The following is a 113,804-nucleotide window of genomic DNA, read 5'->3' as shown; positions in this document are numbered from 1 at the left end:
CCCGCTCCCGCCACGCAGGACCAACCCTGGCCAGCCTCAGTGTATCAGCGTGTGCTGCGCTGGAGCCTGCACCACAGGCGCCTGATTCTGCTGCTCTTTGCCGTGGCTATCGGCAGCAACCTTTATCTATATACCCTGGTGCCCAAGGGCTTTTTTCCGCTACAAGATACTGGCCGCTTGCAAGGCAACTTCGAGGGCGACCAGAATCTGTCGTTTTGGGCCATGCGTGAAAAAGTGGCCCAATTCATGCAGATCATCGCCCGCGACCCCGATATCGATACCTATTATGAATACACGGGTGGCTTTGGCGGCGGGCAATCCAATACCGGCATGCTCAATGCGCGGCTGAAACCCCGTGCAGAGCGCCAGGCCTCCGCGCAAGAAGTGGTGGATCGCTTGCGCCCGCAATTGGACCGCGTGGCCGGAGCATCGTTACGCTTGCGACCACAACAGGAATTCAATATCGGCTTGCGTCCGGGCTCGGCGGAATACCAATACACCTTGCTCTCCAGCAGCGTAGACGATTTGCGCCAGTTTGCCCCTAAACTCAAAGATGCCATGGCCAAGCTGCCGCAACTGACTGACGTCTCCAGTGATGCACAAGACAAGGGCTTGCAGATTAATCTGGTGGTGGACCGCGATGCGGCCACGCGCCTGGGCATTACCCAGCAGCAGATTGACAGTGCCTTGAATGATGCCTTTGGCCAGCGGCTAGTCTCAACCATTTACGAGCCGCTCAATCAATACTATGTGGTGATGACGGTGGCGGCCCGCTTTGCGCAGGGACCGGAATCCTTGCAGAATATCTACCTGACCAGCCTGAAAAACCAGCGCATTCCGCTGGCCAGTTTTGCCCACTGGCAACCGGTGAATACGCCCCTGGCGGTCAACCACCAGGGGCAGTTTGCCGCCGCCACGGTCTCGTTTAACCTGGCTCAAGGCTATGCGCTGGATGCCGCCAGCCAGGCCATCGAATCGACCTTTGCCGCGCTGGTGCCGCCAGAGAGCATCCATGGCACCTTTGCCGGTAAAGCCAAAGCGTTTCAGGATTCCATGGATAGCCAGCCGTGGCTGATCCTGACCGCCGTGATCGCGATCTACATCGTGCTGGGCATGCTGTACGAAAGCCTGATCCATCCGCTGACCATCCTCTCTACCCTGCCCTCGGCGGGCATAGGCGCCTTGCTGGCCCTGTTATGGTTTGACAGCGAGTTGACCATTATCGCCATGATAGGCATTGTGCTCCTGGTGGGCATTGTCATGAAAAACGCCATTATCATGATTGATGCGGCGATTCATTTGCGGCGTGAACACGCGCTCTCTGCCGAAGCCGCCGTCACCCAGGCCTGCCTGCAACGCTTGCGGCCCATTTTAATGACCACGCTGGCGGCGGTGCTGGGAGCGGTGCCCTTGTTGCTGGGCGTCGGCGATGGTGCTGAAATCCGTCAGCCGCTGGGCATCTCCATCGTCGGTGGCCTGCTGGTAGGGCAAGTGCTGACGCTGGTCACCACGCCCGTGGTTTATCTGTATCTGGATGATGCGGGGCGTTGGCTCAGCCAGCGTTTCGGCCTCTCGTTAAACTCAAATTCTTTGAAGAATCAAACGGTATGAACATAGTCAAAATGTGGGTGCTGGCCATGGCGGGCCTGATGATACAAGGATGCAGCGTCTGGCAAGACTATGTACGCCCGCGCGTCGAGATACCGGCACAATACAAAGAACCGCCGCCTGCAGGCTGGAAAGTGGCCGAGCCCGGTTCACCAGAACTGTCTCCGGCCTGGTGGGAACGCTACAACGATCCCCAACTGACCGCCTTACTCACCCAGGCCAATCAAGCCAACTATACCATCCTGATTGCGGAGGCCAATTATCGGCAAGGGCTGGCACTGGCGCGGGCGAGCCACTCGCCGCAATTGCCCGCACTCAACGGGCAGGCAGGCGCCACCCGCGGAGAGACCACCAATACCACTGGCGTGCGCAGTGATTACAGCATTGGCCTCAATGCCAGTTGGGAGATGGACTTGTGGGGCAGGATACGTAACAGCGTGATTGCCGGCGAAACCAATGCCGAAGCCACGGCCGCCGACCTGGCAGCGGCCAAGCTCTCGGTCCAGTCTACGCTGGCACAAACCTATTTTCAGCTCAGGATTCTGGACTCGCAAAAGCTGCTGCTGGATAACACGGCCAAAAGCTTTGATCGCTCACTCAAGCTGACCACCAACCGCTATAACGTGGGCTTGGCCTCGCGCACGGAAATCGCCCAGGCCGAAACGCAATTGCGCAACACCTTGGCGCAGTCGATTGATATCAGCGCCTCGCGCGCGCAACTGGAGCATGCGATTGCAGTACTGATCGGCAAGCCGCCAGCAGAGCTGTCTATCCCCGAACAACCATACAAGGACGTGGCCAACTTGTCTCTGCCCGCCGCGAATACAGGCTTGCCTGCCAGCCTGCTGGAACGCAGACCAGACATTGCCGGGGCTGAGCGCAGGGTCGCCTCCGCCAATGCACAGATCGGCGTTGCGCGAGCGGCACTCTTCCCCACGCTGACGCTGGGCGCGACCTTTGGCTATAGCGACAACAGCCTGAGCAATCTGCTTTCGCTGCCTAACCGCCTCTGGTCACTGGGCCCCGCGCTGGCCGGGCCGATTTTTGATAATCAGTTGCGTAGATCGAACACCAATGCGGCGATTGCCCGCTACGATGCCAGTGTCGCCACCTATAAACAAACCGTGATCAATGGCTTGCGCGAAGTTGAGGATAATCTGGCCTTGCTGCGTATTCTGGAGGCGGAGGCAAAAGAACAGGAAACCGCCGTCAAATTTGCACGCGAAGCCGTCACCCAAACCGAAAACCGCTACCGTGCCGGCATCAGTGAATACCAATACGTGGTCAACGTGCAATCCACCCTGTTGACCGCCGAGCGCAACCTGCTCTCCATCACCGGGCGCAGGCTCAATGCTTCAGTGGCTTTGATGGTGGCACTGGGTGGCGCTTACGTGCTGCCCCAGTCTAACTATTAAGTCTGAACAGGCCACTGGATAGGTGCCACCCCATTGAGCATGGGCTTGGCAAATAAAAACCCTTGAAACAAATCGACGCCGGCAGATTGTAACCAGCACCATTCTTCCACGGTCTCTACCCCTTCGGCCACAATCGTAATGCCCAGCGCATGGGCACACTCAATCAGCGCCCGCACAATCGCCTGCTTGGGGCCATCCTTGTGAATATTTTCAACAATCAGTCTATCCACCTTAAGCTTCTCAGGCTGAAATTTGGACAGCAAGGTCAGCCCGGCAAAGCCGGCACCAAAATCATCAATCGACACACTAATGCCTGCCAGACGTAACTCCCTGATAGCGCGCTGAAAGTCATCAAAGTTGGCAATAGACTCTTGCTCGGTGATTTCAACGATGATTTGCTGCGGCTTGAAATCAAATTGTGCGATATAACTGAGCAGCTTTTCCACCGCATTGGGCACCCGCACCAAAGACATCGGCAACAGATTGATGGATAACTTGATCGGCCCGAGTTGCATCTGCGATGCCAGGGCCAACGCGTGCTGTTTGGATTCCAGATCGAATACATATAACTCCTCGGCTGACAATCCCTCAAAACACTGCTGCGGGGAGCCGCCAGACGGGCTGCGGATCAGCGCTTCAATCGAAGAGATCAGTCCGGTCAGTGGAGAAACAATCGGTTGAAATGCAAACTGGCAAGCCGCCTGCTGAATGCGGGCAGGATTCACGACATCAAAAGGGGATGGTTGGGGCTGAAACTGCCAGTCTTCCGCGTGCAGTGTCCGCTCGCCATCGCTCCAGCGGGAGGTGGCAAAGGCCGTGATCAGTTTAACAACACGGTCATGATCGGGGAGCGACTCGCCGCTATTGAAGGTAGCCCCCTCTGACAACAGGGCATAAATGTCTTCACCATACACCTTTTGCACATCAATGCAGTACATGGACCAGCCGCCAAATCGCCGCGCAGGAGAAAAGTCCTCCATCAGCTTGACCACATTACGATGCCTGTCATCCAAGGTAATCAGATGATAAAGCAGCTTGATGGCAATATCCGGACCTTCCAGATATTGCAGAAAATAGTCGCCATCGTATAAGAGCACGCCTGAAATGGCATTCTTTTGATTCTTTTCAGCAGCAGCGTCAACCAATGCAGCAAGTTCATCCCCCACCAGCTGCTTCACTGAGCGACTTTTATACACCAATACCGTAAACATATTTATCACAAAAACAAATTTATATTAATAAATTATACAAACAAAAATTAATCTAAAACATAAAAATATTATCTAAAACGGCCAAAAAGTTAGATGTTTTAACGGAAAACCGTCAACACTGTAGTGGGGAGATGTGACACTTTTATTTTTAAACCCTGTCACCCGCACATTCAGGTGTGACATCGCATGCTGGACGCGTGAATGGAGGCTGGCATTGCGCTAATCGCCCGCTGCTAGCTGAGACTGGAAATCGTCGCCCCCAGGGTGATCAGGCCAATGCCCATGATTTGTGCCGGGCTTAGATGCTCGGCAAACAAATAAACCGAGACCAGTGGCACGGTGGCATAGGCAATGCCAGAGATCAAATGTGCCTTGGAGAGGTCGGTGCGAGACATCAGCAGCATCCAGCAACAAAACGCCACCAGTAGCAGCATCACCCCTCCCACCAGCGCAGGCTGCAGCAACAGTGAGCCGGCAAAGGCAAAAAAACTCTGCCAGCTTTCCAATGAGGCCGCGCCAACCTCCAGCGAGGCCATCTTGAATAACACCTGACTAAACGTATCGCAGAAAATCAGCAGTGAAAATAACCAGACGACACTGGCGTTAGATGTTCTGGTCAAAGTTTTCATAAGCAAGCAATTTGGCCAGACAAGCCAGCGGTTGATTCAGGAAGCGGTTGGTATGTTTAAAAAGCAAATAGGTGTCTTCAAGCTCGGCACCCAGTCTTTTCTTCACCTCGTAGGAGGCCTGCCCGCTTTGAAACTGCGTGATGCCATCGCGCAGGCACATCTCGATGTTATAGATCCAGCTTAAGAAGTAAATGTTGTGCTCCGCCGCGACAGGCTGGTGCATGCCAATGTATTTATCCATCAGGGTATGGCCGTTGTGCAGCAGCATGTTAAACGCAATCAGTTTGCCTTCGAGGTAATACAGCACAAAGCGGGTATTTTCTGGCATCAGGCCCGCCACAAACTCAAAAAAGCTGCTGGTCAGTTTTTCAAACTTCAATTCGCTGCGCTCATAGGTTTCGAGATACAGCTGGTAGATTTCGTCCAGATTGGACGGCATGCCCTGCACTTCGCGGATTTCAATTTGCGAGCGTTTTTTGAGCTTTCTGCGCAGGTCTTTGCGCGTGGCATAACTCAGGCTGGCGAAGTAGGCCTCCATCGAGTCAAATGCGATCTGATTGACGGCGACCGGCATGTTTCTGAGCGTGCTGTAGCCCAACGCATTGAGCGGGGCACCCACTTTTTGCAGGTCACGTGCCAGCACATCTTTAAAGGCAATCACCGAGGCGCCAGCTTTGGCGGCAATTTTTTGCAACTGCGCATTGAGGGCCTGCATCATGGCCGGATCAAACGGATAGTCAGGATGCAAGGTCATTTTGCAGGCATCGGTGATCGGCGAACCGACGCAAAGTAATTTGACCCGCATGAGGAAAGGAATACGCTCGCGGACTTTTTGCAGCAAGGGTTTCAGGCGCCCTTGCACCGTGGTATCCAGGTTGTAATCGGTGATAAAAAACGGCGCCAGGCAAACAATGACCTGATTTTTCTTGACCGCCAGGTAACCGGTTTTAAAGCCCTGCACATTGGCGGAGTCAAACGCCAGATGCAAGCGGTAGCCTTCGAGATCATCCTTTAACAGTGTTTTCCAGGTTTCCTCGGGAAACTTGGCGGCACTGTAGCCCACTTCCACATCAAACACAGGCGTTTCGGCACTGAGGTTGGAATCCATATATAAGGCAGTTTGCATGATTAGATCTTTCTCAAAATAAGGACACCGCTGGTGCCACCAAAGGCAAATGAGTTACTCATGACATACTCGAGATGCTGAACGGGTTGCGCCTGGTTGGCCACGTAATTCAAATCACATTCCGGGTCCGGGGTGTGCAAATGCATGGTGGGCGGCAAGGTGTTTTGCTGCAAGGCGACAATGCAGGCGACCAACTCGACCGCGGCCGCAGCGCCCATCAAGTGACCATGCATGGATTTGGTGGAACTGACCGGAATCTGCGCCGCCGCCTCACCAAACACTTGCTTGATCGCACGGGTCTCGGTTACATCGTTGAGCTGGGTGCCGGTGCCGTGAGCATTGATATAGCTGATCTGCTCAGGGTTGAGGCCGGCATCTTGCAAGGCTTTTTGCATGGCCAGGGCCTGACCTTCGACCGAAGGCTGGGTCATATGGCTAAAGTCATTTGACGTGCCAAAACCGACGATTTCCGCCAGAATATGCGCGCCGCGCGCACTGGCATGCTCGTAGGTTTCGAGCACGAACACAGCCGCACCTTCACCGAGTACCAGGCCCGTTCTATCGGCAGAAAACGGTTTGCAGGAGGCTGCAGCGGCTTGCGGGTCTTCTTTGGCGAGGGTACGCAATGCCTCCCAGGCCTTGATGGTGCCAAAGGTGAGCAAGGCTTCACTGCCGCCGGCCAGCGCCGCTTCACAGCGGCCGAAGGCAATCTGTTTGGCGGCTTCGCCTATGGCAATCGCGGCAGAAGAACATGCGGTGGAAATGGTTTGATTCGGGCCTGCGAACTGGTATTTGGTCGCAATTTGCGAAGCAGCCGCACTGTTCATCGCCATGAGTACTGTAAACGGTTTGAGCCGGTTCAGGCCCTGCTTGAACAAGCGCGCATAGCCTTCTTCTGTGGCGGCGGCGCCGCCCATGCCGGTGCCGATAAAGCAACCAAGCGCGTCTGGACTGAAGGCAGCCAAATCGATACCAGACTGCTGCAAGGCTTGCTCGGCACTGTGCAAAGCAAACTGGCTGACGCGGTCGAGCAAGGCTAGCTCCTGGCGGCTGAAATGCTGCTCTGGCTCAAACTGGCACTGGGCAGCAATCCGCGTTTCGAGTTGCTCGGCAAACTCGGCCTTGAGCGCACCAATGCCTGACACCCCATTCAACAGGTTTTGTTGAAAGGTCGTCACATCGTTGCCTAGCGGCGAAACGATGCCCGCCCCCGTGATCACCACCCGGCGCGGCATGCTCATTATGCGCTGGCCTCGGTCTTGAGCAAGTCGTCCAGCATGCACACCACATCTTCTACGGTGGCAATCTCTTCTGAAGGGTTAGGCACCTTGATGCCATACTGATCTTCAGCCTGGAAGATAATGTCAAAAATATCCAGCGAGTCCAGGCCAAGGTCGACCAGCTTGCTTTGCGGTGTAATCGTCTTCTGGTCTATCTCCAGCTTGCTGGCGATCAGGCCGCTGACGACTTCAAATGTATTCTGTGTATTCTGCATAAGCACTCCTTACTTATCTCACTTCTAGTGATCAGGCGTTAATCACGGACAAACAAAATTCTGCACTGCGTCTGGCGATATCATCCTTGCGCTTGTCCAGTGTCACCACGTGGTAGGTATCGCCGATATAAAAGGTTTCCACATGCTTGCTGGCAATTTCTTTTTCTACCAGATAGGCATTTTTAAGGCTGGCCATATCATCCTCGGTCGAATGCACAATCAATACCGGGCAAGTGACTTGTGGCAACTGCTTGCGCGCTGCGCGGATCAATTTGACACTCTGGTAGATGACCGTGGCCGGGGTCTTGAAATAGCCGATTTTTTCCGAGGTACGGGCATCTTTGTTTTCAAGCACGGCTGCCACCATGGCGCGCGTACGTTCGCACTTGATGCCATAAGGCGCGGTTTCTTCCCACTGCATGACATAGCGCAAGGGCGAATACAGCACCAAGGGCAACAAAAAGCGTTGCTTGAACAGGGGGATATTCCAGCCGTCATAGACAAAGGTCGCCGACAACAGCACCACGCCAGCCACTTCTTTGCCGTGTTTGGCAGCCACCAGCAAGGCAATCAGGGCGCCCATAGACAGGCCTGAAACAAACACACTTTTATAATGTTTGCGCATCTCGAGAAAGACGGTTTCAATCGAGGTAAACCACGCTTGCCAGCGGGTGCGGCTCAGCTCCTGCACCGAGGCACAATGCCCGGCCAGCACCGGGCACACCACAGACAGGCCTTTGCGGGCGATTTGCTTGCCGTAATGTTTCATTTCTGCAGGCGTGCCGGTCAAACCGTGGACCAGTAATACGGCGTGTTCTGACTGTTGCAGCCAGAAGCCGTTTTCGCCTATCAGTTGTTGCAATGTGTTCATGTGTTGCTCCCTAACAACCCAACGCCGGCCACAATGAGCAAGGCCCCCAGCCAGCGCTTCATGCCAATCTGTTCATTTAACGCCAGTCGTGACACCAGCATGATCAATACAATAGTGATGCTATACATCGGAAAAGCCTGGCTCAGCGAAGAAGCGGATAAATAGGTAATCCAGATCACGTATTCCACCACGTAGACCAGCAAGCCGGCCGGCACATGCCAGCGGGTCAGGCAAGACCGCAACAGCGCCATCGGCGAAGTTTCTACCGTGGTCGCCGGTTGCATGGCACCCAGCTTAAACAAGGTGGTGCCCAGCGTATCCAGCAGGACGGCTGCAACAAATAATGCGCCGGTATGTATCATCATGCGCCCCCCTTCAGGGCATGCAACAAGCGCAGGTTGGCAGCGGCATTGACCTGGGCGGCAACCTGCACAGCCTCACGCGGATGCACTTTGCGGTCTAAATAAGAGGCGATCCATTTGAGTGGTGAACGGAACCGCACCGGCGAAAAGTCGCCCACCGTATCCGCACCTATGAGCTGTTTATGCTGGCTGAGCGACTGAATGACGGCGGTGACGGTGGCCAGAGGCAGACTCCCCTGCTCCCAGTTGGTCTTGGCGTCTGCCGCTTGCAGGCAGTCTTTATCAATGCTGATATAGACCTGCTCAGTGTCTATGTACGACAGCACCTCTTGAATCCCTGTCGTCAGGTCTTGCGCCAGCTTGCTGTGCAAAAACAGGGGCTGCGGCGCATTCACCTGCACCTTGCGATAAGGCAACAAAATGATTTTTTGCTGCAAAAAGCTTTCTACATCGCCTTTTTTAAACTGATCATGATCAATATCGCCACTTTCGAGGCCGACGATGATCACGCGCTTGACCTGTGGCAAACGGGCCAGTTGATAGACCCAGGTGCCACAATGATACTGATGCGGTGGCTGCATCCAGTCAGGATGATTGTCAAACAGCACCACCGTCAACGGCGTTTCAAAACGCGCAATCAAGGCCAGTGAGATATGGTGGTAGTCGCCGGAACCGATCAGCGAAAATTGCGGCAGGCTTGTGCGCGGCCGCAACTGGCTGGCCATGGCGGCAAACGCCTTGGCCGACGCCCAGAGGCGCGTCGCCGTTTCATGCTGGCGCATGGCATGCAGCACCGGCTGCACCCCTTGCGCGTTCAGCATGGCCAGCTGCGCCTGAATGCTGCCATCAAAATCGTAAGCGACCACTTCCATCTCAAGCAAGTTACTCTGCTCCGCAACGCTTGAGCAGCATTTCAAACAGCTGGATACCCAGGTCGATTTCTTCCTCGGTAATCATCAGCGAAGGCGCCAGCGTAATCACGTTTTTCTCGTAGCCACCGATATCCAGCACCAAGCCATACTGCTTGTCACCGATCAGCAAATCGCCTTTCAGGCCTTCGTTAAACATGCGGTCAGCCAGGGCACGACTCGCGGTGAAACCGTCGCTCTCGCACAACTCGATTCTGAGCGCCAGGCCCAGACCGCTGACATCGCCCACGCATTTCCAGCGCGACTTCAGCTCATGCAAACGTTTGAGGAAATGCGCACCACGTTGACGCACATGCGGCTCAAAATCAGACTCTTGCGTCATCTTCAACACTTCGAGCGCCACGGCAGTGCCGAGCGGATTCGAGGCAAAAGTAGAGTGGGTTGAGCCTGGTGGGAATTTTTCAGGCGAGATCAATTCTTCACGCGCCCAGATGCCGGACAGCGGATTCAGGCCGTTGGTGATCGCCTTACCAAACACAAAAATATCCGGCACGATGCCAAAGTTTTCCCAGGACCACAATTTACCGGTACGGTAAACGCCCATCTGAATTTCGTCGGCCACCAGCAACACATTGCGTTTTTTCAGTGAAGCTTGCAGCTTTTGCATATATCCTTCAGGCGGAATAATGTAGCCGCCGGTCCCCTGCATAGGCTCAATATAAAACGCGCCAAATTCACACTGTTTGGATTTTTCATCCCAGAAAGACTGGTATTCGGTTTCAAACAGTTTTTCAAACTCTTTGTGGCAATAGGTATCGCAAGTTTCCACTTTCATGTCATACGGACAACGGAAGCAGTATGGATACGGCACAAAGTGCGCGCGGTCAGCAAAGTTGCCAAACCGGCGGCGGTAACGGTAGCTGGAAGTAATCGCAGAGGCGCCCAGTGTACGGCCGTGGTAACCGCCCATAAATGCAAACTGATGTGTTTTACCGGTATGGTTACGCACCACTTTCAAGGAGTCTTCAACCGCTTGTGCCCCGCCGACGTTGAAGTGAACGCGACCTTTGACCCCATACTTTTCTTCCATGTAGCGGCAGATGATTTCTGCCAGCTCGACTTTTTCCTTGTGCAGGTATTGGCTGGCCAGTTGAGGCAAGGTATCAATCTGCTTCTTCAGTACATTGGCAATGCGCTCATTTTTGTAGCCGAAATTGACAGCGGAATACCACATTTGCCAATCGAGGTATTTCACCCCTTTTTCGTCATACAAAAAGCTGCCATCACAGCCCTCAAACACTTTCGGGGGATCGGCATAGTTCACCGTGTCACCATGTGAACAGTACTGATTGTTCTTATCAAGAATTTCTATAATTTTTTGGTCCATAATGAAATCGCCTCACTAGGCTGTTTGGTGGGTAAGGGTGGTTGAAATCTGACATTCGGGCCAGTCTTGCAAGACGGCCACGACATCGTCAAAGGTAGAAAACGGAATAAAAGGAATCTGGTTTTTTTCGCAATGCTTGACCAGTGAGCCTTTGGCAAATACCACATCAGCGCGTTTGGCCAGACAGGCGTCTGACTTGCCATCGCCGATCAACACCACTTTTTCGCCAGGATAGGCGCGCTGGGCCGTGGCAATCGCACATTTGCAATTGCCGTTGCCGCCCGCACAATCAGGCTGACGGTTAGGGAAAGTCATGCGGATGCCTTTGGGTTCAAAGTTCAGGCGATTGGCAAACACCGGCAGCTCAGGAAAGGCGGAATGTTGCATGGAAACCTTGATCGCATGATCCAGGCCATCGCTGGCAATCACCACACGCGCAAACTGGCGGGCAAAGCTATGAAACTGGCAAAAGCTACGGTCTAGCTCTATGGTGCGGAAAAAACTTTCGAGGGCAATGTGATCGGCCTCAACCAGCGCCAACTGGTTGCTCATGCAGGTGACGGCATCGATCTCGCCCGCCAGCCACGACTGCTCATACTGCTGCCAACGGTCATCGGCAAACTTCTCCAGCAAGGCATCAATCGTGTCCGACTTTGAAATGGTGCCATCAAAATCCACAATAAATAACATCACCCTCTCCTTATTTTTCGACAACAGCAATCTGGTCCGAACAGCAGGCCTCTCCTGTTGCGCCTACCAGTCAATCTTGGTTACGGCGTCATCATGCAGTCAAATTCTTACGAAACACTTACAGTCATTCAGTGGCCAAATTGATGTAAGCAAGCTGTAAGTAGGCATGAGGCAAGCTAGCAGTAATCTTGAAGCAGGACTCAGATGAATGCGTATTTTGTTGGTTGAGGATGATGTGGTACTCGGTGATGCCGTCGTGCAATCGCTAGTCAATGCAACCTATGCGGTTGACTGGTTCAGAAATGGCAAGGACGGTGTACTGGCGGCACAAGCACAAACCTATGATCTGGTGTTACTGGATTTGGGGTTGCCGTTTTTAACCGGCTTTGAAGTCATTCAGCGCTTGCGCAACAGCAAACAATCCGTCCCTATCATCGTGCTAACAGCGAATGACAACCCGGATGATATCGTCAACGCCTTTGACATGGGCGCGGATGATTACCTGATCAAACCATTCAGACTGCCCGAGCTGGCTGCCAGAATCCGTGCCCAGATCCGGCGCGTGAATGCGCACTACTCCTCCAAGATTACGATAGGTCCACTGGAACTGGACACCAAGGAGCATAGCGTTCACCTCAAGGGCGAGAAACTCAGTGTGTCGCCACGCGAGTTTTCCTTACTGGAAACCCTGGCCAATAAATGCGGCAAGCTGGTGACCAAAGAGGCGCTGATTGAAAGCCTGTGCAACTGGGAACAGGATATCGGCCAGAATGCGATTGAGGTCTATGTGCACCGCTTGCGCAAAAAACTGGGCGACGGCGAGGTCTGCATTTCCAACGTACGCGGTCTGGGCTATATCATGGAACAAAAAAATCCATGAATCGACTGTTCAAATTGAGCCAGGGCCGCACCCTGCGCAAACAGTTATTCTTGTGGGTGACCATCCCCATGTTCATCCTGGTGCCGCTGGACACCACCATTTTGTACAAGGTAGGAAGCCACTTTATTGAGCAATCGTTTGATGAGATGCTGGAGGATATTGCCAATGACGTGATCGCCATGATCAGCGAATCCGGCAAGACCCCGGAAAATTTCAGAATGAGCACGGAATCACAAACAGTGCTTTTTTCAGACAAGGATGATAAAACCTATTTTGCGATTTACGACGCGCAAGGCCATTATTTAAGTGGCGACCCGACACTGCCCTTTAAACACAAGGACAGCTTGAATCATCGTCATTTACGCTATGCCAGAGCGCATGGCGAGGTCGTGCGATTGCTTAATCAGAAAAGCACGATCGTCGATCGTCAGAACCAGCCGCTCATGTACTCTGTGTTGATTGCCGAAACCGTGCACAAACGTAATGACTTGCGCAGCCGGATTCTATTTGCCATCGTCCTGCCACAGTTGCTCCTGCTGCTGGTCTGCAGTGTCATGCTGTTAGCCGGGGTGACCAAGGGTCTACGGCCACTGCACGAGCTCAACGAAGAGATCGCCAAACGCTCCAGCACGCAACTGGACCCGGTCATGCTCAACAACGTGCCCGAAGAGGCCATGGTGTTGATCAACTCGATCAATCTGCTCATGGGCAGGCTCAATAACGCCATCCTGGCGCAGAACCAGTTTATTGCCGATGCCGCCCATCAATTGCGTACCCCATTGGCGGGCATACAGGCGCAACTGGAGCTGGCATTGCGCCATGAGAAGGCCAAGGACCAGTCTCAACACCAGCTGGGCATGATCAGCGAAAGCGTGAGCAAGCTCACACATATCGTCAACCAGTTGTTGCGGCTGTCAAATAACCAGCCTGAAGCCGCTAACGTGATTGCGCTCAAACCTGTCAATCTGCTGGCCCTGGCCCAAGATGCCTGCGTGGAAGTGATTCATTTTGCACTGAAAAAAAATATAGATCTGGGACTGGAATCCAGTGGTGCCGGGCCTTTGCCAGACTTCACCATCCATGCCGACAAGCAACGCCTGAAGATTCTGCTGGTCAACCTGCTGGACAATGCGGTGCGCTATACACCGGAAGGGGGCAAGGTGACGCTGTCTGTGATTGCCCAGGAAAAATGGACGGAAATCCAGGTGGAAGACAACGGTATCGGCATCCCGGAAGAAGAGCATGCCATGGTGTTTGAACGCTTTCACCGCGTGCTCAACCATTCACAGGAAGGCAGTGGCTTGGGCTTGTCCATCGTCAAGGAGATTGTGGCGCTGCATAGTGCCAGCATCACCGTTAGCGCTGGCGCACAGGGCATAGGCACGTTGATGAGGGTGCGGTTTCAACGGCCAGACGCTGGCGGCCCGGCCAAGCTGAGCTAAGGTGTGATGCACTTCGCTAGGTCTGATGCACTATGCTGGGAACAGTATGGGCTGAAAGCGAGCGGTTGCTGGCCATCCAACCCACCCTGGCATCATGCTCCATCTTGATAGGGAGAACGATCTTACGATTTGATTTTACGTGCTGGCCGACTCGGCGGATTCAGCGTGGCATATAAATTAATCAGGCTGCGTTGCTGACCATCAGAACACAGCTGAAAATGAATCAGGTACTGCTTGCCGACGCGGATAAACTGGTGGGCGGCCTGAATCTCTTCTAGCGTCAATATCGGGTTTTCGCCGACATTAGTGGCCACGTCCAGCGCATTGCCTTGCCAGTCAAACTTGATTTTCTCAGGCGTCATGCCACTTTCACTATAGGCCACGGTTTTGATTCTGGCCATGGTGACTTGCTGCTGGCAGTCAGGCGACACCTCATCCAGATTCACCAGCGCAATGACGGCAGGCTTGCTTGTGGATTTGCTACCGTGCTTATCCTCAGTCACCGTCATGGCACTGATCACTTTGGCACTATCGCTGGAAGCCAGTGCAAAAGAGACCGGCCACCAAAGACTAAACAGGCAACTTCCTGTGACCAGCCAGGCTGCTCGACACTGTTTGATCCCGCCCATGACTGCGCCCTCCTGCAGGTTAACTCATTTGCACTCTGCCATTCACACTGGCGGACTTGCCTATTTTTGATTTGAAATAATATACGCGCATTTTGACGCTCGCCAAGCACTTTTATACTTGTCAATCACGCATGATCCGACTGCGCGCTGCGTCAGCCTTTTCTGACTGGCAGTCACGACAGAGGCTGATAGTGCGCATGCCAGGCTTTTTTTATCATGAGCATGTATTTAACCAATTGGGAAAGGTCGAACATGCTTTATTACGCACTCTTGTTTCTGGTCATTTCATTTATCGCCGGGCTCTTGGGGTTTAGAGGCGTTGAGTCGGGCGCGGCCACCATCTCCAAGGTATTTTTCTTTATTTTCCTGCTGCTGGCCATCGGCATTGCGCTGGCAACGGTGCTTGGCATCAGTATGATCGCTTAATATCCATTCAACCCTGGCAGCGGACACCACCTTCCGCTGCGGGTACACGTCCTGATCCATACGTCAGGACGTGTTTTATCTTTACGCTGCCTGGGGATAGCGGCGATAATAGGGCATGGTTTCTGGTCACCGCTCTACTCACACGCCCACTGTACTTGATCCACAGGCACTCAGTTTGTGGATGGATTCCTTAGCGCAACGGTTTACGGCTGATGAATTGACACAAATACGGCAGGCGGCTGAGCTGGCAGCGTCTCTGTATGCGCAACACCATGCCATCAACCGTTATCCCCTATTGCAACATGCCTTAGAAACGGCCTCTACCCTCTCGGATATCCACATGGATGCAGACAGCCTGACTGCCTGCATTCTGTATGCCGCGCCAGACTTTCTTGATGACTGGTCCGTCCACTTATCTACCCGCTTCAATCCGTGCGTTGTCAGTCTGATAGAGGGTATTTCGCGCATGTCACAGATCCATGCCTTGAGTGAAATGGATGGCTTGCACCATGCGGACGCCAAAGCGGACCACAAACAGAATGACCGCGCGCAACAATTGGAAGCGCTGCGCAAAATGCTATTGGCCATGGTGCAAGATATCCGGGTCGTGTTGATCAAGCTGGCAGAGCGTACCCAGTTATTACGGCATTTGTCTGGCGCCAGCCCTGAGCAACAAGTGCAGATTGCCCGCGAGAACCAGAGTATCTTTGCCCCGCTGGCCAACCGCCTGGGCGTGTGGCAACTCAAATGGGAACTCGAAGACTTATCCTTACGCTACCTCGAACCGCAGCTGTATAAAGAAGTGGCGAAAATGCTGGACGAACGGCGTGTGGATCGTGAACAGTATATTGCAGAGGTCGTGCAGCAGCTGCAGCATGAACTGACCCAAGCGGGCATTCAGGGGGAAGTGAGCGGGCGGCCAAAACACATCTACAGCATCGTGAAAAAAATGCGTAGCAAGCATCTGCAATTTAACCAGCTGTATGATGTGCGTGCGGTACGCATCATGGTGCAAGATGTGAAGGACTGCTATACCGCACTTGGCCTGGTGCATCACTTGTGGCAACCGATTCCCGGTGAGTTTGATGACTATATTGCCCGCCCCAAAAGCAACAACTACCGGTCACTGCACACCGCTGTCAGCGGCCCTCGTGGCCTTGCAGTGGAGGTGCAGATCCGCACGTTTGAAATGCACCAGCATTCCGAGCTGGGCGTTGCCGCACATTGGCGCTATAAGGAAGGTGGAAAATCCGACGCGAAATTCGACGAAAAAATTGCCTGGTTGCGCCAGATCCTGTCCTGGAAGGATGAGGTCGCTGATCACGGTGATTTGCTGGAGCAATTCAACAATGCGTTATTGCAGGACAAAGTATATGTGCTGACACCACAAGGCAAAGTCATGGACTTGCCTAAAGGTGCCACCCCCATAGACTTTGCTTACGCTTTACACACAGACCTGGGTCATCGTAGCCGCGGCGCGAAAATCGACGGACAGATCGTCCCCTTGCATACCAAGCTGGAAAACGGCCAGCGGGTGGAAATCCTGACCGCCAAACATGGCGCCCCCAGCCGAGACTGGCTGAACCCTGCGCTCGGCTTTTTGCAAAGTGCCAGTGCGCGCGCCAAGGTTCGCCACTGGTTTAAATACCAGCATTTTGAAGAAAACGTCGCCCAGGGCCGGGCTAAATTGGACAAAGAGTTACACCGGGCCGGAGCCAGCAGCCTGCCGCTTGAAAAAGTAGCACAAAAACTGCAGTTCCAGAAACTGGAAGATTGCCTGGCAGCGATTGGCCGCGGCGATATCAGCGAACACCAGATTGCCATCACCATTCAGGGGGAATTGACACCGGTTGCGCAAGGCAATGCGCCAGCCATCATCAAGCGCCCCAGCGCCTCTCAGGTGAACCATGCGGGCATTATGATTGAAGGCATAGGCAATGTACAAACCACCATGGCCAAATGCTGCAAGCCGGTGTCGCCAGAACCGATAGTCGCGTATCTGACGCGCAACCACAGTGTGACCATCCACCGCCAGGCGTGCTCGTTTATTACGCGGCTCGACCAGACACGCCACAACCGTCTGCTCAATGCGCAATGGGGCAATAAACAATCTGGCGTATACGAAGTGGATATTGTGCTGGAAGCGAATGACCGTCAGGGATTGTTGCGTGACATCAGCGAGCTGTTTGCGCGTGAAAAAATCAATACCACAAAAGCGAACACGCTCAGCCGCAACCATGTGGCGCTCATGCACTTTACGGTGGAACTGGTTGACCTCGACCAGCTAGAGCACTTGCTGGCAAGGCTCAAGCAAGTGCCAGGCGTGATCATGGCCCAGCGACAGACCTAAGCCACGTTGAATGATGACATCATGAAACAGGAGAATCCAGCACATGTCTTACCTCGATGACCCACGGGTTTATTTTGCGGCAGAACGGACATTGCTGGCCTGGCAACGTTCAGCCATTGCCCTGATGGGGCTGGGCTTTGTGATTGAGCGTTTTGGCTTGTTTATGCAGCTCATGGCACAGGGGCAGCCAGTGTCGCCCTCCCAAAGCATGTTATCGCTCTATCTCGGGGTTGGATTTATTCTGCTGGGGGCCTGTACGGCAATCTTGTCTGCCATCCAATTTCTGCTGTTTTACCAATCGCTCAGCACACAGGAAAAACCACGTGGTCACGTTTACTGGCTGCCACCGGCAGTCAACTTGTTCCTGGCGGTCTCTGCTGCGGCATTAAGCGGCTGGTTAGTGTTTACTCGCTAGCCTTTCCAGGCTCAGATAAACTGGATTGGGAGATTTACGCCATCATCATTTTTCTGCTGCGGCCCTCATGGCAATATTGACCTGATCCCCATCGTTGAGACCATCTGGCGGGTTTTCTACCACCATATCCGTGCTTGTCAGTCCAGACTGCACTTCCAGTTGCTTACCCAGGTCACGCGCAATGGTAATCGTTTTTAAAGTCACCTTGCGATCTTTACCAACGGTAGCCACCTTGAGGCCATTCTGGTCAAAAATCAGTGCACTGGCAGGAATGCTCAGGCGCGCGACGGCATCATTGAATAGCAGATTGACATTGGCAAAGCCCCCAGGCAAAAAACGGCCCGCCGCATTATCCACCAGTAACTGTACCAGCGTTGTACCAGAGGACGCATTGATCGCACCTGAAGTTGATTGTATCGTGGCCTCGAACGCTTCACCCGCGGCTTCCGGTACGGTAAACCTGGCTTTGTCACCGGTCCGGATCTGACCGACATAATTTTGTGGCACATTGATATAGAGGCGCAACTTGCGTGTGTTGGACACTTCAAAGAGCGGCAACACCGTCGCACTGCTACTGCCCGCATTAATCAGCGCGCCAGTGTCGGTATTGCGCGCTGTCACTGAGCCGTCAAACGGCGCCACGATACGGGCAAAACTTTTGAGGGCGAGCAACCGGTTGACATTGGCTTCGGCCGCCTTCACGATCGCCTGCTTGCTTTGCAAGTCTCCCACTTTTTCATCCACCGCCTGACGGGCAATCGACTGCGTTTTTAGCATCTCCTGCCAGCGCTTGGCCGTGGTTTCTGCCAGTGCCACATTGGCTTGCGCACTGGCGAGATCGGCTTTGGCTTGCAACAATTCCTGATCCAGATCCGGCGTCTCGATCTCGGCCAGCAATTGCCCACTTTTCACCCGCGTGCCGATATCGGCTTTCCAGGATTTGAGATAGCCACTGACGCGCGCATAGATCGGTGCTCGTGCGTAGGCCTCAAATCGCCCTGGCAAGATCAGGCTGCCCCCTTGGTCAGACTGTGCAGGCGTGTGGATACTGACCGTCGGAATCGACTGCTGGTCGGTCCAGGCCTTGACGCTGGCGTCATGGCTGTGACGGCTGCTGATGCCCGCAATCACAATGCCACTGGCGATCAGGGCCAAGATCAGGCCTGCCAGCTTGAGGCCCCGGCTGGCCGTGGGTGGATTACTCATGGATAGGGTCTCCTGAATCACTGACTGGCCCTGAAACACTTGCCTCAGGGGAAGCCTGTCGTTTTTGATGAATCGCACTAAAGACAACGGGCACAAACAGCAGGGTGGCGACGGTGGCAAACAGCAGGCCACCGATCACAGCCCGGCCCAACGGCGCATTCTGCTCGCCGCCCTCGCCCAGGCCCAAAGCCATGGGGGTCATGCCGATGACCATGGCCAGCGCGGTCATGAGTACCGGCCTAAAGCGGACGAACCCCGCCTCCAGCGCCGCAGCAGTCGCATCTTGCAAGACGGCCAGCCGTTCGCGGGCAAAACTGATCACCAGCACACTATTGGCCGTCGCCACCCCCATACACATGATGGCGCCGGTCAGGGCGGGCACCGACAAAGGAGTGAAAGTCACAAACAACATCCAGACGATACCGGCCAGCGCCGCTGGTAAAGCTGAAATAATCACAAACGGGTCACTCCAGGATTGCAGATTAACCACAATCAGCAGGTAAATCAGCACAATGGCGCCCAGCAGCCCAAAGAACAGGCCGGTAAATGCGCTTTGCATGGTCTGCACCTGGCCCAGCATCACCACGCTGGCTGCTTTAGGCACTTGCGCTTGCGTGTCCTCCAGAATCTTGCGGATATCGGCGGCCACCGCCCCCAGGTCGCGGTCCTGCGTGCTGGCATGAATCTGCACCATGGGCTGGATATCATATTGGCTGATGACAGCATTGCCGACACTGCGTTTAAATGTTGCCAACCCACCCAATGTCTGCAGCGGCGCATCCGCGCCACCTATCGGCAGGTTGGCCAGCGTGTTGAGGCTATCGAGCTGGTATTGCGGGGTTTGCAGCACAATCGGGTAAGTGACGCCATTAGCAGAGTTCAACCAATAGGTCGGGGAGACTTGCGAACTGCCCGCCAGGTTCACCACCAGGCTATTGGTGACGTCGCGCGTACTGATGCCCAGCTCCTGCGCACGGGTTTTATCGACGGTAATGTCAAAACCGGGACGCCGACGCGACTGCTGGATACGCGCATCGACCACACCCGGCACTGCGCGGATGCGCGCCAGCAACTGGTTGGCATAGACAAAATCTTCGGCCAGCTTGCCGCCGCGAATCTGGATGTCAATCGGCGCCGGTGAGCCAAAGTTAAGGATCTGGCTGACGATATCCGCCGGTGGAAACGAAAAAGTGGTATCCGGAAACTGCTTGGGCAAGACTTCACGCAAGGTGCGGACATATTCAGCCGTCGGCGCATGCTCCGGCTTAAGCGCAATCTGGATATCGCCATCATGCGCGCCAGTGAGGCCGGTGTTGTTATAAGTCATATTGATACTGCTGATCGGCATGCCGATATTATCAACAATGGTGAGGATTTCCTCGGGCGGGATCACCTGTTTGATGGCTGCCTGTATCCGGGCAAAACGGTTGGCGGTGTCTTCAATACGGGTGCCCACCGGTACGCGGGCATGCATGAGGATTTGGCCGCTATCCACCGCCGGAAAAAAGTTACGCCCCAGCCCGGGCAATAATAAAAATGACAGCATGACCAGCAACATAAAGCCGATCATAAACAGTCGGCGGTGGGCAATCGCCAGGCTCAGCAAGCCATGATAGCCCTGCCGGAGCTGCTCAAAGTGGGTTTCAAAGTGTTGCTGGAACCTGACCAGCGGATTGCGGCTGGCTGGGCGGTGTTCACCTGCGACATGTGGTTTGAGCAAGTAATTGGCCATGGTCGGGACCAGGGTCCGTGACAAAATAAACGAGCTGACCATGGCAAACATGACGGCTTCGGCCATGGGCACGAATAAAAAGCGCGACACGCCCTCGAGAAAAAACATGGGCACAAACACGATACAAATACACAGCAGCGACACAAACGCAGGCGTCACAATCTGTGCGGCACCATCGAGGATGGACTGCTCGACCGGCTTGCCTTGCTCCAGGTGCCAGTTAATATTTTCAATGGTCACGGTGGCCTCATCGACCAGCAAACCTACCGCCAGGGCGAGGCCGCCCAGGGTCATGATATTGAGCGTCTCGCCTATGGCCGACAGTCCCATCACCGCCCCCAGGATAGACAAGGGGATGGAGGTGGCAATGATCAGCGACGAGCGCCAGCTGCCCAAAAATAGCAGGATCATGAGGCTGGTGAGCACCGCCGCCAGCACGCCTTCAAACACCACGCCTTCAATCGCCGCACGCACAAACAGCGACTGATCGTTGATCGGCGTTGCCACCAGCGTCTCAGGCAGGGCAGGCTTGATTTCTTCCAGTTTGGCCTTGATGCCATCGACAATATCCAGCGTTGAGATGGCACCGTTTTTGAGGATGGTCATTAGCACCGAACGGTTGCCATCCACATGCACGATATTGGTTTGTGGCGGGTTGCCATCACGAACCTGGCCGATATCACGCATATAGACGGTGGCGCCATTGACCACCTTGACCGGGATATTGGACAGCTCGTCAATTTGAGTGACGGCATTATTCAGGTTCAGCGTGTATTCAATGCTGCCAATTTTTTGTGTCCCCACCGGTACGATCATATTGTGCGCAGCCAGCGCATTGGCAATATCCTGTGCCGACAAGCCACGGGCCTGCAACGCGGCCGGATTCAGGTCAATCTGGATCTGCCGGCTTTTGCCGCCATAGGGAAATGGCACGCCCGCACCGGGCACCGTGACCAACCGGATACGCACGGCATTCAGGCCCAGGTCTGCCAGGTTCTGCTCGGTCAGCCCTTTACCAGACAAGGCAATCTGCAAGATGGGCACCGTGGAGGCGTTATAGTTAAGAATCAGCGGCGGCGTGGTGCCGGCGGGCATCTGCCGCGTCACTGTTTGCGAAATCGCCGCCACCTGCGCATTGGCGGTGGCGATATTGACGCCCATATGGAAAAAGATTTTGACGATGGCAAACCCATTGTATGAATTGGCCTCGATATGCTCAATATCGTTGACGGTGGTGGTCAGGCTGCGCTGATATAGCGTACTGATGCGGCCCGCCATGTCATCTGGCGGCAAGCCATTGTATTGCCAGGCCACCGCTACCACCGGGATACGGATATCCGGAAAAATATCCACCGGGCTGCGCAGGGCAGACAAAGTACCAAAAATCAGAATCAGCAGCGCCATCACCACAAAGGTGTAAGGCCGTTTGAGGGCAATGCCAACCACATTAAACATGCGCGTCCTTTGCTGCGGTGATGGCAAAACCGGCATCCCGCCAGGCATCAATGCCGCCGCTTAACGGGCGGATATTGCGATAGCCACGCCGAATCAGTTTTTTTGCCACTTTGGCTGCGGTGACCTCATTCGGGCATGAGCAGTACAAAATAACGGGCGCATCTTCATCAATATCCAGCGTCAATTGGTCCACATCTTCCAGCGTGACAAACTGCGCCCCCGGAATCCAGCCGTCTTCTATCAAGTGCGGGGCACGCGTATCCAGAATCACCGGCGCCGCATCACTGGCGATCAGTGTATGCAATTCTTCGACACTGATCCGCGCCATGCGCAGGCTTTTGAGAAAGCGTTGCCGGTCCCACCATTTGACCGCGATAAACGCGGTCAACAGCAGTAAAACCAGCCCGGTGCCCCATTTACCCATTTCGACCAGCGTCAGCATCAGCTCGTCAATGGCAGAACTGAACAGATTGCCCAACCACAATGCGGAGCCCGACCATAGCAGCGCGCCCAGGCCATCCATAAGCGCAAACAGCCAATAAGGCGTGCCGGATGATCCGGCCAGCGCACTCGAAATTGAGGCAAAGCCCGGGATAAATTTGCAGACCAGCAACGCGGGCGGGCCGAATTTCAGATAAAGCGCCTCGGTTTGTCGCACACAGGTGTCTGGCGACAAGGAGATTTTGCATAACTTGCCCATGACGCGCTTGCCATATTTGCGCCCGGCGCGGTACCAGATGGAGTCTGCCAGCAAGGCTGCCACCAGCGCCACCAGCAACATGGCCGCCCAGGAATACTGGCCATTGCCGATCAAGACACCGGCCAGCAGCAAGGTGGGATAGGCCGGTAAAGGCAAGCCCATCTGCTCCAGAAATACACTGGCAAACACAATCAGCAAGCCATATTGCTGAATCAGCTCAAGCACGACATTCATAACAGTTCTTTTTTAACGGGAAATCACACACAGACCATCACATGCCCATCATCACAAGTCAATCATCACATGCCTAGGGATGCCAGCATGGCAAACGCCATAAACAAGACAAAATGCGTCATGCCTTCAATCGCATTGGTTTCACCATCATGCAGATTAATGGTGGCCACAATCAAAGTCAAAAACGTCATCACCATCTGCGTGGGCGACAAGCCGACAATGAGCTGCCTGTCCTCAATCAGCGCAATCGCTTCAATCACCGGCACCGTCAAAATCACGGTAGACAAGGTAGCCCCGAGCGCAATATTGACCACGGTTTGCATGCGGTCATTGACAGCGGCTTTTAAGGCGGTGAGCACTTCCGGGCTGGCCGCAATAATCGCAACCACAATCGCCGCCACAATCGGCGGTACGCCGCTGCCAGTCAGGCCCGCATCCATATGCAGGCTCATTTCTTCAGACAGAAAGCCGATGGTAACGATGCCGGCCAGGATGTAAAGAATAGAAAATTTGACATTGGTACTGATCACCGGCACAGGCTGGCCCTGTTCCAGCATGGCCTGGTGCTGATCACGGTAGCTGAAGTAATTGCGGTGCCGCCCGGTTTGCATTTTGAGAAACAGGGCATAAAACACACTCATGGTCACGATGGTGAACATGGAATACACGCGCCAGTGCTCTGGCGGCAAAAAAGCGGGCAAGGCCATTGAGATGCCCAGCGCGGTCATGATCATGACGATATAGGTATTGCCCGAGTTGACGTTGTACTCGACCTCGCCGTACTTGATGCCGCCGACAATGGCACACAAGCCGAGAATGCCGTTGATATCCAGCATCACCGCGGAGTAAATCGCATCTCTGGCCAAGGTGGTCGAGGAGGTATGGCTGAGCATCATGACGATAATCACCACTTCGATGATGACAGCGCTGATGGTAAGAATCATGGTGCCATAAGGCTCTTTGAGCCGTTCGGCGACATATTCCACCTGAAACGATAACTGAAAAGCCAGGTTGATAATCAGCAAGACAAACAGGACCGCAATGATGAGCGACTCAGGCTGCCCGAGCGTGATGACTTTGTCGGCTTGCGCCAGCGCCAGATAAGCGAGAATGGAAATGAGCAGGGACCACAGTCCCTGAGGCGGTTTTTCTTTAAGCATGCGCTTAGATTGTCATCAATGAGTTCTCATCTTAACAGAGCCGCGCCCTTCTGTTGCATGTTGCGCAATGTACTAGGGGTTGATGACCACCGAACACGTCATGCCTGCGACCAGCGTCAGGCCTGCCGGAATCTGGTCCAGCCGGATACGCACCGGGATGCGTTGTGCCAGCCGCACCCAGTTAAAGGTCGGGTTGACATTGGCCAGCAGTCGCACGTCGGTAGGGTTGTCGCGGTCGGTAATGCCGTGGGCAATGCTTTCCACGTGCCCCTTAAGCGTGGTGTGGCTACCCAGCAACTGCACGTCGGCTGCGTCACCTGGCTTGATCATGCTCAGCTTGTGTTCCTCAAAATATCCATAGACCCAGAACGAGTGCTGGTCGATGACTGCCAGCTTGGCCGCCCCGACCTGGGCAAAATCGCCGGGCCGAACCAGCAGGTTCGACACCCAGCCATCCACGGGGGAGCGCACCACGGTACGTTCCAGGTCCAGCTTGATTTTCTCGACCTGGGCGAGCGCGGCCTCATATTCTGCTTTGGCCGCCAACGCCCCCAAATCGGTATCTTCACGGTTCTCGCGAGAAATGACTTCATCATCCAGATGGGCCCGGCGTAAGGCTTGTTGCTGCTTCATCTCCCATAGCGATTTGCGCTGCTGGGCCACGGCCTTGGCTTCGGCCAGGGCATGCGCATAATGCAGGGGGTCTATGCGGAATAGCACATCGCCTTGATGCACATACTGGTTATCGTGCACTGGCACCGTCGTCACCAGCCCGGCCACATCCGGGGCAATATTCACCACATCGGCGCGCACGCGGCCATCCCGTGTCCATGGGTAGTCGGTATAGCGCACCCACAACGTGTAAGCCAACCAGCCAGCTGCCACGGCAATGCCTAGCGTGATCCCTACGCGCAGTACACCTGTGGTGACCTTCATCCAGATACGTTGCGTTTGCATGTGTCTCCCTTTCAATACACCATCAAGCCAAACAGCGAAAACAAGCCAAAAAACAGCGCCACCCGAAACAGCGCCGGGTACCAGAGCCGCTCGTAAATCACCCATGCCGCCAGCCATTGATCTAGCTGCCAGACCACCACGGCGGCGAGCAAAAAGGCGACGAACAGCGTCGGCACATGTGCATCCAGAAATGTCAGTTCACGCGGAATCCATGCATGCCACATGTGTCGTCTCCTTCATAAGGACCTAGGGCTGAGCGCAGGCATTTCGGTGTCGATCACCAGCCGGACAAAATGTAACTGCGTTACCAGCTTTTGCACTTGCGTCGGCGACAAGCTCTGCGCATATTCACCGCCTTGCAACCAGACCAAAAAGTGATCCAGCCACTGCAAGACCTGTTGCTGATGTTTGCGGCTGGGCTGTTTGTAGTCGTGTGCGACCAGCAACAGTGTATGTTGTACTAATCGCTGCGGCTGCGCCGGCAACGCCACCGCTGCCGTGCGCAAGGCCAGTACGGCATGGCCCATCTCCAGCGCCGCACACAATGCCTCTGCGACGTGGATGCTGTCTGCCGCTTGTGGTCTATGCAGGTCGCCTGAGCGCTGGATCAGGTCGCGTGCCCGCATTTCAAACGCCGCCGCGGTGATGGTGGTATTCAGGCAAGCCTCCACCACTAGCCCGCGCAATTGCGCCAGCAAGCGGCGCCTGGCCCAGGGGCTGGCGGCATAGTCAGTCAGGCTGAACAGGATGGCGGACACCGCCAGCGCAATCATGAGCGCAATCGAATCATTGAAATATTTGACCGGCAGATCACCCAGCGCTAGGTTAAAGCCAACCATTAAAAAGTAGGCAATGCCCAGCCCAGCCCCGACAAGTGCGGTGGCAGGCCGGGCACTGAGCCAGGCCGTCAGCAAAATGGCCGGGGCAATCACGATGCACAACATGACGTAGTCGTGTGCCGCCGTCAGCCAGAACACATTGCTCAGGTAAACCAGCACAATGCCCAGTACCACGCCAAGCGTAAACTGGCGCAAGGTAGCCATCGGCGTCGGGCTGCCCGCAAACAAGGTGCTGGTAATCACCCCCAGGGTCATGGCCAGGATGCCGGAAGGCCAGTCTATGGTCATCCAGAGCACGGCCAGTACCAGCAAGGTGAGTGCGCCACGTGTCGCGGCAATTGCCACCGGCAACCAGTCAATATGCCTCTGCAACTGCGCGGCTGCAAACTCGCGGCTGGCCACTTGCCGCTTGCGCGGATTGGCCACCAGCAACACATAGGTGTCCAGATAAGCGGCCAATTCGGCGGCCAGACGTTGCAACAACGCTGCCCCACTCTCGAATGTCAGCAGCTGTACCTCAGGCAGAACCGACAAGGCCTGCCTCTGCCGCTGAAACGCGGTAGCAAACGCTTGCTGATACGCGGCAACCGCCTGTTGCAATTGCGTCAGCTCTGGCGCACTTGTGGCGGGTTGTCCTTTACTCAACACCGCCGTCGCCAGGGGTTGCATCAACGCCTGCAAAGCCTCGGCTTCATGCTTGCATCCACTGCGCTGCAGCCGCTGTTGCAGGCGCTGAAAGACGATGTAGGTGGTTGAAACCGCCATAAACTGCAGATTAAGCTGGTTAATCGTGGTGCTATGCACGCGCGCATCATCGGTTTCAAATTGCGCCGAAGCCCGGAAAGACTCCAGTTGATACAGGTCTTGCATAAACTTGAGCACAGGTTGATTCAGGCCAACAGCATCGCGCTGCCCAAGCAACAGACTGAAATCACGGAACTTGCCACGCACCACGGCCTGAATGGTTTCCCACAGGCGCTGCGGCAGCACCAGCTCGCTCACCAGGCTGGCACTGAGCAAGCCCACCCCGATTTCTGACATGCGCGTTGAAGCAATTTGAAAGGTGTGCAAGGGCGTAAGCGTGGCTGGCAAGCCGACAATACACAGTGTGTAACCGGCCAGCACAAAGCCATACGATTGAAAGTTGCGGTAAACCAGCGATCCCGCCGTGCACAAGCCTATCCAAAGCGCAGCCGCGATAAAAAACGGGAACCGGTCCTGCGCAAAACTGGCTACCAGTAGCAATGAAAACAGGATACCAATGCCCGTGCCGATCAGGCGGTAGTAACTCTTGGTGATCACCATGCCCGAGCGGAAATGCATGACGATCACCACCGTCAACAGCGCCGTCGCCGGCTGGTCCATTTCCATTTTCAAGGCCAGCCATAAGGCCAGCCACGAGGCGAGCAAATACTTGAACAAATAACCGATGAGCGGGAAATCCTGCCGGTACCAGTCCAGTCCGGCCTGTTGCGCACAGATGGCCAGCCACCGCCCCCCCTGGCCAAGTATTGCAATGCCAGCCGCCAGCGCGTGCCAACCTTGCCTAAGGGCGTGCCTGCGTGGCATGTGCCTCCTCCATCACGCCGCCGCCCAAGGCCAGCATCAGTGCCGCATACGCCTCCAGGCGCGCGGCCTCCTGTTCGACCAGCACGTTTTTTTGCTGCAAGACCAACAGATTGGTTTGCAGGCTCTCGACCCGGTTACTGAGTCCAGCGCGGTAGTTTTTCAGCGCCAGCCGATGGGTCTGCTCGCTCTTGTCCAGGGCTTGCCGGGTATTTGTCATTTCAGCCTCTACCGTTTGCATGACCGACAACTGGCTGGAGATGCGCTCAAGTGCCTTCAGCAGCGTGGCGTTGTAGTCCTCCACTGCCATGTCATATAAGGCCGTTTCGGCGGATAGATTGGCGCGTCGACGGCCGCCATCAAACAGCGGCAATGTCATGGCTGGGCCCAGATTACCCACCAGACCGGCACTGGAAAACAGACTCGCAAACGCCAGTCCCTGAAAACCGACATAGCCCAGCAAATTGATATTCGGGTAAAACGCGGCTTTGGCACTTTGTATATGCTTCTGTGCCGCCTCCACCCGCCATCTGGCCGCCACCATATCCGGGCGACGGCCAACCAGATTTGCGGGCAAGCGGTCAGGCAGGCCAACGCTGGCGGACAAATGCAAGGTCGGGCGGGTAATGCTTTCGCCCGCGCCAGGCCCCTCGCCGCTTAGTGCCGCCATCTGGTTTTTGAGCAAGGTCAGGTGCAAATCTATCAATACCAGTTTGTTCTGCGCCGCTGGTAGCCTCGCCTCCAGACGACTCAGGGCGAGTTGGGTATTGAGTCCGGCCGCCAGGGCTTTTTGGGCAATGGCAATCTCGTGACGCAAATCGTCCAGCTCGTCTTGTGCCAGGTCGCGCCATTGATATTCGGCCGCAAGCTGGATCTCATTTTTGACTATCGCCGCCGTGAGCTCAATCTTGACCTGCTGCATTTCAGCATCCGCCACCCGCGCTTCATCCAGTGCCGCCAGCCACGCCGATTTCTGCTGTTTCCACAGGTCCAGGTTGTAGGACATGTCTACGGTCGCCTGGTTGTTCCAGTTAAAGCGACCTGCCCACGGCTTGGGGATAAAGCTCAACGCGGTAAACCGCTCGCGTGAAGAGCTGACTTTGCCACCGATATTGGGCAAGGTAGCCGCATGCGACTGCTCCGCCATGGCAGTGGCTAAAGCAATGCGGGCAGTCGCTTTTTTCAGGTCAGGATGGTCATGCAGACTTTTCTCAATCAGACGGTTGAGCTGTGCATCCCCATAGACCTGCCACCAGTGCTCGGTCGGCCACGCCATGACAGGCGCCTCCGAAATGGTTTTACCCAGCGCTAACTGATCCTGTAGCAGTGGCTGCGACACGGGCGCAATGCCTTGACTGTTGAGACACCCATTGAGCAACAGCGCCAAGAGCCAGACCGCACTGCGCGCAACCTGCCTGGGCTGACGCAGCGACAAAACAGTCAGTGTTGAGGTGAAAGGCAGAGACATAAAGTATGGTTATTAATAGTACGGTATCAAACTAAATAATTAAAAAAATGATGCCGCCGTTTATTTAATCAAATCGACGCGGCTGGCCAATGTCGCCAAATCCGCAATCAGGGTGTCTCTTTGTGCCTTGGCCAGGACGTTCATAAACTGGGTGACGCATTGTACATAGTCCGGCATGACTTCATCGAGTTTTTGCTGCCCGGCCACCGACAACCGGATGAGGAATTTGCGCCTGTCACTGGTATCCATAAAGCGCGACACCAGGCCCTCACGCTCCAGCCCGTCAATGAAACCCGTCATGGTGGCCTTGGTCACGCCAGCTTTGTCGGCCAGTTCTGAAGGCGAAGAAGTCAGGTCATCCTGCCGCATCAGCAACACCAGTACCCACCAGCGTCCTTGCAGCAAGCCATGCCTGGCCAATAACGCATCCAGCGCCGTCGAAATATCCGACGCGGCGCGCAAAATACTGACAAAGTCAGAAATCGCCGTAATGTCTGCGCCAGGATAGCGGGTCACAAACTTTTCCAGGCTTTTGGAGGTGGGTAACTCTTTGAGCAGCAACATAGTACGGATCAGTATAGTATGGTATCAAACAAATTGCAAGCTCGTCTATTCCAGGTGAATGCAGCTCAACAATAAAAGTGTGATTGCGCAGATTTTGAGGTCCCCGCCTCAAGTCTGCCCTGCTGCTGTCGTAATTCAATTGTAGACAATACTTTTATGAGCATGCCATGTCCATTTCTATTTCGATGTCCGCTGTGAGCACTCAAATGACCAGTACAGCCAGCACGAGCGGCAGCAGCCAGTCGGCCATAGAAGCACTGCAGAAAAAGCTGACCTCCCTGCAAAAAGACCTGAAGGAAGCGATTAATACGCAATCGAAAGAAGGGCAGGCCAAAGCCAAGCTCATCCAATTGCAAATCGAGGCAACGCAAGCACAACTGGACCAACTTATCCGGCAAAAACAGGAAACGGCAGAAAAGCAGAAGCAGACAGAAGGCTCTTCAACGCTCAACCAGAACAACCAGGCGCCTGCCAAGCAGAAACTCTCAATGATAGACGAATATGTTTAAACTGTTTTCGGCCCTCAGCTTTGGTGGTCGGGCCTGGCATTACCTATAAAAAAGCCCTGTTCATTTAAACAGGGCTTTTTTATCGCCAGACGGCAAGTACTCTCCGCTTAAGCTTTCATGGAATTGATATCAATCACAAAACGATATTTCACATCACTCTTGAGCATGCGCTCGTAAGCATCATTGATATAGTTGGCATCGATCATCTCGACATCACTGACGATATTATGTTTGCCACAGAAATCCAGCATTTCCTGGGTTTCCGCAATGCCGCCTATCAGTGACCCGGCGACATGACGGCGTTGCGTGATCAGGTTGGCGCCATGGACGTCAACCGGGTCCAGCGGACCGACCAGCACGATAGTTTTATCCCGCTTGAGCAGGCCAATATAAGGGTTCAGGTCATGGGCAACCGGCACCGTGTCAATAATCAAATCAAAACTGGAAGCATGCTTGGCCAGGTCTTCGGCTTGTGTGGAGATCAGCACCTCATGCGCGCCCAGCTTGGTCGCATCAGCCGCCTTGCTGGCCGAAGTGGTAATCATCACCACATGCGCGCCCATCGCAGCCGCCAATTTAACCCCCATGTGCCCCAAGCCGCCCAGGCCGATAATGCCGACTTTCTGGCCGGGCTGCACCTGCCAGTGTTTCAATGGCGAATACAAGGTAATGCCGGCACAGAGCAAGGGAGCCACGGCTTTGGTATCCAGGTTTTCCGGCACGCTGACCACAAAGTGTTCATCAACGGTAATCCGCTCGGCATAGCCACCAAAGGTCAGGCCGCCATGCTTGGGATCTTTGGCGTTGTAAGTGAATACCGTGTGGTCACAGTATTGCTCTTCGCCTTCATCGCAGGCCTCACAGTGACGGCACGAATCCACCATGCAACCGACCCCCACCAATTGCCCAGGCTTGAACTTGCTCACTTGCGGGCCGACCTGCCGTACGCGGCCGACAATTTCATGTCCTGGCACCATGGGATACAGTGAACCGCCACCCCATTCATTGCGCGCCTGGTGAATATCCGAATGGCAAATCCCGCAGTACTCGATGTCGATGAGCACATCGTTAGGACCGGGTTCCCGGCGATCTATACTCATAGGGGCAACGGGCGAGGTTGCATTTTGTACGCCGTAGGCTGCAGTTTTCATCGCATCTCCATGTCTTTTTGTTCAACTAAATGTTCCGCGGCCAAAGTCGTCCGCAGTCTGATCAACAGTCTAAACAAGCGTACGCCATCCGGCTTGCCTGCTCTTCTCAAATCGTTGCCTATTCCTCTTGGATGTTTTGACAGGCCACAGACGCGCTATTGCTGAACGGTCACATAAGCATAGTCCCGTTGATTGCCAATAAATTCCCCTGGTGAAGTGATCAAGGCACTACGGACTGCACTCACCTCTTCCATCGGGCTGCGGCCAAACATGCGCTTGAATTCACGGCTAAACTGCGAAGCGCTCTCATAACCCACCTTGGTCGCCGCCAGCGTGGCATTCATACCGTCTTGCACCATCAACAACCTGGCTTTGTGCAGCCGTGTTTTTTTCAAATACTGGATAGGTGAAGTGGCCGTGACATCGCGAAAGGCGGCATGAAACGACGGCACACTCATGGCAGAGACCGCTGCCAGAGTGTCCACATTGAGGGCGTTGGCATATTCGGCATGAATCAGGCGCAAGGCTTTGCTGATGCGGCCCAAATTACTGTGCGTGCTATGCGCGGCCAGGATGGCAGAAGATTGCGCCGAGGTGAGCAGCCGGTAATGAATCTCGCGGATAATCGCCTGGCCAAGCACGGCAGCCTCCGTTTTGGATTGCAGGCACTCCAGCAATCGCACCACTGCATTGGAGAGTTGTTTGTCCAGCGCGGTAGAAATAATGCCGCTTTTGCCATTCACCTGCATCGGCGTTGTGTGCTCCAGGCTCATTAACAACTCTGAGATCACCGATAAGTTGATACGGATAGAAATGGCCAGTAGTGGCTCGTCTGGGGAGGCGATGGTTTCGCTTTCAAACGGCAACGGCACTGACAGAATCAGAAACTGCTGTGGGTTATACTGGTAGACCTCACCGCCTAGGTAACCCACTTTTCTGCCCTGACAGACAAACACAATACTAGGTTCGTAAAACACCGGGCTGCGTGCAATCGACCGGTTCCAGCGCATGAGTTTGACGCCATCGAGTGCGGTCAGGGTAAATCCCTCTTTGGGCGTCAGTGCCGAGAGCAGAGAAATAGTTCGTTCCTTGTCGTGCGCATGCCAGCATTCATTATTCATAATATCCCCGGTTCATTGAATAATCAGGCATTGATATTACTACCAAATAGCAATAAGCAGCATATCCAAAATAGGAATAGGCAATCATTTCATATTTTTAAACTTTGCAGGGCTTGCGCAAGTGCTTACACTGGCTGTGCTAAGTATATTGGTTTAAATATTTGTAGAGAAGAGGATATCCGTGATGAAAAAAAGATTAATCACCTGCCTGCTGGGCGCTGTGCTTGCGACAGCGGCGAATGCATCCTGGGCAGATATCAATGATGTACGTGCCAATTTAAACAAACTGCATCTGCCGGATGGCTTTCAGATTGATGTGTATGCCGAGGTGCCGGGGGCCCGCCAGATGGCGCTGGGCACCAATGGCAATGTGTATGTCGGTACGCGTGGCAACCATGTGTATGCCGTCGTCGATAAAAACAAGGATCACAAGGCTGACCAGGTGGTCAGCATTCTGGACGATCTCAAGGTTGGCAATGGCGTCGCCATGGTGGATGGCCATTTATATGTGGCCGAGCAGCATCGCATCACACGCTATGCCGCCCCAGACTTTGACCTCACGCTGCCGTTTAAGGCCATGCGTGAAGTCGTGTATGAACAACTGCCGGACAAGGCGCATCACGGTTGGCGCTATCTGGCGGTAGGGCCGGACAACAAGCTATATGTGACCATAGGCGCGCCATGCAATATCTGCGACCCGACAGGTCACGAGGCCTCAATTATCCGCATGAATGCCGATGGCAGTCATGTGGAAACGTTTGCCAAAGGCGTGCGTAACTCGGTCGGCATGGATTTTCAGCCAGACACCCAAACCCTGTTTTTCACTGACAATGGCGTCGATCTGCTCGGACCAGACATCCCGCATGACGAACTTAACGCAGCACCTAAAGCCGGGCTGCACTTTGGCTTTCCCTATTATGCAGGTGGCGATACACGCGATCCCAACTGGAAAAACAAAACGCCGCCTGCCGAGGTGGCTAAGCCTGTTGCAGAATTCCAGGCGCACAGCGCCAATCTTGGCTTCAAGTTTTACACAGGCAAGCAGTTCCCTGCCGAGTATCAGGGCAATGCGGTGATTACCCAGCATGGCTCGTGGAACCGCAAGGTGCCGGTTGGCTACCAGTTGGTGCGCGTGACTTTTGATGCTCAGCACCAGGTCAAGGAAACCAAGCCATTTATTGATGGCTGGCTCACCGCGGATGGCGAAGTCTGGGGCCGCCCGACGGATGTGTTACAGCTTGCGGATGGTTCGTTACTGGTCTCGGACGATTACAATGGCGTGATTTACCGGGTGAGCTACACAGGCAAAGCAGGTGCGTCAGGCGTGAACGCCAACACCGCCAACACACTGAGCGGATTCGCCATGCCTGAATCCGTTTTTGCCAGCCCGGACGGCACCCTGTATGTGTCTGAAATCGGTGAATTTGGTAAAGCGGGCGATGGCAAAATCACGCGCATTGCGGCCGACGGCACCCGTACCACACTGGCAGAAGGCCTGAATGACCCCAAAGGGCTGGATCTGTTTAATGGCCAACTGTATTTGGCGGATAATGATCGCGTGGTGCGGATTGACACCAGCAACGGCAAGCAGACCGTAGTCGCTGCACCCAGTGCCTTCCCACAAAAACCAGTGTTCCTGAACGATATCGAGATTGACGGCCTAGGCAATGTCTACGTCTCTGACAGTGGCGATGACAACGGCAAGGGCGCGGGGATTTTCAAACTCACGCCTGAGGGTAAGGTCACGCAAGTGCTCAAAGCCAATGCCGGGATCAAACGCCCCAATGGTTTGCTCATGGATGGTCCTAACCGTTTGCTGGTCGCAGACTTTGGCACAGGCAAATTGTTCAGTGTTCAACTGGGTGGCAGCAAGCCGGTAGTGACGCTACTGAACCAGGGCTTTGGCGGCGCAGATGGCCTGATCCGCGACGCCTACGGCATGCTGTATGTCAGTGACTGGGCGGGCGGCAACGTCTGGCAACTCAGTGACCCCAAAGCGACGCCGCAACGCATCATCCAGGGCTATCAGTCAGCAGCCGATATCAGCCTCTCCGCGGATGGCAAATCACTACTGATCCCCGACATGAAAGCCGGCTTGCTCTATCGTATGCCCATTCATTAAATAGACGTCTCAGCGTCAGGCATAAAAGCCCGGGATCTCCCGGGCTTTTTTTATTCCCCAAGCCATGCGCTCTATGTCAAAATGCAACACACAGGCCGCCGCTGGCAGCCTCAAACTCGAAAAATTTATTTTGTTTGGAGACGTCGATGAATAAACTGGTGATTGCTATGTTGCTGTCCTGTGTCTGTTTTTCTGTTCAGGCTGGCACGCAACAAGAAAAAATGAAAACCTGTAACGCCGATGCAAAAGCCAAGGCCTTGGCCGGCGATGAACGCAAAGCATTCATGAAACAATGCCTGTCCGCAGAGGGCGCCAGCTCAGGGTTGACCGCGCAACAGGAAAAAATGAAAACCTGTAACGCTGACGCTAAAACCAAAGCGCTCAAAGGCGATGAGCGTAAAGCATTTATGAAATCCTGCCTGTCCGCCAGTTAAGCGGCCACTTGCAAAAAAAGCCTGTGTTTTACACAGGCTTTTTTGTTGCTTCTGCGATGCGCTAAACGTCGGCACATGCCCCTGTTTGGCAAAATTCTGCCGCTGTAAGGCTTAAGTAAGTGATCCGCTGCATGATACGAGATTATTTTATCCGTGGATCATTGCTGAGGTTTGGCCCGTGCGCGTCAAAAAATCTCCTTACCTGTTCGCTTATAGTGCCTGGGATATCATCCCTGTCCTTGCCGGTTGCCTGCATTTTTTGTTTTTTGCATGGATGATTTCCAGCTTTCATAGTCTGGCGCTGTGGCAAAAATGTGTGGTGGGACTGATCTATGCCTTTAGTATTTCGTGGAATGTGAATAGTGTTTCCCATAATTTTATTCACAACGCCTACTTCAAATCTGCCCTGCTCAACCGACTGTTCAGCCTGATGGAATCAGTCACCATGGGCTTCTCGCAAACCATGTATGACTATGTCCACCGGCAACATCACATCGGCAACAATGACCGCAAAGGTGCCGATGGCGAGACCATAGACTGGATCTCCATTTATCGGCATGGCGCGCATGGTCAAGCCGAGCATCCACTCAAATACTCGCTGCTGAGTTATTTCCGTGATGATCCCAAACGCATCTACGGTTTGATTAAAAAACATAGCCAGGCATTGGCCTATTTCGCGGTGTTTGAAGTCGTCGTGGTCACCTTGATGATCGTGGGCTTTTTGCTGTGGGATTGGCTATTCGGGCTGTTCTTCGTGTTCTTTTATTACCTGGGCCATTCGCTGACGGCCATGAATGGCTACTATGAGCACGCTGGCGCCAACCCGGACTTGCCAATTGCCTGGGGCGTCAGCTGCTACAACAAACTCTATAACTGGTTGTGGTTAAACAATGGCTATCACGCCGAACATCACTATCGGCCCAAGCATCACTGGACACAGATGCATGCCTTGCACACAGAAATTGCCGAGAAACAAAAACAAGCCGGGGTCAAGGTGATCCCTTGGCCACACCCGATTGGATTTATGATGGAATGGATGAAGGAACAATAAATGGCCGCCAAAAACAAGCCAGGCTTTCTATTTGCCTACTCTTACTGGGATGTGATCCCCGTTGTGTTCGGGATACTGCATTTTGCCTATTTGATTGGCATGTTTCTATGGTTTGACCGCCTGCCCTGGTACGCCAATGTACTACTGGGGCTGGTCTACGCCGTCAGCATTTCATGGAATATCAATGGCATCTCGCATAACTTCATCCACAACCCCTACTTCAAGTCTGAGTTCCTGAACCGGATATTCAGCCTGCTGGAGTCTGTGACCATGGTCTTCTCGCAAACCTTTTATGATGCCGTGCATAAACGCCATCATATCGGTAACAGCGACCGGCCGGATGCCAATGGCAACACCATAGACTGGCTCTCAATTTACCGCTATGGCAGCAACGGTGAGCCTGAGAATGTCTGGGCGTATACCTTCAAAAGTTATTTCAGGGACGACCCGGCGGAAATCTACCGGGAAATTAAAAAACGTAATCCTGGCCTGGCTCGCTTTGGTGTGTTTGAAATCCTCTGCGCCATCCTGCTGGTGCTGGTCGGCTTTGTGCTGAACTGGAAATTCATGCTGTTTATGGTGCCGTTTTATTACCTTGGCCACTGCCTGTCTTCGCTCAACGGCTGGTATGAGCACTGGCGCGGCAATCCTGAGCTGCCGATTGCCTGGGGGGTCAGCAGCTACAGCAAGCTTTACAACCTGATCTGGTTTAACAATGGCTATCATGCCGAGCACCATTACCGTCCCAAGCACCACTGGACCAAAATGCATGAACTGCATTTGCAAATTGCTGACAAACAGAAAGAGGCCGGCGTGCATGTGATTACCTGGTCGCATGGCCTGGGCTTCTTGCAACCCAAGTAGTCGGATCACCCAGGCATCGTGGCATGGTGCCAGTCATCGTCATGGAAACTTTTAAAGCCTGGTGCCTGCTTTAAGGGTCTATGCCCGACTTTGCGACACCTGCCCTCGCCTGATGACAGTAATCTCTCGCTCAATGATTCATACCAAGGAGTATTTCATGCAAACCCTATCCCGCTTGCTGCTCAGCCTCTCGCCTTTTTTATTGGCCTCCTGCAGTCAAATACCTTTCATGCAGCAGACTTCTGCGCACGCCACGCTGGAAGCCAAATCCGACTCAAAGGTCACCGGCGATGTAGACCTGATTCAACAGGGCACGAAAGTACTGTTGATTGCCCGTGTGGCTGGCTTGACGCCCAACTCCATACACGGCTTTCATATTCATGAGAAAGGCGATTGCTCTGCGGCGGATGCTTCGAGTGCAGGCGGGCACTTCAATCCCGATGCACATCCACATGCCTCGCAAGCAACGCCTAGCCATCATTTTGGCGACCTTCCTAACCTGAAAGCAGACAACACGGGCCATGCCATTTACCGCGCAACGCTGGAGAATGCCAGCCTGGCTGAAGGGGCACATGCACTGATTGGACATGCGATGATTCTTCATCGCGATGCTGACGATTATGTGACTCAGCCAGCGGGCAATGCGGGGCCAAGAATCGCGTGTGGCGTGATTAAATAACGGGCTAAAAGCACAGTGCCGATACGGGAGCTATCCGCATCGGCACTGTGGCTTTGATTTTAAACGCTGTTGTTTTTTAAATGAGGTAATGATCCAGTAACAGCGCCGCAAAAATCAGGCTCAAGTAGAGGATGGAATACTTGAAGGTGGTTTTAGCCAGCGCATCTGAATACTGTCGGTAGAGGCTGACCACATAATACATAAACACTGCATTGAGCAGCACGGCGGACAACAGGTAGAGCCAGCCACTCATGCCGAGGCCGTAAGGCATCAGCGACACCACCACCAGAATCACGGTATACAAGACAATATGCAACAGTGTGAACCGCTCACCATGGGTGACCGGTAACATGGGCATGCCGACTTTGGCGTATTCTTCGCGGCGATACAAAGCCAGCGCCCAAAAGTGCGGAGGCGTCCAGGCAAAAATAATCAAAAACATCACCAGCGACTCTGGCGAGACGGTATTGTTGACTGCTGCCCAACCCAGAATCGGCGGCATGGCGCCAGAAGCGCCGCCAATCACAATATTCATCGGGGTAGCGGGTTTGAGAAACACCGTGTAAATCACCGCATAGCCGACAAATGTAGCTAAGGTCAGCCACATGGTGAGCGGGTTTACCCAGTAATAGAGGATGCTCAACCCTACCCCGCCCAGCACGCTGGCAAACAGCAAGGTCTCCATTTGCGATAACTGGCCGGTAGGCAATGGGCGTGCGCGCGTACGCGCCATCATGGCATCAATCTTATACTCGATCAGGCAATTGAATGCCGCGGCAGCCCCAGATGCGAAAGCAATGCCCACCGTGGCGGCCACCAGCACAGTGACCGGCACCATACCCGGCGTGGCCATAAACATGCCTATCATGGCGGTAAAGACGATCAGCGCAGTGACGCGCGGTTTACATAAGGCATAAAAGTGCCGCAAGCCCATTTTTGCAGCGGCCATGTGTGTGATCCATGCTGTTTGCATCGCATACTCCCCCTTGTTTTAATCTAATGAATGTTTCAATCTGGCATTAATGGCGACCAGACATATTCCGAGCAGCGCAGCCCCGGCGTTATGCATGACCGCCAGCACTAACGGTAACTGCAAAATCAGGTTGGCAATCCCCAATGCAATCTGACCCAACACGAGCATCAGCAAGCAGGCAGGCAACCAACGCGGCATGGCTGATTGCCACAACAGCTTGACGCTGACCATGAGCCATACAAACACCAGCAGTGCCCCTAACCGATGCACCCATTGGATGGCCGTTAATGCATTCAGGTGCAGCTGTCCGCCCTCCCGGCTTTCACCCAAGGCCCGAGTCAAATGAAACGCCTCGCCCACATCCATGTCTGGCCACCAGGCACCATGGCAAGTGGGAAAGTCCGTACAGGCCAGGGCCGCATAATTACTGCTGGTCCAGCCCCCCAGTAACACCTGCAGTATCCAGACCAGCAAAGCCAGTTGCAACCAGCGCAATTGCCACGGCCTGATCACGATACGTTGGCTGGCAACATGTCGGCAGGCGATCCAGCTTAAGACAGCCAAGGTCGTCATGCCGCCCAGCAAATGTAAAGTCACTATCATGGGTTTCAGCAACAAAGTCACCGTCCACATACCCAGCAGCGCTTGTACCACAATCAAGCCGATCAATCCTACCGAGAGCTGCCACGGGGTGTGCAACAATTGCCTTTGCCTGTAAGCCAATACGCCAAGCAGCAATACCAACAGGCCCAAGCTACCAGCCAGATAGCGATGTGCCATTTCCTTCCAGGCTTTGGCATGTTGTAGTGGTTTATCCGGATAGGCCTGTTGCGCAGACGCGATCGCCGCCTCACTTTGCGGCACGGTGAGCGCACCATAACAACCCGGCCAGTCTGGGCAGCCCAAGCCGGCATCAGAGAGCCGGACATAAGCCCCTAGCACCACCACACAAAAGGCCACCATCGCCGCCAGCACACTTAAGCGTTTAAACATCGACTATCCAGCCCAAGAAGCTTTTAACAATTTGACCAAGTCCTTGCGTATCCACTTGGCTTCCATCTCTGGCCCGTACTGCATCATGATATTGCCGAGCGGGTCAATAAAATACACGCGGTGGGCATCCAGCGTATTCTGTCCACCACCGCTTAATAGCCCACCCAATTCTGCAACTTGCTGCGTATCTCCATTAATAATCAGCAAATCAGGATAACGTGCACGGATCGCTGTGGTATCGGCCTGTTGCGTGATGAGCACCCGTTGCACGCGGATCATGTCTTTATACAAGGAGACATAAATCTGCCTGAGGTCGTACAGCCGCTGCATACAAGCGCTGTCGCACTCCCGTGCGATAAACACCATATTCCATTTGTCTTGCCAGAAGGTGGGCAGCGCTTGCTGCCTGTCGCTGACCCAGTGCGTCGCATGCGCAATCGAGACCGGCGGATGAATGAGCTGACCATGACTTTTACCGCTGGGTCGCCAATCAAACTTGAACATCGCGACCACGACGAGCAGCGGCACTGTAAAAAATACCGCCAGCAGAAAAAATACCCTGCGGCCTTTGCGCTGCTGGACCGGGTCCAAAACCACCTCTGTCAACTGTTCCTGCATGATCAAGACCGCTTTTCTATCATTTGATAAAGACCAATCATAAAACTCGCCAAGGCAAACCCAAACCACTGATAGGCATAACTCATATGCTTTTCAATTTGCCCACCTGGCACTTCCCATACTCTAACGAATCCGGCAGGCATTGCTGGATCTAGTTTGAGGATGACATTTGCAAACGAAAAAGGCACATGCTGCCGTAAGTAGGAAAAATCGATTACAGGTTGCACCGGCTGCCAGCTTGAGCCCGCTTTATCCAACCGGAATCCGGTTTTGCTTTGTCGCCAGAACATCCCCCGGATAACTTGCTCTGCTTCAGGGGTCTGAATCTCGGGGATTTTTTGATGGTCTGCAAAACCGGGCACCCAACCACGATTCACCCAAATAAGATGCTTCTGGTCATGCAGCAAAAAAGGTGTGATGACAGCAAATCCGGCCTGCCCTTGAACCACCTGGTTATCCAGAAAAAAACTGTATTGTGGTAGATAGCGGCCGCCGATCATCACTGTCTGCAAGTGCAGGGCCTCAACATGACTGGGAATATCCAGCGCTTGTGCGCGCAGCTCCACGGCATCGCCATGCGGTTTCAATGCCAGCATAATCGCCTGTTTTTGCTCAGCCTTATGCCACTGCCACAGGCCCAAGCGCAGACAACTCCAGATTGCCACCACCATCACAGCCACCACCATCCAGCGCAGACGAAAAACATAATTTCCCAAGGGTATTTGCATTTTTTTGCTTACAGCCCATAATGTCATCACGTTACCGAGAGATCACATCATGTTAATTAAAATTGCCACCATTTTGATACTGATCGTCATTATTGGCAGCCTGTTTTCTGCCCTGCTTTTTTTACTCAAAGACAAACGCGGATCAGACCGTACGGTTAAAGCACTTACCCTGCGTATTGGTCTGTCTATCTTCCTATTTCTGGCATTGGTCATCGCCGCACATTTTGGCTACGTGGGCCATACGCTTTAATCCAGAACGATGGAATCACCAGACTAAAAAGGGCGCTGTTTGCGCCCTTTTTAACCGTCAGAGCATGTAAACAAAGATATACAAACCGAGCCAAACCACATCCACAAAGTGCCAATACCAGGCCACGCCTTCAAACCCGAAGTGGTGCTCGGGAGTAAAGTGACCGCGAATGCTGCGCAACCAGATCACAATCAGCATGAGGGTGCCAATGGTAACGTGAAAGCCATGGAAACCGGTTAACATGAAGAAGGTCGCACCATAGGCGCCAGACTTCAGCGTCAGCCCCATTTCTGTATAAGCGTGGTGATACTCGGCTGCCTGGCAGCACAAGAAGGTCACCCCCAGTGCAATCGTCAGGAACAGCCCTACAATCAGTTGTTTGCGGTTATTTTTGATCAAGCCCCAGTGTGCCCAGGTAATGGTCGCACCAGAACTCAACAACAACAAGGTATTGATCAGTGGCAGGCCACTCCAAGTCATGGGGTGAAAGGCGGTGCTTGGTTGATAGGTCTCCCCCAGAACCGTTCCGCCAGGCCCCTGTGATGGCCAAGTACTTAAAAAGTCCTTGTAAGGCGTAATGTCTGGCGCGTAAGAAGCCAGATCAGGCACCGACAACACGCGCATATAAAACAATGCCCCGAAGAACGCCGCAAAAAAAGCCACCTCAGAGCAAATGAACACGATCATGCCAATACGGAAAGATTTGTCTTCCCATTTTTTATACTGGCCGGTGACACTTTCAGTGACAACTGTACTTAACCACTTGAACATCATGGCCAGCACAATCGCTAGGCCCAGATACATCATGTACTTGCCCGGGGTAGCGAGGTAGGACAAGGCCGGATTTTTCATAGACCCATCTAGCCGCGTGTCCGAGCCGGTAACATTAAAGACAAAGCCACTCGCCATCGACAGCAACCCGACTGAAATCAATGCCGGGTAGATACTGCCGTGCGGGACAAAATAGTGATTTTCTGAATGACTAGCCATGCATTAACTCCCTATCCTTTGATCGTGTTACTCATATTATTTATTGCTGACTTGCCGGAAAAAACGAATACGACAAGGTCATTTCTTGTACATCTTTGGGCAATTCGGCACTGACGAAGAATCGCAGTGGCAATGCCTTCACCTCACCCGGTTTTAACGATTGCCTGACAAAGCAGAAACACTCTATTTTTTTCAAGTGGGCCGATGCTTTGCCTGGGGTCACACTGGGAATGGCCTGACCGACCACCTCCTCATTGGTAATGTTTTTTGCCTCAAACATGACCGTAGTGACTTGGCCAGGATGCACCACCACACTGTTTTGCTTAGGATAAAAATTCCACCCCAAGCCTGGCATCACCGAGGACACAAACTGCACGGTGACTTCCCGCTTTAAATCTACAACTGCTTTTGTGGCTGTTTCCGCCGTATTTTTGGTTTTGCCATTGAGCCCGGTCACAGAACAAATGACGTCATACAATGGCACCAAGGCAAAGGCAAACAACAGCGCACCGACGATGATCCACACCAATTTAAAAGCCAATTTTCGATTGGCTTCTACCTGATCTTGTTTTAATGCCATAACTGTTTCAGCAACTGGTTTACTTCCAGATCGTAAACATCGAAATCAGGTACCAGAGAATTGCTACCGCAGCGAGCAGCCATGCAATTTTCCTGTTATTAGACTGCTTGGGATCACTCAAAATACGTCAACCTTAAAACAAAGCCAATCAACCAAAAAAACTGGATTGACTGGCTTTTTTAGCATTTATTTAACCACCGGCTGTTCAGTAAAGCTGTGATATGGCGGAGGAGATGGCAACGTCCACTCCAGGCCTTGCGCCCCTTCCCAGACTCGGTCTGATGCCTTTTTGCCACCTTTGACACAGCTGATAATGATGTAGACAAACAGCAACTGTGACAGACCCAAGGCAAATGCACCGATACTCGAAATCATATTGAATTCGGCAAACTGCAAGGCATAGTCTGGAATCCGGCGCGGCATCCCGGCCAAGCCGACAAAGAACTGTGGAATAAAGGTCACATTGAATGAAATGGCTGTTAACCAGAAATGCAATTTACCCAGTTTCTCGTTATACATATGGCCTGTCATTTTTGGCAGCCAGTAGTACACGCCCGCCATAATCCCCATGATGCCACCCGCAAACAGGGTGTAATGGAAATGTGCGACCACAAAGTAACTATTGTGATATTGCGCATCGGCAGCCACGTCTGCGAGCACCAGACCAGTCAGACCACCCACGCCAAACAGAATAATCCAACCAACCGTGAACAGCATTGGGGTTTCAAAGCTCATGGAGCCTTTCCACATGGTGCGGATCCAGCAATAGAACAGTACCGCCAACGGTAAGGAAATTGCCATGGTGCTATACATAAAGTACAGCAATGCAGGCACAGGCATACCGGCTGTAAAGAAGTGGTGCGCCCAAACAACGACCGCCAAAGCGCCAATCGCCCACAATGAATACACTTGCGCTTTATAGCCATACATAGGCTTGCGGCTGAAGGTTTGCAGAATCTGGGGGATAAAGCCCCAGACGGGCAATAGCAGAATGTAGACTTCCGGGTGACCAAAGAACCAGAACAAATGCTGGAACATAATCGGGTCACCGCCACCGGCCGCGTCAAAGAAGTGTGTACCAAAGTGACGGTCCGTCAGCAACATGGTCACTGCGCCGGCTAACACAGGAATGGTGGCAATCAGCAAGAAGGCGGTGATCAGCCAACCCCAGGCAAACATCGGCATTTTCATCAAGGTCATGCCAGGCGCACGCATGTTGTAAATCGTCACAATAATATTGATTGAACCCAACACAGAAGAAATACCCAGCAAGTGCACCGCAAAAATGGCAAAGTCCACACCAATGCCGCCTTGCACAGACAGCGGCGGGTAAAAGGTCCAACCGGTGGCCAGCGCGCCATCACCCACGCCAAACAATGCCAGAGTGAATGGCAACGTCAGCAAGATGGCTGAAGGGGGCAAAATCCAGAAGCCCCAGTTATTCAAGCGTGGCAAAGCCATGTCTGGCGCACCGATCTGCAACGGCAACATCCAGTTGGCAAATCCGGTTGCAGCCGGCATCAACGCTGCAAAAATCATGATCAGCGCATGCACACCAATTAACTGATTAAAGAACTCGGGGTTCATCAATTGCAGTCCGGGCTTGAACAACTCGGCACGGATACCAAGAATCATGCTGCCACCGACCAGAAACATAATCAGTGAAAACGTCAGGTACATGGTCCCGATATCTTTGTGGTTTGTCGTCGTCAGCCAACGCATGATCCCGGTTGGGTGATCCTGATGCTCGTCATGATGTGCTACTGAAGTAGTACTCATAGTGCTCTCCTAAATCAATCGCTTAAATATTTATTCACGGGCTGCTTTAACTTGCGCCGGCTGCAACACGGCATCCACTGCCGCCGCGTTACCCAAGGCATTACGCTCATAGGTGATCACCGCTGCAATTTCCGTATCGTTCAAAGTTGCCTTCCAGGCGGGCATCACACCCTTGCCATTCAGCACGCGGTCAAGATGGCTATCTTTCTGATATTTGCCATCAGAGCCAAAAATAGCGCCCGTCGCAATTTTGCTGCCGGTCAAGGCCGGGAATGCAGGCGGCAAGCCAGCCCCGGTCACCTGATGGCAGACGGCACAGTTTTTCTCGTATACCACTTTACCCTGCGCCACCAACTCATCCTTGGTCATTTCTTTCACATCATTCGCGGCTTTTTGCTCATCCTGTTTTTTGTTTGCCCACTGCGCAAACTCTTCTTTGGAAACCGCATTCACAACCACCGGCATATAGCCATGCCCCTTGCCACAGAGTTCTTTGCATTGACCGCGGTAGACGCCTGGCTTCTCGACTTGCACCCAGGTTTCACGGATAAACCCAGGCACGGCCACACGTGACGAGCCAAACTGTGGCACCCACCAGTTATGCAACACATCAGAGGCCGTCATCAAAATGCGCACCTTCTCGCCGACAGGCAACACCAGCGGATTATCGACTTCAAGCAAGTAGTGCTCGCCTTTATCTTCCTCGTTATGCATTTGGCCGTTAGTCGTCGCCAGGTTGCTGACGAACTTGATGCCCTTGGCATCGCCATCAAGATACTCATATTGCCAGCGCCACTGTGACCCGGTAATTTTGATCACCATGGTCGATTGGTCTCGCGTGTCTTCCATCATCACCACGCTGTGATAGGCCGGGATACCCATGATGACAAAGTCAATCAACAGCAGGATCGCAAACGGGATCAAGGTCCAGAAAATTTCTACGGCAGTAGAGGGAGGGTTATCGGCGACAGGTTTGTAGCCTTTGCTGTGCCGGTGGGTCACAATCGAGTAAATCATGATTGCCAGCACCACCACAAAAATCACGGCAGTAATCAGCATGAATTTATTATGTACGTGGAGGGTATCCAAAGCCATTGGCGTGACTGGCTCCGGAAAATTCCAGGTGTAGTCAGCATGCGCACTTAAAGACAAAAACCATGCAACCGCACCAACCCCGAGTTTCTTCATCCCTTGCATCTAATCGCTCCAAAATCCAGTTATCTAGTTTTTAGAAGTATTCGTTTGAGATGAGAGGCCAGGGCTTCGCGTTGCGCATCATCCATGGTATCTCGACCAAACTCGACTTCTTGATTATGGGACCCTATCCACAGTGACGTCTTGCCGTTCTCACCTTCCCTGAGCGTTATACGGGTCCAGTAGCGCTGAAACCGAACGTGTTTTATTTTCCCCAACACACTTTGTTCGATTTCAATATGATCCTCAACGAAAGTGATTTTTTCGTAGTCACCGCTATGACGCAGCACCACCACAAACGCCAGAACCACCAACACCAATTCCAAGCCAGCAAATGGCAACACCATCCAGGCACCGATATGCAAAAAAGCCATGGCAATCAGCCCCGAAAACACGCCCAAACTCAGCAACAACTTCAACACACTTTCCGATGAAGCCGAGGCATTTGGCCTGGTAACGCATTGTGTTTCGCAAATAGATAACATGTTTGCCAACCCAGAATTCAGCTTGTATCAACCAAATTACGTTTAGTTACAAATTTGTTACATGTTGTAAATTAGCACAAGATAATCGCAGTGACAAGACAAAAAATGCCCGGCGCCAATGTCATCAATGTAAATTTATGAATAGCCACGCTTAACAAAAAAACACTCTCACTCTACCAATCTCACAATTGCAATCCCCCTCACAGCCCCTTAAAAACGCGGCAAAGCAATTCAAAACCTTGATTCGGCCATCTAGATAGTTGTGCTCACCCGCAGCGCAAAATGTCACTTAAAAGCACAATCAAGAAAATATTCCGGTGGGTGTTGTCACATTTTTGTTGTTGCTTAAGCCACCATTCATGATTAAGCTAAACAACTCTCGGAACAGAAATGCGCTCCGGGTAACGTGCGCAAAGCCTCAAAACTTGGCGCATTCAAAGCAGTTTTTTGTGTTGATTGATTAGAAATGCCAGTAGCGGGACCGCCGTCCACGAAAGTGTATTTTTAGTTTTAAGACCGGCCCCACTGCCAGCAGCAATGAATGATAGCCATCATTTTTGACGGGGGCCAAACACATGGGCATACAGCATATTTCAGCCAACAAAATACACGCTGACGATGAATTTTTAATTCGAAAAGTCCCCATCCACATCATTCCAGACTGGCTACACTCCGGCGTAACTGACATTCATCTCGGTGGCCGTGCCAGCCTGTTTTATGGCATTTTTTTTGCGGCAACAGGCATCCTGTTACACACCATCTTCGCTGAAAATTACTGGCTGCTCGCCGGGCTCACTACCGGGTTTTTCCTGCTAGGGCCATTCCTGGCCATGGGGCTATACGATCTGAGCAGACGCATGGAAGCTGGTGAGCCACCCGCCCTCGCCCCCACGCTCATGGCCTGGCTACCCAACCTCATCAACATCACTCTGTTTACCGTGCTGCTGGTGTGTTTGTTTTTAAGCTGGGTGCGGCTCTCCATGACCATTTTCTCGCATTACTTTCACGGTGCGCTGCCCACCTTTACCGATGTCGTCATCAATGTATTCACATTCAAACAACCGGTTTTCCTGTTAGTTTACTTTGGCACTGGCGCCTTGTTTGCCGCTGCCATTTTCAGCATCAGCGTCATTGCCATGCCCCTCATGCTAGATAGAAACACCAGCGCCTGGACCGCCGCCATTACCAGCCTGCGCACCTGCGCCCGCAACCCTATCCCCATGCTGCTCTGGGCTTTTTGTATTGTCGTGCTCATTGGATTTGGCCTGGCGACCAACTTTTTAGGTTTAATGCTGACCATGCCCGTGGTTGGGCACGCAAGTTGGCATGTCTATCGGGATTTGATTGAGGTAAAAAATTAATCCGCTCGTTTAAAGTCCATATCCTGCGATATAGTCTCTCGTAAAGCAAAAAGGCTTAGATTTTCATCTAAGCCTTTGAAATTCATACTATTTTGAGTCTTTTTGGTACTACTTGAGAGTACTTCTTGGTGCCGGGAGCCGGAATCGAACCGGCACGCCTTGCGGCGCTGGATTTTGAGTCCAGTGCGTCTACCAGTTCCGCCATCCCGGCATGGGATATAATGTAGGACATCAAAGACGGCTATTATAACCATAATTTTCATTTATGAGAACTCTAGATTTCGATTTTTATCTTCCACCCCACCTGATTGCCCAATATCCGTTACCCAATCGTTCAGAAAGCCGCTTGCTGGAGGTCAATGCGCAAGACGGTTCCATCAAGGATAAATTGTTCCGGCAGATTGGCGAGCAGTTTGCCGCAGGCGATGTGCTGGTCCTGAACGATACCAAAGTCATCAAGGCCAGATTGTTTGGCCAGAAAGCCACTGGCGGACAGATTGAGGTGATGATAGACCGCGTGCTGTCGCCGCAAGAAGCTTATGCGCAAATCAAATCATCCCGCTCCCCAAAGGCAGGGAGTATGCTGCACCTGGCTGGCGAGATGCAGGCTGAGGTGCTCGGCAGGGTGCAGGATATGTTCCATATTCGCTTACTTGGCGAACAGTCGTGGTATGACTTTTTGGAACAGTATGGCCAATTACCTTTGCCGCCGTATATTGAGCACGCGGCAGATGCGACCGACGATAGCCGCTACCAGACGGTGTTTGCCAAGCATGCGGGTGCAGTGGCCGCGCCAACTGCGGGGTTGCATTTTGACGAGGTGCTGTTGCAATCGCTAATGGATAAAGGCGTCCATGTGCGTTATGTGACGCTGCATGTGGGCGCGGGGACGTTTCAGCCAGTGAAGGTAGACAATATCGCCGAGCACCATATGCATAGCGAGGTTTACCATTTGCCGGAAGAGACCATCTCTACCATCCTCGCAGCACGTGCTGAAGGCAAACGGGTCACAGCCGTGGGCACCACTTCATTGCGGACGCTGGAAAGCGCAGCTCATGCCGGCAAGTTGTTTGCGCACCATGGCGACACGGATATTTTTATTACGCCAGGATTTGAGTTTAAACTGGTAGACCGTTTGATCACCAACTTTCACCTGCCGAAGAGCACTTTGATGATGCTAGTCTCGGCATTTGGCGGTTACGATTTGATGCGTGAAGCCTATGCGCACGCGATTGCCCAGTCTTACCGCTTTTTTAGTTATGGCGATGCCATGCTGATCACGCGCAAGTAATCCGCCCAGCATTAAACTTGCAGACTAAAATAACGTCTATTAAACACTGATAAAAACTAGGATACGGAGATATGCAATTCATCCCAAAAACTTTGAGCGGCCTGGCACTGCTATGCCTGACGCTCACCACCCAGGCCGAGATTTTGCCTGAGGCAGAAATCGGCATCAAAATCCCGCTGGCCAAGAAACCAACCACACGCCCAATGGGCGTGGCCTACTTGCCAACCAACCAGCATTACTACATTGCCGATGGCGGCCTGGCGCCCATGGGCAGCGAGTTTGAAGCGCCCATCTCTAAATCTGAAGTGCATACGTTTACCGGCGACGGCAAGTATGTGCAGTCAGCCAAACCGGGCTTTGATAACCGCTCGCTCTATTTCAACCCCAATAGTGGCAAGCTGGAGATCATTACTTACAACATTTCTAGCGCAGTCGGCTTTTTGCCTAACACTGGGATTTTCAGCCTGGAAGTAGCCGAGACTGGCGAGCTGCTGGGCACTTCGGGCGAAATTTCACAATTCAACCCAGCCTTTGGCGATGCGGCCACCATGCCCAGTTATGACCCGGTGAGCAAACACTATTTCGCCAAGCAAGAGCGGGGCAATCTGGTGTTTGTTGTGGATACCAAGCAGCGCGAAAAATTGCAAGAGATCAAGCTGGACTTTGCCAAAGCCAAAGTGGCACACGATGATGTCAGCGACCACTTTGTTGCCTTCACCGGCGTGGCAGGTAATGAATTGGCCTTGCTCGACGTAGACCATAAAGCCGTATTGATTTTTGATTTAAACGGGCAATATGTGGGCAAAAGCGCCTTACCCGCTACCATGAAACTGCGCTCACAAAATCACTTTAATGGGCTGGGATACACCAACGGCATGCTATTCGTTTATCACGAATCGGAAGGCGAGTTTGGCACCTATTACGGATTCAAGGTGGTCAAGTAACCCATAAAAAAGCCGCGCTGATTCAAGCGCGGTTTTTTGATTGCTGGCAGGCACACGTTACCTGTAAAGTACTTTTTACTGGCTGCTGGTCATATTCACTTTGATCACTTGCGCCGATGGCGTGTAATGCCAATGATTGCGCCAAGCCCCCACCACTAAATTCGGATAGTCCGGCTTGCCCAGACTGCCGTTGTAGCGGCCCAAGGCCCGGTAATAATCGCCGCGCTCAATATCCAGATAATGGCGCAATATCGTGCAGCCATAACGCAGATTCAGGCGCATATCAAACAGATTGTGTTCAGGCGTACCAATAGACTGCACCCAGAAAGGCATCACCTGCATATAGCCTCTCGCGCCCACGCTAGAGACTGCATACTTTTTAAACCCGCTTTCAACATGAATCAGACCTAGCACCAACTGCGGATCCAGCCCGGCGCGTGTGGCCTCATAATGCACGGACTTGAGAAAATCTTCACGGTAGTGCGCGTCTGGCATGCGCTTGGCCAAGCGGGCTGACATTTCTTGCAACCAGACTTGTGCTGCCTGCTCGGAATCAAAAATCAGACGCGGCGCGGCCAGGTCACTGACGGATTTTTGCATCACAGCTTTAACGCTATTGGCCAGCGGCTCTTCTTTTTGATTGCCCGCCATAGAAGGCGCCGCCCACAGACAAAGGCCGGTGACCAACAAGGCAAACACATAAAAAAACACTTTTTTCATGTTGCCTATTGTAATCACAAGCGGCGTGCCGTGGACGGGCAAAAAGAGGGATTAAATCCCGCTAATTACTCAGCAAGCTTGCGCTGCAAAAAGGCCAAGCAATCAGCCACTTGCAGGTTTTGTGCTTCAGCATCGGTGCGGCCTTTGTATTCCACCTTGCCTTCAGCCAGGCCACGGTCACCAATCACCACGCGGTGCGGAATGCCCATAAGGTCACTTTCTGCAAACATGACCCCCGGACGCTCGCCACGGTCATCGAGCAAGACATCTACACCCGCCTGTTGCAGTTGCGCATAGAGCTCAAACGCGGCCTGTTTGACTGCGTCGCTCTTATCGAGGCCGATCGGGCAAATCACCACCGCAAACGGTGCCATGCTCAAGGGGAAAATAATGCCTTTGTCATCATTGCCCTGCTCAATCGCTGCCCCCACAATCCGTGACACGCCAATGCCATAACAGCCCATTTCCATCACTTGTGATTGGCCGTTTTCGTCCAGATAAGTCGCCTGCATGGCTTCTGAATACTTGGTGCGCAACTGGAAAATATGGCCGACTTCAATGCCGCGGCACAAACTCAGGGTGCCTTTGCCATCCGGGCTCGCATCGCCTTCTATCACGTTGCGGATATCGGCCACGATGGCTGGCTCAGGCAAATCGCGGCCAAAGTTAACCCCTGCCAAGTGAAACTTAGGTTTATTGGCGCCACAGACAAAGTCACTCATCAGGGCCACGGTTCTATCGGCCACCACGCGTACATTGGCATTCACGCCCACCGGGCCAATAAAGCCAGGTGGGCAGTTCAGGTTGGCGCGGATTTCTTCTTCTGTTGCCAGTCGAAACTCTTTCACGCCCTCTACCTTGCCGAATTTCACTTCATTGAGTTGATGATCACCGCGCAACAAGGCCAGCGTAAACACACCATCCACTACCAAGGCCACCGACTTCACGGTTTTGCTCACTGGCACTTCCAGCAACTTGGCCACATCTTCACACGTGGTCTGCTTGGGTGTATCCACTTCACGCATGGCTTCTGTGGCTGCAGCACGGCTGCCAGTCGCCACGGCTTCGGCCAGTTCTACGTTAGCCGCGTAATCAGATTGCTCGCAATAGGCCAGTGCATCTTCACCGCTGTCTGCCAGTACGTGAAACTCTTGCGAGCCATCGCCACCAATGGCGCCTGAGTCGGCTTTCACGGCGCGGAACTTGAGGCCCAGGCGAGTGAACACATTGCTATAAGCCGTGTGCATGGTGTTGTAGGTATTCACCAGGCAATCGACGCTGGTATGGAAAGAGTAGGCATCTTTCATCAAAAATTCGCGGGCACGCATCACGCCAAAACGCGGGCGAATCTCATCACGAAACTTGGTCTGAATCTGGTAAAAATTTAGCGGCAACTGTTTGTAGCTGCTGATTTCCTTACGCGCGATGTCAGTAATCACTTCTTCATGCGTGGGGCCAAAGCAGAAGTCACGCTCGTGCCTGTCCTGAATCTTGAGCATTTGTGGGCCAAACACCGCCCAGCGGCCGGTTTCCTCCCACAACTCTTTAGGCTGCACGGCGGGCATCAACAGCTCCAGTGCCCCCGCCTTGTTCATCTCGTCGCGCACAATGTTTTCTACCTTGCGCAGCACGCGCAAGCCCAGCGGCATCCAGCTATACAACCCGCTGCCCAGCCTTTTGATCAAGCCGGCACGCACCATCAGTTTGTGGCTGATGAGTTCAGCGTCTGAAGGGGCTTCTTTTTGGGTAGCAATGAAAAATTGTGAGGCGCGCATAAGAATAACTTTAATTAAAATCCGAAAGCGCGATTTTAGCCTTATTCGCTGGCGGCGTCATCCGCGCCTACTCGGCAGTCGCCTCTTTTTGCTGTGGCCGTTGCAAGATCGGACTATCGGTAGGAATGTATCCGTCTTTCCAGGTCGCCATCGGGATGATGGTGGCCGGATAGCCGTTATCGTAGAACCAGCTATCAACCGCATATTCAGCTTGATTGGCCTGCTCACGGATGACGGCGGCCGTATGTGGCCAGCCGGTTAGAAAAAACTTGCGGGTGCGGGTATCAAGAATGTCATGGTAACGGATCAGGCCAGCTTGCTGCATCAGTCGCAGATAGGTCGTACTGTTGATCGCTTCGTCGTTGCAGTCTTGTTGATGCAGGTATTCACTGTTGTTAAACGTCCCGGCACGGTCTGCTGCAGTACCAATTTTGGTACCGACCATGTCCTCCAGCAGGCCGATGGCTTTTGCAATGGCCTCGCGCTCGGCCTCTGCATTCGATGGTAGCGGCGTAAATAGTTGCTCGACGTTATCCCATTCGGCAGAGCTCAGGCTCAGCACGTCTGACTGGACACAGCCCCCGCCCTGACAAATCTCAAAAGCTTGCAGGGTGGGAGGACTGTGATAAATACGATAGATGTCTTTGAGATCGGCCTGTGCTGGCATCGCGCCCGATAAGCAGGCCAATACAAAACCAGAGAACAGGTGTGCGCTAGAGAATAAGGACGCGGTTAGACAACTCGTTACGCGGCACAGCTTCGGGCGGAAAATGCGCTGCCAAATGTTGGCCAATGGCCTGAATACCGTAAAGCACACCTGCTTCAAACTGCCCACTTCTGAACATCCCTTCCATCTGCTGGCAAATCTGCTGCCAGCCTGATTGCCCCACCTGCCGATGAATACCGCGGTCGGCGACAATTTCTACATCCTGATCGGCCAGGCACAGGTAAATCAGTACGCCATTGTTCTGCTCGGTATCCCAGATATTCAAATGACCAAACAAGTGAATGGCGCGTTGCCGTGGGGTGAGCCCTCTCAGGATAGCATAGGCAGGCAAGCCAGACTCAATCACCACGCGTATTTCACCGGCATGATGGTGTTCATTTTGTGAGATAGCATTTTCAATATTGGCCAGCGCCTGTGCAGAAAACAGAACCTTGACCTGGCGAGGATGGCTCCAGGCATGCTTAAACCAGCGTTTGAGAGGATGAATGGGTTTCATGTGTTTAGTTTACCAATCGCCGGAAGCCCCGCCGCCGCCAAAATCACCGCCACCGCCACTGAAAATATCTGGCCCACGGCTGCCGCCTGAGTAGCCGCCAAAGCCGCCCGCAGAATACGGCATACCACTGCCACCGCGCCCGCCCATGGCCAGTGTAAAGACAAATGCCGCCAGGCCGACCAAGCCCATGACCAGCAAAGTGGCCCCCATGAATCCGGCCAGTACACCCAACGCACCGCCAGTCACCAGGCTGCCCGGAAAATCCCCTAACATGCTCTTGAAAATCGCCCCGGCGATAATGGCGGCAAACATCAATATCGGCAGCATGGTCATCCAGCCATCCGCATTTGAGTGATGCGAGGATGATTTATCCGCTGCGGGCAGTTGCTCGCCTTGTATCAGCTTGATCAAGGTATCCGTGGCCAGATTCAGGCCGTTGTAAAACTGGCCCTGCTTGAAGGCCGGCGCCATTTGCTCGGCAATAATGCGCTTGGCAATCGCGTCAGGAATCGCCCCTTCCAGCCCATAGCCGACTTCAATGCGCATTTTTTTGTCGTTTTTGGCGACGATCACAATCACGCCATCATCCTGCTTATCGCGGCCAATTTTCCAGGCTTCGGCCAGGCGAATGCCAAATTGCGCGATGTCTTCTGGCTGCGTGCTGGGCAAGATCAGTACCGCGACCTGCGAGCCAGCTTGCTGTGCAAACTGGCTCAGCTTCTGGTTCAGGGCCGCTTGCTCTTCAGGACGCAAGGTCTGCGTCAAATCGGTAACCGCAGCCTGTAAAGCAGGGATAGCAACCAGATCGTCTGCATGGCTGACCAGCGCCATGCAGAACAGGCACCAGGTAAGAAATAATGCTCTTAAGCGCAAAGCCACCCGCCGTTACTTGCTGTCACCAAAATCGACTTTAGGCGCGCTAGAAATGGCTTTTTCGTTTTCTACCGTAAACGTGGGCTTGGGCTGATAACCAAACATCATGGCGGTCAGGTTGTTTGGAAAGCTGCGTACGGCGACGTTGTATTGCTTCACGGATTCGATGTAACGGTTACGCGCCACGGTGACACGGTTCTCTGTGCCTTCCAACTGCGCCTGCAAGTCCCTGAAACTGGCATCTGCCTTCAGGTTAGGGTAGTTTTCTGACACCACCATCAAGCGTGACAAGGCACTGGTCAATTGACCTTGCGCCGCCTGAAACTTGGCAAACGCCTCAGGATCATTCAGCAGCTCTGGCGTCACTTGCATGCTGCCAACTTTGGCGCGCGCCTCGGTCACCTCAGTCAGTACTTTTTCTTCGTGGCTGGCATAGCCTTTGACTGTCGAAACCAGATTAGGCACCAGATCGGCCCGGCGCTGGTACTGGTTGAGCACTTCAGACCAATTGGCTTTGGTTTCTTCATCCAGGCTTTGGAACTGGTTATAGCCACACCCAGACAGGCTAAGTGTCGCAGTCAGCAACAACAGAGTGAATAAACGGCGCATATTTGAGACTCCAGTCTTCAATCACTTAAAAATATTTGGTGGTGACGGGCTTGCCACGATTGGTTAGCCACATTCAAACACTCCACAACACTGCAATAGATGCGGCCAAAGAAGTGTTTATTCAAGCCATCAGTTCGCTTTTCTTTGCCAGTAACAGGCACAAGTCCTGCCATACCTCACGCTTGAGCGCAGGTGTTTGCAACATCGCAGCCAAGTCATGCGTCACCACACACCACAAGTCACCCACTGCATGCAACTGACCACGCACGGCTGCGATCTCGGTATGTTGGACATTTAAAAACTGATTGGCGGCCGCCAGGCCAAACAGCACACAAAAGCGGCTGCTGACCTGTGCGCGTTGCAACGGTTCATGAGTCACGGTCACCTCATCAGCAGGTAACTGCATGGCTTGCATGATGTTTTGCAGCAATTGCTGGCTGGGGGCGTCAACGGGGCGGGTCGAATAGATCAGCCAGGGAGACTGAATCAGCGTTGCAACGCTCTCGGCTGGTGTCTCAGCGGCGATATCCTCTACAGGGTGATCCACCTCAAGCGCCAGCACTGGCGCGTCAAGCGACACGCTGTGCATGGGGGCCTCTTCAGCAACGTTGGGCTGCCAGTTGGGCAGGGAAACATTTTCTGGCTCACCAGCAGCAGCCACTGGCATCAAGGTTGGCGACTCAATGACAGGTAACTCGGGAGCGGTCTCTGTCACATCTGGAGGGGCCGCTTTTTCTGCGACCAGGCTCACTTGCTCGCCCACAGACACAGGCGCTGTTTGCGGCATGGCAGCAGCCATCTCCAGCACTGGCGGCATGCGCACATGCCATGCTGGCAACAACTCCAGTTCACGCAGCATATCGTCACGGGTCAAGCTCATCATGCCCTCCTGCTCATAAGGCCAAGCCCATCAGCACCGCATCCTCGCGGCCGCTCTTGGTCGGATAATAATTACGGCGTATACCCATTTCACAAAACCCCACCGCCTCATACAAGGCAATCGCGGACGTATTGCTGACCCGCACCTCAAGAAACATATTGGCCGCCTGATAGCGGCGAGAGATGGCAATCATCTGCGCCAGCAACGCACGCCCCAAACCCTGCCCCTGAAACGGTTTTGCCACACTGATGTTGAGCAAGTGGGCTTCATCCAGCACCATCATCACCAGCGCATAGCCGACCAACTCGCCCGCCAACTCCATGACCCAGGCGCTATGGCCGGCATTGAGGGAGTCCTTGAAATTGCCCAGGGTCCACGGATGACTGTAAATGGTGGGTTCGATACGCATCACGGCAGACAGATCCTGCTCTGTCATCGGCCTGAAACTGGGTTGGGAATGTGGTAATGCGCTCATATGGCCCTTACAAGGTCTGGCCTTGCGCACGCTCAGCGGCGGTCAACGCCACCCGGTTGCGCACATACAAAGGGGCCGCCTCATGGGCCGCCTGCCCTTGCCCAGCCACAAACAATGGCTGCGCCAAGGCGAGCATGGCACTGGCTTTAGGCAAACATTCAGGGCCAAATTCACTCACCTGCCCTGCATATTGCGCGGACAAGCCCTCGGCAAACACCCGCCACCCCGAGCCCGCCCCCAACCAACCGTCGCCCGCTATTGCAGGCACCTCATGTGGCTTGCACACCACCGGCGGACTCACCGCCAGCCACTGATCCGCCTCGCGGATAAACGCAGCATGATAGACCTCGCCCATACGTGCATCCAGGCACACCAGCACCTTCTCGGACTGCGTTTGCTGCCATGCCGTCTCTGCCACGGCCAACACCGAACTGACACCAATCACTGGCAGGTTGGCGCCAAAGGCCAAGCCTTGCGTCACCCCGACTGCCACACGCACCCCCGTAAACGCGCCCGGGCCCGTGCCATAGACAATCCCATGCAGCTGGGACAACTTGACCCCGGCCTGGGTCAGCAAGTGTTGTATTTCTGGCAAGATGCGCTGAGAAGCCGCTGGACCGGTCACTTCATCAAACGTCAACATACCGGCCTCGGTTTGCAGGGCCAGTGACAGGGTTTCGGTGGAGGATTCGATGGAAAGTAATTTCATGGTACGCAGATTAATAACGATGCTTTTCCTCAGGAAAACACCCGGTCTTTACGGCGTGCACATAACGCTCCACCGCGCCCTGCACACTGCCGCCCTGTTGCAAAAAGTTTTGCACAAACCTGGGCGCTTTGTAGTCTTGCGGCGCTTTGTCGGCGGGGCCAGTATAAATGCCCAACAAATCTTGTAATACCAGCACCTGGCCGCTACAGCCTGCCCCGGCGCCTATGCCTATGGTAGGCACCTGAATCGTTTGCGTAATCTGCGTCGCCAGAGCGGCGGGCACCATTTCAAACAGCACCATACTGACGCCGACGGCGGCCATCGCTTGCGCATCGGCCAGCATGGCGCGGGCGCTTTCTTCTGTCTTGCCCTGGATTTTATAGCCGCCCAGCTTTTCAACGGATTGCGGGGTAAAGCCAAGGTGCGCACAGACCGGCACACCGTTTTCAATCAGATAGCGCGCGGTTTCGACCATGTCTCCACCGCCTTCGATTTTGACAATATGCGCGCCTGCCGCGAGTAGGGTTTGTGCGTTGGTGAGCGCAGTTTCTCTATCATGCTCATAGCTGCAAGCAGGCATGTCACTCATGATGACCGTATGCGGCGCGCCTCTGGCGACCATACGGGTATGGTAAATCATGTCTTGCATGGTGACGGCGAGCGTATTGCTGCCACCCTGTATCACCATACCTAGTGAATCCCCGACCAGCAATACATCCACCCCCGCCAATGCCAGCAACTTGGCAAAGGTGGCGTCATAGCAGGTCAGCATGGCAATCTTCTCGCCCGATCTGGCCCTGGTGATCAGAGTATTCAGCATGTCGTTATGTCGTCTTAAAAGGCTGCCCGCAAAAAGCACATGCGTCGTAGCAGACCCGCATCAGAAATTAGGATTAAAGTACTCGCGACTGCTCTTGATCTGGCCTATGCGTTCGATCAGCAAATCAAAGGCTTCCGGGTCTTTAATGATATTGAGCTTTTCGTTGTTGACGATCAGCAAAGGTGAAGCATCATAAGCATGAAAGAATTCACTGTAAGCCTCAGCCAGACGCGCAATATACTCGCGCGGCATGTCTTGCTCATAGCTGATATTGCGCTCTTCAATACGATCCATCAAGGCATCGACCGGGGTTTGCAGATAGACCACCAGGTCAGGCTTGGGTGCCTTGAGCTGCAGATGTTGGTAAATCTGATGGTAAAGCGAATACTCTTCGTCATCGAGATTCAGGCGCGCAAACAGCGGGTCTTTTTCGAGAAAAAAGTCAGACACCGTAGGCTGGCCAAACATGTCACGCTGCGCCATGTCCTCAATCTGCCGTGAACGCTGAAACAGGAAAAATAGCTGCGTAGGCAAGGCGTAGCGTTGCGCATCCTGATAAAAGCGGGTCAAAAAAGGATTGGCTTCGGCTTTTTCGGAGAGTAACTCTACCGAAAACTTGTCTGCCAGCATGCGGGCCAGCGTGGTTTTGCCACTGCCAATAGGACCTTCAATGACAACATAAGGAAAGCGGGTAAACATGGAGATTGCTCGTCTAGCGGATTGAATTCGGATCCAGTTTGCGCACGTCGTCGTGCTTGTTTGTTGTCAACCATTCTACAACACTCTGCCCGGATGGCAGCACAAAGTCCGGCACAATTTCAGCCAGCGGCACCACCACAAAGCCGCGCATATGCATGCGTGGATGCGGCAGGGTGAGCAGCGGGGTATCCAACTGCATGCCGTCATAATCGAGCAGATCCAGGTCCAGAATACGTGGCGCATTGGGAAAAGGGCGCTCGCGGCCAAACTGCTGTTCTATCTCCAACAGCAATTGCATGAGGTGTGGCGCCTCGATCTCGGTCGCCATTTGCACCACGGCATTGATAAAGTCTGGCTGGTTATCATACCCCACAGGGGCGGTGGCATAGAGGCTAGAAGCTTGCAGCAGCGCCAAGCCTGGCGTATGCGCCAACACCTCAATGGCTTTGCTAACCTGCCGCTCCGGCTGCTGCAAATTGCCGCCCAGGGCAATCAAGGCAATCGCCATCAGGCCAGGTCTCCACCCGCCGGTTTTTTCTTGCGTGGCTTGCGTCTACGTTTTTTCGGTCCGCTTTCCGGTAGCAGCATAGCGGTACGCTCTTCTGTCCCGGCATCGGCAAAACGCGTCCACCAGTCACCGAGTTCTTGCGGCAGCTCGCCAGAGGCACAGCGCAATAGCAGAAAATCATAGCCGGCGCGATAACGCGGATGCGTGAGCAAGGCATATGGCCGCTTGCCCGAGCGCTGTTCAAAGCGCGGCTGCATGGCCCAGATCTCTTTCATGGTGGTCGTATAGCGATTATGAATCGCCATCTTCTCGGCTTGCTTGTCGATGACTTCGTTCATCGCCTCATGCAGCGCAGGAATCATATGTTCGCCACGCTTCTGGTTTTCTTGCCAGGCAAGCAAGACTTCATGCCACAACAAGGTTGCAAACAAAAAGCTGGGGTTGGATGACTTGCCGGACGAAATGCGCTCGTCGGTATTCTTAAGCGCCAGCATGACAAACTTCTCGCCCATGGGCTGCTCAAGTATCACATCCAGCAACGGCAACAAGCCGTGATGTAACTGCTGCGCACGCAAAGCATTGATGCTTTCAATGGCATGCCCGGACAAGAACAGCTTAAGCATTTCATCAAACAAGCGGCTAGGCGGCACGTCTTCAAGTAAATCGGCCAGCTTGCGAATCGGGGTCTCGGTATCTCGCTCCAACTTCAAGCCCAGTTTGGCTGACAAGCGCACGGCGCGCAACATACGCACCGGGTCCTCCTGATAACGCTTGATCGGGTCGCCGATGATACGCAAGGTTTTGGCACGAATATCGGCCACCCCATTATGAAAATCGAGCACTTCCTGCCGCTTGGGGTCGTAATATAAAGCATTGGCGGTGAAGTCGCGGCGCACCGCATCCTCTTCTATGCTGCCAAACACGTTATCGCGAATGATACGGCCACTGTCATTGGTTTCAGCATCGCCCTCACTCAGGTGATGCCCGCGAAAGGTAGACACCTCTATAGTCTCATGCCCCCATAACACATGCACCAGCCGGAAACGGCGGCCAATAATACGCGAACGGCGGAAAACCTTATGCACCTGCTCAGGGGTGGCATTGGTTGCCACATCAAAGTCTTTGGGCGGATGATCTAGCAGCAAATCGCGCACTGCGCCGCCGACGATATAAGCCTGAAACCCGGCCTTTTGCAGCTGGTCGCAAGTTTTGAGGGCCGCCTGACTAATATGCTTCTGGTTGATTTTGTGCTTGCCCGCCTGGATGATTTGCGCCGCTGGCAATTGAGTGTGTGTATTCGCGCTGGCACGCCGACGGAATACTTTCTGCAGTAATTGTTTAATCATTATTTTGCAATTCGAGCGTCAGCCTGCGCCGCGCTACAGTTTATGTTGGTTATTCCACAAGACATCCGGCACACCCGCATGCCGGTTTAAGGTACGACAGAGGACAAACAGCAAATCGGACAAACGGTTCAGGTATTGCAAGGCCACGGGCGTCACCGGTGCTTGCGCATGCAAGGCATGCAACACCCGCTCGGCACGCCGACACACCGTGCGTGCCAAATGACACACCGCGGCTGCCCGACTGCCGCCAGGTAATATAAACTCTTTTAACGGCGTCAATGCTTCGTTCCAGGTATCCAGCGTCATTTCCAAAAACGCGACACGGCCAGCCTGCATAAACGTATGCCCTGGCATACACAATTCACCGCCCAGATCGAACAAGTCATGCTGTATCGCCAGCAGACTGTCACGCACATCCTCAGGCAAGGTTTCAACCAGCAACATGCCTAACACCGCATTCAGCTCATCCACGTCACCCATGGCTTCCACGCGCAGATCAGACTTTGCGACGCGCGTGCCGTCGCCCAGCCCGGTCGTACCGCTATCGCCGGTACGCGTGTAAATCTTGCTCAGCCGGTTGGCCATCCCTGTCACCCGTATAAAATCCGATATAATCCAGCCATTATAAATCATACCGTGCCATTTCGATGTGCTCAGCGATTGCAGTCAACGCCCCAATCGGGGTCATGGATTCCGGGGTCGGCGGCCTCACCGTCCTCAAACACTTAACCCGCCAACTGCCACACGAGCATTTCTACTACTTTGCTGACAGCGCGCATGCGCCTTATGGCAACAAAACGACGACAGAAATTCAGCAGCGCTGCTTTACCATCGCCGACACCCTCATCGACCAAGGTGCAAAAGCACTGGTCGTCGCCTGTAACACCGCCACTGCCGCGGCCATCAGCGCCATGCGCGAGCGTTACACTCTACCCATTATCGGCATGGAACCCGCCGTCAAACCCGCGGCAGCGGCCAGCAAAAACGGCATCATCGGCGTGCTCGCCACCACTGGCACGCTTAAAAGCGCACAATTCGCCGCCCTGCTCGAGCATTACGGTCAAGGCGTGCAAGTCGTGACACAAGCCTGCGTGGGACTGGTAGAGTGCATAGAACAAGGTCAGCTAGATACCCCGCAAACCCTGGCACTTCTGCAACAGTACTGCCGACCGCTCATAGTTGCAGGCGCAGACACCATAGTGCTGGGCTGCACACACTACCCGTTTGTTAGAAAGCAGATTCAAGAGATTGTGGGGCCCGAAGTCACCTTGATTGATACCGGGGCAGCTGTTGCCAAGCGTCTACATCAGGTGCTGGAGCAAAAGCAGATACTTAATGCAGCTATGGAAGCTGGGGATTTTGTGTTTTTGACCAGTGGAACAGAAGAAACTCAGCAAGTAATGCAAGCCTTGTGGAGCAACTCGGTTTAGCTGATTACGAATAGGGACATCCTAAAAAAGTAATTTTTTATTTATCACTTAAAAGACTCTTCAACTCGTCGCATTCACAGACTACTCTTTCGCCTCTCGTCGAGTCACTTTCTGGTGCTGGTCCCCCAGAAAGTAACCAAAGAGGACGACACCCAGCCATCACTGCCTTGCGGCTCCCTTGCGTTGTTGGCTACGGCCGCTGCGCTTAACATCGCTACGCGAGTTAGCCTACGCCGTAACAGACTGCTTCACAGTCTTAGTTATCAACAAAGTAAGCAGTCACGAAACTCGTCCTAGCAGCCTGCACACCCTGCAAGCTGCCGCGGAGCTCAGACAGTCGCTCCCTTGTTTCTTACTTTGTCTCCGCTACTCAGCGTGATGGAATGGGATTTATCTCGCCAAAGTTGCATCGTTGAAGTTTGGACAGTTTTAATCTCCAATTCTTTTGTTGAAACAAATGACGGTTGCGCTCGCATGGTGTTCGGGGTCCCCATCTGCCGCGCCGAGTAGCGCAGACAAAATAAGATTAAGCGAGCGGCTGTTCGAATCCCGCGGTGGCCTGCGTTTTGTGCAGGCCGCTAGGATGAGTTCTGCGAGCGCTTATGCCTAAGTCCGGCAAAGCAACGGACGAAAGTCCTAAACCGAGCAACACAGGAAACAAGCGGAAGCTGGGGTGCACTTTCTTTTGGTTACTTTATCTTTGGGCAAGCAAAGAAAAGTAACTCGCCTACAGGCGAAATAGAAGTATGACTATCCAAAGAAATATCCATTTGTACTTCCAACATATGCAACGTTTGCTCTTTTATTACAGCCAAACCAACCCTTCGCCTCGCCTGGATTCCAGCCTCCGCGGAATGTCGCAGAAATACCAAATGACTTTCCTAAAACTTCTAAACTACGCAACAACCCCACCAACAAAAAACCCACGCGATGCGTGGGTTTTGACTTAATGGTGATGCACCTGTGTGCCGGGTTTCAATCGGTATTTCGTCCCGCAGTACGGGCAAGACACCTGCCCCGTTTTCGCCACATCCAGAAACACTCTTGGATGTGATGCCCACAAAGCAACTTCTTTGGTTGGGCAATGCAATGGCAAGTCTTTGCCGTCTACTTCAAACTCTTTGACATCAGACATTCAAACTCTCCAGCAAACAGGCAACAATTCATTAAACCAGGGTCAGCCAGTGAGCGTACTTGGCGTTTTTCCCTTTAACCACATCGAAATACATACTTTGCAGTTTCTCGGTGATCGGGCCACGGATGCCTTCGCCAATGGCGCGGTTATCCAGTTCACGAATAGGCGTCACTTCAGCAGCGGTGCCAGTGAAGAAGGCTTCGTCAGCGCTGTAGACTTCGTCACGCGTAATGCGTTTTTCAATCACTTCCAGGCCCAGCTCTTCTTTGGCCAGGTGAATGATGGTGTCACGGGTAATGCCTTCCAGCGCAGAGGTCAGGTCTGGCGTGTACAGCTTGCCGTTACGGATGATGAAAATGTTTTCACCGGAACCTTCAGCCACGAAACCGTCCACATCCAGCAACAGCGCTTCCTGGTAACCATCCTGCGCCGCTTCCTGGTGTGCCAGAATGCTGTTCATATAGTTGCCGTTGGCTTTGGCTTTACACATGGTGATGTTGACGTGGTGACGCGCAAAAGAAGACGTTTTTACGCGAATGCCTTTGGTAATCGCCTCTTCGCCCATGTAAGCACCCCAGCTCCAGGCGGCAACAATGACGTGGGTAGATAAGGTTTTAGCAGAAATGCCCATGGCCTCTGCACCATAAAACGCCATTGGGCGCAGATAGCCAGAGTCGAGATTATTCTCACGCACGGCAGCTCTTTGCGCTTCGGAGATGGTCGCTTTATCAAACGGCATTTTCATGCCGAGGATATGCGCACTGCGGAACAAACGGTCAGTATGCTCTTTCAGGCGGAAAATCGCGGTCCCCTTGTCAGTCTTGTAGGCACGCACCCCTTCAAACACGCCCATACCGTAGTGCAGGGTGTGGGTTAATACATGGGTGGTGGCGTCACGCCAGTTGACCATTTTGCCGTCGTACCAGATAACGCCGTCACGGTCTGCCATCGAACTCGGTATTGCCATTTAAACTCGCCTTTAATCCGTCAGTCATCAAAAACCAGTATTGTAAACTAATCTGCGCCCTTTTCGCCTATGCTAGAATCCATTTCAATGATGATTTACAAGGATTTTTTGCATGCCTGTGCGATTTAAGTGGCTTTATCTGGTGTTCTCGCTATTGAGCATGCTGCTGGTGGCTTGCCAGCAAGGGCCCTCTGCCCGCTTTATTGGCACCGACCTGACTGGTACCCAGTTTGGGCAGCCGCTGTCTCTCACCGATCACACGGGCAAATTGCGTCATATGAGCGACTTTAAAGGCAAGGTCGTGGTGATGTTTTTTGGTTACACGCATTGCCCGGATGTTTGCCCCACTACCATGACCGACCTGAAAAAGACGATGCAATTACTGGGTGAAAAATCCAACGATGTACAGGTGCTGTTTGTGACGGTGGACCCGGAGCGCGACACGCAAGCGGTATTGGCGCAGTTTGTCCCCGGCTTTGATGCGCGCTTTATTGGCTTGCGCGGCACCCCGGCTGAAGTGGCGGCCAATTTGAGCGAATATAAGGTGTATGCCGCCAAAGTCAGCGAGCCGGGCAAATCGGGATACACTATGGACCACAGCGCAGGCTTGTATGTGTTTGATAAGACTGGCGCACCGCGTATTTACGAGGGCTATGGCGAGAAGCCAGAGAATATTGCGCATGACCTCTCGTTGCTGTTATAGCCTCGCTGACTGGAATGATTCACCCCAAGCGCATCAAGAACGATTGTCATTTATGTTTCTATTTAAAATATCATTTAAAATCAAATAGTTACATAAAAATTTCAATTGCATCAATTTATTTTTACTGTATGATGGCTAGCATCTGAAACGTGCAAGGAGCCGTCATGAAGGGCGACAAAAAAATCATAGAGATACTGAACGACTTGCTGGCAGGCGAGTTGTCCGCCACCGATCAATACCTGATTCACGGTGAAATGTATGCCGATATGGGCCTGGGCAGCCTGGCAGAGCATAGCCTGCATGAATCGCTGCACGAACGCGAACATGCACGTGCCTTGATACAGCGCATTCTGTTCCTCGAAGGCAAACCCAATCTGGCCAAGCGTGAATCACTGAATATTGGCAAGGATGTGAAATCCATGCTGGAGTCTGACCTGGCGTTGGAATACACCGTGGTCAAACACCTGAAAAAGGCCATGGAAGCCTGTGAACAAGCGCAAGATTACGTCACCCGCGAAATGTTGCTGGTGCAACTCGAAGATACCGAAATGGACCACGCCTACTGGCTGGAAAAACAGCTAAATCTGATCAAACTGGTGGGTATCGAAAACTACTGCCAGAGCCAAATGGGCAGCAGCCCTTCTGCCGCATAAGGAGTATCACGCATGCAAGGCGATAAACAAATCATTACCACCTTGAACAAGGTGCTTAAAAACCAACTGACGTCGATCAACCAATATTTTTTGCATGCGCGCATGTTCAAAAAATGGGGGCTCGAGCGACTGAATGACTACCAGTACAAACAATCCATCCGCGTCATGAAAGAAGCGGACGAGGTGATTGAACGCATTCTTTTTCTGGATGGCCTGCCTAACCTGCAAAATCTGGGCAAGTTACTCATAGGCGAAGAGGTGGTGGAATGTCTGCAGGGCGACCTGAGCTTTGAAAAAGAAGTGCAGCGCCCGCAACTGGTAGAGGCGATTGCCGAAGCCGAGAAACTGCAAGATTACGTCACACGCGACTTGTTGACCGAGTTGCTTGAAGCGTGTGAAGAAGCCATAGACTGGCTGGAAACCCAGCAAAGCCTGATCGAAGACGTGACCCTGCCGAACTACCTGCAATCACAGATTGAGTCTGATTAGCTGGATACATGCCAGTGAATCATTGAATTAAGCCGCGAAAGCGGCTTTTTTTATGGCTGCAAGGAACCATATGCCGCTTGACAAAGTCACATTAAATGATAATAATTATCATTAGTGAACTTAATTAGAGGCAATATGTACGTTTGCGTGTGTAATGCAGTGACAGAGCGACAGATTCATCAAGCAGTGAAGAATGGCGCAAAAACCGTCAAGCATTTGAAAGATCAACTGGGCGTAGGGGCAGAATGCGGCAAATGTGCCAGCTGTGCCAAAGCCTGCCTGAAAGAGGCGCATGCAGAACAGCATCCGGGCCTGGTTAAAAAACTGATCCAGTTAACACCTGTACAATTAGGCGCCGCCTGATTACATACAGTTTCAAAAAAAGGGGCTATCAGCCCCTTTTTTATTGCCCGCTTTTGGCAAACATCACTCTTGCCAATCACGATCTTCTCCGCGCGCGCAAGTGAGCCAAAAGCAACTCTCAGCGCTTGTCTAATCTCTAAAAACACAGTTACTTTTAACCATCCTACTTGTTAGCTGGCATTTAACTCGTGCTCCAGAACATACCGAATCGTCCTGCCTAACATCGGGATAGTACGTTTCAGTGAAAGGTCAGGATTCCTGATTAACCGGATAGTAAAGCCTTCAAACAAAGAAGCTATCAAATTACAAGCGGTATCTAGCGCCTCTTCTGAGATGTTCATTTGCCGTTGCATCATTCCTTTACGAAAATAACTTTTGATACTTTCCATGGCCGTGGCTTCTGCGCGGCGGATGATATTGGCAATTTTGGGATTGCGTGCGGCCTCGGCAATCACCTCCAGCAATAAGGGCGCATCTGGATCATAGAAAGTATCCATCGCAGTCGTTTCAACGTCAGCAATCAGGGCATCAAAGATATCACCGTCGCCCCGGTTTTGCTCAACGCGGTTAGCAACATTGAGTATTTTGAGCAAATCTTTTTCCACGATCGCCTCAATAATGGCCTCTTTATTCTCAAAGTAATGATAGATGTGCCCAACACTCATGCCCGAGGCTTTGGATATCTGGGACATGCTGGTGCCATGAAAGCCCTGGTTTCTAAAGCACTCAGTCGCGGCCGTCAGCACCTGGTTGCGCCGGAGGTCCGCACGGCTGTTCTGTATGTTCGAGAGGGACATGACTTCTCCTGTCATCATTAAAAATAAAAGTTGCTTTTTTAGTATTCTATATTAGAATGATCATTCAATCTAGAATGAATACTCAATCTAATTTAAGGCAACCTGAAAAAAACCAATTTTCATGGCGGTACTTAAAAGGAGAATCCTATGAAACCAACATTACAGACCATGCGTTTGGCGACGGCATTTCCGGTATTGCTCGCTTTATGTGAATTACTTACCAGTTGCCATCAGGGCGCTGCCCCTGCACCGGCAGCCCCTCCGCCAGCAGAAGTGGAAGTCATCAACCTCCAGCCACAATCGGTTAACCTGAAAACCGAGTTACCTGGGCGCACTTCCCCCTTTCTGGTTTCGGAGATCCGGCCGCAGGTCAGTGGTATTTTGCAAAAACGCCTGTTCACCGAAGGGACAGATGTCAAGGCGGGCCAACAGCTGTACCAAATTGACCCTTCCACATACAAGGCTTCATTAGACAGTGCGCAGGCAAGCCTGAATAAAGCCCAGGCGAATCTTGTGGCTGCAAAAAGCAAGGCTGAGCGTTATCACGAGCTGGCGAGCATACAAGCCGTGAGCAAGCAGGATTTAGAGGATGCGCAATCAGCGCTGGATCAGGCGCAGGCAGAGGTAGATTTGGCGAAGGCCGCATTGCAAATAGCAAAAATCAACCTGGCATATACCAGCGTGCTGGCGCCGATTTCTGGACGGGTGGCGAAATCGAACATTACACCGGGCGCCCTGGTGATTGCGAACCAGGAAACCATGCTGACCAATATCCAGCAGCTTGATCCCATTTATGTCGATGTGACCCAGTCTAGCGCTGATCTGTTGCGGCTGCGCCATGACTGGGAGAGTGGCCGCCTCAAGAAGGCAGGAGAAAACCAGGCCGAAGTGAAACTCGTCCTTGAGGATGGCAGTACCTATGCACTGACTGGCAAGCTGGCATTTGCAGACATTACCGTGAGCCAGTCGACAGGCACCGTGTCGCTGCGGGCCATATTCCCCAACCCCAAAGGCGTACTCTTACCGGGCATGTATGTGCGCGCAGTCCTGGAACAAGGCGTTGCAGAAACCGCCATCCTGGTGCCACAACGTAGCGTGAGTCGCGACGCCAAAGGGGACCCTGTCGTGTATGTGCTGGACAAGGATAGCAAGGTGCAACTCAGGAATATTCAGGCGGACAAGACGCTGGATGGCCAATGGGTGGTACGCCAGGGCCTGAATGCAGGCGACAGGCTGGTAGTGAATGGGCTGCAAAAAATACGGCCTGGAATGCCGGTAAAAATTGTGTCGACCGACAAAAGCCGCACAACCAAGCCAATATAGGGAGTCATCATGTCTAAATTTTTTATTGACCGCCCTATTTTTGCCTGGGTGATTGCGATCGTGATCATGCTGGCAGGCATACTCGCGATCCGGTCATTACCGATTGCGCAATACCCGATGATTGCACCGCCTGCGATCTCCATCACGACCACTTACCCGGGCGCCTCGGCCAAAGCGGTGGAAGACAGCGTCACGCAGGTGATCGAGCAAAAAATGAAAGGGATAGACCACCTGACCTATATGTCGTCGACCAGCGACGCTTCAGGCAGCGTCACCATTACACTGACCTTTGACGCGGGAACCGACCCGGATATTGCACAGGTACAGGTCCAGAACAAGCTCGCGCTGGCTACCCCGCTGCTGCCGCAGGATGTGCAAAAACAAGGCGTGCAGGTCGCCAAAGCTTCCAATAACTTCCTCATGGTGGCTGCGTTTATCTCAGAAGACAACAGCATGTCGAGCATCGATCTGGGGGACTATGTCGGGTCGAATGTCCAGGACATTATCAGCCGGGTGAATGGCGTAGGCGATACGCAGGTTTTTGGGACCAAATATGCCATGCGCATATGGCTGGATCCGGCCAAGCTGCACAATTTTGGGCTGACGCCTGCCGAAATCAGCGCGGCGATCACAGCACAGAACGCCCAGGTGTCAGCAGGACAAATCGGTGGCATGCCTGCCAAAAAGGGGCAAGAATTAAATGCCACGGTGACGGCGCAAAGTCGTTTGCAAACACCCGAGCAGTTTGGGCAGATTTTATTAAAAAGCACCGCCAATGGGGCTGCGGTCAGATTGCAGGATGTCGCCCAGATCGAACTCGGTGGCGAAAGCTATGAGGTTGTCGCTCAATATAACGGCAAACCGGCAACAGGGCTGGCAATCAAGCTGGCAACCGGCGCCAATGCGCTGGAAACGGCTCAAGCCGTCAAGGCTAAACTGCTTGAGCTGGAACAGTTTTTCCCGGCGGGCATGAAGGCGGTGATGCCGTATGACACGACCCCCTTTGTCAAAGTCTCCATCGAGGAAGTCATCAAAACGCTGGTAGAAGCCATCATCTTGGTATTTCTGGTGATGTATCTTTTCCTGCAAAATATCCGTGCCACACTCATCCCGACCATTGCCGTGCCTGTGGTCCTGCTGGGGACATTTGCCGTGTTGTCCGCCACCGGATACTCGATCAATACGCTGACCATGTTTGCCATGGTACTGGCGATTGGCCTGCTGGTAGACGATGCCATTGTGGTGGTAGAGAACGTCGAACGGGTGATGCACGAAGAGGGACTGTCTGCCAAGGAAGCCACCAGTCGTTCCATGACGCAAATTAGTGGAGCCTTGATCGGCATCGCCCTTGTGCTCTCGGCGGTATTCGTCCCCATGGCATTTTTCGGCGGCTCTACCGGCGTCATTTACCGGCAATTCTCGATCACAATCGTATCGGCCATGGTGCTCTCAGTGCTGGTAGCCCTGATTCTGACGCCTGCCCTATGCGCCACCTTACTGAAACCACACACCAAGACACACAACCCGTTGACGGGTGCTTTTAAGGTATTTAATCGAGGGGTGGAACGTACCACCCAGGGCAGTCAATCCGTGGTTGCCCGTATGTTGCATCGTCTTGGCCGCTACGGACTGATTTATGCACTGATTGTTGTCGTGATGGCGCTATTATTTGTCCGTTTGCCACAGGCTTTCTTGCCTGATGAAGACCAGGGTATCCTGTTTACGCAAGTGATCTTGCCTGCCGGGGCAACAACAGAGCGCACCCGGGCAGTCCTAAACAAGGTAGAGCATCATTTCCTGGCCGAACAAAAAGAGGCCGTTGCATCCGTGTTCACGGTGTCTGGCTTCAGCTTTGCGGGGAGTGGCCAGAACAATGGGCTCGCCTTTGTCAGCTTGAAAGACTGGTCAGAACGTAAACGACCTGACCTGAAAATATCAGCGGTGATCGGAAAAGCCATGGGTAAATTCTCAACCATTAACGAAGCCATGGTCTTTGCATTCGGCCCGCCAGCCGTGGTCGAGTTAGGGAATGCCTCGGGCTTTGACCTCCAGTTGCAAGACCGGGCAGGCCTTGGGCATGAGGCCCTCATGCAGGCACGCAACCAGCTGCTGGGGATGGCCTCGGCGAATCGGTCATTGGTCGGGGTGCGGCCAAACGGGCAGGAAGACTCACCAGAATACAAGCTGGATATTGATCAAGCCAAAGCCAGTGCCCTGGGCATTTCCCTCGCGGATATCAACTCAGTGCTTTCCACCGCCTGGGGGAGCACTTACGTCAATGACTTTATGGACCGCGGCCGGGTCAAGCGCGTGTACCTGCAAGGGGCCACTTCAGCACGGATGGAACCCAAGGATTTTGATCAGTGGTATGTGAAAAATGCCAGCGGTGAAATGGTGCCATTTTCTTCATTCGCCAGCGCACACTGGGCTTATGGGTCACCCAAGCTGGAACGCTATAACGGTCAATCCTCGGTAGAAATTCTGGGCGCCCCGGCACCCGGGCATAGTACCGGCGAGGCGATGGCCATCATGGAGTCATTGGCGGCAACCCTGCCTCCCGGCATCAGCTACGAGTGGACAGGATTGTCATACCAGGAGCGCATGACGGGTTCACAAGCCCCCGCGCTGTATGCTTTATCCCTGCTGATTGTGTTTTTATGCCTCGCCGCATTGTATGAGAGTTGGTCCATTCCATTTGCAGTCATGCTGGTGGTGCCGCTGGGGGTCGTCGGCGCCTTGATTGCAGCGTCCATGCGCGGACTCTCAAACGATGTGTATTTCCAGGTTGGCTTGCTGTTGACCATAGGCCTGTCTGCCAAGAATGCCATCCTGATTGTAGAGTTTGCGAAGGAAAAAATGGAGCAAGGCAAAGAGATGACAGAGGCCACATTAGAGGCGTTAAGGTTGCGCTTCCGGCCAATTATCATGACATCGCTGGCCTTCATCCTTGGCGTGCTGCCGCTTGCCATTTCGACTGGCGCAGGCTCTGGCGCCCAAAATGCGCTGGGCACAGGCGTGATTGGCGGCATGCTCACAGCCACCGTACTCGCCATCCTGTTTGTACCGCTGTTTTTCGTGGCGGTACGCAGGGTATTCAAAGGCTAAGGTCGCTCATTAAAAGGAATAACCAACATGAATAAATCACGCTATCCCATTGTGATTGCCAGCTTGATGCTGGCAGGCTGCATCAACATGCAACCCAACTATGAAAGGCCTACCGCACCGATTCCTGCACAATGGCAGCCATCGTCAGGCCAAGCAAAACTGACGGGAGACACACTCTCGGCTGAATTGGGCTGGGAGCAGTTTTTTACCGACAACGAATTGAAAAAGTTAATCCGGCAGGCGCTGGAAAACAACCGTGACTTAAGGGTCGCCTCGCTCAATATCGAAAAGGCACGTGCCCAATATCAGATCCAGCGGGCGGCCCTGTTTCCCAAGGTAAATGGCACGGTCAGCGGGACCAATCAACGGATGATGCTGAACTTGCCGACCGGACCCATGACATTTAACAGCCACCAGTACTCGGCAAACCTGGGATTCTCTTCCTATGAGATGGACTTTTTCGGGCGCATCAGCAGCCTGCGCGATCAGGCCGTGTATCAATACCTGTCAACAGAAGAGGCCAAGAGAAGCGCCCAGATCAGCCTGGTGTCTGAGGTGGCGAACGCCTACCTGACATTGGCCGCAGATAGTGAAAGCCTGGCGCTGGCACGGGAAACCTTGCGCACCCAACAGGCGACTTTCGACTTGAGTAAACGGCAACTGGCCTTGGGCAGTATCAATGAGCTGACGCTGCGGCAAGTGGAAACCAGCGTGGAGACTGCCCGAGTCAATGTCGCCAAATATATGACCCAGGTAGACCAGGATAGAAACGCGCTGGCACTACTGGTGGGTGAGCCTCCGAATATCAATCTTGAACAGGTGAACAACTTGCAGGCCGTCTCGCAAACCGCCAGCCTGCCTGATGGCCTTCCCTCTACGGTCTTGCAGAACAGGCCGGACGTGCTGGAAGCAGAGCGCACGCTGCAGGCCAATAACGCCAATATTGGTGCGGCCAGAGCAGCCTTCTTTCCGACCATTTCATTGACGGCATCCGCCGGTTTGGCCAGCCCGGAGTTGGGGAGCCTGTTTAGCGGCAATAACCATGTCTGGAGTTTTGCACCGCAAATCGTGCTGCCCATCTTCAATGGTGGGTTAAACAAGGCCAACCTGAAGGTTGCCGAAGTCAGCCGGGAGATTAGCGTGGCGCAATATGAAAAAGCGATTCAAACCGCGTTCAAAGAGGTCTCTGACGCGCTGGCATTACGTGCCACGCTGGAAGAACAATTGTCGGCGCAAACGGCGCAGGTGAATGCCACGCAAAGAAGCTTTGTACTATCTCGCGCCAGATTCGAGAAAGGCCTGGATAGTTACCTGACAGTACTGGATGCACAACGTAGCTACTACGCTGCGCAACAGACGCTTATCAGCGTCAGGCTGTCGGAAGTCTCCAATCAGGTGACCTTATATAAAGTCCTGGGGGGCGGCGCATTCTGACATTCGGAGCACAAAGGAAACGCTGGCGATCAACCCCTGACCCGCCAGCGGCCTGATCACTCGCCTCACGGACCCTTTTAGTCACTCAGGCACACAATCATCCAACATTGCCCCTAGCCAGAGAGGCTGGGGCAGCATACCATGTCAGCAAACAGGTAATCATCGTATGCAATCCCCAGATGACAGACACATCGCACGCCACTCTTACCCCGTATACACTGGGGCTGTTACTTCTCCCGCCCCTGCTTTGGGCAGGTAACTTTATCGCAGGCCGCGCCGTCAGCCATGAGGTGCCGCCCGTTGCTTTATCCCTGATCCGCTGGGGCCTGGCGTTTTTATGCTTGCTCCCTTTTGCGATCAAACCGTTTTTGCGTGACCGCGTCCACTACCTAAATTACCGCTGGCATGTGCTAGGGACCGCAATGACGGGCGTACTTGCATTTAATCTGCTGGTGTACTGGGGCTTGCATGGCACCAGCGCAACCAACGGCATTATCCTGAATTCGTTTATTCCCTTTCTAGTCGCAATCTTTGGCGGGTTGTTTTATCAGCAACGCTTATCGACCCGTCAATTGCTCGGGCTGCTGATTTCATTGATCGGCGTCCTGACGGTCGTCTCGCATGGCGATATACAAGTGCTGCGATCGCTGGCATTTGCTCCTGGCGATATGATTATTTTTGTCGCCATGATCTGCTGGGCGTTGTTTACCTTGTGGCTGAAACAGATTCCAGCGTTTATTGACCGCACCGGACTCATGTTATGCCAGGTTCTGATTGCGCTGATTTTATTGTTACCGCTCTATATTTGGGAGAAGCAGACCGCCGTGACAACGATAGACCATGTACAAACAGTCTGGTCACTGCTTTATATTGGGATTTTTCCTTCGGTGATTGCTTTCCTGGCTTATGCCAAGGCTGTCACATTGGTCGGCTCGGTGCGCGCCAGCGTGTTTATTCATGCCATGCCGATTTTTGGCTCCTTACTCTCCAGCGCATTATTGAGCGAACCCTTTCATGGCTACCAACTGGCAGGCATGCTGACAATTTTTTGTGGTATTGGGCTGGCGAACACCGGCAAGGTGCATTAAAAATCAAGCCATGCGATGCAAGATAGGAGATAGGGCCTTTAACGCTTTCTCGGCATGTTCGTATTGCGGAAACAAACTGGCCTGCACCGCATAAAACCTGGCTGAATGATTCATTTCTTTCAGATGCGCCATTTCATGGCAAACCACATATTGAATGATATGTGGCGGCGCCTGGATCAAGCGCCAGTTCAGGCGAATCTGCTTGCGACTATTGCAACTACCCCAGCGTGACTTGGCATTGGAAAGTCCGACACCGCTCACCTGCTCGCCCATCTGGGCGGCAATTAAGGCCACGCGGCGTTTAAAATCAGGCAAAGCCTGCTGCGCATACCATTGCAGCACTTTGCGCGCGACCCAATCGGGATTGTTGATATAAGGTGAACGGACCAGCAGCTTGTCCCCCTCTAGCGTGACTGCCTTACTGGTGGGATGCGCAATCAGGGTCAGCACAATATCCTGGCCCATAAACAACAGTGGCTCACCATCCAGCCATTGCATGGGGGCCACCTGATTAGCCTCACGCAGGGCCAGCTTTTGCTGTATCCAGCTAGATTTTTCCTGCAAAACTTGCTGCAATTGCGAGGCAGAAATGCGCTTGGGCGCATGGACCACCAAGCCCTCGGCCGTGATTTTAAGGCCTATGGTTCTACGTGCCCGCAGATCCAGCTGGTAAGCAATCGTTTGCCCATTTGGCAGTTGCAACTGCTGCGTGATCACAACTGCTGCATCTCCGTTTCAATCCATGTTTCGACTTGCTGATTCAGTGCATCCGGCTTGAGGCCGTTGGTGGCGATGACTGGGCCGATCACCACCTGAATCACGCCTGGATATTTAAGGATGGAGTTTTTACGCCAGTAGCGGCCTGCATTGTGCGCCACCGGCAACACTGCGGTTTGCGTATGACTCGCCAACCAGGCGCCACCAATATGATACTTGGCGCGGGCACCGGGGGCGGTGCGTGTGCCTTCCGGAAAAATCACCACCCACAAGCCACGCTTGAGCCGGTCTTTGCCGTGATTCACTAATTTCTTCAGCGCTTCGCGGCCACTGCTGCGGTCAATCGGAATCGAGCCCACCGCCCACAAACCCCAGCCAAAAAACGGGATCATCAGCAACTCTCTTTTGAGCACCCACACTTGCGGCGGCAAAATGGTTTGCAGGGCAATGGTCTCCCAGGCAGATTGATGTTTTGCCAGAATAATACTGGGCGTGGCCGGGATATGCTCGCGGCCACTGACTTCATAACGCAGATTGCAGGTGACCTTCAGCCACCACATCACCGCATGCGCCCAACCACTGACCCAGCGTGACCGCGTCACCGCGGGCAGCGGAATCAGCAGGATTGCCAACAATGAAAATGGAATGGTCAGCACAAACAGGCCAAGATAAAACAGCCAGGCCCGCACATACAGCAGCACGGTTTGCATTACTTATCCCCAGCAATGATGTGCTGTACCGCAGCGGCCAAATCAGCCACCACAATCGTGTTCGCAGGCACCTCGGACAAGTTATAGGTTTCCTCGCCCTTGCCGGTGCGCACCAGGTAAGGCTGGCAACCGGCTTTGGCGAAGGCCTGCAAATCTCGCAAGGCATCGCCCACGCCTGGCACTTTGGTCAGCTCAACATTAAAACGGCGGCTGATTTCTTCCAGCATGCCGGTCTTGGGCTTGCGGCAGTCACAATGTGCATCGGCCGCATGTGGGCAATAAAAGACGGCGTCAATACGGCCACCAACTTGCGCCAAGGCTTTGTGCATTTTGTCGTGAATGGCATTGAGCGTGGCCATATCAAAATAGCCGCGCGCGATGCCCGACTGATTCGTCGCCACCGCCACCCGGTAGCCATGCTGGTTGAGCAGCGCAATCGCCTCCAGGCTCCCCGGAATCGGAATCCATTCGTTAGGATTTTTGATAAAGGTCGCGCTGTCGCGGTTAATCACGCCGTCACGATCAAGAATGACGAGTTTCATGGCTACACTCCTGACGGCTGTTTAGCTGGCCAACTTGGACAAATCAGCCACACGGTTCATGGCCTGATGCAAGGTCGCCAGCAGTCCCAGACGATTGGCTTTCAAAGCAGGGTCCTCGGCATTCACCATGACCTCATCAAAGAAGGTATCCACCGGAGCCTTAAGCACGGCCAGTGCCTGTAACGAAGCGGTGTAATCGCCTGCTTCAAACAGCTGATCTGCTTTAGGCTTGGTGTCAGCCAGGGCCTGATACAAGGCTTTTTCAGCCGCCTCTTGCAACAAACTGTCGTTCACTTCGGCCTTAACGTCCCCTTCAACTTTCTTAAGGATATTCGACACACGCTTATTGGCAGCCGCCAGCGCAGGCGCTTCTGCCAAATTGGCAAATGCTTGCACGGCACTTAACCGGCGCGGCACTTCTGCCAACTGGTTAGGTGACAAGGACAATACCGCATCCACCTCTTGCGCAGTCGCACCCTGGTCACGCAGGTTTACCGCCAGACGATCAAAGCAGAAAGCCTGGATGGCTTCTGCCACCTCGGCATCCCCATGAAAGACGCTCAGCGTTTGTGCGATTAACTGATCAAAGGCCAACGGCAAATCGGTTTCCATCAGCATACGCAAAATGCCCAGGGCCTGACGGCGCAAAGCAAACGGGTCTTTATCGCCAGTGGGCTTCTCACCAATGCTGAATAGCCCAACCAGGGTTTCCAGCTTATCGGCCAAGGCCACCACCACACCTACCTGGCTGCGTGGTAACTCATCACCGGCAAAGCGTGGGCGGTAGTGGTCTTCTATCGCATACGCCACGTCATCGGCCAAGCCTTCATGCTGGGCGTAGTAGCGGCCCATAATGCCTTGCAATTCAGGGAACTCGCCGACCATATCGGTCAGCAGGTCAGCCTTGGACAAGCGCGCGGCTTGTGCCACTTTGGCGACAAAGCCGTCACCGCCGATGTGTTGCGCAATGGCGGTGGCAATCGCCACCACGCGCTCATTGCGCTCGCCTTGCGAGCCGAGCTTGTTGTGGTAAACCACTCTCGCCAAGCCCGCCAGACGGCTTTCCAGCGTCTTTTTGCGGTCCTGGTCAAAGAAGAACTTGGCATCGGCCAGACGCGGACGCACCACGCGCTCATTACCGCCAATCACCTTGCTTGGATCGGCCGGGTTAATATTGGACACAATTAAAAATTTATTTGTCAGCTTGCCATTGGCATCCAGCAGCGGGAAGTATTTCTGGTTGGCCTTCATGGTCAGGATCAGGCACTCTTGCGGCACCGCCAAAAACGCTTCTTCAAACTGGCCCAGCAATACATTCGGACGCTCCACCAGGGCAGTGACCTCATCCAGCAGGTCGTCATCGTCAATCGGCGTCAAGCCTTGCTTTTGAGCAGCGGCTTGCAATTGCTGCACAATCTCTGCACGGCGCGCATCAAAACTCGCAATCACCGCCCCTTCATCCGCCAGTTGTTGCGCATAGGTGTCGGCAGACGTGAGCGTCACCACCGGATTTTTCGCTTCAAAGCGGTGCCCTTGCGTGGTGTTGCCTGCCGTCAACCCCAAGGTGGAAACAGGCACGATTTCGCTGCCATGCAATGCCACCAACCCATGCGCTGGGCGCACAAAATTGACGCTTTCCCAGCCATCGTTGATCTGGTATGTCATGACTTTGGGGATAGGCAAACGCCTCAATGATTCATGTATTGCGGAATCAAGCGCACTTTGCAAAGGACTTCCTGCGGCAATCTGCGAGTGAAAAAGCACATCATTTTTGCCATCATTTTCTGTTGTGATGCGTTCGCTCAGTATTTGCTCGAAATCTGTATCCTGCGTGTATCCACATGTAGATATGAGCTTTTTAATCAAAGCTTGAGTAGGCTTACCATTACTGTCTAAACCTACAGAAGCTGGAACCAGCTTATCCTTTTGCATTTTCTCAGGAGAGATACTTAAAACATTTGTGATATGTGCAGCTAGTCTTCTTGGAGAAGCATAAACAGTCAATATAGAATCTGCATCTACTAAAAAATCTGCTTTTTGCAGATACTCAAAGATTTCCTTGCCAAAGGATTCGCCCAGTTTTCTAAGCGCTTTCGGCGGCAGCTCTTCTACAAATAATTCAACTAACAGATTGCGGGTACTCATGCGGCGGCTTTCTTGTTTTGTTCGGCTTGTTCACTGGCCAGTTTGGCAATCACTTCATCTGCCCAGGCTTTAGGCGCCATGGGGAAGCCCAGACGGGCGCGACTATCGAGATAGCTGGCGGCCACGGCACGCGCCAGGTTGCGGATACGGCCAATATAAGCCGCGCGCTCGGTGACGGAAATGGCACCGCGGGCATCCAGCAGGTTAAAAGTATGTGCGGCTTTGAGCACCTGTTCATAGGCAGGCAAGGCGAGTTTGACTTCCATCAGGTGCTTGGCCTGCTTCTCATGCGCATTAAAAGCGGTGAACAGGAAATCAGCATCGGAATGCTCAAAGTTATAGGTCGATTGCTCCACTTCATTCTGGTGGAACACATCACCGTATTTCACCCCAGGTGAGTATTCCAGGTCATAGACGTTTTCAACGCCTTGCAGGTACATGGCCAAACGCTCCAGCCCGTAAGTAATTTCACCGGTGATCGGTTTGCAGTTAATACCGCCTACTTGCTGAAAATAGGTGAATTGCGTCACTTCCATGCCGTTGAGCCAGACTTCCCAGCCCAGACCCCAGGCGCCCAGCGTCGGGTTTTCCCAGTCATCTTCGACAAAACGGATATCGTTTTCTTTCAGATTAAACCCCAGTGCCTCAAGTGAGCCGAGGTAGAGCTCCAGGATATTGGCAGGGGCGGGCTTCAGTACCACCTGAAATTGGTAGTAATGCTGCAAACGATTTGGGTTTTCGCCATAGCGACCATCTTTGGGGCGGCGGCTAGGCTGCACATAGGCGGCTTTCCAGGGCTCAGGGCCCAGGGCGCGCAAAAAAGTTGCGGTGTGGCTGGTACCAGCGCCCACTTCCATATCGTAAGGTTGCAACAAAGTGCAGCCTTGTTTGTCCCAGTATTCCTGAAGCTTTAAAATAATTTGTTGAAAGGTCAGTACCATGACGCCTGATCCAGATAAATGTAAAACCAATATTTTACCTGATTCAGCCCGGGTAAAGAAATTGCATTCAGGCCATGTCCAGCTACCTGGCAGCCCCATTTGAAGAGTTGAATGCTTTTTTTACGGCTTTTTGCGATTGTGGCATTCACTGAATTTTGTTAGATTGAGAAGATGAGCACTTATCGCACATGGGTATTGTTGTTGACGTTATGGTTTGCCTTGCTGCAAACCGTCGCGCCACTCATGCACGCCCATGCTGCTGGCGATACCGCGGCGGATGACGGTCCGCACATGCACATGGTGGATATCCCCGCCCTGCATACTCAGGCCGAAGCTTCCAAGCACCCTTTTCACTGGCATGTACACTCCAACAAATCGCACGGTCAAATCATCGGCTTAGGCCAAGCCATCAGCGAAAGCAATCCGCTGTCATCACTGATAGATGCCTATGCCAGCTTTTGGCTGCCCGCCGCCATTTTGCCCGCACTACTGTTGCTGGCAATCGCGCTGCAACGATCTGAAAAACCTTTTGAGCGACACCGTCAGGAACGCGCTCCGTCCAATCTCACTCTCGCCTGCCACGCCCCACGCGCACCGCCTTACGCCTGAATAAATACGCGTAGCACCGGTTGGCATTAGCCATCCGTTTGCCTGTTTTATTCAGGAGTCTCTATGTTTCATTTAGTTAGGGGAGTCAACCGCTCCCTGCTGATCGCCTGGCTTGCCGCCTGCGGCGTCTGGCTTGCGCAACCAGCGCTGGCCGAGAAATTGCCCGCCAGTGTCGCCCAGCATCCTACCGAGCACGAAGATACCGTGGCGCTCAATGCACGCCTGTCACTGCACGAGGTTTTGCAGCAGGTGGTGGCCACTCACCCGCAACAAGCCTTGCTGGCCGCGCATCAGCAAATGGTCAACGCACGCAAAATCATGGCAAAAAGCTGGTTGCCCCTGGCACCTAGCGTGGGTTTCTCTCATCAAAACGATGCCTGGCTGAGTGATCGCGATGAGCGCGAATGGCAAGCACAAATGCAAATTCCGATCTGGCTACCGGGGCAACGCGAAGCGCGTAGCCAGGTGGCCAGTTTGGCTGATAACAGCCTGTCACAGGACCAGGCCAGCCTGCAACAGCTGGCGGCAGACTTGTTGCGCAATGCGGTTTGGGAGATTGCCATGCGCCGTAATGAGTTGCGTCTGGCAGAAAGCAGACGCGACACCTTGCGCAGCATTGCCGAGGATGTGCAAAAACGCTTTCGGGCGGGAGAAGTGGCCAGACTCGAGGTGATGCAAACCAGCCAGGAAACCTTGCAGGCTGAGCGCTTGTGGATCACGGCACAGGCAGAACTCATGCATGCGCAATTCCGCTACCAGCAGTTGACCGGCCTGAATGAAATGCCAGCCCGTCTCGAAGAATCCCTCTCCAGCCGTGAAGGCTATACAGAATCCCCGTTTTGGCTGGCAGCCCAGGCAAAAGTCAAGCTGGCAGAAGGGCAGCGTGACCTGACCATGATAGAGCAGCGACAAAACCCGACGCTCACGGTGAACACGCGCACTATGCAAGGAGGGTTTGATAGCAAGTTCAATAGCAGCATGGGGCTTTACGTCAACATCCCGCTGCAAAGCGAAGTGCAGCGTGCGCCCCTGATTGCCAATGCAGAACAAAATATAGGCGATGCCCGCATGCAACTGGAAACCCTGCGCCGCCAGCTCGAAAACAGCCTGCACGAGGCTGAGCACAACCTGCATGTCAGCCGCCAGGAGCTCGCCGTCATCGAGCAACAACAAGCCATCGCCAGTGAAAATTTTGCGCTGGCACGCAAAGCTTATCGGCTGGGCGAGCTTGACCTCAACCAATTATTACGCCTGCAACTGCTGGCTTTTGAAGCTGAACGCAGTTTGAGCAGCCAGCAACTTCAAGTGCAATGGAATATCGCCAAATACAATCAGGCCGTAGGAGTCCTCCCATGAAAAAAATACTGTTATTCACGCTCGCGGCTTGCCTGTCCTTGAACACGCTGGCGGCCACACGCTTGCCACTGACCGCCTCACAACTGCAGCAAATGCAGGTGCAATGGGGGCCGTTGAAAGCCCAGCAAACCGGTCTTTCTGCCAGCTATCCCGCAGAAGTCGTCTTGCCGCCCACGCAAACACGCGTGGTCACCGCGCCACAAGCCGGCCTGATTACCAAACTGAATGTCAGTGTCGGCGATAGTGTGAAACAAGGCCAGGTCATCGGCCAGCTCAGCAGCCCGGACCTGATCGCCTTGCAAAGCAATTATCTGCAAGCAGAAACCCAGGCCAGACTGCATGAGCAAGCTCTCAAACGTGACCAGGAATTGTTCAAGGACGGCATTATTGCCCAGCGCCGGATGCAGGAAACCCAAAGCGCCTATGAAACCAGCCAGGCGCTCATGCATGAGCGGCAACAAACCCTCAAGCTGTCTGGCCTGAGCGAAACGCAAATCCATCAGCTGGCGCAAAAACGCAGCATGCAAAACGGCATGGTCATTATTGCGCCTATCAGCGGCCAAATCATGGATCAGCAACAATCCGTAGGCGCTCGCGTGGACATGGCCATGCCGATTTTCACGATCATGAATCCCAAGCCGTTATGGCTGATGATGCAGCTGCCGATGACTCAGGCCAGCACACTGACGCCTGGCACAGCCGTCAAATTGCCCAAGTTGGGGCTGAGCGCCAAAGTTGAAACCGTGTTGCGCAAGCTCAACAAAAACAACCAAACCACGCAAGTCCGTGCCGTGATTAGCGAAGGCGCCGAGCAACTGTCTATCGGGCAAATCGTAGATGTGGCGCTGGTTGAGCATACGACACAACACAGTTTTGCCGTCCCGAGAACGGCGGTGGCCCGCCAGGGCGAACAGGCGCTGATTTTTGTGCAACAAGCCAACGGCGTGACCGTCATGCCCGTCAACATTCTGCTGGAAGAAGACCAACAGCTCATTATCAAAGCCGATTTATCCGGCAATGAGCGTATCGCCACGCATGGCGTAGCCGCCTTAAAAGGTTATTGGCTGGGCATGGGGGGAGAATAAGCATGTTGAACTGGCTTATTGAAACCTCGCTCAAGCAGCGGCTACTGGTATGCGTGTTTGCGATCGGCCTGCTGTTCGCAGGCTGGACCGCTTATCAGACCATTGCCATTGACGCCTTCCCGGACGTCTCTTCGACGCAAGTCAAAATTATCATCAAATCACCGGGCATGACGCCGGAAGAAGTTGAGACGCGGATTACCGCACCGATTGAAGTCGAGATGCTGGGCATCCCCAAACAAACCAGTTTACGCGCGGTGGCGAAATATGCCCTGACCGACATCACCATAGACTTTGAAGACGGCACCGATATCTACTGGGCGCGCCAGCAGGTCACTGAGCGGCTCAACAATGCCTGGCCCAACTTGCCCGCCGAGATTTCTGGCGGTATCGCCCCCATGACCACTCCGCTCGGCGAAATGTTCATGTTCACCATAGAGTCGGACACGCTCAGCCTGCAGGAAAAGCGCTCGCTCCTGGACTGGGTGATTCGTCCACGTTTGCGCACCGTGCCTGGCGTGGCCGACGTCAATGCCCTGGGTGGACTGGTGCGCAGCTTTGAAATCGTGCCGGATAACACCAAGCTGCAGGCACGTGGCGTCGCCTTGAGCGAGCTGCAACAAGCCATCAGCGAAAACAACCGCAATGATGGTGCAGGCCGCCTCAAGGATGGCGAAGAATCTTTACTGGTACGTGCTGAAGGCGCTTTTAAGACGCTGGATGATGTGCGCCATACCGTGCTCAAAGGTCACCAGGGCAGCCCCATACGCATCGCGGATGTTGCCGAAGTCCGCATCGGGGAATTGACACGTTACGGTGCCGTCAGCCGTAATGGTAAAGGTGAAGCGGTGGAAGGCCTGGTGTTGGGCTTAAGGGGCGCGAACGCCAGACAAGTGGTGGAAGGCGTTCGTGCCAAACTGGATGAAATCGCCCCCACCCTCCCCAAGGGCGTCACCATTCATGTGTTTTATGACCGTGGCAATCTGGTCGAACACGCAGTGCACACAGTGAACAAGGCGCTGATGGAAGCGGTAGTGCTGGTCTTGATTTTGCTGGTACTGTTTTTAGGCAACCTGCGTGCAGCGCTCACGGTCGCCTGCGCCTTGCCACTGGCCATGCTCGCCACCTTTTGGCTCATGCAGCAATATGGCATGTCAGCCAATCTCATGTCATTGGGGGGCCTTGCCATCGCCATTGGCATGTTGGTCGACTCTGCCGTGGTGGTGGTCGAAAACATCGTCGAACATCTGGCGCACAACCAAGCCTCACCCACCACAGATAAACTCGGCATCATTCTCGCGGCCATGCGCGAGGTCAGTGTGCCTGTCAGTGCCGGTATGATCATCATCATGACCGTATTTCTCCCCTTGCTCAGTCTGCAAGGGCTGGAAGGCAAGCTGTTTGCGCCGGTGGCGCTGAGCATTATTTTCGCTCTCGGTTCATCGTTGTTGCTATCGCTCACCATTATTCCAGTACTGGCCTCGTTCCTCATCCGCGACCAGACCAGCGAAAACCCGTGGTTGATCCGGCACCTCAATCACTGGTATGCCAGCGCATTGAACACGGCCATGCAACATAAGCGCCCTGTACTTTTAGCCGCGGTTGTCCTGCTGGTGCTCACAGCCATCGTCTATCCACGGATCGGCAAAACCTTTATGCCCACCATGGATGAAGGCGACATCATCATCGGCACCGAAAAACTGCCTTCTATTTCCCTGCAACAAAGCATCGTAACAGATAACCATCTGCAACAAACGCTGCTACAACAGGTGCCAGAACTCGAAGGCGTTTACTCCAGGGCGGGCGCTGATGAACTGGGCCTGGACCCGATGGGCGTGAATCAGACCGATAATTTTCTGGTGCTCAAACCGCGTGACCAATGGCAAGTGCCAGACAAAGCCACGCTGATCGAAAAGCTGCGCCAGGTCATGCACAGCATTCCTGGCCTGGATTACAACTTCACGCAACCGATCGAAATGCGCGTAAACGAAATGATCCTCGGTGTGCGTGGTGATTTGGCGCTCAAAATCTTTGGGACAGACCTCAACGTACTCGACCAGAAAGCGCAGCAAATCATCAAAGTGCTTGAATCCATCCCGGGCAATCAAGATGTCTATACCCCGCAAAATAGTGGCGTGCAATATTTGCAAATCAAGATAGACCGCGTCGCCGCCGGCCGACTCGGCCTCAGCGTGGCGGACATCAACACCCTGCTGCAAAGCCAGCTCGAAGGCAAATTGCTGGGCATCGTGCTGGAAGGCAACCGCCGCACCCCAATCTTGCTACGCGGCAGCCAGATCGTGCGCGAATCCGCCGCCGACTTCAGCCAGCTGATGCTGGCGCTGCCACAAGGCGATACCGTCCCCCTTTCCAGTGTCGCCCACGTCGTGCGCGAAGAAGGCCCGGTCAAGATAGACCGCGAACGCGGCAACCGCATGGTCGTCGTCACCGCCAATGTCAAAGGGCGCGATCTGGTCAGTTTTGTAGAAGAAGCCAAGCAAAAAGTGGCTCAGCAAGTAGCGCTACCCGAAGGCTACTGGCTGAAATGGGGCGGCCAGTTCGAAAACCAGCAACGTGCCGCCGCACGCCTCAGCATCGTCATCCCGATTGCGGTCACACTGATTGCCCTGCTGCTGTTCATGACCTTCGGCTCCCTGCCCAAAGCCCTGCTCATACTCGCCAACATCCCATTCGCCATGATCGGTGGCGTATTCGCACTGTGGCTATCAGGTGAATACCTGTCTGTCCCAGCCTCGGTAGGCTTTATCGCGCTGCTAGGGATCGCCGTACTAAATGGCGTCGTGATGGTCAGTCACTTCCAACACCTGGCCGAACAAGGGATGGCCGCCAGCCTCATCGCCTACGAAGGCGCCAAACGCCGCCTGCGGCCAGTACTCATGACCGCCAGCATCACCGCCTTTGGCTTGATTCCCTTATTGTTTGCCACCGGACCAGGCGCTGAGATTCAACGGCCATTAGCCATTGTGGTGATTGGTGGCCTCATCACAGCGACCTTTTTAACATTGTTTGTCTTGCCGATTTTGTATCAGCACTTTTTTGGTAGGGAAAAGAGGGGTTAAATGAGCAAGCAACTCTTCTTAGCATTGATGTTTGGCTGACTAGTCAGGCAATCTTTTCGCCTTTAGACCAGTGACTTACCTCCAGAAAGTCACCTCGTCCAGCACAGTGTTGCGGCATAGGCTGAGCTTCAGGTGAAGCCGTATTGGCAGTTCTAGCCAAGATGAGTTTCGCGAGCGCTTAGCCTAAGTCCGGCAAAGCAATGGACGAAATCCCTAAGCCGAGCACCGCAGGGAATCAGCGGAAACTCGGGTGCACTTTCTTTTGCTGACTTGTTCTTTGAGCAAGCAAAGAAAAATCACTCGCCGAGTGGCGAAATAGAACATCACAGATTACAAGCAACTATCCGCGTGGGCATCCATGCCCACCCTACTACTCTATCAATCAACCTTGATGTGGACCAAGAATGTCGTAAGAATCGCCTCTTAAACCCACGCAGAAGTGACTGCGCTAGCGACAAGACTGGTCTACTTCAATCCGCAAACGCAAGCAGCAAGAATTACCTTCTTACCCTAATCCAGATCAATCCTGCCACACTCAAGACCAAAAACGCCCAATTCCCCCACCAAACATAAGGCGTCTGTCCTTGGTAGCTGTGCGCTTCGCCCGTCAAAATCACCGCCTCATCATGCGGTGCATGCTGCAATACCTGGCCATTTTTATCGATGATGGCGGTCGCGCCCGTATTGGTGCTACGCAACACCATCCGCCCGGTTTCAATGGCGCGCACCTGGCTGAATTGCATATGCTGGTCGGCCGCAAACGATTGTCCGTACCAGGCATCGTTGCTGATATTGACCAAGAGCTCGGCTTGCGGCAGTTGCTGGGCAATTTCTTCCCCAAACACGTCTTCATAGCAAATATTGACACCGACTTTTTGCCCGGCAATCAGCAATGGCTGTTTCGATGTGCCGCGGGATAAATCGCTGAGCGGCATATGCAGCCAGTCTCGGTATATCCAGCCGAACAGGCTTTTAAGCGGAATAAATTCGCCAAAAGGCACCAGGTGGCTTTTGGAGTAAGACTGTGTGGGAGAGCTGCCCAGGCTGATGGCGCTATTAAAGTACTGGTCTTGTTTGGACTCAACAACGCCCACCAAGAGGTCGCCTTTTTGCTGTACTGCGTGCTGTTTGAGAGCATCGAGATAGCTGGGCGCAAGTTGGTCAAGCAACACCGGCAAAGCGGTTTCGGGCAGCACAATCAATTGGGCCTGGGTTTGCTGCACCATGTCGAAATACTGACGCAGGGTCTGTTCCGCGTGCTCAGGCGACCATTTGATGGTTTGGCTAATATTGCCTTGCAGCAAGGCGACCGAGAGAGGTTTTCCCGTAGGCTGCGTCCACGGCACCAGTGTCAGCAGGCTGCCGCCTAGCCACAATAGCGCGAGCATGATGAAGGCCGGTTTACGCTGCGGCATGATCAGCAGGCAAGCAAGACTGGCGGCCCCTAGCATGAGCAAGGCAGAGACACCATAGACGCCAACAACAGGCAGAAAGCCGGTGAGTGGACTGTCTGGGGCCTGACTGTAGCCCAGTGTCAACCAGGGGAACCCGGTAAAAATCCAGCTACGCACCCAGTCGGACAAGGCCCATAGCAGTGGCGCAGACCATAGCAGATGACCGACTTTTTTTGCCAGATAACCCGCGAGGGCCGGGAAAAGCGCCATGAAGGCGCACAGGCAAAAGGTACAAAAACCGGCAAACCACCAGGGCATGCCGCCAAAGGTATGCAGGCTGATATAAATCCAGTAGATACCAACACCGTATAAGCCCAAGCCAAACGCCAGGCCCAGCCTGAACACTTGCGCGGGTGTGGCCGCCTGCTGCCAAATTACCAGCAACGCTGCCAGCGTCAGCCAAGGTAGCCAAAACAGGTTAAACGGCGCAAAACCAAACACCGTTAACGCGCCTAACAGGCACGAGAGAAAGGCTTGTTGTATCCACGAGGCCTGGCTGAGCCAGGCGGTGATTACGCGCATGGCAGGCCTTTCGGGTGGCCTTTGACCGGCTGCAGGTCCGCCATCTTAAGCCAGGCTGAAAAATCAGCGGACTGCATGACTTGCCACTCGATCATGCGCGCAATGGCGATGGAGTCTAAGGGATCCACCGTCTGTGTTGGCCGGGCAGGATGGCACATGAGGACGGGTGGCAATTCGTTTTGCGTGGCAGGCCTCAGATGCTTAAGTTGTCTGGCCCATTCTATCCAATGTGCCTGATAGGCAGCAGCATCACCCTGAAAATCATAGACGCCTAATAATACTGGGGAGACCCGGAAACCAGCCGCACTTGCCTGTCGCTGCAAGGCTTGTGCGCCTAGCCAATGAATAATGCGCCCCTTGAGACCGGTTGCTGCTGGCGGGCTGGAAATACGCAGCCAGGGACGTTGATCCACGGGCAGATGGCCATAGCGTTGTTGCATGACAGCGATCAACGATTCGCGGATCATTGGCAACTGGTGCACATGCAAATGCCCATCGATATAATCAGGCAGCGTGTGCAAAGCCGCTTCAAAGGCATCCAGTTGCTGTGTGATATTCGCCGTCACATCTGCAGGGTTGAGCATGCCGCAGAGGCTGCGCATGATCAGGACGGGATGTGAAAAGCGTGAGGTGTGCGCGTACTGCGTGAAATCAAGATGCAAGCCGATGTCTGCCAAATTGCGGATGGCTGGCGTGACATGCCGGGCAGTCTCTTGCCATCGCGGACTCAGGGTCATGCAAGAGGTGGCAGTCAATACGCCGCGCTCGATCAAGGCCAGGATGGCGTCATCAATCTCGGCGGACTGCGCATAATCATCTGCACAAATAATCAGCTGCGTCATGCTTGGCCCTCATGATGTTGAAACGCCCAAAAGCGGCTGAGCAGCCAGGTGCTTGCCGCGACCATCACCATCACGCAGCCGAGCACCAGCCAGAAAGGCAGCGGCGTATAGTTCAGCCCCAGCCATAACAGGGCCTGATTGCCAAAGAACCCCAATAAGGCCACCGCAAAAAACTTGCAGAATGCCGCCAGATGATTGGCTTGTGTGCCGCGAAAAGACCATAGCCGATGACCGAGGTAACTGACCGGAAATGCGCATAAAAAGCCGATCCAATTCGCCTGTGCTGGTGACAGGCCCCAGGCATGTGCCAGTAGCGCCATGACATAATGGACGGCGGCCGCCAAGGCACCAACACTGACAAACCCGAGTACCGAGGCACGCATGGGACGCTTAGCGGGAACCCGCTGACGGCGCAGGCGTGACGACTTCTGCCACAATGTAGGGTGGCCGCCCTTTGACCTCATCATAAACACGCGCCAGATATTCGCCAAGCACGCCGATAAACAACAACTGCACACCAGACAGGAACATCATGCTGGCAACGACCGTGGGCCATCCAGGAACAGACTCATGAAAAAATAGCGCATCAATGACCACCAGCAGACCATAGGCAAAAGCCAGAATAGCCAGGGTGGCACCAGTCAGGCTGGCCAGACGCAAAGGCAACACCGAGAAACTGGTAATGCCAGTCCAGGCCAAGGCAATCAGCTTGAGTTTTGAATAAGCACTTTCACCATGCAACCGCGGCAATGGGGTGTACGGAATGCCGATCGACTTGTAGCCAACCCAGGCATAGATACCTTTCATGAAGCGGTTGCGTTCTGGCAGTGCACACAGCGCATCGACCACTTTACGGTCCATCAGGCGGAAGTCACCGGCGTCGCGTGGGATTTCCACATGGGTGCTGCTACTCATCATGCGATAAAACAGCCTAGACCCCCAGAGTTTGAAGGGCGATTCCTGCTCGCGGTCCTGACGCACGGCATAGACCATGTCATATCCCTCCCGCCACTTTTCCAGCATGGTGTACATCAGATCTGAAGCGTGCTGACCATCAGCATCCATACAAATAACGATCTCACCCTTGGCATAAGTCAGGCCAGCGCTGATGGCGTTTTCCTTGCCAAAGTTGCGGGAGAACTTGACCAGGGTCACACGACACTCTTCCACCAGCGACTGCACCACAAGAGAGGTCTGATCACGGCTACCGTCATCTACCACGACAATGTCCCAATTGGGCGACATTTGCTGCAAATCGTGCCGGATATTTTGCAAGGTTTTTGCAATATTTTTTTCTTCGTTGTAGGCAGGCACCATCACCGTCATATGCGGCTGGGCAGATTGGCGATGGCTAACAGCAGTGGTCATGGCGTCATACTCAAAAATAACTGGGACTATTGTAGCGGATTGCGGTTAGTTTTTGGCTGGCGTCGCTTTGCGATCCGCCCCTTGCAAGTGACGACGGTCTTTGACTACTGCCAGCCACATGCCTTCGCGCTGGACGCCACTGATGAGTTTGCCTTGCATGACCTCGTGGCAATGCATATTGGTGGTGGAGAGGAAAAAATCTGCTTCCTCCCAACGGCGGGTGACACTAAAGCGACCATCCAGATAGGGCTCAATTTGTGGCGTATCCACACAGGCAGCCACCCAATAAGGCTGGGTGCGCGCGGGCAAATGCAGGGCCGTGAGTTGGGCCGCAGCCGCCCGCAGGGCGCTGGACCAGTAATCGCCCTCCCATTTGAACTGTGCTTGTGCCTGATCGCCAACCAGACGATTTAACCTGACGTATTGATACGGATGCATTTGCACAATATCCACCAGCGTCACCAGCATGAGCCCGGCGATAACACCCGCCCACAGCGCCTGGGCGTGATAACGCAAGGACGATGTGCACTGCACGCAGGCCTGCCAAACCGCGAGCACAGACCAGGCAGACAAGATGGCCAGCAAGGGCAAGATAAAGGTAAAGTGTCGGACGCCATTGTACAAAGCTGGACGGTCATCCATGACAAAGACCAGCGGAAACAGGATGCCCATCAACAGCGTATACATAGCCATGCGTATTGCGTTGTCAGCCAGGCGCAGTGACCGTCTATTCAGCAGCCACAGCACGGCGACCCCGGCAAACGCTAGTAGCGCCGCCTCGGGCAACTTCACTGCCAGATACTGGAACAAATAGCTGCGTGGAACTTCGCTGATGTTATACACCACCCCGTTGGCGATGGTTTGCATATTAAAGTCAAAGTGGGAGAACGACTTGGCCGCCTCCAGCATGTTGTCGGCCTCGATCACGCTCCACGGCCAGCACATGGCCATAAACACAAACGCCAGCACTGCCGCAGGCAGCAACACCCACACCATACGCAACAGGCGCGAAAATATCGGCGTGTGCAGTTGCCTATGATCGAGCCAGGCCCGCAGCATGACCAGCAAAACCAGATAAATCACGGCAAAGGCCCCGCCCACACGCAAGCCAAGCGCACCGCCGACTGCAAAGCCGAGCAGGACAATGACTCTGCCACTCACCAGCTCCATGTCGCGCACCACCAATGCGGTGGCATACAGCGCCCACAGCATGCAGGTCGCAAACGGAACATCTTTGGTATGGGTAAACATGGTGCCTGACCACGACACCGTCAAAAACAACATGGTCATTGCCAACAGTGCCAGACGGGGGCCGCCTAGCAATCGGCCAAATTGAGAAACGCCATAAAAACCAAGCAAGCCAAACAAGGCAGAGAGCAGATGCCGGATATCCCAGATCATGACCGGGATGTAGGGGTCGAGTGCGGCCGCGATAATATCGAACAGGCCGCCATAGAGATATAGATTACGGTAATGAAAAGCGTCCTGGTCCTTGAATCCCGACTGATACCAGTCGAGCAGCATTTGGCCATAGGTATGCTGCACATACTCATCATTGCTGATGCCATGCTGACGGAAGGTCAACGCCACCCATGCGACCAGTACAAGCCAAAACAGCCGGATCAACCAGCGGTAAAGTGACTCATTCGAGGAAGCATTTGCAGCAGCGTTCATGGGCCTTGCCATTAAAAAAATGAAACAGGCGCAAGCGTATCACGACACCCTGCCGGATGGTAGAGCAAGACCCATGGTCTTGCTCGTATTTTGTCAAATTAATGAAGAATGCTTATTGCGTACCAGGATCGGTATGCACGGAGAAACGGTAGCCTGAACCGCGGACAGTCTGAATCATTTCCTGATGATTGGAGGCCACCAGTGCGTTGCGTAAACGACGGATATGCACATCCACGGTACGGTCTTCAACAAAGACACGGTCACCCCACACCTTGTCCAGCAGTTGCGTGCGGCTATGCACACGCTCAGGATTGGTCATGAAGAAATGCAGCAGCTTGAATTCGGTAGGGCCCAATGGAATATGGACATTATGACCGGTCACACGATGGGTAGTCGGGTCCAGATGCAAGCCGGCAATTTCAATCGGATCATCTGTCATCTGCGGCGCACGTCTGCGCAACACTGCCTTGATGCGTGCATTTAATTCACGCGGACTGAATGGCTTGGTCACATAATCATCCGCACCCACTTCTAGACCACGCACCTTGTCAAACTCATCGCCGCGGGCAGTGAGCATGATAATCGGCACTTCCTTGGTCATGCTGTCAGATTTAAGCCTGCGCGCAAACTCGATTCCGCTCATGCCAGGTAACATCCAGTCCAGCAAAATCAGGTCTGGCATCGTTTCGCGTAACAACATTTGTGCATGTTCAACGCTGGTGGCACGGATAGCATGATGCCCCGCCTGTTTGATATTCAACGCCAGCAATTCCTGGATCGCCGGTTCGTCTTCTACCACCAAAATATTCGCTGCAGCCATGACACTCCCTTCGAGCAATATTGAGATCAAACTACTTAATTGAATGCTCGCCAGTTTATGAATGAATTATGACATTTTAATGACAACATCACATAAATTTAATCAAGACTGTTATTGCCTTTTGGGGTAAATTGTAACAATATGTAACAGACGTAAATGAGGGGCTTTATCTTGATTAATCTTTCCAAAGAACACATTACAGCCGGCAATCAGTTTAATCGCTGGCTGGTACCGCCAGCGGCATTGGCAGTACATCTTTCAATAGGCATGGCCTATGGCTTCAGCGTGTTCTGGAAACCGTTGGGCAATGCATTGACCGGAGCAGATGGCAAACCTGTTGACGCCTGTGCTGCAGGCGCATCCACTTTCGCCGACAAACTGGCCGGCACCGCAAAAGCATTGACTGCCACCGATTGTAACTGGACCCAGTTTGATCTGGGCTGGATGTATACCTTATTTTTTGTCTTGCTTGGCTGCTCGGCCGCCGTTTGGGGCGGCTGGCTAGAACGGGCAGGACCGCGTAAAGCCGGGCTGGTAGCCATGCTTTGCTGGTGTGGGGGGTTACTGATTTCGGCGCTGGGCATACACCAGCATCAACTCTGGATGATGTGGCTGGGTAGCGGCGTCATCGGCGGCATCGGCTTGGGGCTAGGCTACATCTCACCAGTTTCCACCCTGATTAAATGGTTCCCAGATCGGCGCGGCATGGCGACCGGCCTGGCGATTATGGGCTTTGGCGGGGGCGCCATGATAGGCTCACCTCTGGCGACTAAGCTGATGGCGATGTTTGCCACACCGACAGACCCTGGTGTCTGGCAAACGTTTGTGGTGCTGGCGCTGATTTACGCGGTATTCATGACTTGTGGTTCGCTGGGTTACCGTGTCCCCGCCGCCAACTGGAAACCTGCTGGCTGGACGCCACCCGATGTACAACACAACCGACTGGTAGCCACCCGGCATGTACACTTGAAAAATGCCCATAAAACGCCACAGTTTTGGCTGTTATGGCTGATTTTGTGCATGAATGTGTCCGCAGCCATCGGTATTATTGGCGCAGCAGCGCCGATGTTACAAGAGACCTTTGGTGGCGTATTGATAGGCCAGCCACAACTGGGCTTTGCCGAGATCAAGGCAGACGAAGCATTAACCGCCACAGCAGCCGCGGTTGGCGCAGGCTTTGTCGGTCTCATTTCGCTGTTCAATATTTTTGGCCGTATCGGCTGGGCCACCTCTTCCGATAAATTGGGGCGCAGAACCACTTACTTTATCTTTTTTGTGCTGGGTATCATGATGTATGTCTGCGGCACCTACGCCGCCAACCATCATCAGCTAGCCTTGTTCCTACTGGTGTTTTGTGTGATCGCCTCCATGTACGGCGGCGGCTTCGCGACCATTCCCGCCTACCTGGCAGACCTGTTTGGCACGCAGTTTGTCGGTGCGATTCATGGCCGCCTGTTAACCGCCTGGTCGACCGCAGGGATTTTGGGGCCCGTCATCGTCAACTACATGCACGATGTAAGGCTGGAGGCTCATGTTCCGTATGCAGACATTTATGCGCCGATATTCATGACGCTGGCGGCTTTGCTTGGGGTGGGCTTCACGGCCAATTTGCTGGTCCGGCCAGTGGCAGACAAATACTTCATGTCCGACAGCGAACTGGCGGCTGAACAGCAAAGCGGCAAAAAACCGGCAGACAACGCAGTCAGTCTGGCTAAAACAGATACGCCAACACCTGCCATACTGGTAAAACTGGCCTGGCTGGCGGTACTGATCCCCATCAGTTACGGCATCTGGATGACCGTACAAAAAGCCTGGTCATTGTTCGCATAATCCGTAAAGCAGCCGTTTGGGTTAAAATAGCACTTTTATGTGTTAACCCACGGACTCAAAGTGAACAAAATTGCCCAAAATCTGGACGGTACCGGTAAAAAAATCGGTATCGTTCTTTCCCGTTTTAACGACAATATCGGTGCAGGTTTGCTTAACGCCTGCGAACAAGAACTGCTCAAACTGGGCGTCGCTGCTGAAGATATTACGCTTGCCAGTGTCCCTGGTGCGCTCGAAACGCCCCTGATTCTGCAGCACATGGCGCTGTCAGAAAACTTCGATGCCCTGATTGCCCTGGGCGCGATTATCCGCGGCGAGACCTACCACTTTGAAGTGGTGTCCAACGAGTCCGCGCGCGGCATTTCCGAAGTACAGCGTGACACTGGCGTGCCCGTCGCCAACGCCATCCTGACCACCGAAAACGACGAACAAGCCGAAGCACGCATGGCCATCAAAGGCGCTGAAGCTGCACAAGTGGCGATTGAAATGGCCAATCTGGTGAATGCACTATGAGTGCTGATCAGGCAGCACCCAGCAAAAGCAAAGGCAGTAAAAACCGCCGCAAATCGCGTGAGCTGGCGCTCAAGGCCCTGTATCGAAACCGTATGAATGCGGGCGACGTCAAACAACTGCGCCTGGACAGTTTGGATGACCCAGACTATTTCAAAGCGGATGAAGCGTATTTCAAGCAACTGCTGACCGGGGTACTCGAGCAGACCGAGCAAATCGACGCCATGATCGGCCAGTTTATTGACCGTCAACTCGAAGAACTGAGTCCAATCGAACATGCCATTTTGCGTATTTCAGGTTATGAACTGATGTTTGATGTCAGCATCCCGTACCGGGTCGCGATCAATGAAGGCGTGGAGCTCGCCAAAGCTTATGGTGGCATAGACGGCCATAAATACATCAATGGCGTCTTGGATAAAGTCGCCGCGCAAGTCCGTCCGCATGAATTTGGTCAACAAGTCAAAAAGTAATTCTTTGACGGTTTGAACCTGGATCTGACATAAAAAAGACAGCGCTTAAAAGCGCTGTCTTTTTTATGTGCGGAGTGAGTAAGTCACAAAAAATAGCAATTACGCATCAAGTGATAACGTCACCAACCGCATTTCAGCAGCATCTAAACGTGCCACCACTGCGGTATAGTGCCAATCCCCCAACACCCAACGCTCACAGGCATGCTGATCGACCAGCAAAGGATGTATCGCTGGCCGGTGTGTATGGCCATGCAGCAACACATCCGGATAGTGATTATCGCGGATCAACTGGTTGACCGCCTCACCATTCACATCCATGATCTGCATGCTTTGGCTGGCTTTGTTTTGCGCACTCTGGCTACGCGCTTGTTGGGCAAAGGCAATGCGTGCTGCCAACGGCTGCGACAGAAAAGCGTCTTGCCAGGCCTGACTGCGCACCTGCTGACGAAATTGCTGATAAGCCACATCGTCCGTGCATAGCGAATCCCCATGACTCAACAGAATACTTTTGCCTGCCATCTGCAAGCGTGCAGGGTCTTGGAGTAAAGTGAGGCCACAGGCTTGAGCAAAGGCATCCCCGATTAAGAAGTCGCGGTTGCCATGCATGAAATAAAGCTGAATCCCTTGTGCCGACAAAGCCCTAAGCGCCTGGACGACTGGCAAAAATGCTCGGCCATACTCGGCGTCTTGCAGCAGATCGTCACCCACCCAGACCTCAAAAAAATCACCCAGAATATACAATGCGTTGGCCTGACTAACCACGGTGTCTAGCCAATGCAAAAAAGCCTGCGTTACCGCAGGCCTTTGCGCACTCAAGTGCAGATCAGAAATGATCCAGGTGGTCATGCCCTAGGCAACCACAACTGCTTTTTCAATCACCACAGATTCAACGGGCACATCCTGATGACCAGCGCGGCTAGCTGTTTTGACTGCTGTGATTTTATCCACGACGTCCATGCCTTCGACTACTTTACCAAACACGCAGTAACCCCAACCTTGAGTGGTGGGTGCGCTAAAGTTGAGGAAGTCGTTATCTTTCACGTTGATGAAAAACTGGGCAGACGCTGAGTCTGGCACCATGGTACGTGCCATGGCAATGGTATATTTGTCATTGCTGAGGCCATTATCGGCTTCATTTTTGATCGGCGCGTCAGTTGGTTTTTGCTTCATGTCGACATCAAAGCCACCGCCTTGAATCATGAAGTCTTTGATCACGCGATGAAAAATCACGCCATCATAAAAGCCTTTTTCTACATAGCTTAAAAAATTAGCGACCGTGATCGGTGCTTTTTCTGCGTTGAGTTCTAGCGTGATATCGCCAAAGTTAGTCGTCAGTTTGACCAAAATATTCTCCGTTGATTAAAGGTTGCGACAATCAATAAGCTCAATTAATTGACTATCGTTGCACGTTTGATGATGACCGTACGATAGGGCACATCCGAAAAACCGCGCTGGTTACCTGTCGGTAAGTTGCTGATTTTGAATACCACATCCATGCCAGACACCACTTTGCCAAAGACACAGTAGCCGATACGGTCCGGTTCCGGGCTGGTGTAATCCAAAAACTGGTTATCTGCAACATTGATGAAAAACTGGGCGGTGGCCGAGTTAGGGTCTGGTGTACGAGCCATGGCAATCGTGCCAGTCTGGTTGATCAACCCATTGGCCGCCTCATTGACGACGGGCGCGCGGGTCGGTTTTTCGTTGAGGTCACTGTCAAAGCCTCCGCCCTGAATCATGAAACGGCCAATCACACGATGAAAAATGGTATTGCTGTAAAAACCGTCTTTCACATACTGCAAAAAGTTATCCACGGTTTTAGGTGCTTTGTCACGATAGACCTCTACCGTAAAATTACCCTGATTGGTTTCAAACATGACCTGCGTTGCTGCAATCGCCAGATTCACAGCCAACATCAAGCACACACCTACTAATTTTGACCACACACGCATTAAGCTGATCCTTCGTAAAGAATTTTCCATTCACCGTTTTCCTGCACCCAGTACTGCCGTTTCTTCATGACATTCCTGAGCGCAGCGCTAATATATTCCTGCTCAAAATCTACGACCACCATATTGCGCTTGGCGTTCGGATAGGTGAACATGCTGACATCAGACAAATTGATATTGACCTTGGGCTTGGCCGCTTGAATCTGGCGTTTGTAACTGGCCCATTTAGACAAATCACCATCAGAGTAAAAGAAGTCAGGCGTGTAGTGCGACAGATAAGCCTCTGTATTTTGCGCCATCCAGTCTTTACGCCAGCGCTCGATCGCCTGTTTGAGATCAGCCTTGGCACGATCTTGCTGACGGGCGGACTCGGGTGTCACCCATTGAAAATCCACCCCGATTACCACGGGCGTATTGCCAGCTTGCAAAATACCTTGCAACGCTTGCATGTCAGGATTGGACAACACAACACAGCCATCACTGGCCCTTGGCGGACGGCTGTAGGTATCGCGTGGGGTGCCATGAATCCAGATCCCCGAGCCTGTTTTACGCTCGTAGCTATCTATTTCGTTCGGGTAGTTGAGCGGATAAGCCGCATCGCCATACAAATCTGGTAAGGGACGGTTCAGTTTGCGCGAAGCAAAATACACACCGATAGGCGTACGTTTGTCGCCCTGGTCTTTTTTGCCGATGCCATTTTTTCCTATCGTGACATAATAGTCAGCAATGTATTTGAGCTCATTGTCATTGCCTTTTTCGTAGACATAGACACGGGAGCGTGCGGTATCGACAAACAGGACATGGCTTTGTTTTTCGGACAACTCAACCAGCAGATTCGGTTGGGTCAAGCCACGATTGCGGTCAAAGTAATTACGAATCCGAATCTCAGCTTCTTCTTTGAAGTCCTGGATACGGCTGACATCGGCGACATGCGCATCGCCAAAGCCATGCAGGATTCTGGCTTTGGCGGATAAGAGATCGCCATGAATCAAGTGCGCCAGTGCAAAATTGGGAGAGATGGCGAGTAACTGATCGACATAATCCAGCGCCTGTTGCAAATGGCCTTCTTTAATAGACTGCAAAGTCTGCACCAACATGCGCTCTACCGCATTGGTGTTTTTGCTTTGCATGAACAACCTGGCGGTTAACGCCTCATGGTTAACCGCAGTTGCATTCCAGGGCAAAAGCGCAGCGCTGACAAACGCAATACAACAGTACTTTCTCAACCGACTCATACCATGATTATACAATTGTTTCAGTAAAAACCCGTGTGCTCAGGCCCCAGGCGCCGCAGTGCGGCTTTGGTGTGACCCGCCTCAAGAACACCAGCATGCATCATGCAAGAGGCCCCCAGAGGCAAGTGCGCCAATTTAAAACTTGCCTACACGCTCTTGCTGAATCAACCAGCGACCACCTTCTTTGACCATATTGAGTGTTTTGTTTGAGTTTGCATCCAGGCCGGTTGCTTTATAGGCCTGACGGAAGGTGACTTTTGCCTTGCTGTCGCCCTCCATCCTGACATCGATATTGCTCAACTTGACAGAAATTTTACTTGGCCGGCTCACGCGATCACGACGCGTGGATTCCCACTGTTTGCGCGGCTCACCTGCGGGTGTTTTAAAATCTTTGGCATAGCTGTTCAGATAGCGCTCTACATTTTGTGCCTCCCAAGCATCCGCCCAGGCGTTTACCGCATCCAACACTGCGCGCTCGAGTTGTGCAGATGATTTACTGTCGGCAGATTTAGACTCTGTTGGCTTGGACTCAGCGACCTTGGACTCTACTGGTTTTGGCTCAGCCGTCTTGATCTCCTGCGGTTTTACTTCAGTGACGACCGGTTTTTTAGTCTCTGTCACGGGAGAATTATTGGTCACAGGGGCGGTCGCAGCCGGTGGCGTCACCGCTGCCGGTGGATTCACAGCCGCATTATTGGTGGGCGGCGTAGGCGATACGCTCGCGGCAGGTGGTACAGCTGTTGCTGGACGCGCTTGCGCACGTTTCCCGCCGAACAGATCCGTAATCATGGCCAGCTTATTCTGCGCGCGGCTATTTGAAGTATCCAGCTTGAGCGCCTTGTCATAAGCTTCAGAGGCCAGACGTGCATAAATATCGCCCAGATTCTCATGGGCCGTGGCATAACTTGGGTGCGTTTTGATGGCAGACTCCAGCGCTTTTCTCGCTTTGTCATATTGCCCCTGATCCGCATACAGCACGGCCAGGTTGTTATAAGGCTCAGGCAGGCTAGGATATTTGTCAGTCAATTCGGTAAAAGCCTTGATCGCTTCGTCCCGCTTGCCCAGCTCGACCAGAATCACGCCACGCATAAACATGGCTTCGGCATTTTTCGGGTTGGCTGCCAGATAATTGTTCACCCGATCCAGCGCTGCTGCCTGATTCCCCTGCTCAGAGAGCTGGTTGATTTCGCGCAACTCGACATTTGTTTGACCGGCCAGCACGGTATCGGAGAAGGCCGCCTGGCTTAAAAAGACGCCAAGCACGAGTAAATATTTTTTTAATGTTGCGTTCATGAGCTATTACCTGGGTAATCGTTGATTTTTATCAGTATGTTATACTCGGATTGTACTAGAGACAGTGCAAAATTAGGTGAATATGCAGACGAATTACACATCATTTTGTGTTTGGCGTCGCCTCAACCACAACAAGCTGATCAAGCAAGGGATTGTTTGTAGACTGTTTTAGGCAAAACATACAGCCTGCCTGCTTAACACCAATTAAACACCAGACTATTTCTGCTAATTTTATCACGCATCCATCCTTCTTCAATTTCATTCGCATGCTAAAACTTTACAACACCCTTACACGCAGCAAGCAAGATTTCAAGCCGATTCAGCCCAACCAGGTAAAGATGTACGTCTGCGGCATGACCGTGTATGACTTTTGCCACTTGGGACATGCCCGCGTCATGGTGGTGTTTGACATGGTGGCGCGTTGGCTGCGTGCCACTGGCTATCAAGTGACATATGTACGCAATATCACCGATATTGACGACAAAATCATCAAGCGTGCCAACGAAAACAATGAAACCATCCAAAGTCTAACGCAGCGTTTTATTACCGCCATGGACGAGGACTCGGCCAAGCTTGGCATTTTGCGCCCTGACCTTGAACCACGCGCAACCGAACATGTGCAGGGCATGCTGGACATGATCAGCAAACTCATAGACAAAGGCTTTGCTTACCAGGCACAAAATGGTGATGTATTTTACAAAGTGCGCAGATTTAATGATTACGGCAAGCTCTCCGGCAAAAGCCTGGAAGACCTGCGTGCGGGTGAACGCGTTGAAGTCGATAGCTTTAAACAAGACCCGCTAGACTTTGTGTTGTGGAAGTCCGTCAAACCTGGCGAACCCTACTGGGAATCCCCCTGGGGCAATGGCCGTCCCGGCTGGCATATTGAATGCTCGGTCATGAGTGCCGCCCATCTCGGCCAGCACTTTGATATTCATGGTGGCGGGCAGGATCTGCAGTTCCCGCACCATGAAAATGAAATTGCCCAATCCGAAGCCACCCACGACTGCACCATGGCCAACTACTGGATGCACAATGGCTTTGTGCGGGTCGATGACGAAAAAATGTCCAAATCGCTGGGCAACTTTTTCACCATCCGTGAAGTGCTGGAAAAATATGATCCAGAGGTCGTACGTTTCTTTATTCTGCGCGCCCATTACCGCAGCCCGCTTAATTACTCTGACAAGCACTTGGATGATGCCAAAGCCTCGTTGACCCGCCTGTACACGGCCTTGCGCGGGATTAAGGTCGATGCATGTGAGATCGACTGGCAACAACCGCAAGCGGCCAAATTCCAGGCAGCCATGAATGACGACTTCAACACCCCAGAGGCGATTGCCGCCTTGTTTGAACTTGCCAACGATCTCAATAAAGATAAATCTGCGACCACCGCCGCATTACTGAAACAATTGGCTGCGATTATCGGCTTGCTACAACGTGACCCGGAAAGCTTTATGCAAGGCGACACCGGTAGCACTAGCCTGGATATTGAAGGCATGATCAGTGCACGCATCGCCGCCAAAACAGCCAAGAACTATGCCGAGGCCGACCGGATTCGCAAAGCCCTGTCTGAAGCAGGCGTGATTCTGGAAGATACGCCTCAAGGCACCACCTGGCGTCGTGCCTGATTAAAAACAACTCATTAGCAATCACGAAGGAACTTGGATGCCCGTTAAACTGACTGCTCCCGCTGCCGGGACCCTACTGCCTGTCAAAGGCGTCAAACTTGGCTTTGCTCAGGCACATATCCGCAAGCCCAACCGTAAAGACATTCTGGTAATGACCCTGCCTGAAGGCAGCAGCGTCTCAGGGGTGTTTACCCTGAACCGGTTTTGTGCGGCGCCAGTGACGGTGTGTAAAACGCATCTGACACTCAACAAAGGCATTCGCGCCCTGTTGGTGAATACCGGCTGTGCCAATGCAGGCACAGGCCAGCAAGGGCTGGATGATGCACTCGCCAGCTGCATCGGTGTGGCGCAGGCGCTCAATATCAGCCCGGAACAAGTGCTGCCGTTTTCGACTGGCGTGATTCTGGAGACGCTGCCGTTGGACCGCTTGTTAGGTGGCATCCCGAATGCAGTCGCCAACTTGCAGGAAGATAACTGGTTAAATGCCGCCGAAGCGATCATGACCACCGACATTGTGGCCAAGGGTACTTCCCGCCAACTGACCATAGACGGCAAGCCGATCACCATCACTGGCATCAGCAAGGGCTCTGGCATGATCCACCCCAACATGGCAACCATGCTCGGTTATATCGCGACCGATGCGGCCATCGCACAATCAGCCCTTGACAGCATCATTCAACATGCTGTGAACAAATCATTTAACTGCATCACCGTCGATGGCGATACCAGCACCAACGACAGCCTGATTCTGATGGCTACCGGCGAGGCTGGCAATGCCATGATCACAGAACAAAGCCCTGAGTTTGCGGCTTTGCAAACCGCCCTGACCGACGTTGCGATTGAACTGGCACAAGCGATTGTGCGTGATGGCGAAGGCGCCACCAAATTCATGACGATTCAGGTTGAAGCAGGCAAAGATGAAGCGGAATGCCGTAAAGTGGCTTATGCGATTGCCCACTCCCCGTTGATCAAAACAGCCTTCTTTGCCTCAGACCCTAATCTGGGCCGGATTCTGGCCGCCATCGGCTACGCGGGCATTGAAGACCTTGATGTCAACACCATGCAACTTTATCTGGGCGATGTTTTGGTTGCCGAAAAAGGCGGCCGTGCAGCCAGCTATGTCGAAGAACAAGGCGCGGCAGTCATGAAAGAAAGTGACATCCTGGTGCGTGTGGTATTGAATCGCGGCGCGGCGAATGCGACTGTATGGACCTGCGACTTTTCTTATGACTATGTAAAGATCAATGCCGACTATAGATCCTGATAGTTAGCTGACTGCCTCATCGGTAATGAGGCAGTCACAATAAAAAAGCCATCACACGCCTTCCCATGCGTTGTGATGGCTTTTTTATTTTGCGCACGCAAAAAACGCTTTCAACCCATACAGCGGCCAAGCAAAGGCATGTCTTGCTTATGCCTCATCCAGCACCTTGCCCCTGCCCTGTTTAACGACCCCACGTAACAACTTCCCGGTCACCCGTCTTTTTTTCGAAGCCAGTGTTGGCCGGGTCGCATGGCGTACCGCGTTCACATGACTCGCCGCTTCGACAATCGCATGCAACCGGGCAATCGCATCGCGTTTATTTGCTTCTTGCGTGCGGTATTGTTGCGCCTTGATTACCAGCACACCTTCTGCACTGATGCGCTGGTCTTTGCGACTGAGCAAGCGGGCTTTCACGGCCTCACTGAGGCTGGAGGCTTGGATATCAAACCGCAAATGGATGGCAGACGAAACTTTATTGACGTTTTGACCGCCTGCGCCTTGGGCGCGAATAGCAGTGAGGGTATATTCGTGAGCGGCAATCTCAAGCATGGCGCACAATCCTCACAAATCAAGAAACCCCATTGATCACTGCAAAGAAGTCTTCCACCTCTTGTTGCACACGCGTGCGTTTGAATGGAGGCAGACTTTGCCAGATACGGCGTCCATAAGGTTTATCCACCAAGCGCGGATCGCAAATCATCAATACGCCGACATCCTGCTCATCCCGAATCAAACGCCCGGCGCCCTGCTTGAGGGTAATCACAGCATAGGGCAACTGGTACTCCATAAAGGCATTCTTGCCTTCGGCGTTCATTTTGTCGATGCGGGCGGCCAGGACCGGATCATCGGGCGGCGCAAACGGTAGCTTGTCGATAATGACGCAGGACAATGCCTCGCCGCGCACATCCACGCCCTCCCAAAAGCTTTGCGAGCCGACGAGGACGGCATTGCCATGACTGCGGAAACGGTCCAGCAATTCGGTGCGATTGCTCTCGCCTTGCATCAGCAGGGGGTAATTGAGGCCAAGTTCTTCAAACGCATTTTTGAGCAACGCATGCACTTCGCGCATGGCCTTAAGTGAAGTACACAGCACAAACGCGCGGCCACGGCTGGCTTGCAGCACAGGCAAACTGACAGCGGCGACGGCAGCGGCATAAGCACTGCTATTCGGTTCAGGCATACCCGTAGGCACATATAGCAACGCTTGCTGACCGTAATCAAACGGACTTTGCCAATGCCGGGTTTGCGCTGCCAGCAAGCCCATCTGGCTCTGATAATGGCTAAAATCACTTTTGACGGCCAACGTGGCAGAGGTAAAAATCCAGGCACGCGGCTGCGCATTGAGTTGCTTGCCAAAGCCATCCGCCACACTGAGGGGGGTCGCATGTAACTGCACACTTTGGCTAAACACCTCGACCCAGCGCACAAGATTGGCGTGATTGCCTTTTAACCAGGCTTGCAGCAGAGCCAGCAATGCTTCACCGCGTTGCCAGCACTTTTCCAGTTGCGGATCACGACCGGCTTGGGTTTCTAGTACCGCGGTCAGGGCGGCGAGCGTTTCCAGCATCCGCTGAAAAGCCTCATCAAAATTTTTCATGGTTTGCGCCTTTTGTGCTGGCATACGCGAACCTTCAAACTGGAACACCAGCCTGAAATCACGGCATGCCTTTTCCAACGGCGGCACCGCTTCACTCAGCGCAACACAATCCTTGGCCAGGCTCAAGTAAGCCATCTGACTATCCCGCGCCAGATCCATCAACTGTGAGGTGGAGATATCCTCGCCAAAAAAGAGCCCAGCCACCTCAGGCAATTGATGCGCCTCGTCAAACACCACGGTATTGGCGCTGGGTAACAACTCGGCCACACCCTCATCGCGCAACATGACATCAGCAAAAAACAAATGATGGTTGACCACGACCACATCGGCTGCCAATGCCTGCTTGCGTGCTTCCATGACAAAACATTGCTTGTAAAACTGGCAATCCTGGCCGACACAGTTGTCGCGGGTGGAGGTCACTTGTTGCCAAACGGTCGCTTGTTCCGGTACTTCGACCAATTCTGCTTTATCGCCAGTCTGGCTATGTTCAGCAAAGCTTTGCAGGATAGGAATATATTGTGCGTCCTCGCGCGACTGAAAGCGCCCTTCTTGGCTGGCACGTTGTAAGTGATAATGGCAGAGATAGTTGGCGCGCCCTTTGAGCATGGCAACAGATACAGGCACTTTGAGCGCTTCGCGTACCGCTGGCAAATCCCGCTGAAAGAGCTGATCTTGCAGGGTTTTGGTGCCGGTAGAAATAATGACCTTGCCCCCCGACAACAGCGCAGGCACCAGATAAGCATAGGTTTTACCGGTGCCGGTGCCCGCCTCGGCGACCAACTGCTGTTGCTGCTCAATCGCTTCGGCGATGGCCAGCGCCATTTCCTGTTGCTGCGGGCGGCTGCGGAAATCGGGCATGGCTTGTGCCAAAGACCCGTTTTCTGAAAATGCCGAACTGACTTGCTGCGCTAAAGACATGCGTAATTATCCCATGAGCATCGCCAAAACAGACAGCACTTTTGCGACTTTCACTCAGTCAAGCAACGTACAAAAGGCGCCAAATACTTGCATATCAATATAAAATGTGGCATGGTTTAGCCTGTAAAACTTTTTAAACCGCTTCAAATTCAATATAACAAGCCCTTGATTGTGATGAATAAATCCATTTTCCGGCTGGCAGCCTTACTCGTGAGTGTACTGCTCTGCCAGTGCAAAAGCGTTGCTGCGCCCGGGGATGACAAGCGCTGGCAAAACGCCTACAGCTACTCTCAAGCGCAGGTGATGGAGAGTCAGTCCGGCGTCTCTGGCAGCTGGTCTGAAAAGGTCGAGGAAATCATGATCCGCGCCTTAAGTCTGACCGGGGTCAATTACAAATATGGTGGACGCAGCCCTGAAACCGGCTTTGACTGCAGCGGTTTTGTACAGTATGTGTTCATGAACGCTGCACAGATTGCGCTCCCCCCTTCAGCCCGTACCATTAGCGAAATGGGCAACACCGTCAAACGTGAGGAATTGCAACCCGGCGACCTGGTCTTTTTCAACACCCTTAAATCTGCGTTTTCGCATGTAGGCATTTATGTCGGCAATAACCAGTTTATTCACGCGCCACGCGCGGGGGCAAAGGTACGCATTGAAAACATGGATGAGCGCTACTGGAAATCGCGCTATAACGGTGCCAAGCGACTTGAGGTAGAAGCGTCTCAATAACCGTCGTCAATTATATAGACGGCTTGTATCCCCTCCTAGCCCGCTTAAGGACTGACTGGCGTGTCGCTGTGCCCGAGCGACCGCTCGGGATCAATCACATCACGGATCAGCTGTTTCAACTCCTTGGCTTCTGGAAAGCGTCCCGCGGCTTTGCGTGAAAAAATCACCATACCATCACAGCGCACCTCCAAAATACCGCCCGTTCCAGGGACGAGATTGACTGACTTCAAATCGCCGTCAAACGTGGTTAACAGCTCCTGCGCCAGCCAGGCAGCCCGCAACAACCATCGGCACTGTGTACAAAACTCGATTTCTACGATAGGCTTTTGCATGTTTTTCTCTAAACAATTATTTGCTAGAAGAGTATAGTCAATTTTATTGAAATAGCGGAAAATGAACTTAACAGCGTTCTATCTACTCTCTGCAACAGGCTGACATCAACTGATGCATCCTGATTCTGAATGAAGTAATATTCTTCGCTTATTTGATCACACAAGGCATGGTATGCGTTCCAAATTAGAAAAGTTCGGCTTGCTGGGTGCAGGCGTATTTGTAGGGATTCTGGTCAGTATCAATATTTCTGCATGGGCAGACCGGACCTCAGTCTCTCAATTACCCATTGATGAATTACGCGTCTTCGCCGAAGTCTTTGCCAAAGTAAAATCTGATTACGTTGAGCCTGTAGAGGATAAGAAGCTGATCAACGAAGCTTTGTCCGGCATGCTGCAAGGCCTGGACCCTCACTCAACCTTTATGGATGCCGATGCTTATAAAGAGCTGCAAGCAGGTACGCAAGGTGAGTTTGGCGGACTAGGAATTGAAGTCGCCATGGAAGACGGCTTGGTCAAAGTAGTTACGCCAATTGAAGATAGCCCGGCTTATAAAGCAGGTCTCAAGTCTGGTGACCTGATCATGAAACTGGATGATGCCCAAGTACGTGGCATGACGCTGAATGATGCGGTTAAACGCATGCGTGGCGTTCCAGACACAAAAATCACATTGACCGTGATTCGTAAAGGCGAGGACAAACCGCTGACCTTCACCCTGACACGCGCCATTATCAAGTCACAAAGCGTGAAGAACAAATGGATTGAACAAGGTTACGGCTATGTTCGCATCACCCAGTTCCAGGAACGCACTGGTGAAGATTTGGCCAGAGCGCTCAAAAACTTGCGTGCAGAAAATAAAGGTCCGCTCAAAGGCTTGGTGCTCGACCTGCGTAACAACCCAGGCGGTTTGCTGGATGCGGCCGTAGGCGTCTCTGCCGCGTTCCTGCCCAAGGATGACTTGGTTGTGTACACCGAAGGTCGTGTTGCTGATTCCAAGATGCGCCTGAATGCAACCCCTCTGGATTATGCGCGTCGCGGCAAGTCTGATTACCTTAAAGATTTGCCAGAAGAGTTTAAATCGGTGCCTATCGTCGTGCTGATCAATGCCGGCTCAGCCTCTGCTTCAGAGATTGTGGCTGGGGCGTTGCAAGACCACAAACGCGCAACCATTATGGGCATCCAAAGCTTTGGCAAGGGCTCTGTGCAAACCATATTGCCAATGAACAATGGCAGCGCAATCAAACTGACCACAGCGCGCTATTTCACGCCAAATGGCCGTTCGATTCAAGCCAAGGGCATTGTGCCGGACGTGACGGTGGATGATGGTTCCGATCCTAGCCTGAGCCTGCATGAAGCAGACTTGAAGCGCCACTTGTCCAACCCGACCGACGGCAAGAATGCGACTGACAGCAAATCCGTTGACGAGGCGAAATCACGCGCCGCTGCTGAAAAACTCAAGGAAGAAAAACATGCTGAAACACGTGGCCCGATTGAGCCAGCCACTCAGGATGACTTCCAGTTTGTTCAGGCTATGAACTTACTCAAAGGCTTGCCTGTTCAAAAAGCGCCAGAACCTGCTAAAGTAAGCGCAACCAAACCATAATGTTCTGCCTGTTTGCACCCGCAGGTGTAAACAGGCCTTACTTGAGACACCACTATGCTGAACTTGCCGCCGCTGACACTAGACAAAGCCATCGCCGTCATGGATATGGGTTTGCGTACGGTGTTCAGCCCGGCAGTCTCCAGCCGCCCTTACCCACCCGCGGAAACCACCCCCGACACGTTAAGTGACCGTGAACGCAGACATGCTGCGGCACTCATGCGCATCAATCATGTCGGCGAAGTCTGCGCACAAGCCTTGTACAGTGGCCAAGCCCTGGTTTCACGTGATCCGGCCAATGTAGAGGCGCTTAAACAAGCGTCTCGTGAAGAGGTGGATCATCTTGCCTGGTGCGAACAACGGATTCAAGAGTTGGGGGGGCGCAAGAGTCTGCTCAATCCACTCTGGTACGGTGCCAGTTTTGGCATGGGTATCACAGCCGGCCTGCTTGGCGACAAGTGGAATCTGGGCTTTCTGGCGGAAACAGAACATCAAGTCTCTGCGCATTTGCAAAGTCACCTGCAACAGCTCCCGGCTCACGATACCGCATCCAAAGCGATTGTGGCGCAAATGAAAGAAGACGAAGAGCACCACGCCCATACCGCAGAGCAACTGGGCGGCGCCAGGTTGCCAGCGCCAGTCAAACTGGCCATGCGGCTGGCTTCAAAAGTGATGACGCGCACCGCGTATCACTTGTAATGATTTGTAGTAACCTAGAGTCAACCATGCAAAAATTTAGTGACAATCTTCTGATGCTGGACAGTGCGGATCACGTTAAACGCATTGAACTGTATGATGAAAGCAATCAGCCTGCCGGGATCATCGAGAACAAACCTGGCACCCAAGGCTCCATCAAGATTTACCATCATCTGTTCAAAGTCTTTGGTGAAATTAACACCGATGCAGCGGTAGAGGGATTGGCCTTATACGCCGAACATACCGAGGATGCGGAAGATCATCCAGGCAAGCATCCCAATATTGACCGCTTGCTCAATGTGTTAGATAAAGAGCTAACGCTCAATATCAAGCTCATTACCGAGTAGCGCCAAACAAAAAAGCCTCTAACACTAGAGGCTTTTTTAATGTCCAGTCACGCAATCGCCGAGAGATGCCGGACGATAGGCGGGTGATAGATAAACTCGAGCAAATGGCCGACGCTGTCGAGGCAATAAAAGCCACGTGAGCCGTCCCGATGGCTTTTTGGTGCTTCTGTAATGCGCACATCATGCGCCACCATATGCGCATACCAGTCATCCACCGCCTGCGCATCTGTCAGCACAAAGCCAATATGATCCAGCCGTTGCATCGGGTCCGGTGTATAACTGACGCGGTGCAAGGCAAACACATCGCCATGATTGGTCAAATACACATTGTCAGGGTCGGGCTGCCACTCGATTTGCATGCCCACCACCCGCGTGTAAAAATCCACGGCTGACTCCAGCTCCTTGATAAACAGCGCGACGTGACGAATGCCTATCATGCCTTTTGGAATACTCATGCCACGCTCCGTTGATTGATCATGCCAGCCAGTGTCATCATGCGTAGATTAGTCAAAGGTCGGCGCCTTGATTTCGAACCCGTGTGTGATCTCGCAGGCTTTTTGCAGCATGATGCTGGCCGAGCAATATTTTTCGGCAGACAGTTTTACCGCACGCTCCACTTGGGACGCATTCAGGCCTTCACCCGTCACCACAAAATGCACATGAATTTTGGTAAACACCTTGGGCACCGTATCAGCGCGCTCGGCCTGAATCTGCGCGACACAATCCACAATGGGCTGACGGGCTTTCTTCAGGATCGTCACCACGTCAAATGAAGTGCATGCGCCCATCCCGATCAGCAGCATCTCCATGGGACGCATGCCAATATTACGGCCACCATTTTCTGGCGCACCATCGAGTACCACGGCATGGCCTGTTTCAGACTCACCGACAAAACTGACCCCATCTATCCACTTCACCTGGACTTGCATCTAAACTCTCATTTCACAAGGATAAAAACGTATGACACCGACCCGGGTATTATTTATTTCACGCCCAGCAACTCAACATCAAACACCAACGGCGCATTCGGCGGAATCACACCACCTGCACCACGGGCACCGTAGCCCATCTCAGAAGGGATAATCAAGGTGCGCTTGCCGCCCACTTTCATGCCCTGCACCCCCGTATCCCAACCTTCAATCACTTGGCCACCACCAAGAAAAAAGTTAAACGGCGAATTGCGATCCAGGCTACTATCGAACTTCTGGCCTTTATGATCGGCTTTGTTGGCGTCATAAAGCCAACCGGTGTAATGCACAGTGACATTAAAACCAACTTCAGCCTCGCGACCAGTGCCTACCACCGTATCAATTTTTTGTAATTCAGTCACCTTGGCAGACATTTGCGTAGCTTCCTTTGTATTCGCAGAGTTAGATTGCGCCTGGCAACCCGTCATGGTCAACAGCATCAACAAGCTGCAACCGATTAATTTCATTCCAGATTTCATGTATTTTCTCCCAGAAAACGTCCATCATTTTACGCGCTTTTGCCCACAAATTCTTTAGCGTGTTGCTCAACCCAGATTTTCTATTAGGACTTGAAATGACAACGAAGGACAGTTTGATGGATTTTTTACGGAAATTTGAGGGTAATAGTCATTCTATTGGCCGAAAATTTACGCAAAAAAGACGCAAAATGGACAAGTTGGCATTCAAGTAGATTGAAAATCGCCTAATGGAAAATCTGGGTTCAATAACCTTCTATCAGTTGTTTTAATAACAGATCCTGCACCGCACGCACGGCCGATGCCCGCGCATGGTTAGCGACGATCACCAGCACATAGCGCTTGCCCGCCTGATCCTGCACATAGCCAGCCAGACTGCTCACGCCTTCAAGCGAGCCAGTTTTGAGATAAGCCATGCCTTTGCTCGTGCTATCGGCCAGTCGCTTTTTGGTGGTGCCATCCATGCCTAAGATAGGCAAAGAAGCCATAAACACCGGCATCACCGGACGCTGATAGGCTGTGACGAGCAACTGCGCCAAATGTTCCGCACTGATACGCTCATTGCGCGATAACCCAGACCCATTTTCAAGCACCAGTTCAGAAAACACCAACCCACGCTGACGCAAAACTTGCTTGAGTACCAAGGCAGCTCCGGCTTCATCCGCGGGCGTAAACCCGGCATCTTGCGCAATCGTCAGCATCACCTGGCGCGCCATGACATTGTTGCTCCACTTATTGATGTCGCGCACCACCGAATCCAGCGGTGGCGATGACCAGGTCGTGAGCGGGATCGCCGCATCCGTGACCGGAGCCAGTGCCAATTGTCCGTTAAACTGCCCGCCCAATTGCGCCCACAGTTTTTTAAACGTGGCATACACATAGTGCGTATCAGACAGCACGCTCAACTCAAGGTAGCGCTCATCACATTGCTCGGGCAGTGTGCCACTAAAGGCCACGGTGACCCCATCCGTCTGCGGGGTGACGCTGTAATGCAAGTCACTGCGCCAGTCATTGCACGCCCCTTTGCGCACTTGCATGGTGTTGATGATATGAATATTCGGCAACTCAAATTCTTGCGCGATGAGCACGGCGGGTTTATTCGCCTGACTGCTGACCGAAAAACGGAAGCTGGTATTACGGCCATTGAGCAATAGCGCACTGGGGTTGGCGTTGTAGGCGCGCCAAGGTTCATCATCCAGCACGGGCCGTTGGCTGACTTCAGGCGCATACAGGGTTAAATCGAGTAGCAGATTGCCTTTGATCTGGCGCACGCCTTGTTGCTGTATTTGTTGCAACAAGCGCCAGAACTCTGCAACATTGAGTGCCGGGTCACCTGCGCCTTTGATGATCAAATCACCCTCGAGCACGCCTTGATTGAGCGGCCCATTGCGATAGACCTCGGTTTTCCAGCGATAGGCAGGCGTCAGCGCCTCTAGCGCAGCATAGGTGGTGACCAGCTTCATGACACTGGCGGGGTTCATGGCTTTGGACGCATGATGGCTGATCAAAGGCGGCCCGCCTTCCACCGGCTGTACAACAATTGCTACACTCTCAAGCGGCAGCTGCGCTTTGGCGAGTGCGTCTTGCAAACTGGCGGGCAAGGCCGCCTGCGCCAGCGCCGGCCACAGACTGGCAAACAGTAGCCACCAGCGCATTACATGCTCTCCATCACCGCTGCCCGTGTAGCTTCCACCAGATGCTGCTGATCTGATTGCGTCAGGCAATAGGGTGGCATCCAGTACACGGTATTGCCGATTGGCCGCAACAGCAGGCCATGCTTCAAGGCCGCGGCATAACAATCCCGCGCGAACTGCGGGTTTTGCGTCACGACCTCAAAAGCCGTAATCATGCCGCGCTGGCGCACATGTTGCATGGCAAAATCATAGCGCTCAACGGCGCTCAGCAAAGTCTGCGCTGTCTCACGGTTTTGCCCCAGCACATCCGAAGCTTCAAACAGCGCCAATGTGGCCAACGCGGCACTACAAGCCAGCGGATTACCGGTATAACTATGGCTATGTAAAAAGCCTTTGACGGTCTGGTCATGATAGAACGCCCCATACACATCATCGGTGGTCAACACCACGGACAAAGGTAAGTAACCGCCGGTGATGCCTTTAGACAGGCAAATAAAATCAGCAATCTCACTCACTTTTTCACCCGCCTGTTCGCAGGCAAACAGCGTACCAGTGCGGCCAAAACCGACAGCAATTTCATCGGCAATTAAATGCACCTGATAACGACTACAAATTTCACGCGCCCGCTGCAAATATACCGGGTGATACATCGCCATACCTGCTGCGCCTTGCACCAAGGGCTCGATAATAAACGCGGCCAGTACGGCATGATGCTCGGCCACATAAGCTTCCAGCGCCTCAGCACAACGCAAGGCATATGCCTCTTCCGTTTCACCAGGCTCCGCCAGTCGGCTATCCGGACTAGGCATTTGAGCTGACTGCAAAATCAGGGGTGCATACGTGTCTTTAAAAATGGCGACATCGGTCACGCTGAGTGCACCCAGCGTCTCGCCGTGATAGCTGTTTTGCAAGCTAATGAATTTGTTTTTTTCCGGTTGTCCGATATTGCGCCAATAATGAAAACTCATCTTCAGTGCAATCTCCGTCGCACTGGCACCATCCGAGCCATAAAAAGCGTGACCCAAGCCAGTTAGTGCCGACAGCTGTTCTGAAAGCGTCACCACGGGTTCGTGCGTAAATCCGGCCAGCATCACATGCTCTAACTGATCAAGCTGGGATTTAATCGCCTCTTTGATGACGGGCTGGTTATGCCCGAATAAATTGACCCACCAACTGCTGACGGCGTCGAGGTAACCCTTGCCTTCACTATCAAACAACCAGGCCCCTTCGCCACGTGCAATCGGCACCAGAGGATAACGCTCATGATGCTTCATTTGCGTGCAAGGGTGCCAGACGGCACGCAGGGAGCGTTGTAATAACTCAGGGTTGTTCAATGGTAATCCACTTCTCTTTGGTGTTTAATCGCTAGCACCAGCACTAAATTTGCGAGCTCATCATATTGATAGCGCGCCAAATAGCCTGTGCTGCCATGCGAAATCACTAACTCTCTTAAACCGTTTGGTAGCTGCCTGCCAACTAAAGGATGCTTTTTTAACAAATCAATCCCATCACTGATCACAAACAAAATGTGATTCGCCAACTCGAGATGATCTTGATGCAACATGCTGAGCCGAATCAAATCTTCTCGCGCATCAAGCGCATATTCCACTCGGCAGAGTTGCTGGCTCATTTTTTATCTTTTACTGGAATCAAGTCGGGCAGAGGCTGGCCATTCAACTTTGCTCGTACATACGCGTGCACGTCCTCAGCCGCATAAGAAATACCAGTTTCACGATAATGCTGTAAAGATGCCTCAGCCCGTGCCATAAATGCGCGTTCTTGTTCTTCACGTGCGGCCTTTTCTGCAATGGCTTCTACCATAAATGCGTGAGCAGTTTTGTCTGTGTTTGACACTAAGTTACTCACTCTATCTTTTAAACTATCGGGTAACTTTAAGCTGGTGGTTGCCATGATTTTCCCCTCAAACCGAAAAAGTGTTACCAAAGTAACACCACAACCTTTACCTGTCAAATGCTGCTTTGTGCTATAGTGCGCATCTTATTGATTTATATGCATAATCCATGCAAAAAACCCGCAAACACCTTGAACTGCTGGCCCCGGCCAAAAATGCTGATTTTGGCATCGAAGCCATCAACCATGGCGCCGATGCCGTCTATATTGGTGGCCCGGCGTTTGGTGCCCGCGCCAAAGCCCCAAATACGGTGGCAGACATTGCTCGACTGGTGCAGCATGCACATCGCTTTCATGCCGAGGTGTTTGTCGCGCTCAATACGATTTTTCATGACAACGAGCTTGAAGGCGTGCGCCAGCTGGTGCATCAATTGTATGACTGCGGCGTCGATGCGCTGATCGTGCAGGACATGGGCTTGCTGGAGATGGACTTGCCGCCTATTCAGCTGCATGCCAGTACGCAAACCGATATCCGTACCGTCGAAAAAGCACAATTTTTAGACCAGGTCGGCTTTAGCCAACTGGTGCTGGCGCGCGAACTGGATATTGCAACGGTAAAGAAAATTGCCGATGCCACCACCGCCAACCTGGAGTACTTTATCCACGGCGCCTTGTGCGTGGCATTTAGTGGCCA

The 113,804-nt window shown here is 53.2% G+C and carries 114 protein-coding genes and 1 tRNA gene (2 of these 115 running past the window's edge); 40 read left to right on the top strand and 75 right to left on the bottom strand.

All coding sequences use genetic code 11. The annotated features are described in order from the left end of the window. Window positions 1-1,611 carry the 3' portion of an efflux RND transporter permease subunit gene (locus INP77_RS12475; protein WP_194749373.1) on the top strand. Its footprint begins 1,518 nt before the window's first position, so only the last 1,611 of its 3,129 coding nucleotides appear in the window; the start codon falls outside the window, past its left edge; the stop codon is at window positions 1,609-1,611. Further along, on the top strand, window positions 1,608-3,023 hold the full coding sequence (locus INP77_RS12470; protein ID WP_194749372.1) for an efflux transporter outer membrane subunit: 1,416 nt from the start codon (window positions 1,608-1,610) through the stop codon (window positions 3,021-3,023). Before INP77_RS12475 ends, INP77_RS12470 begins: the two co-directional genes overlap by 4 nt. Here INP77_RS12470 and INP77_RS12465 read toward each other — a convergent pair. From INP77_RS12465 to INP77_RS12420, 10 genes are all read right to left on the bottom strand, one after another. After that, window positions 3,020-4,234: a diguanylate phosphodiesterase gene (locus tag INP77_RS12465; RefSeq protein ID WP_194749371.1), complete on the bottom strand. Its 1,215-nt coding sequence runs from the start codon at window positions 4,232-4,234 to the stop codon at window positions 3,020-3,022. The two genes, INP77_RS12470 and INP77_RS12465, sit on opposite strands and share 4 nt — an antisense overlap. A gap of 233 nt (window positions 4,235-4,467) precedes the next feature. After that, complete coding sequence (locus INP77_RS12460; protein ID WP_194749370.1) at window positions 4,468-4,863, bottom strand: hypothetical protein; 396 nt, start codon at window positions 4,861-4,863, stop codon at window positions 4,468-4,470. After that, window positions 4,838-5,989 (bottom strand): GNAT family N-acetyltransferase, encoded by a 1,152-nt coding sequence (locus INP77_RS12455; RefSeq protein ID WP_228518917.1) that lies wholly within the window; start codon window positions 5,987-5,989, stop codon window positions 4,838-4,840. Before INP77_RS12455 ends, INP77_RS12460 begins: the two co-directional genes overlap by 26 nt. Before the next feature lie 2 nt (window positions 5,990-5,991). Continuing rightward, window positions 5,992-7,230, bottom strand: a complete 1,239-nt coding sequence (locus INP77_RS12450; RefSeq protein ID WP_194749369.1) for a beta-ketoacyl synthase — start codon at window positions 7,228-7,230, stop codon at window positions 5,992-5,994. After that, window positions 7,230-7,484, bottom strand: a complete 255-nt coding sequence (locus INP77_RS12445; protein WP_194749368.1) for a phosphopantetheine-binding protein — start codon at window positions 7,482-7,484, stop codon at window positions 7,230-7,232. The genes INP77_RS12450 and INP77_RS12445 overlap by 1 nt, the downstream gene beginning before the upstream one ends. Window positions 7,485-7,515: 31 nt before the next feature. Continuing rightward, the gene (locus tag INP77_RS12440) at window positions 7,516-8,355 is read right to left on the bottom strand and encodes a carboxylesterase (RefSeq protein WP_194749367.1); all 840 of its coding nucleotides are present in this window, start codon (window positions 8,353-8,355) and stop codon (window positions 7,516-7,518) included. Next, on the bottom strand, window positions 8,352-8,720 hold the full coding sequence (locus INP77_RS12435; protein WP_194749366.1) for an EamA family transporter: 369 nt from the start codon (window positions 8,718-8,720) through the stop codon (window positions 8,352-8,354). Before INP77_RS12435 ends, INP77_RS12440 begins: the two co-directional genes overlap by 4 nt. Next, the gene (locus INP77_RS12430; RefSeq protein ID WP_228518925.1) at window positions 8,717-9,589 is read right to left on the bottom strand and encodes an arginase family protein; all 873 of its coding nucleotides are present in this window, start codon (window positions 9,587-9,589) and stop codon (window positions 8,717-8,719) included. The genes INP77_RS12435 and INP77_RS12430 overlap by 4 nt, the downstream gene beginning before the upstream one ends. 10 nt (window positions 9,590-9,599) lie before the next feature. Continuing rightward, window positions 9,600-10,973 (bottom strand): aspartate aminotransferase family protein, encoded by a 1,374-nt coding sequence (locus INP77_RS12425; protein ID WP_194749364.1) that lies wholly within the window; start codon window positions 10,971-10,973, stop codon window positions 9,600-9,602. A 15-nt stretch (window positions 10,974-10,988) separates the two neighbouring features. Further along, window positions 10,989-11,663: an MtnX-like HAD-IB family phosphatase gene (locus INP77_RS12420; protein ID WP_194749363.1), complete on the bottom strand. Its 675-nt coding sequence runs from the start codon at window positions 11,661-11,663 to the stop codon at window positions 10,989-10,991. A gap of 208 nt (window positions 11,664-11,871) precedes the next feature. Between INP77_RS12420 and INP77_RS12415 the strand changes: the two genes are divergently transcribed. Beyond that, window positions 11,872-12,543 carry a response regulator transcription factor gene (locus tag INP77_RS12415; protein WP_194749362.1) on the top strand — a complete coding sequence of 224 codons (672 nt, stop codon included), beginning with the start codon at window positions 11,872-11,874 and terminating at the stop codon, window positions 12,541-12,543. Beyond that, window positions 12,540-13,985, top strand: coding sequence for a sensor histidine kinase (locus INP77_RS12410; RefSeq protein ID WP_194749361.1), 1,446 nt, complete (start codon window positions 12,540-12,542; stop codon window positions 13,983-13,985). Before INP77_RS12415 ends, INP77_RS12410 begins: the two co-directional genes overlap by 4 nt. Before the next feature lie 122 nt (window positions 13,986-14,107). Here INP77_RS12410 and INP77_RS12405 read toward each other — a convergent pair whose 3' ends face one another. Then, window positions 14,108-14,614: a hypothetical protein gene (locus INP77_RS12405; RefSeq protein WP_228518916.1), complete on the bottom strand. Its 507-nt coding sequence runs from the start codon at window positions 14,612-14,614 to the stop codon at window positions 14,108-14,110. A gap of 252 nt (window positions 14,615-14,866) precedes the next feature. Between INP77_RS12405 and INP77_RS12400 the strand changes: the two genes are divergently transcribed. From INP77_RS12400 to INP77_RS12390, 3 genes are all read left to right on the top strand, one after another. Continuing rightward, window positions 14,867-15,040 (top strand): DUF1328 domain-containing protein, encoded by a 174-nt coding sequence (locus tag INP77_RS12400; protein WP_194749360.1) that lies wholly within the window; start codon window positions 14,867-14,869, stop codon window positions 15,038-15,040. 115 nt (window positions 15,041-15,155) lie between these two features. Next, complete coding sequence (locus INP77_RS12395) at window positions 15,156-17,390, top strand: bifunctional (p)ppGpp synthetase/guanosine-3',5'-bis(diphosphate) 3'-pyrophosphohydrolase (protein ID WP_194749359.1); 2,235 nt, start codon at window positions 15,156-15,158, stop codon at window positions 17,388-17,390. A gap of 43 nt (window positions 17,391-17,433) precedes the next feature. Further along, on the top strand, window positions 17,434-17,805 hold the full coding sequence (locus tag INP77_RS12390) for a YidH family protein (RefSeq protein ID WP_194749358.1): 372 nt from the start codon (window positions 17,434-17,436) through the stop codon (window positions 17,803-17,805). A 45-nt stretch (window positions 17,806-17,850) separates the two neighbouring features. On the opposite strand, the gene INP77_RS12385 is transcribed toward INP77_RS12390, so the two are convergent. From INP77_RS12385 to INP77_RS12345, 9 genes are all read right to left on the bottom strand, one after another. Further along, window positions 17,851-19,011 carry an efflux RND transporter periplasmic adaptor subunit gene (locus INP77_RS12385; protein WP_194749357.1) on the bottom strand — a complete coding sequence of 387 codons (1,161 nt, stop codon included), beginning with the start codon at window positions 19,009-19,011 and terminating at the stop codon, window positions 17,851-17,853. Then, window positions 19,004-22,198, bottom strand: coding sequence for an efflux RND transporter permease subunit (locus INP77_RS12380; protein WP_194749356.1), 3,195 nt, complete (start codon window positions 22,196-22,198; stop codon window positions 19,004-19,006). Before INP77_RS12380 ends, INP77_RS12385 begins: the two co-directional genes overlap by 8 nt. Further along, entirely contained in the window at window positions 22,191-23,132 is a 942-nt protein-coding gene (locus tag INP77_RS12375) for a DedA family protein/thiosulfate sulfurtransferase GlpE (RefSeq protein ID WP_194749355.1), read from the bottom strand. The genes INP77_RS12380 and INP77_RS12375 overlap by 8 nt, the downstream gene beginning before the upstream one ends. 65 nt (window positions 23,133-23,197) lie before the next feature. Further along, window positions 23,198-24,292, bottom strand: coding sequence for a calcium:proton antiporter (locus INP77_RS12370; protein WP_194749354.1), 1,095 nt, complete (start codon window positions 24,290-24,292; stop codon window positions 23,198-23,200). 72 nt (window positions 24,293-24,364) lie between these two features. Beyond that, window positions 24,365-25,249 (bottom strand): biotin/lipoyl-binding protein, encoded by an 885-nt coding sequence (locus INP77_RS12365; protein WP_194749353.1) that lies wholly within the window; start codon window positions 25,247-25,249, stop codon window positions 24,365-24,367. Between the two features lie 11 nt (window positions 25,250-25,260). Then, a complete protein-coding gene (locus INP77_RS12360) occupies window positions 25,261-25,473 on the bottom strand; it encodes a DUF1656 domain-containing protein (protein ID WP_194749352.1) in 213 nt (70 codons plus the stop codon). A 12-nt stretch (window positions 25,474-25,485) separates the two neighbouring features. Then, entirely contained in the window at window positions 25,486-27,657 is a 2,172-nt protein-coding gene (locus tag INP77_RS12355) for an FUSC family protein (RefSeq protein WP_228518915.1), read from the bottom strand. Continuing rightward, window positions 27,635-29,122, bottom strand: coding sequence for an efflux transporter outer membrane subunit (locus INP77_RS12350; protein ID WP_194749351.1), 1,488 nt, complete (start codon window positions 29,120-29,122; stop codon window positions 27,635-27,637). The genes INP77_RS12355 and INP77_RS12350 overlap by 23 nt, the downstream gene beginning before the upstream one ends. A 60-nt stretch (window positions 29,123-29,182) precedes the next feature. Continuing rightward, a complete protein-coding gene (locus INP77_RS12345; RefSeq protein ID WP_194749350.1) occupies window positions 29,183-29,686 on the bottom strand; it encodes a MarR family winged helix-turn-helix transcriptional regulator in 504 nt (167 codons plus the stop codon). Window positions 29,687-29,853: 167 nt separating this feature from the next. Here INP77_RS12345 and INP77_RS12340 point away from each other — a divergent pair, with 167 nt between their 5' ends. Continuing rightward, window positions 29,854-30,195: a FlxA-like family protein gene (locus INP77_RS12340; RefSeq protein ID WP_194749349.1), complete on the top strand. Its 342-nt coding sequence runs from the start codon at window positions 29,854-29,856 to the stop codon at window positions 30,193-30,195. A 107-nt stretch (window positions 30,196-30,302) separates the two neighbouring features. Here INP77_RS12340 and INP77_RS12335 read toward each other — a convergent pair whose 3' ends face one another. Both INP77_RS12335 and INP77_RS12330 read right to left on the bottom strand, forming a co-directional pair. Further along, window positions 30,303-31,346 carry an NAD(P)-dependent alcohol dehydrogenase gene (locus INP77_RS12335; protein ID WP_194749348.1) on the bottom strand — a complete coding sequence of 348 codons (1,044 nt, stop codon included), beginning with the start codon at window positions 31,344-31,346 and terminating at the stop codon, window positions 30,303-30,305. A 155-nt stretch (window positions 31,347-31,501) separates the two neighbouring features. Then, window positions 31,502-32,467, bottom strand: a complete 966-nt coding sequence (locus tag INP77_RS12330) for an AraC family transcriptional regulator (RefSeq protein ID WP_194749347.1) — start codon at window positions 32,465-32,467, stop codon at window positions 31,502-31,504. Window positions 32,468-32,651: 184 nt separating this feature from the next. On the opposite strand from INP77_RS12330, the gene INP77_RS12325 reads away from it, so the two are divergent. From INP77_RS12325 to INP77_RS12305, 5 genes are all read left to right on the top strand, one after another. Beyond that, window positions 32,652-34,589 carry an SMP-30/gluconolactonase/LRE family protein gene (locus tag INP77_RS12325; protein WP_194749346.1) on the top strand — a complete coding sequence of 646 codons (1,938 nt, stop codon included), beginning with the start codon at window positions 32,652-32,654 and terminating at the stop codon, window positions 34,587-34,589. Between the two features lie 146 nt (window positions 34,590-34,735). Continuing rightward, window positions 34,736-35,023, top strand: coding sequence for a PsiF family protein (locus INP77_RS12320; RefSeq protein WP_194749345.1), 288 nt, complete (start codon window positions 34,736-34,738; stop codon window positions 35,021-35,023). Between the two features lie 178 nt (window positions 35,024-35,201). Further along, window positions 35,202-36,074, top strand: a complete 873-nt coding sequence (locus tag INP77_RS12315) for a fatty acid desaturase (protein WP_368667942.1) — start codon at window positions 35,202-35,204, stop codon at window positions 36,072-36,074. Next, on the top strand, window positions 36,075-36,938 hold the full coding sequence (locus INP77_RS12310) for a fatty acid desaturase (protein ID WP_194749344.1): 864 nt from the start codon (window positions 36,075-36,077) through the stop codon (window positions 36,936-36,938). It begins immediately after the preceding gene. A 157-nt stretch (window positions 36,939-37,095) separates the two neighbouring features. Beyond that, window positions 37,096-37,617 carry a superoxide dismutase family protein gene (locus tag INP77_RS12305; RefSeq protein WP_228518914.1) on the top strand — a complete coding sequence of 174 codons (522 nt, stop codon included), beginning with the start codon at window positions 37,096-37,098 and terminating at the stop codon, window positions 37,615-37,617. Between the two features lie 76 nt (window positions 37,618-37,693). Here INP77_RS12305 and cyoE read toward each other — a convergent pair whose 3' ends face one another. From cyoE to INP77_RS12285, 4 genes are read right to left on the bottom strand one after another with little or no spacing between them, the layout of a single operon-like run. Beyond that, window positions 37,694-38,590 carry a heme o synthase gene (cyoE, locus tag INP77_RS12300; RefSeq protein ID WP_194749343.1) on the bottom strand — a complete coding sequence of 299 codons (897 nt, stop codon included), beginning with the start codon at window positions 38,588-38,590 and terminating at the stop codon, window positions 37,694-37,696. An 18-nt stretch (window positions 38,591-38,608) separates the two neighbouring features. Then, window positions 38,609-39,583 carry a heme A synthase gene (locus INP77_RS12295; protein ID WP_194749342.1) on the bottom strand — a complete coding sequence of 325 codons (975 nt, stop codon included), beginning with the start codon at window positions 39,581-39,583 and terminating at the stop codon, window positions 38,609-38,611. Window positions 39,584-39,586: 3 nt separating this feature from the next. After that, complete coding sequence (locus tag INP77_RS12290; RefSeq protein ID WP_194749341.1) at window positions 39,587-40,201, bottom strand: hypothetical protein; 615 nt, start codon at window positions 40,199-40,201, stop codon at window positions 39,587-39,589. Window positions 40,202-40,203: 2 nt separating this feature from the next. Then, the gene (locus INP77_RS12285) at window positions 40,204-40,929 is read right to left on the bottom strand and encodes an SURF1 family protein (RefSeq protein ID WP_194749340.1); all 726 of its coding nucleotides are present in this window, start codon (window positions 40,927-40,929) and stop codon (window positions 40,204-40,206) included. 49 nt (window positions 40,930-40,978) lie between these two features. On the opposite strand from INP77_RS12285, the gene INP77_RS12280 reads away from it, so the two are divergent. Beyond that, the gene (locus INP77_RS12280) at window positions 40,979-41,179 is read left to right on the top strand and encodes a twin transmembrane helix small protein (RefSeq protein ID WP_194749339.1); all 201 of its coding nucleotides are present in this window, start codon (window positions 40,979-40,981) and stop codon (window positions 41,177-41,179) included. 57 nt (window positions 41,180-41,236) lie between these two features. Here the strand turns inward: INP77_RS12280 and INP77_RS12275 are convergent, their stop codons facing one another. The 5 genes from INP77_RS12275 to INP77_RS12255 all read right to left on the bottom strand — a co-directional run bounded on the left by INP77_RS12275 (window position 41,237) and on the right by INP77_RS12255 (window position 46,207). Then, window positions 41,237-42,169: a cytochrome c oxidase subunit 3 gene (locus tag INP77_RS12275; protein ID WP_194749338.1), complete on the bottom strand. Its 933-nt coding sequence runs from the start codon at window positions 42,167-42,169 to the stop codon at window positions 41,237-41,239. A gap of 40 nt (window positions 42,170-42,209) precedes the next feature. Then, entirely contained in the window at window positions 42,210-42,749 is a 540-nt protein-coding gene (locus INP77_RS12270) for a cytochrome c oxidase assembly protein (protein WP_194749337.1), read from the bottom strand. Window positions 42,750-42,935: 186 nt separating this feature from the next. Then, on the bottom strand, window positions 42,936-44,528 hold the full coding sequence (gene ctaD, locus INP77_RS12265) for a cytochrome c oxidase subunit I (RefSeq protein WP_194749336.1): 1,593 nt from the start codon (window positions 44,526-44,528) through the stop codon (window positions 42,936-42,938). 30 nt (window positions 44,529-44,558) lie between these two features. Then, window positions 44,559-45,725, bottom strand: a complete 1,167-nt coding sequence (coxB, locus tag INP77_RS12260) for a cytochrome c oxidase subunit II (protein ID WP_194749335.1) — start codon at window positions 45,723-45,725, stop codon at window positions 44,559-44,561. Window positions 45,726-45,745: 20 nt separating this feature from the next. Beyond that, complete coding sequence (locus INP77_RS12255) at window positions 45,746-46,207, bottom strand: DUF2244 domain-containing protein (protein WP_194749334.1); 462 nt, start codon at window positions 46,205-46,207, stop codon at window positions 45,746-45,748. Between the two features lie 575 nt (window positions 46,208-46,782). Between INP77_RS12255 and INP77_RS12250 the strand changes: the two genes are divergently transcribed. Next, window positions 46,783-47,568 (top strand): DUF2189 domain-containing protein, encoded by a 786-nt coding sequence (locus INP77_RS12250; protein WP_194749333.1) that lies wholly within the window; start codon window positions 46,783-46,785, stop codon window positions 47,566-47,568. Window positions 47,569-47,694: 126 nt separating this feature from the next. On the opposite strand, the gene INP77_RS12245 is transcribed toward INP77_RS12250, so the two are convergent. Continuing rightward, window positions 47,695-47,779, bottom strand: a tRNA-Leu gene (locus tag INP77_RS12245). A 54-nt stretch (window positions 47,780-47,833) separates the two neighbouring features. On the opposite strand from INP77_RS12245, the gene queA reads away from it, so the two are divergent. Both queA and INP77_RS12235 read left to right on the top strand, forming a co-directional pair. After that, entirely contained in the window at window positions 47,834-48,859 is a 1,026-nt protein-coding gene (gene queA / locus INP77_RS12240; RefSeq protein WP_194749332.1) for a tRNA preQ1(34) S-adenosylmethionine ribosyltransferase-isomerase QueA, read from the top strand. A gap of 71 nt (window positions 48,860-48,930) precedes the next feature. Then, a complete protein-coding gene (locus INP77_RS12235; protein ID WP_194749331.1) occupies window positions 48,931-49,803 on the top strand; it encodes a hypothetical protein in 873 nt (290 codons plus the stop codon). Window positions 49,804-49,878: 75 nt separating this feature from the next. Here the strand turns inward: INP77_RS12235 and INP77_RS12230 are convergent, their stop codons facing one another. The 14 genes from INP77_RS12230 to INP77_RS12165 all read right to left on the bottom strand — a co-directional run bounded on the left by INP77_RS12230 (window position 49,879) and on the right by INP77_RS12165 (window position 61,025). Next, window positions 49,879-50,523, bottom strand: a complete 645-nt coding sequence (locus tag INP77_RS12230; RefSeq protein ID WP_194749330.1) for a lytic transglycosylase domain-containing protein — start codon at window positions 50,521-50,523, stop codon at window positions 49,879-49,881. Window positions 50,524-50,588: 65 nt separating this feature from the next. After that, window positions 50,589-52,298: a proline--tRNA ligase gene (locus tag INP77_RS12225; protein ID WP_194749329.1), complete on the bottom strand. Its 1,710-nt coding sequence runs from the start codon at window positions 52,296-52,298 to the stop codon at window positions 50,589-50,591. 67 nt (window positions 52,299-52,365) lie between these two features. Further along, window positions 52,366-52,965, bottom strand: coding sequence for a hypothetical protein (locus INP77_RS12220; protein WP_228518913.1), 600 nt, complete (start codon window positions 52,963-52,965; stop codon window positions 52,366-52,368). Window positions 52,966-53,011: 46 nt separating this feature from the next. Further along, entirely contained in the window at window positions 53,012-53,521 is a 510-nt protein-coding gene (locus INP77_RS12215; RefSeq protein WP_194749328.1) for a TPM domain-containing protein, read from the bottom strand. Between the two features lie 9 nt (window positions 53,522-53,530). After that, complete coding sequence (locus tag INP77_RS12210) at window positions 53,531-54,352, bottom strand: YgcG family protein (RefSeq protein WP_194749327.1); 822 nt, start codon at window positions 54,350-54,352, stop codon at window positions 53,531-53,533. 54 nt (window positions 54,353-54,406) lie between these two features. Further along, window positions 54,407-55,003, bottom strand: coding sequence for a LemA family protein (locus INP77_RS12205; protein ID WP_194749326.1), 597 nt, complete (start codon window positions 55,001-55,003; stop codon window positions 54,407-54,409). A 121-nt stretch (window positions 55,004-55,124) separates the two neighbouring features. Beyond that, on the bottom strand, window positions 55,125-55,886 hold the full coding sequence (locus INP77_RS12200; RefSeq protein WP_228518912.1) for a hypothetical protein: 762 nt from the start codon (window positions 55,884-55,886) through the stop codon (window positions 55,125-55,127). A 10-nt stretch (window positions 55,887-55,896) separates the two neighbouring features. Then, the gene (rimI, locus tag INP77_RS12195; RefSeq protein WP_228518911.1) at window positions 55,897-56,358 is read right to left on the bottom strand and encodes a ribosomal protein S18-alanine N-acetyltransferase; all 462 of its coding nucleotides are present in this window, start codon (window positions 56,356-56,358) and stop codon (window positions 55,897-55,899) included. Window positions 56,359-56,365: 7 nt separating this feature from the next. Continuing rightward, a complete protein-coding gene (tsaB, locus tag INP77_RS12190) occupies window positions 56,366-57,067 on the bottom strand; it encodes a tRNA (adenosine(37)-N6)-threonylcarbamoyltransferase complex dimerization subunit type 1 TsaB (protein WP_194749325.1) in 702 nt (233 codons plus the stop codon). A 10-nt stretch (window positions 57,068-57,077) separates the two neighbouring features. Then, on the bottom strand, window positions 57,078-57,887 hold the full coding sequence (gene panB / locus INP77_RS12185) for a 3-methyl-2-oxobutanoate hydroxymethyltransferase (RefSeq protein ID WP_194749324.1): 810 nt from the start codon (window positions 57,885-57,887) through the stop codon (window positions 57,078-57,080). Window positions 57,888-57,947: 60 nt separating this feature from the next. Then, window positions 57,948-58,592 (bottom strand): deoxynucleoside kinase, encoded by a 645-nt coding sequence (locus INP77_RS12180; RefSeq protein ID WP_194749415.1) that lies wholly within the window; start codon window positions 58,590-58,592, stop codon window positions 57,948-57,950. 7 nt (window positions 58,593-58,599) lie between these two features. Next, complete coding sequence (folK, locus tag INP77_RS12175) at window positions 58,600-59,094, bottom strand: 2-amino-4-hydroxy-6-hydroxymethyldihydropteridine diphosphokinase (RefSeq protein WP_194749323.1); 495 nt, start codon at window positions 59,092-59,094, stop codon at window positions 58,600-58,602. Beyond that, window positions 59,094-60,440, bottom strand: a complete 1,347-nt coding sequence (gene pcnB / locus INP77_RS12170; protein WP_194749322.1) for a polynucleotide adenylyltransferase PcnB — start codon at window positions 60,438-60,440, stop codon at window positions 59,094-59,096. The genes folK and pcnB overlap by 1 nt, the downstream gene beginning before the upstream one ends. Before the next feature lie 33 nt (window positions 60,441-60,473). Then, window positions 60,474-61,025 (bottom strand): cob(I)yrinic acid a,c-diamide adenosyltransferase, encoded by a 552-nt coding sequence (locus INP77_RS12165; RefSeq protein ID WP_194749321.1) that lies wholly within the window; start codon window positions 61,023-61,025, stop codon window positions 60,474-60,476. Window positions 61,026-61,087: 62 nt separating this feature from the next. Here INP77_RS12165 and murI point away from each other — a divergent pair, with 62 nt between their 5' ends. Beyond that, window positions 61,088-61,870 (top strand): glutamate racemase, encoded by a 783-nt coding sequence (murI, locus tag INP77_RS12160; RefSeq protein WP_194749320.1) that lies wholly within the window; start codon window positions 61,088-61,090, stop codon window positions 61,868-61,870. A 946-nt stretch (window positions 61,871-62,816) separates the two neighbouring features. On the opposite strand, the gene INP77_RS12155 is transcribed toward murI, so the two are convergent. Both INP77_RS12155 and INP77_RS12150 read right to left on the bottom strand, forming a co-directional pair. Beyond that, entirely contained in the window at window positions 62,817-63,005 is a 189-nt protein-coding gene (locus INP77_RS12155) for a zinc-finger domain-containing protein (protein ID WP_194749319.1), read from the bottom strand. A 31-nt stretch (window positions 63,006-63,036) separates the two neighbouring features. Beyond that, a complete protein-coding gene (locus INP77_RS12150; RefSeq protein WP_194749318.1) occupies window positions 63,037-63,972 on the bottom strand; it encodes a branched-chain amino acid transaminase in 936 nt (311 codons plus the stop codon). 112 nt (window positions 63,973-64,084) lie between these two features. Between INP77_RS12150 and INP77_RS12145 the strand changes: the two genes are divergently transcribed. The 4 genes from INP77_RS12145 to INP77_RS12130 all read left to right on the top strand — a co-directional run bounded on the left by INP77_RS12145 (window position 64,085) and on the right by INP77_RS12130 (window position 66,180). Further along, window positions 64,085-64,675, top strand: coding sequence for an SCO family protein (locus INP77_RS12145; protein ID WP_194749317.1), 591 nt, complete (start codon window positions 64,085-64,087; stop codon window positions 64,673-64,675). A 164-nt stretch (window positions 64,676-64,839) separates the two neighbouring features. Next, window positions 64,840-65,328: a bacterioferritin gene (gene bfr, locus INP77_RS12140; protein WP_194749316.1), complete on the top strand. Its 489-nt coding sequence runs from the start codon at window positions 64,840-64,842 to the stop codon at window positions 65,326-65,328. A gap of 12 nt (window positions 65,329-65,340) precedes the next feature. Next, window positions 65,341-65,817, top strand: coding sequence for a bacterioferritin (gene bfr, locus INP77_RS12135; protein ID WP_194749315.1), 477 nt, complete (start codon window positions 65,341-65,343; stop codon window positions 65,815-65,817). A 135-nt stretch (window positions 65,818-65,952) separates the two neighbouring features. Continuing rightward, window positions 65,953-66,180, top strand: a complete 228-nt coding sequence (locus INP77_RS12130) for a bacterioferritin-associated ferredoxin (protein WP_194749314.1) — start codon at window positions 65,953-65,955, stop codon at window positions 66,178-66,180. A gap of 170 nt (window positions 66,181-66,350) precedes the next feature. On the opposite strand, the gene INP77_RS12125 is transcribed toward INP77_RS12130, so the two are convergent. Continuing rightward, window positions 66,351-66,977: a TetR/AcrR family transcriptional regulator gene (locus INP77_RS12125; RefSeq protein ID WP_194749313.1), complete on the bottom strand. Its 627-nt coding sequence runs from the start codon at window positions 66,975-66,977 to the stop codon at window positions 66,351-66,353. Window positions 66,978-67,124: 147 nt separating this feature from the next. On the opposite strand from INP77_RS12125, the gene INP77_RS12120 reads away from it, so the two are divergent. The 4 genes from INP77_RS12120 to INP77_RS12105 all read left to right on the top strand — a co-directional run bounded on the left by INP77_RS12120 (window position 67,125) and on the right by INP77_RS12105 (window position 73,927). Beyond that, window positions 67,125-68,300, top strand: a complete 1,176-nt coding sequence (locus INP77_RS12120) for an efflux RND transporter periplasmic adaptor subunit (protein ID WP_228518909.1) — start codon at window positions 67,125-67,127, stop codon at window positions 68,298-68,300. Window positions 68,301-68,309: 9 nt separating this feature from the next. Further along, window positions 68,310-71,405, top strand: a complete 3,096-nt coding sequence (locus tag INP77_RS12115) for an efflux RND transporter permease subunit (protein WP_194749312.1) — start codon at window positions 68,310-68,312, stop codon at window positions 71,403-71,405. A gap of 27 nt (window positions 71,406-71,432) precedes the next feature. Beyond that, a complete protein-coding gene (locus tag INP77_RS12110; protein ID WP_194749311.1) occupies window positions 71,433-72,839 on the top strand; it encodes an efflux transporter outer membrane subunit in 1,407 nt (468 codons plus the stop codon). A 179-nt stretch (window positions 72,840-73,018) separates the two neighbouring features. Next, window positions 73,019-73,927 carry a DMT family transporter gene (locus INP77_RS12105; protein WP_194749310.1) on the top strand — a complete coding sequence of 303 codons (909 nt, stop codon included), beginning with the start codon at window positions 73,019-73,021 and terminating at the stop codon, window positions 73,925-73,927. A 3-nt stretch (window positions 73,928-73,930) separates the two neighbouring features. On the opposite strand, the gene INP77_RS12100 is transcribed toward INP77_RS12105, so the two are convergent. The 5 genes from INP77_RS12100 to glyQ are packed head-to-tail and all read right to left on the bottom strand — an operon-like array spanning window position 73,931 to window position 78,982. Beyond that, window positions 73,931-74,644 (bottom strand): SprT family zinc-dependent metalloprotease, encoded by a 714-nt coding sequence (locus INP77_RS12100; RefSeq protein WP_194749309.1) that lies wholly within the window; start codon window positions 74,642-74,644, stop codon window positions 73,931-73,933. Beyond that, entirely contained in the window at window positions 74,641-75,354 is a 714-nt protein-coding gene (locus tag INP77_RS12095; RefSeq protein ID WP_194749308.1) for a 1-acyl-sn-glycerol-3-phosphate acyltransferase, read from the bottom strand. Before INP77_RS12095 ends, INP77_RS12100 begins: the two co-directional genes overlap by 4 nt. Continuing rightward, window positions 75,354-75,896: a D-glycero-beta-D-manno-heptose 1,7-bisphosphate 7-phosphatase gene (gene gmhB / locus INP77_RS12090; RefSeq protein WP_194749307.1), complete on the bottom strand. Its 543-nt coding sequence runs from the start codon at window positions 75,894-75,896 to the stop codon at window positions 75,354-75,356. The genes INP77_RS12095 and gmhB overlap by 1 nt, the downstream gene beginning before the upstream one ends. Before the next feature lie 21 nt (window positions 75,897-75,917). Then, entirely contained in the window at window positions 75,918-78,041 is a 2,124-nt protein-coding gene (gene glyS / locus INP77_RS12085; RefSeq protein ID WP_194749306.1) for a glycine--tRNA ligase subunit beta, read from the bottom strand. Beyond that, a complete protein-coding gene (glyQ, locus tag INP77_RS12080; protein ID WP_194749305.1) occupies window positions 78,038-78,982 on the bottom strand; it encodes a glycine--tRNA ligase subunit alpha in 945 nt (314 codons plus the stop codon). The genes glyS and glyQ overlap by 4 nt, the downstream gene beginning before the upstream one ends. A gap of 171 nt (window positions 78,983-79,153) precedes the next feature. Here glyQ and INP77_RS12075 point away from each other — a divergent pair, with 171 nt between their 5' ends. From INP77_RS12075 to INP77_RS12060, 4 genes are all read left to right on the top strand, one after another. Further along, the gene (locus INP77_RS12075; protein WP_194749304.1) at window positions 79,154-79,591 is read left to right on the top strand and encodes a hypothetical protein; all 438 of its coding nucleotides are present in this window, start codon (window positions 79,154-79,156) and stop codon (window positions 79,589-79,591) included. A gap of 63 nt (window positions 79,592-79,654) precedes the next feature. Continuing rightward, complete coding sequence (locus INP77_RS12070; protein ID WP_194749303.1) at window positions 79,655-80,947, top strand: TolC family protein; 1,293 nt, start codon at window positions 79,655-79,657, stop codon at window positions 80,945-80,947. Then, window positions 80,944-82,032: an efflux RND transporter periplasmic adaptor subunit gene (locus tag INP77_RS12065; RefSeq protein ID WP_194749302.1), complete on the top strand. Its 1,089-nt coding sequence runs from the start codon at window positions 80,944-80,946 to the stop codon at window positions 82,030-82,032. The genes INP77_RS12070 and INP77_RS12065 overlap by 4 nt, the downstream gene beginning before the upstream one ends. Window positions 82,033-82,034: 2 nt before the next feature. Further along, window positions 82,035-85,109, top strand: coding sequence for an efflux RND transporter permease subunit (locus tag INP77_RS12060; RefSeq protein ID WP_194749301.1), 3,075 nt, complete (start codon window positions 82,035-82,037; stop codon window positions 85,107-85,109). Window positions 85,110-85,606: 497 nt separating this feature from the next. On the opposite strand, the gene lnt is transcribed toward INP77_RS12060, so the two are convergent. From lnt to phoB, 6 genes are all read right to left on the bottom strand, one after another. Continuing rightward, window positions 85,607-87,085, bottom strand: coding sequence for an apolipoprotein N-acyltransferase (lnt, locus tag INP77_RS12055; RefSeq protein ID WP_194749300.1), 1,479 nt, complete (start codon window positions 87,083-87,085; stop codon window positions 85,607-85,609). After that, window positions 87,076-87,927 carry a ChbG/HpnK family deacetylase gene (locus tag INP77_RS12050; RefSeq protein WP_194749299.1) on the bottom strand — a complete coding sequence of 284 codons (852 nt, stop codon included), beginning with the start codon at window positions 87,925-87,927 and terminating at the stop codon, window positions 87,076-87,078. Before INP77_RS12050 ends, lnt begins: the two co-directional genes overlap by 10 nt. Further along, window positions 87,924-88,310 carry a GtrA family protein gene (locus INP77_RS12045; RefSeq protein ID WP_194749298.1) on the bottom strand — a complete coding sequence of 129 codons (387 nt, stop codon included), beginning with the start codon at window positions 88,308-88,310 and terminating at the stop codon, window positions 87,924-87,926. Before INP77_RS12045 ends, INP77_RS12050 begins: the two co-directional genes overlap by 4 nt. A gap of 7 nt (window positions 88,311-88,317) precedes the next feature. Then, window positions 88,318-89,295 (bottom strand): glycosyltransferase family 2 protein, encoded by a 978-nt coding sequence (locus tag INP77_RS12040; RefSeq protein ID WP_194749297.1) that lies wholly within the window; start codon window positions 89,293-89,295, stop codon window positions 88,318-88,320. 45 nt (window positions 89,296-89,340) lie between these two features. Continuing rightward, window positions 89,341-90,969 carry a glycosyltransferase family 39 protein gene (locus tag INP77_RS12035; protein WP_194749296.1) on the bottom strand — a complete coding sequence of 543 codons (1,629 nt, stop codon included), beginning with the start codon at window positions 90,967-90,969 and terminating at the stop codon, window positions 89,341-89,343. 112 nt (window positions 90,970-91,081) lie between these two features. Next, window positions 91,082-91,789 carry a phosphate regulon transcriptional regulator PhoB gene (phoB, locus tag INP77_RS12030; protein ID WP_194749295.1) on the bottom strand — a complete coding sequence of 236 codons (708 nt, stop codon included), beginning with the start codon at window positions 91,787-91,789 and terminating at the stop codon, window positions 91,082-91,084. A gap of 156 nt (window positions 91,790-91,945) precedes the next feature. On the opposite strand from phoB, the gene INP77_RS12025 reads away from it, so the two are divergent. Genes INP77_RS12025 through nusB form a run of 3 tightly spaced genes read left to right on the top strand, consistent with a single transcriptional unit; the run spans window position 91,946 to window position 94,596 of the window. Then, window positions 91,946-93,619 (top strand): OFA family MFS transporter, encoded by a 1,674-nt coding sequence (locus INP77_RS12025; protein WP_194749294.1) that lies wholly within the window; start codon window positions 91,946-91,948, stop codon window positions 93,617-93,619. Between the two features lie 60 nt (window positions 93,620-93,679). Beyond that, window positions 93,680-94,129, top strand: a complete 450-nt coding sequence (gene ribH, locus INP77_RS12020) for a 6,7-dimethyl-8-ribityllumazine synthase (RefSeq protein WP_194749293.1) — start codon at window positions 93,680-93,682, stop codon at window positions 94,127-94,129. Continuing rightward, window positions 94,126-94,596, top strand: coding sequence for a transcription antitermination factor NusB (nusB, locus tag INP77_RS12015; RefSeq protein ID WP_194749292.1), 471 nt, complete (start codon window positions 94,126-94,128; stop codon window positions 94,594-94,596). The genes ribH and nusB overlap by 4 nt, the downstream gene beginning before the upstream one ends. Before the next feature lie 99 nt (window positions 94,597-94,695). Here the strand turns inward: nusB and INP77_RS12010 are convergent, their stop codons facing one another. From INP77_RS12010 to INP77_RS11990, 5 genes are all read right to left on the bottom strand, one after another. Further along, window positions 94,696-95,442 (bottom strand): UDP-2,3-diacylglucosamine diphosphatase, encoded by a 747-nt coding sequence (locus tag INP77_RS12010; protein WP_194749291.1) that lies wholly within the window; start codon window positions 95,440-95,442, stop codon window positions 94,696-94,698. Between the two features lie 3 nt (window positions 95,443-95,445). Next, on the bottom strand, window positions 95,446-95,940 hold the full coding sequence (locus INP77_RS12005) for a peptidylprolyl isomerase (protein ID WP_194749290.1): 495 nt from the start codon (window positions 95,938-95,940) through the stop codon (window positions 95,446-95,448). Window positions 95,941-95,984: 44 nt separating this feature from the next. Then, the gene (locus INP77_RS12000) at window positions 95,985-96,548 is read right to left on the bottom strand and encodes a peptidylprolyl isomerase (protein WP_194749289.1); all 564 of its coding nucleotides are present in this window, start codon (window positions 96,546-96,548) and stop codon (window positions 95,985-95,987) included. Next, on the bottom strand, window positions 96,548-97,795 hold the full coding sequence (locus INP77_RS11995) for a L,D-transpeptidase family protein (protein WP_194749288.1): 1,248 nt from the start codon (window positions 97,793-97,795) through the stop codon (window positions 96,548-96,550). The genes INP77_RS12000 and INP77_RS11995 overlap by 1 nt, the downstream gene beginning before the upstream one ends. A 120-nt stretch (window positions 97,796-97,915) precedes the next feature. Further along, on the bottom strand, window positions 97,916-99,073 hold the full coding sequence (locus tag INP77_RS11990; RefSeq protein ID WP_194749287.1) for a tetratricopeptide repeat protein: 1,158 nt from the start codon (window positions 99,071-99,073) through the stop codon (window positions 97,916-97,918). A 266-nt stretch (window positions 99,074-99,339) separates the two neighbouring features. Between INP77_RS11990 and cysS the strand changes: the two genes are divergently transcribed. Together cysS and argJ are read left to right on the top strand one after the other, a co-directional pair. Then, window positions 99,340-100,701, top strand: coding sequence for a cysteine--tRNA ligase (gene cysS / locus INP77_RS11985; protein ID WP_194749286.1), 1,362 nt, complete (start codon window positions 99,340-99,342; stop codon window positions 100,699-100,701). Window positions 100,702-100,738: 37 nt separating this feature from the next. Beyond that, on the top strand, window positions 100,739-101,965 hold the full coding sequence (gene argJ, locus INP77_RS11980; RefSeq protein WP_194749285.1) for a bifunctional glutamate N-acetyltransferase/amino-acid acetyltransferase ArgJ: 1,227 nt from the start codon (window positions 100,739-100,741) through the stop codon (window positions 101,963-101,965). 147 nt (window positions 101,966-102,112) lie between these two features. Here the strand turns inward: argJ and arfB are convergent, their stop codons facing one another. Then, the gene (gene arfB, locus INP77_RS11975; protein WP_194749284.1) at window positions 102,113-102,514 is read right to left on the bottom strand and encodes an alternative ribosome rescue aminoacyl-tRNA hydrolase ArfB; all 402 of its coding nucleotides are present in this window, start codon (window positions 102,512-102,514) and stop codon (window positions 102,113-102,115) included. A gap of 19 nt (window positions 102,515-102,533) precedes the next feature. Next, on the bottom strand, window positions 102,534-104,480 hold the full coding sequence (locus INP77_RS11970) for an ATP-dependent DNA helicase (protein WP_194749283.1): 1,947 nt from the start codon (window positions 104,478-104,480) through the stop codon (window positions 102,534-102,536). A 174-nt stretch (window positions 104,481-104,654) separates the two neighbouring features. Here INP77_RS11970 and INP77_RS11965 point away from each other — a divergent pair, with 174 nt between their 5' ends. Beyond that, a complete protein-coding gene (locus INP77_RS11965) occupies window positions 104,655-105,209 on the top strand; it encodes a C40 family peptidase (protein ID WP_194749282.1) in 555 nt (184 codons plus the stop codon). Window positions 105,210-105,253: 44 nt separating this feature from the next. On the opposite strand, the gene INP77_RS11960 is transcribed toward INP77_RS11965, so the two are convergent. Continuing rightward, a complete protein-coding gene (locus INP77_RS11960) occupies window positions 105,254-105,541 on the bottom strand; it encodes a SelT/SelW/SelH family protein (RefSeq protein WP_194749281.1) in 288 nt (95 codons plus the stop codon). A gap of 172 nt (window positions 105,542-105,713) precedes the next feature. Here INP77_RS11960 and INP77_RS11955 point away from each other — a divergent pair, with 172 nt between their 5' ends. From INP77_RS11955 to INP77_RS11945, 3 genes are read left to right on the top strand one after another with little or no spacing between them, the layout of a single operon-like run. After that, entirely contained in the window at window positions 105,714-107,141 is a 1,428-nt protein-coding gene (locus INP77_RS11955; RefSeq protein ID WP_194749280.1) for a S41 family peptidase, read from the top strand. 54 nt (window positions 107,142-107,195) lie between these two features. Further along, window positions 107,196-107,837: a 2-polyprenyl-3-methyl-6-methoxy-1,4-benzoquinone monooxygenase gene (gene coq7 / locus INP77_RS11950; RefSeq protein WP_194749279.1), complete on the top strand. Its 642-nt coding sequence runs from the start codon at window positions 107,196-107,198 to the stop codon at window positions 107,835-107,837. Window positions 107,838-107,863: 26 nt separating this feature from the next. After that, complete coding sequence (locus INP77_RS11945) at window positions 107,864-108,181, top strand: DUF2322 family protein (protein WP_194749278.1); 318 nt, start codon at window positions 107,864-107,866, stop codon at window positions 108,179-108,181. Between the two features lie 47 nt (window positions 108,182-108,228). Here INP77_RS11945 and INP77_RS11940 read toward each other — a convergent pair whose 3' ends face one another. From INP77_RS11940 to INP77_RS11910, 7 genes are all read right to left on the bottom strand, one after another. After that, entirely contained in the window at window positions 108,229-108,636 is a 408-nt protein-coding gene (locus tag INP77_RS11940; protein ID WP_194749277.1) for a VOC family protein, read from the bottom strand. Between the two features lie 48 nt (window positions 108,637-108,684). Next, on the bottom strand, window positions 108,685-109,110 hold the full coding sequence (locus INP77_RS11935; protein WP_194749276.1) for an OsmC family protein: 426 nt from the start codon (window positions 109,108-109,110) through the stop codon (window positions 108,685-108,687). Between the two features lie 53 nt (window positions 109,111-109,163). Beyond that, window positions 109,164-109,577 (bottom strand): FKBP-type peptidyl-prolyl cis-trans isomerase, encoded by a 414-nt coding sequence (locus INP77_RS11930; protein WP_194749413.1) that lies wholly within the window; start codon window positions 109,575-109,577, stop codon window positions 109,164-109,166. A gap of 293 nt (window positions 109,578-109,870) precedes the next feature. After that, the gene (gene dacB / locus INP77_RS11925) at window positions 109,871-111,280 is read right to left on the bottom strand and encodes a D-alanyl-D-alanine carboxypeptidase/D-alanyl-D-alanine-endopeptidase (RefSeq protein ID WP_194749275.1); all 1,410 of its coding nucleotides are present in this window, start codon (window positions 111,278-111,280) and stop codon (window positions 109,871-109,873) included. Next, complete coding sequence (gene bioA / locus INP77_RS11920) at window positions 111,280-112,593, bottom strand: adenosylmethionine--8-amino-7-oxononanoate transaminase (RefSeq protein ID WP_194749274.1); 1,314 nt, start codon at window positions 112,591-112,593, stop codon at window positions 111,280-111,282. Before bioA ends, dacB begins: the two co-directional genes overlap by 1 nt. Beyond that, window positions 112,590-112,889 (bottom strand): type II toxin-antitoxin system RelE/ParE family toxin, encoded by a 300-nt coding sequence (locus tag INP77_RS11915; protein ID WP_194749273.1) that lies wholly within the window; start codon window positions 112,887-112,889, stop codon window positions 112,590-112,592. Before INP77_RS11915 ends, bioA begins: the two co-directional genes overlap by 4 nt. Further along, a complete protein-coding gene (locus tag INP77_RS11910; RefSeq protein WP_018987653.1) occupies window positions 112,886-113,170 on the bottom strand; it encodes a hypothetical protein in 285 nt (94 codons plus the stop codon). The genes INP77_RS11915 and INP77_RS11910 overlap by 4 nt, the downstream gene beginning before the upstream one ends. A 110-nt stretch (window positions 113,171-113,280) precedes the next feature. On the opposite strand from INP77_RS11910, the gene INP77_RS11905 reads away from it, so the two are divergent. Further along, window positions 113,281-113,804, top strand: partial view of a U32 family peptidase gene (locus INP77_RS11905; RefSeq protein ID WP_194749272.1) — the beginning only. 1,411 nt of this gene lie beyond the right edge of the window; 524 of the gene's 1,935 nt are visible here — the first part of the coding sequence; the start codon lies at window positions 113,281-113,283; its stop codon lies beyond the right edge, outside the window.

Source organism: Methylophilus sp. 13 (assembly GCF_015354335.1).
In the GTDB taxonomy this organism is placed as follows: domain Bacteria; phylum Pseudomonadota; class Gammaproteobacteria; order Burkholderiales; family Methylophilaceae; genus Methylophilus; species Methylophilus glucosoxydans.
Note: the sequence above shows the minus strand (reverse complement) of the source record. Positions and strands in the feature narration are given on the sequence as shown.

Excerpts from the sequence above, each read along its gene's own strand:
- INP77_RS12470 (WP_194749372.1), top strand. The coding sequence starts at position 1,608 with ATGAACATAGTCAAAATGTGGGTGCTGGCCATGGCGGGCCTGATGATA.
- INP77_RS12465 (WP_194749371.1), bottom strand. The coding sequence starts at position 4,234 with ATGTTTACGGTATTGGTGTATAAAAGTCGCTCAGTGAAGCAGCTGGTG.
- INP77_RS12460 (WP_194749370.1), bottom strand. The coding sequence starts at position 4,863 with ATGAAAACTTTGACCAGAACATCTAACGCCAGTGTCGTCTGGTTATTT.
- INP77_RS12455 (WP_228518917.1), bottom strand. The coding sequence starts at position 5,989 with ATGCAAACTGCCTTATATATGGATTCCAACCTCAGTGCCGAAACGCCT.
- INP77_RS12450 (WP_194749369.1), bottom strand. The coding sequence starts at position 7,230 with ATGAGCATGCCGCGCCGGGTGGTGATCACGGGGGCGGGCATCGTTTCG.
- INP77_RS12445 (WP_194749368.1), bottom strand. The coding sequence starts at position 7,484 with ATGCAGAATACACAGAATACATTTGAAGTCGTCAGCGGCCTGATCGCC.
- INP77_RS12440 (WP_194749367.1), bottom strand. The coding sequence starts at position 8,355 with ATGAACACATTGCAACAACTGATAGGCGAAAACGGCTTCTGGCTGCAA.
- INP77_RS12435 (WP_194749366.1), bottom strand. The coding sequence starts at position 8,720 with ATGATGATACATACCGGCGCATTATTTGTTGCAGCCGTCCTGCTGGAT.
- INP77_RS12430 (WP_228518925.1), bottom strand. The coding sequence starts at position 9,589 with ATGGAAGTGGTCGCTTACGATTTTGATGGCAGCATTCAGGCGCAGCTG.
- INP77_RS12425 (WP_194749364.1), bottom strand. The coding sequence starts at position 10,973 with ATGGACCAAAAAATTATAGAAATTCTTGATAAGAACAATCAGTACTGT.
- INP77_RS12420 (WP_194749363.1), bottom strand. The coding sequence starts at position 11,663 with ATGTTATTTATTGTGGATTTTGATGGCACCATTTCAAAGTCGGACACG.
- INP77_RS12415 (WP_194749362.1), top strand. The coding sequence starts at position 11,872 with ATGCGTATTTTGTTGGTTGAGGATGATGTGGTACTCGGTGATGCCGTC.
- INP77_RS12410 (WP_194749361.1), top strand. The coding sequence starts at position 12,540 with ATGAATCGACTGTTCAAATTGAGCCAGGGCCGCACCCTGCGCAAACAG.
- INP77_RS12405 (WP_228518916.1), bottom strand. The coding sequence starts at position 14,614 with ATGGGCGGGATCAAACAGTGTCGAGCAGCCTGGCTGGTCACAGGAAGT.
- INP77_RS12400 (WP_194749360.1), top strand. The coding sequence starts at position 14,867 with ATGCTTTATTACGCACTCTTGTTTCTGGTCATTTCATTTATCGCCGGG.
- INP77_RS12395 (WP_194749359.1), top strand. The coding sequence starts at position 15,156 with ATGGTTTCTGGTCACCGCTCTACTCACACGCCCACTGTACTTGATCCA.
- INP77_RS12390 (WP_194749358.1), top strand. The coding sequence starts at position 17,434 with ATGTCTTACCTCGATGACCCACGGGTTTATTTTGCGGCAGAACGGACA.
- INP77_RS12385 (WP_194749357.1), bottom strand. The coding sequence starts at position 19,011 with ATGAGTAATCCACCCACGGCCAGCCGGGGCCTCAAGCTGGCAGGCCTG.
- INP77_RS12380 (WP_194749356.1), bottom strand. The coding sequence starts at position 22,198 with ATGTTTAATGTGGTTGGCATTGCCCTCAAACGGCCTTACACCTTTGTG.
- INP77_RS12375 (WP_194749355.1), bottom strand. The coding sequence starts at position 23,132 with ATGAATGTCGTGCTTGAGCTGATTCAGCAATATGGCTTGCTGATTGTG.
- INP77_RS12370 (WP_194749354.1), bottom strand. The coding sequence starts at position 24,292 with ATGCTTAAAGAAAAACCGCCTCAGGGACTGTGGTCCCTGCTCATTTCC.
- INP77_RS12365 (WP_194749353.1), bottom strand. The coding sequence starts at position 25,249 with ATGCAAACGCAACGTATCTGGATGAAGGTCACCACAGGTGTACTGCGC.
- INP77_RS12360 (WP_194749352.1), bottom strand. The coding sequence starts at position 25,473 with ATGTGGCATGCATGGATTCCGCGTGAACTGACATTTCTGGATGCACAT.
- INP77_RS12355 (WP_228518915.1), bottom strand. The coding sequence starts at position 27,657 with ATGCCACGCAGGCACGCCCTTAGGCAAGGTTGGCACGCGCTGGCGGCT.
- INP77_RS12350 (WP_194749351.1), bottom strand. The coding sequence starts at position 29,122 with ATGTCTCTGCCTTTCACCTCAACACTGACTGTTTTGTCGCTGCGTCAG.
- INP77_RS12345 (WP_194749350.1), bottom strand. The coding sequence starts at position 29,686 with ATGTTGCTGCTCAAAGAGTTACCCACCTCCAAAAGCCTGGAAAAGTTT.
- INP77_RS12340 (WP_194749349.1), top strand. The coding sequence starts at position 29,854 with ATGTCCATTTCTATTTCGATGTCCGCTGTGAGCACTCAAATGACCAGT.
- INP77_RS12335 (WP_194749348.1), bottom strand. The coding sequence starts at position 31,346 with ATGAAAACTGCAGCCTACGGCGTACAAAATGCAACCTCGCCCGTTGCC.
- INP77_RS12330 (WP_194749347.1), bottom strand. The coding sequence starts at position 32,467 with ATGAATAATGAATGCTGGCATGCGCACGACAAGGAACGAACTATTTCT.
- INP77_RS12325 (WP_194749346.1), top strand. The coding sequence starts at position 32,652 with ATGAAAAAAAGATTAATCACCTGCCTGCTGGGCGCTGTGCTTGCGACA.
- INP77_RS12320 (WP_194749345.1), top strand. The coding sequence starts at position 34,736 with ATGAATAAACTGGTGATTGCTATGTTGCTGTCCTGTGTCTGTTTTTCT.
- INP77_RS12310 (WP_194749344.1), top strand. The coding sequence starts at position 36,075 with ATGGCCGCCAAAAACAAGCCAGGCTTTCTATTTGCCTACTCTTACTGG.
- INP77_RS12305 (WP_228518914.1), top strand. The coding sequence starts at position 37,096 with ATGCAAACCCTATCCCGCTTGCTGCTCAGCCTCTCGCCTTTTTTATTG.
- cyoE (WP_194749343.1), bottom strand. The coding sequence starts at position 38,590 with ATGCAAACAGCATGGATCACACACATGGCCGCTGCAAAAATGGGCTTG.
- INP77_RS12295 (WP_194749342.1), bottom strand. The coding sequence starts at position 39,583 with ATGTTTAAACGCTTAAGTGTGCTGGCGGCGATGGTGGCCTTTTGTGTG.
- INP77_RS12290 (WP_194749341.1), bottom strand. The coding sequence starts at position 40,201 with ATGCAGGAACAGTTGACAGAGGTGGTTTTGGACCCGGTCCAGCAGCGC.
- INP77_RS12285 (WP_194749340.1), bottom strand. The coding sequence starts at position 40,929 with ATGCAAATACCCTTGGGAAATTATGTTTTTCGTCTGCGCTGGATGGTG.
- INP77_RS12280 (WP_194749339.1), top strand. The coding sequence starts at position 40,979 with ATGTTAATTAAAATTGCCACCATTTTGATACTGATCGTCATTATTGGC.
- INP77_RS12275 (WP_194749338.1), bottom strand. The coding sequence starts at position 42,169 with ATGGCTAGTCATTCAGAAAATCACTATTTTGTCCCGCACGGCAGTATC.
- INP77_RS12270 (WP_194749337.1), bottom strand. The coding sequence starts at position 42,749 with ATGGCATTAAAACAAGATCAGGTAGAAGCCAATCGAAAATTGGCTTTT.
- ctaD (WP_194749336.1), bottom strand. The coding sequence starts at position 44,528 with ATGAGTACTACTTCAGTAGCACATCATGACGAGCATCAGGATCACCCA.
- coxB (WP_194749335.1), bottom strand. The coding sequence starts at position 45,725 with ATGCAAGGGATGAAGAAACTCGGGGTTGGTGCGGTTGCATGGTTTTTG.
- INP77_RS12255 (WP_194749334.1), bottom strand. The coding sequence starts at position 46,207 with ATGTTATCTATTTGCGAAACACAATGCGTTACCAGGCCAAATGCCTCG.
- INP77_RS12250 (WP_194749333.1), top strand. The coding sequence starts at position 46,783 with ATGGGCATACAGCATATTTCAGCCAACAAAATACACGCTGACGATGAA.
- queA (WP_194749332.1), top strand. The coding sequence starts at position 47,834 with ATGAGAACTCTAGATTTCGATTTTTATCTTCCACCCCACCTGATTGCC.
- INP77_RS12235 (WP_194749331.1), top strand. The coding sequence starts at position 48,931 with ATGCAATTCATCCCAAAAACTTTGAGCGGCCTGGCACTGCTATGCCTG.
- INP77_RS12230 (WP_194749330.1), bottom strand. The coding sequence starts at position 50,523 with ATGAAAAAAGTGTTTTTTTATGTGTTTGCCTTGTTGGTCACCGGCCTT.
- INP77_RS12225 (WP_194749329.1), bottom strand. The coding sequence starts at position 52,298 with ATGCGCGCCTCACAATTTTTCATTGCTACCCAAAAAGAAGCCCCTTCA.
- INP77_RS12220 (WP_228518913.1), bottom strand. The coding sequence starts at position 52,965 with ATGCCAGCACAGGCCGATCTCAAAGACATCTATCGTATTTATCACAGT.
- INP77_RS12215 (WP_194749328.1), bottom strand. The coding sequence starts at position 53,521 with ATGAAACCCATTCATCCTCTCAAACGCTGGTTTAAGCATGCCTGGAGC.
- INP77_RS12210 (WP_194749327.1), bottom strand. The coding sequence starts at position 54,352 with ATGGCGCTGGTCAGCCATGCAGACGATCTGGTTGCTATCCCTGCTTTA.
- INP77_RS12205 (WP_194749326.1), bottom strand. The coding sequence starts at position 55,003 with ATGCGCCGTTTATTCACTCTGTTGTTGCTGACTGCGACACTTAGCCTG.
- INP77_RS12200 (WP_228518912.1), bottom strand. The coding sequence starts at position 55,886 with ATGATGAGCTTGACCCGTGACGATATGCTGCGTGAACTGGAGTTGTTG.
- rimI (WP_228518911.1), bottom strand. The coding sequence starts at position 56,358 with ATGAGCGCATTACCACATTCCCAACCCAGTTTCAGGCCGATGACAGAG.
- tsaB (WP_194749325.1), bottom strand. The coding sequence starts at position 57,067 with ATGAAATTACTTTCCATCGAATCCTCCACCGAAACCCTGTCACTGGCC.
- panB (WP_194749324.1), bottom strand. The coding sequence starts at position 57,887 with ATGCTGAATACTCTGATCACCAGGGCCAGATCGGGCGAGAAGATTGCC.
- folK (WP_194749323.1), bottom strand. The coding sequence starts at position 59,094 with ATGGCGATTGCCTTGATTGCCCTGGGCGGCAATTTGCAGCAGCCGGAG.
- pcnB (WP_194749322.1), bottom strand. The coding sequence starts at position 60,440 with ATGATTAAACAATTACTGCAGAAAGTATTCCGTCGGCGTGCCAGCGCG.
- INP77_RS12165 (WP_194749321.1), bottom strand. The coding sequence starts at position 61,025 with ATGGCCAACCGGCTGAGCAAGATTTACACGCGTACCGGCGATAGCGGT.
- murI (WP_194749320.1), top strand. The coding sequence starts at position 61,088 with ATGTGCTCAGCGATTGCAGTCAACGCCCCAATCGGGGTCATGGATTCC.
- INP77_RS12155 (WP_194749319.1), bottom strand. The coding sequence starts at position 63,005 with ATGTCTGATGTCAAAGAGTTTGAAGTAGACGGCAAAGACTTGCCATTG.
- INP77_RS12150 (WP_194749318.1), bottom strand. The coding sequence starts at position 63,972 with ATGGCAATACCGAGTTCGATGGCAGACCGTGACGGCGTTATCTGGTAC.
- INP77_RS12145 (WP_194749317.1), top strand. The coding sequence starts at position 64,085 with ATGCCTGTGCGATTTAAGTGGCTTTATCTGGTGTTCTCGCTATTGAGC.
- bfr (WP_194749316.1), top strand. The coding sequence starts at position 64,840 with ATGAAGGGCGACAAAAAAATCATAGAGATACTGAACGACTTGCTGGCA.
- bfr (WP_194749315.1), top strand. The coding sequence starts at position 65,341 with ATGCAAGGCGATAAACAAATCATTACCACCTTGAACAAGGTGCTTAAA.
- INP77_RS12130 (WP_194749314.1), top strand. The coding sequence starts at position 65,953 with ATGTACGTTTGCGTGTGTAATGCAGTGACAGAGCGACAGATTCATCAA.
- INP77_RS12125 (WP_194749313.1), bottom strand. The coding sequence starts at position 66,977 with ATGTCCCTCTCGAACATACAGAACAGCCGTGCGGACCTCCGGCGCAAC.
- INP77_RS12120 (WP_228518909.1), top strand. The coding sequence starts at position 67,125 with ATGAAACCAACATTACAGACCATGCGTTTGGCGACGGCATTTCCGGTA.
- INP77_RS12115 (WP_194749312.1), top strand. The coding sequence starts at position 68,310 with ATGTCTAAATTTTTTATTGACCGCCCTATTTTTGCCTGGGTGATTGCG.
- INP77_RS12110 (WP_194749311.1), top strand. The coding sequence starts at position 71,433 with ATGAATAAATCACGCTATCCCATTGTGATTGCCAGCTTGATGCTGGCA.
- INP77_RS12105 (WP_194749310.1), top strand. The coding sequence starts at position 73,019 with ATGACAGACACATCGCACGCCACTCTTACCCCGTATACACTGGGGCTG.
- INP77_RS12095 (WP_194749308.1), bottom strand. The coding sequence starts at position 75,354 with ATGCAAACCGTGCTGCTGTATGTGCGGGCCTGGCTGTTTTATCTTGGC.
- gmhB (WP_194749307.1), bottom strand. The coding sequence starts at position 75,896 with ATGAAACTCGTCATTCTTGATCGTGACGGCGTGATTAACCGCGACAGC.
- glyS (WP_194749306.1), bottom strand. The coding sequence starts at position 78,041 with ATGAGTACCCGCAATCTGTTAGTTGAATTATTTGTAGAAGAGCTGCCG.
- glyQ (WP_194749305.1), bottom strand. The coding sequence starts at position 78,982 with ATGGTACTGACCTTTCAACAAATTATTTTAAAGCTTCAGGAATACTGG.
- INP77_RS12075 (WP_194749304.1), top strand. The coding sequence starts at position 79,154 with ATGAGCACTTATCGCACATGGGTATTGTTGTTGACGTTATGGTTTGCC.
- INP77_RS12070 (WP_194749303.1), top strand. The coding sequence starts at position 79,655 with ATGTTTCATTTAGTTAGGGGAGTCAACCGCTCCCTGCTGATCGCCTGG.
- INP77_RS12065 (WP_194749302.1), top strand. The coding sequence starts at position 80,944 with ATGAAAAAAATACTGTTATTCACGCTCGCGGCTTGCCTGTCCTTGAAC.
- INP77_RS12060 (WP_194749301.1), top strand. The coding sequence starts at position 82,035 with ATGTTGAACTGGCTTATTGAAACCTCGCTCAAGCAGCGGCTACTGGTA.
- lnt (WP_194749300.1), bottom strand. The coding sequence starts at position 87,085 with ATGCGCGTAATCACCGCCTGGCTCAGCCAGGCCTCGTGGATACAACAA.
- INP77_RS12050 (WP_194749299.1), bottom strand. The coding sequence starts at position 87,927 with ATGACGCAGCTGATTATTTGTGCAGATGATTATGCGCAGTCCGCCGAG.
- INP77_RS12045 (WP_194749298.1), bottom strand. The coding sequence starts at position 88,310 with ATGCGTGCCTCGGTACTCGGGTTTGTCAGTGTTGGTGCCTTGGCGGCC.
- INP77_RS12040 (WP_194749297.1), bottom strand. The coding sequence starts at position 89,295 with ATGACCACTGCTGTTAGCCATCGCCAATCTGCCCAGCCGCATATGACG.
- INP77_RS12035 (WP_194749296.1), bottom strand. The coding sequence starts at position 90,969 with ATGAACGCTGCTGCAAATGCTTCCTCGAATGAGTCACTTTACCGCTGG.
- phoB (WP_194749295.1), bottom strand. The coding sequence starts at position 91,789 with ATGGCTGCAGCGAATATTTTGGTGGTAGAAGACGAACCGGCGATCCAG.
- INP77_RS12025 (WP_194749294.1), top strand. The coding sequence starts at position 91,946 with ATGAGGGGCTTTATCTTGATTAATCTTTCCAAAGAACACATTACAGCC.
- nusB (WP_194749292.1), top strand. The coding sequence starts at position 94,126 with ATGAGTGCTGATCAGGCAGCACCCAGCAAAAGCAAAGGCAGTAAAAAC.
- INP77_RS12010 (WP_194749291.1), bottom strand. The coding sequence starts at position 95,442 with ATGACCACCTGGATCATTTCTGATCTGCACTTGAGTGCGCAAAGGCCT.
- INP77_RS12000 (WP_194749289.1), bottom strand. The coding sequence starts at position 96,548 with ATGCGTGTGTGGTCAAAATTAGTAGGTGTGTGCTTGATGTTGGCTGTG.
- INP77_RS11990 (WP_194749287.1), bottom strand. The coding sequence starts at position 99,073 with ATGAACGCAACATTAAAAAAATATTTACTCGTGCTTGGCGTCTTTTTA.
- cysS (WP_194749286.1), top strand. The coding sequence starts at position 99,340 with ATGCTAAAACTTTACAACACCCTTACACGCAGCAAGCAAGATTTCAAG.
- argJ (WP_194749285.1), top strand. The coding sequence starts at position 100,739 with ATGCCCGTTAAACTGACTGCTCCCGCTGCCGGGACCCTACTGCCTGTC.
- arfB (WP_194749284.1), bottom strand. The coding sequence starts at position 102,514 with ATGCTTGAGATTGCCGCTCACGAATATACCCTCACTGCTATTCGCGCC.
- INP77_RS11970 (WP_194749283.1), bottom strand. The coding sequence starts at position 104,480 with ATGTCTTTAGCGCAGCAAGTCAGTTCGGCATTTTCAGAAAACGGGTCT.
- INP77_RS11965 (WP_194749282.1), top strand. The coding sequence starts at position 104,655 with ATGAATAAATCCATTTTCCGGCTGGCAGCCTTACTCGTGAGTGTACTG.
- INP77_RS11960 (WP_194749281.1), bottom strand. The coding sequence starts at position 105,541 with ATGCAAAAGCCTATCGTAGAAATCGAGTTTTGTACACAGTGCCGATGG.
- INP77_RS11955 (WP_194749280.1), top strand. The coding sequence starts at position 105,714 with ATGCGTTCCAAATTAGAAAAGTTCGGCTTGCTGGGTGCAGGCGTATTT.
- coq7 (WP_194749279.1), top strand. The coding sequence starts at position 107,196 with ATGCTGAACTTGCCGCCGCTGACACTAGACAAAGCCATCGCCGTCATG.
- INP77_RS11945 (WP_194749278.1), top strand. The coding sequence starts at position 107,864 with ATGCAAAAATTTAGTGACAATCTTCTGATGCTGGACAGTGCGGATCAC.
- INP77_RS11940 (WP_194749277.1), bottom strand. The coding sequence starts at position 108,636 with ATGAGTATTCCAAAAGGCATGATAGGCATTCGTCACGTCGCGCTGTTT.
- INP77_RS11935 (WP_194749276.1), bottom strand. The coding sequence starts at position 109,110 with ATGCAAGTCCAGGTGAAGTGGATAGATGGGGTCAGTTTTGTCGGTGAG.
- INP77_RS11930 (WP_194749413.1), bottom strand. The coding sequence starts at position 109,577 with ATGACGGGTTGCCAGGCGCAATCTAACTCTGCGAATACAAAGGAAGCT.
- dacB (WP_194749275.1), bottom strand. The coding sequence starts at position 111,280 with ATGCGCTGGTGGCTACTGTTTGCCAGTCTGTGGCCGGCGCTGGCGCAG.
- INP77_RS11915 (WP_194749273.1), bottom strand. The coding sequence starts at position 112,889 with ATGAGCCAGCAACTCTGCCGAGTGGAATATGCGCTTGATGCGCGAGAA.
- INP77_RS11910 (WP_018987653.1), bottom strand. The coding sequence starts at position 113,170 with ATGGCAACCACCAGCTTAAAGTTACCCGATAGTTTAAAAGATAGAGTG.